This is a genomic window from Devosia subaequoris, assembly GCF_014197055.1.
GTDB classification, from domain to species: Bacteria; Pseudomonadota; Alphaproteobacteria; order Rhizobiales; family Devosiaceae; genus Devosia; species Devosia subaequoris.
Genome location: NZ_JACIEW010000001.1, coordinates 855,904 through 971,246, shown reverse-complemented (window position 1 = coordinate 971,246; position 115,343 = coordinate 855,904). Strand labels below are relative to the sequence as shown.

Below are 115,343 nucleotides of genomic sequence, written 5' to 3'. Positions count from 1 at the left end.
CAGGCGGAGCCGCGCGTTCCGCCACGGTCTTGAACGGGGCAGGGCCGCCGTCAAATGCCTTGAGATCCTCATAGAGCTGATCGGTGGCGAAGCGGGAATAGCCGATGCTGTTGAGCGACGAAAAGGTTTGCGAAAACGCCGGCATCAGCCGAAGCCCCGCGACGGCGAACGTGGCAATGACCGGCAGGAGCTCAGAGGGATCGCGATTGGTGGCGATATAGAAGCCGACCAGAGCGACCACGAAACCGACCGCCACCATTTCCATGAGATATTTTGGGATGACGCTGAAAGTATAAAAGCGGCGCTGGTTGACGCCCAGGCGGACACCGGCATGGGCCACATAGTCAGAGAAGCCGACCTCGACGCCCAGGGTCCGGATTTCCTTGATGCCACCAATGCCCTGGGTCACACCGCGCACCAGTTGCTCCTGCGCCAGCGTGACCTTCTGCCCCGCCTGCCTGGTCTGCCGGGAGATAACAACAACATAGATCGCCCCAGCCAGCACCATGCACGCTATCAGAGAGAGAAAGAACAATGGCGCGATCGACAGCAGCAGGATGGTCAGCACCAGCGCCACGGCCAGTTCGGCAAACATGCGGAACAGCGGCAACAGTAGGTCGTCGGAGAAAATCTTGGAATTGACCAGGATGGTCTGAATGAGGGTGGACGAGTTCCGCATGAGGAAGAACTGATAGGGCTGGCTCAGATAGCCATCCATCAAGGACTTGATCTGCCTGGCCCGAAACCTGGTAACGAAGCCCAGGATCATCCATTGGACAAACACGCCGCTGACGCCCTTAAGCACAAAGGCCATGACAATGCCAGCGGCCAGCCACACGCCGTAATTGCCGCCTACAAGCCAGTCCGGCAGGGCGATGCCGAAAATCTCGCCCGAGAGTGCCTCGGGATTAAGAATAACAGCGACAAATGGGGCGATCAGCCCGACACCGAGCAGATCAATAACGCTGAGCAGCAGGAACAGCGTGCTGATCCCCACAACCTGCCAGCGATAGGGCGCCAGGAAAAAGACCAGTGGCCGGAACAAGCTGCCCACTATGAGGACCTGCTGCGGTCAGCGGTGAAAAAGTCGGCTACCGCGTCGCAGACATAGGCGATCTCGGCCAATGTGTGGGTGGCCGAAATGGGCAGGCTGAGGCAGTTGGCATGGATGCGGCGACTGATCGGATAGTCGGTCGGCTCCAGGCCGTAGCCGGCATAAGCCTGCTGGTCAAATGGTGCGATGGGGTAGTGGATCAGGGTCTGGATGCCGCGCTGTTGCAGATGCTCCTGCAAGCCCGCACGATCGCGGCACTGGATCACATAGGTGTGCCAGACGTGAGACTGTTCATCGGTAGGCGCGATGGGGAGCTGGAGTCCGGCAATGTTGCCCAGTCTTTTCTGGTAGTGGCGCGCAATCGATCTGCGGTGCTCGGTGCCAGCATCGAGCATGGGCAGCTTGGCCGACAAGGCCGCCGCGTGAATGGCATCTAGGCGGCTATTGCCGCCCTTAAACTCGTTGACGTATTTGACCTTTGAGCCATAGTTGCCAAGGCGCGCCACGGCTTCGGCCGTCTCTGGATCGTCCGTGGTGACGGCACCTGCATCGCCCAGTGCGCCCAGGTTCTTGGTGGGATAGAAGCTGAATGCCGCCGCATGGCCCTGTGCGCCAACGCGGATGCCATCCACTAAGGCACCGTGACCTTGTGCACCATCTTCGAGGAACTTGATGCCATGCTCGTCGCAGAGCTGGCGGATGGGGCGGTGGTCGAGCGATTGTCCATAAAGATGGACGCCAAGAACGACCTTGGTCCGGCTCGTAAGCGCCGGCCTGATGGTCTCGGCGGAAATGTTGAAGGTGTTCGGATCTGGTTCGACCGGCACGACGCGCGCACCGACGGCATCGACCGCCAGCCAGGTGGCAATATAGGTGTTGGCCGGGACGATCACCTCGTCGCCTGGTCCGATACCCCAGGCTCGCAGGACCAGCTCCATGGCGTCTAGGCCGTTGCCGACGCCGACGGCGTGCTTGGCGCCGCAATAGGCGGCCCACTGCTCCTCAAAGGCTTTGACTTCGGGCCCGCCGACATACCAGCCGGAGGCCACGACGCGCTGCACGGCCGCACCCAGTTCCGGCTGGAACGCGGCGTTCTCGCGATATAGATCGAGCGAGGCCACCTTGGTGATTGGCGGGTAGTACGGCTGTGGAACGAACTCTGCCGCGTCGCGGATATAGTCGGCTTCGTCGTAGGGCAGGCTGGCCATGACCAGCAGCACTGCATCGGGCGTGATGTCGTGCATTTCGCGCCAGAGGTCCGGCTCGAGGATGACCATCTGGCCGGGGTCGTTCAGGGTGATCCGGGTTTCGGCGCCGCCGCGCGTTCGTAGCCGCAGTTCGCATGAGCCGCTGGTGCACACCATGGCCTCGCGAGTACGGCGGTGGGCATGAAAGCCGCGCGGCAGAGCAGTATCGGCCTTGGCGATGAAATAGAGGCGACGCACCGGAAACGGAACCAGTGTTTCGAGCTCAATGGGCACGAGAACGCCGCGCGGATCAGCGCGTTTGGGAAGCGTTATGATCTGATAGAGCGTGTCAAGCGTCATTGACGATATCAAGGATGGCTTTTCCGTAACTGGTTGATTTCATTCTGGTGCCGGCGGCCCCGAGTTCGTCCTTGTCGATCCAACCCTGAGCATAGGCGATCTCTTCAAGACAGGCGATCTTGAAGCCCTGTCTCTGTTCGATGGTCTGCACGAACTGTCCGGCCTGCATAAGGCTGTCATGCGTGCCGGTGTCCAGCCAGGCAAAGCCGCGTCCCATCCGCTCGACGATCAGCGTGCCCTCTTCGAGATAGAGACGGTTGAGGTCGGTGATCTCAAGTTCGCCGCGGGCAGATGGCTTGAGCGTCTTGGCAAGTTCGGTGGCCCGACCATCGTAGAAATACAGGCCAGTAACGGCCCAATCGGACTTTGGCGAGGCCGGCTTTTCTTCCAGTGACAGGCACTTGCCTGCCTCGTCGAATTCGGCCACAGCAAATCCTTCGGGATCGCGCACCTTATGTGCAAACACCATGGCGCCATGCGTGAGGTCGTGGCCGCGGCGCAGGCCCTGACTGAAGGCCTGGCCGAAGAAGATATTATCGCCTAGAATCAGGCTGGTCGGCTCGCCGGCGATGAACTCTTCACCCAGAATAAAGGCCTGGGAGATGCCGCCCGGCTGCGGCTGTTCCAGATAGGTCAGGCGAATGCCGAACCGGCTGCCGTCACCCAGCAAGCGCTGATATTGCGGCAGGTCGTGTGGCGTCGAGATGATGGCAATCTCGCGGATGCCTGCAAGCATTAGCACAGACAGCGGATAGTAGACCATCGGCTTGTCATAGATGGGCAGCAATTGCTTGCTGATCGCCAGCGTCGCCGGATATAGCCGCGTGCCCCGGCCGCCAGCCAGCAAGATACCCTTCATGACGTCCCCTCGTTGTAGCGGTCCACATACCACTTAATGGTTGAGCGAAGACCGGTCTCAAAGCCGATCCCGGCGCTCCACCCCAGCTCGCTTTCAGCCTTTGCCGGGTTTATCGCATAGCGCAGGTCGTGTCCCTTGCGATCCTGAACGAATGTTATCAGTTCGTGCAGGTCGTTGCGTCCGAGCATCAGGTTCATCTCGTCGCAGATGCGATGCACCAGATCCAGGTTGCGCTGTTCATTGCGCGATCCGAGCAGGTAGCTCTCGCCATTGCGCCCCTTGTCATGGGCCATGATCACGCCGCGGGCGTGATCTGTTACGTGGATCCAGTCCCTGATCTGTCGTCCATTGCCATAGACTGGTATAGACTGACCCCGCAGGCACCGGCTGATGGTTAGCGGGATGAGCTTTTCGGGGAACTGGTAGGGCCCGTAATTGTTCGAACAATTGGTGGTCACATAGGGCAATTGGTGGGTGCGGCCCCAGGCTGTCACCAAGTGATCGCTGGCGGCCTTGCTCGCGGAATAGGGCGAAGAAGGCTTGTAGGGAGACTGTTCGGTAAAGCCCGGCTCGTCTTCGGTCAGGTCGCCATAGACCTCGTCAGTGGAAACATGGGTAAACCGGTGGTTGGACAACGTCGAGCCCGACCAGGCGTCGCGTGCCGCTTCAAGCAGATTGGCTGTGCCAATCACGTTGGTCTGGATGAAGGGCATGCCGTTGTCGATGGAACGATCGACATGGGACTCTGCGGCCAGATGGATGACCTGCTGCACGCCGTGGTCGGCGAAGACCCGGCGCATCGCATCGCCGTCGCGGATATCCTCGCGCTCGAAGGCGAAATTGTCCCGCCCGGCCACGTTTGCCAGATTATCCAGTGACCCGGCATAAGTCAGATTGTCGACGACAACCACGCGCCGACCTGCCGACACCAACTGCCGGACTACTTCGGAGCCGATGAAGCCGGCGCCACCTGTTACGAGAATCATATGGCGACGGTCCCCTCACCCACCATCAACTGTTCAATGCCCGGCACCTGCGGCCCCACGCCTGCCGGCAGCCGTTCGGCTTCTTCCGGGTCATAGGCCAAGTCCGCCACGTTCATCAATATGCTTTGCGCCGGTCCCAGGCCGACAAAGGTCATGAACCAGCGCGGTGAAACGGTCAATCGCGAATAGCTGGCCGGTCCGAGCACGGCGTAGTGGAAATCAGACCAGCGCTCGCCGTCCTGCTTCGCCAGCAAGAAAGCGATGCGGCCAATCGGCACCACCAGGTTGAGCGTCATTCGGGTGTGGCGCTTCCAGTCTCGGACAGAGCCGGCGTCAACCAGGGAGAAATAGGCTTCGCCAAAGCCGGTGAAACCCTGACTGGTCTGCTTGATGGCGTGAAAGACGGCGCCGCCAACTGTCGGAATCTGCCGTTCGGGAGAGAGCAGCAGGCCATCGGGGGGGGTGGCCAGGCTGGCCAGCGGCTTCCATTGGATCAGCGGTGCCATCACGCTGTCCAGGACTTGCTTCGATCTTTTGCCAGGGACAGATAGGTCTCAAGGTGCTGGGCGGTGAGGGTGACGGGGTCGGCGCCGTTAACTGTCACACTATGGTACCATTCGGCCGTGAGGTGCGCAGTTTCGTCAAACACCAGTGTTGGTGTCCATTTCAGCGCATGCAGGGCCTTGTCGCAATTGAGCTTGAGCAGGCCCGCTTCCTTCATGGTCTGTCCCTGTATCTCGAAGGGGCTGAAGGCGCGGGACGTGCCCCAATTCAAGAAAAGGGCGTTGAGCAGGTCGGCAACCGAGCGGTTCTGGTCGCCACTGGGTCCGAAATTGAAGGCTTCGCCATTTTCCTTGCCCCCTTGCGCCAGGCCCTGGCCCAGCGCCAGATAGCCCGACAATGGCTCGAGCACATGCTGCCAGGGCCGCGTCGCATGGGGGCTGCGAATGATGACCGGCGCGTTGTGTTGCCAGGATTTGACGGCGTCGACGACGATGCGATCCTTGGCCCAGTCGCCACCGCCAATGACATTGCCAGCACGGCCTACGCCGATGCGGACAGGCGATTTTCCGCCGGCAAAGAAGGAGTGATACATGCTCTTGATGATGAGCTCGGCCGCGCCCTTGGAGCCGGAATAGACATCCTTGCCGCCCAAGGCATCGTTCTCGCGGTAGCCCCAGGTCCATTCGACATTGTCGTAGCATTTGTCGCTGGTAATCATCACCGCCACACAGAGCCAATCGGCGGTGCGCAGCGCATCGAGCACGGTCATGGTGCCGATGACATTGGTCGTGTAGGTGGACACTGGGTCCGCGTAGGACGCCGACACCAGGGGCTGGGCCGCCAGGTGGAAGACGAAATCGGGGCGATGGTCACGGATCGTCCGGCTCACGGCGTCCAGATCGCGGACGTCGGCGCGAATATCGACAATCTGGTCGCTCAAGCCGAGCAGGTCAAACAGGGCCGGCTGGGTCGGCACCATGTCAGAATAGCCGACAACCCTGGCTCCCATCCGAAGCAGCCAGGCCGTCAGCCAACTACCCTTGAATCCGGTATGGCCGGTGACCAAGACAGTTTTTCCACTATAGCAATCGTTGAACATCGAGCCCCGCCAGTCAGTTGCAAAAGGGATGGTTTACCAGAGCTTCCAGGGGGCTGAACCCTCATTCCAAAGCGCATCGAGGACCATCTTGTCCTTGAGCGTGTCCATGCACTTCCAGTAGCCCTGGTGCTTACGAATGACCAGTTCCCGGCTGCGGGCCAGAGACTGCAGTGCGCCGTCTTCAAGTATGGACTGATCGCCGTCGCGGATGTGGTCAAAAATCTGCGGTTCAAAGACAAAGAAGCCGCCATTGATCCAGGCTTCGTCGCCCTTGGGCTTCTCCACGAAGCTGGTCACGATGCCGTCCTCGTCCTCGAAGGTACCAAAGCGGCCATCCGGCTGAACGGCGGACATTGTGGCGATCTTGCCATGTGACTTGTGAAAGCTTCGCAGGGCATTCAGATCCATATTGGACACCCCATCGCCGTAGGTGAGCATGAACGGTTCCTCGCCGACAAAGTTCCTGGCCTTCAGGATTCGGCCGCCGGTCATGGTCGCTTCGCCGGTATCGAGCAGGGTTACTTTCCAGTCTTCTTCATGTTGGTTGTGGAACAGTACGTCGTTACTCGCCAGATCGATTGTCACATCGTTCTGGTGTAGGAAGTAGTTCATGAAGTATTCTTTGATGACGTAGCCTTTGTAGCCAAGCAGGATCACGAATTCATTGAATCCCTGCGCTGCATAGAGCTTCATGATGTGCCATAGCATCGGACGTCCGCCAACGGTGACCATCGGCTTTGGAATCTTGGACGTTTCTTCGCCCAGTCGCGTGCCATAACCACCGGCTAAAATCAGAACTTTCAACACCCTCTCCCCAGCAGCTTCCTGCAATATGTAAAGACACGATAGATCCAGTCGCGCCGATTGGCGCCCGAATCAGACAGATCGCCCCACCTATAAGTGGCATTTTCCAAGTTAGTGACCAGTTTGGTCGCTACCACAGGCATGGCGTGGTTAGTCTGCACATAGGCAGCGGTGCGCTCGGCTAGGTCGTGCGCATTGTGCCCATAGGCTTCGAGCAGCACATCGAGCGCCCGCCCGGGCGGATAGCTCCGAGCGCCGAACAGAATGCGTCCGAGCGTGAAGCCGCGCTCTTCGAACAGCCAGCGATATCGATAGACGTTCGCGACGGGGCCGTAGCTTGGATCGAGTAGAATTGTCGGAATGCCCAGGCGCGCACCATCCAGTGCCGCCGTACCCATTGCCAGCACGATATCGGCGCGTTCGCTCAGGAAGGCGTCGAGCTGGTCTGGCGCCACGCTGTCGATGAACTCAAGGGTTACGTGCTTGATCGTGGTGGCGTGTGCCTGCAAGAGCGACAGGTAGGGGCCGCTGCCGACAATAGTCAACTCGACCCTGGCGCCGGTCCTGCGGCAATAGTCCTCGGTGTCAGTGATAGCGCGAGCAATGATGGTGTGCTTGAAATCAGCGATGCGCCCCACCCAGACAAGCCTCAGCGTGTCGTCGGCGCCGTGTTTACGCGGCGGCACCAGCTTGGCCGGCGGCGAAGCGACAGGTATTGGCAGGTAGATCGGGTCGTCGATCTTTGCGCCCAGAAAGCGCCTCGTCGCTGATACGTTCTCTTCGTCCATAAAGAAGATGGCGTGCCTGGCATACATGGCCTCGACCAGACGCTTGTTGATGGCGCGGCGCCCGGCCAGCGCCGTTCGCAGGCTGGCTGTGAGCAATGCCGGCAGCCGGTAGCTGATTTCTCGCACGCCAGGAAGTGCGGGGACTAGGTTGAAGGGCAAGCAGTTCCAGAACACCAGCCTGGTGCCGGGCGCGACGTCGAGACCCGGAAAAATCGACCAGGGGTTCATGGACTGCAGAACAAGAACGGCGCCAGTGGGCACCTGCGTCCGGCCGTCATCAGAATAGGTGACCAGCTTGACCCGGTCGGATTTGAGGTTCTTCGCCATGAAGCCGTCGGCATAGTCGATCAGCGTGACGTCCATGCCCAAGTCATGAGCCAGATAGGTGCCGACCCGCAAAAATAGCAAGCTGATGCCGCCTACGCCCCGATAGGGGAAGCATAGGAATATCGGCGGGCGAGCAGGCAAATTGTCCCTCATGGCTGGGCTTGTCTTATGTTCCGCTCCAATAGCAGTTCACTCAAAAGAAACAATAGACCTGCCGCCGATCGTCTCATTGATCCTGAGGCGGTCGGCTGGCGCTGTGCGGCGGGGAGCAACTGTACCCAGGGGGCGCGGGGTTGTTGCGTCGCTGTTGCTTTTATGCCAATTCTACCGCCCGAATTGGACTAGAATGAACAACGCGGGCTAGGTGTTGCCATGGACTTTCAATCAGGCCGGGCGCTCCGCGCAAAGCTGAAATCGGGCGCCGTGAGCGTGGGCGCCTGGCAGACACTGGGCCAACCGGCGATCGCCGAAGTCTTCGCCGGTACCGGCGTTGATTGGGTCATGATCGACATGGAACATTCCATGCTTGACCTTCGCGATGTCTCCGAGGCCATCCGCGTCGTGGACCTGATGGGCAAGGTGGCGCTGGTGCGTCCGCCCGAACTGGATCCAGCGCTGATCAAACGGCTGCTTGATGCAGGCGCCCACGGTATCATGATCCCTAATGTGATTTCACGGCAGCAGGCTATCGATGCGGTCGCGGCGACGCGCTATCTGCCCACCGGCATGCGTGGTGTCGGTCTGGGCCGCGCCCAGGCCTATGGCAACGGGTTCCGCGAGCAGTTTGACTGGGCGCTTGAGGGCGCGCTGGTGATCGTCCAGATCGAAGACAAGCGCGCAATCGAAGACCTGGACGGCATATTCAGCGTTGATGGCGTAGATGCTTTCTTTGTTGGTCCTTACGACCTGTCGTGCAGTTTGGGTGCGCCGGGGAACTTTTCCACCGATGCCTTCAACCAGGCCATGGAAACCCTTCTGCGCAAGGGTCGGGAAATGGGTTTGCCGGCAGGATATCATGTGGTAGAGCCCAATCCCAGCGACCTGCAGGCGCGGGTTGACATGGGCTATAGACTAATTGCCTACGGCGTTGATTTTCGCCTGCTACACCGTGGGATGGCGGATGCACTAGCATCGCTGTCCTAAAACTGTAACGCACTCACTCAGGGGAGAGTAGTTGACCACACTTATTGTCATTCCGGCACGTATGGGCTCGTCTCGCTTCCCCGGCAAGCCAATGGAAAAGATCTGCGGCATGCCGATGATCGGTCATTGCCTGAAACGGGCCGAGCTGGCAGCAGGCGTAGATGCCGTCTATGTGGCGACCTGCGATCAGGTCATCTACGACTACATCCGCTCGATCGGTGGCAATGTAGTGATGACCTCGCCAAGCCACCAGCGCGCGACCGACCGTACGGCCGAAGCGTTGAGCCATATCGAGGCTGAGGCGGGTCATTCCTATGACTATGTGATCATGCTTCAGGGCGACGAACCCGCCGTGGCGCCGTCGTCATTGGCGGCCATGGTCCCGGCTTTTGACGATGCCGGCGTCGATATCGTCAACATCATCTCCGAGTTTACCTCCGAAGAGGCCTTTGCTGACGTCAATAACGTCAAGGCCGTGTTCGACCAGCAGATGAACGCGCTGTATTTTTCGCGCGAACAGATTCCGTCCCCATGGAAGGGCCATGCCGGATTGCCGCGGTGGATGCAGGTTGGCATCATCGCCTTCCGGCGCGAAGTGCTGACCTGGTTCCTCAGCCAGCCCGAGACCCCGCTGGAACGTATCGAGTCCGTCGACATGAACCGCGCACTTGAGAATGGCCGCAAGATTAGGCTGATCAAGAACCCCACGGCGACACTGGGGGTGGATACCCCGGAAGAGCTCAGGACTATCGAGGCCTGGCTGGCCGCAGATCCGGTAACGCGGCAGTACCTGAAGCTTGATTGAATGGTCGGGGACTGCACCCATGCGTGAAAATGACATCCGTCCGAGGGAATTGCTCAATGAATATCTGCGGCTGAGCGAGCAGGACGCGACCACGCTTTTCACCGACGGTGCCCGAGACGACGTGCCCTGCGTTGCCTGTGCGAGTACCCATACGGAGCACGCCTTCACCAAGAAGGGCTTTGGCTATTCGCGCTGCCTGGAATGCGGCACGCTTTATCAAACGCCGCGTCCGCGTCTGGAGGTGTTCGAGCGCTTCTACGTCAATTCGGTCTCATCCGATTTCTGGGCCAAGGTGTTCTTTCCGCAGGTGGCGGAGTCCCGGCGTGCGGCAGTATTTGCGCCGCGTGCGGCCGAGCTTGCCCGGATGCTCAAAGAGCGCGGCTTCTTGGCGCGGACTGTGGTCGATGTGGGCGCCGGTCACGGTGTGTTCCTCTCCGAGCTGGTGGCTCGCCTGGCTGGTGCAACTGGCATTGCTGTAGAGCCTTCGTCTGAAATGATCGAGAGTTGCCGCAAGCTCGGATTTGAAGTGCGTGAGGCGCTGGCCGAGGACGTGACCGACCTCGATGGCCGGGGCGACCTTGTCTGCTCGCTCGAAGTCATGGAGCATGTTCATGACCCGCTGCGCTTCATCTCCAACCTGGCGACATTCACGGCGCCTGGTGGCTGGGTCTTCTTCACCACCCTTGGTGCGGACGGGTTTGACATCACCGTGCTGGGTGAGCACGCCAACGCGGTATTTCCGCCCCATCATCTCAATTTCATGTCTGTGAAGGGCTTCGAAATCCTGTGCGGCCGTGCGGGTTTAACCGATGTCGAAGTGCTGACGCCCGGCCAGCTTGATGTTGACATCGTGCGCAACAAGACCAACGAAATCCCCGGGCTGCTGGACGATCAGCCCTTCATTCGTGCCCTGCTCGGCAATGAGCAGGCTGCAACAGCATTTCAGCAGTTTCTGGCCAATAACCGCATGAGTTCGCACTCTTGGGTGCTGGCGCGAAAGCCTGCCTGAGATGGCTCAAACCGATCGAGGTTACAGATGAGCCTGCGTGTAGGCATAGCTGGCTATGGCGTGGTGGGCAGTCGCCGCCACCAGTGTCTTGACAGAAATCCGCACACCACGGTCGTCGCCGTGGCGGACCAACGGTTCGCGAGCGCTGCTGCGCCGGCAGGCCTCAAGGTGCATCCTGACTATCGCAGCATGATTGCCGCAGAAGAGCTGGACGTCGTGGTGATCTGCCTGACCAATGACGTTGCTGCCGATGCGACCATTCTGGCGCTGGAAAAGGGCTGCCACGTCTTCTGTGAAAAGCCGCCTGGGCGAAGCGTCGAGGAAATCCGCCAGGTTAGCGCCGTCGAACAGACGCGCCCGGGGCTCAAGCTCAAATATGGCTTCAACCACCGCTATCACGAAAGCGTTCTGGAGGCCAAGCGCATCATCGAAAGCGGCGACTACGGCAAGATCATCAGTTTGCGTGGCGTCTACGGAAAGTCCCAGATCATCACCTTTGGCCAATCCGACTGGCGTACCCAGCGCAAAGTGGCTGGTGGGGGTGTTCTGCTCGACCAGGGCATCCACATGGTAGACTTGATGCGGCTCTTTGCCGGCGATTTCAAAGAGGTGCACAGCTTCATCTCCAATTCGTTCTGGGGCTATGACGTCGAAGACAATGCCTATGCCCTGATGCGCACCGCCGACGGCGTGGTGGCCATGCTCAACAGCACGGCGACCAGTTGGCGCCACCGGTTCAGCTTGGACATCACGATGGAACGCGGCGCGGTTGCGCTCGGCGGTATCCTGTCTGGCTCCAAGAGCTATGGCGCCGAGACGCTCGCCATCATCGAGTCCAACCCCGAGCAGGACAATGGCGACCCCAAGGAAACCCTGATCCGCTACAATCGTGACCCGAGCTGGCAGACCGAGGTGGACGACTTCGTTGACCACGTGTTGTCCGACAGTGCGGTCGAGAGTGGATCATCGCTGGATGCGCTGCGCACGATGGAACATGTCTTCCGCATCTATTATAGCGATCCCGCCTGGCGGCAGTTCGCCGCTATCGAAAATCCAGACGCCTGAGGCTATCCAATGAGCACGTTGCTGAACCTGCACGACCACGACATCGGGCGCTACTCGAAGAACTATTTCCGCTATCTGGCCGAGATTCTCGACGGAATTGATGTCAGTGAGATTGACGCGGTCGCCAAGGCGATGATCGAGGCGCGCGAACAGCGTCGCATGATATTCATCATTGGCAACGGTGGCAGCACCTCAACGGCAAGCCACATGGCAAACGACCTGGCAATCGGCAGTCGGCTCGCCGAGCGTCCGTTCCGGACCATGAGTCTTTGCGACAACAATTCGATCCTCACCGCGGTCGGCAATGACTTCGGCTATCACGAGATCTTCACCCGGCAATTGGCCTACCAGGCCCATCCGGGAGACCTGCTGATCGCAATTTCGGCCTCCGGCAATTCCCCAAATCTGGTGCATGCCTTCGAATGGGCCAAGCAGAACGGCGTGACCACGATCGCGCTGACATCGTTCGTCAATGGCGGCAAGCTGCGGGAAACGGCAGATTTGTGCATCCATGTTCCGACCGACCCGGCTGAATATGGCCCGGCCGAGGATGCGCATCTGATCCTGAACCACGTGTTCGTATCCTACATGACAAAGCATCTGAACGACGCAACGAGGGGCTGAGGAATGCATGCTCAAAAGACGGTCCTGGTCACCGGCGCCAGCCGCGGAATTGGCTTTGAGATTGCGCGGCAATACGCCGAGGACGGCTATCGGCTGGTCACCTTGAGCAGCAGCGCCTGGGCTCGTGACGACCTGGTGCCTGCACGGCATTTCAGCGTGGATCTCTCCGATCGGGCTGCGGTGGATGAGGCGGCTGAAGCCATGCGGGGCGAAGCCATCGACATTGTGATCAACAATGCTGGCATCAACAAGATCGCGCCCTTTGCCGAGATCGATCCTGCGGAATTCCAGCGCGTGCAGGACGTCAATGTCTATGCGCCGTTCCGCTTCTGCCAGGCGGCCATTCCGAACATGCTGGCCAAGGGCTGGGGCCGGATCGTCAACATTTCCTCGATCTGGGGCATGCGCTCCAAGGAACTCCGCGCCAGCTATTCGACGAGCAAGTTTGCCATCGACGGCATGACGGCAGCCATTGCCGTCGAGCACAGCCAGAATGACATTCTGGCCAATTCGATCGCGCCGGGTTTCATCGACACCGAAATGACCCGGGGGCTCCTCAACGACGCCCAGATCCAGGCCCTGCTCAGCCGCGTTCCGGCGCGGCGCCTTGGCAAGGTCACCGAGATTGCAGCGATCGTGAAGTGGCTCGGCAGCGACACCAACACCTTCATTACCGGTCAGAACATTCCCGTGGACGGGGGCTTCACGCGTGCTTGAGAACCTCGAAATACAGGCGCAAGGCGGTCCATATTCGGTCACCTATGTCGATGCACCCCGTGCGGCGATTGCGGCAGCCCTCAAGCCGGGGTGCGTGGTACTGGCCGATGCGCGCGTCGCCGAGCTCTATCGCGAGGATTTCGCTGCGCTGGGGGATATGCCCTGCGTCTATATCGAGGCGACGGAAGATGCCAAGTCCATCGCCCAGATCGTTCCCGTGCTCGAGCAGCTTGCCGAATTGGGCTTGAAGCGCAACCAGACGCTGGTCGCCATCGGTGGCGGCGTGGTTCAGGACATTGCCTGTTTTATCGCTTCGATCTTCATGCGCGGCATCGCCTGGAATTTCGTGCCGACAACGCTGCTGGCCCAGGCCGATAGCGCCATCGGCTCCAAGAGCTCGGTGAACATGAAGGCGGGCAAGAACATTCTTGGCACCTTCTATCCGCCCAAGCAGATATTTGTCAGCGTGCGGTTCCTCAAGACGCTACCGGAAGAGGAGGTTCGCTCCGGAATCGGTGAGATCATCAAGGTGCATACCATCGACGGGCCGGCCTCGTTTGACTACCTGGCCGAACGGTTCGAGCGGTTGACCAGCGACGACGCAATCCTTGCCGAATTCATCTCGCGCGCACTCAGGATCAAGAAGCGCTATATCGAAATCGATGAGTTTGATCGCGGGCCGCGCAACATCTTCAACTATGGTCACAGCTTCGGCCATGCCATCGAGACTGCGACCCATTATCATATCCCGCATGGCATTGCCGTCACGATCGGCATGAAGATCGCCAATGATTTTGCGGTGGCCCTGGGACGCATCGAAGCGGTACACCGCAATCGCATGCTCCCGGTCCTGCAATACAACTATGCCGCCTACAAGGACTATCCGATCGATGCCGAGGCCGTCTTTCAGGCCATGGCAAAAGACAAAAAGAACAGCGAGGCCGGCTATCGCATCATTGTGCCCAGCGGCCCGGATGCCGTAATCGAAGCCATCACGGTCAAACCGGACGACTTCTTTCAAGCTACCCTCAGCAAGGCCCTGGTGCGATAGCGGCTACCAGTTGGGGTAGAGGCAATCCGCCAGCGTTTGAGCAATTACCGAAATGGATTGCTGGTCGGGATAGAGCTTGGCCGTTCCCACACTTTCGCGGCTCACTTCGGGCTTGAACGCGGTGTTAGGCGCCGTGTGGTGGGCTGGATCAAGCTCGAGGAAGGCGCAGATTGTTGCAATCGTACGGGCGGGTTGGGCGACGAGTTCCTCAAACCAGACGCGCAGGACCCGTGGGTTGTCGGCCTTGGGCAAGGCGTCCCAATGCAGGCGGTGCCGCAGACAGAAGGCGTTCACATCGTCGGCGGCAAGGAAGGTTTTGTTAAGGCCATCATTGTCGAAGGCCTGCATACTGCGTCTGGCTGCTTCGCTGCTTCGCTTCTGGCCGGTGGCAAAGACGTCGCGTGGATCGCGAACCACCACGATCTGCCGGGCATTGCCGAGCATGTCCAGGCCCGGAGTGGGATTGAACGGCTCGATTGCGTTGTTGAGGATGGCGCCGGTCTGACCAGGCTTGAGCAAAGGCGCATAAAGTCGCTGCATGGCCCGGCTGGCCAGCAGATCAAAGCGCCGCCCATCAATGACGGTCACATCGTGCAGGAAATGCTCGCGCAGGCCAAAACGCTTGAGAAGGCGCTTGGCGAGGCGCCAGGCCCCCGGTATTTCGTAGTCGTCATAGGGCCACTCGGCACGGTAGCGCAGCGCCAGCAAGGCCGCACAGAACTCGTCCCAGACGTCGAAATACCCAGGACCAAAATGGCGCGAATAGCGCTGGCTGGCGCTCCGGATCATCGCGCCGATCTGCCAGGGCCTAGGGTCTGCACCTAGGGTGTAAACGAGGCGGGAAAACCGCTTGAGGGCGGCATGGGAGCGGACCGGCGACCAGTCCTGACTTGCGGCATGGCGCAGATCGAGCAATCCGCCCGGCGCGCGGATGAGATCGAATTCGAACTGGAAGTGCGGCACATAGAGCGAGTCGAACTCGCGCAGGAGGTCGGTGACCGCCGATTTGCCGGAACTGCCAATGCCGGAAACATCGATGAATCGGATCGGCAGCTGCCCGGCCCGGTTGGTCGCATGATTAAAGGACATAGTCGTCCAGTCCATTGATCGCGGCGCGCCCCATGGCCAGGACAGCCTCCTTTGCCGAGCCGCCGATATGGGGCGTCACCACAACGCGCGGGTGCGCGATCAAGGCGGCTGCCGTGTCCGTACGAGGTGGCTCGACGTCCAGAACGTCCAGCGCCGCACCGACAAGCTTGCCGGCATCCAGCGCCGCCAGCAGGGCTGCTTCGTCCACAATGCCACCCCGGGCCATGTTGATGAGCACGGCATGATCCTGCATCAGGCCAATCTCTTGAGCACCTACCAGGCTGCGCGTGGTGTCGTCCAGAGGCGTGTGCACCGTGATGACATCGCTTGTCTGGAGGAGGGTTCGCAAATCCACCTGTTCGCATCCAGCCTGGGCGGCGTAGCCGCCCATATCGACAATGTCATTGATCAGGATGCGGCAGGCGAAGGGAGCCAGCAAAGCAATCACGTCCTTGCCGACATGGCCGCAGCCGATAATACCTACGGTCTTTTTCGTGAGCTGGTTGCCATTGAGCTGGCGCCAGCTACCACCTTGGGTTTCGGCGACAGCGGCTGGCACGAGATGCAACAGCGAAATGGCGGCCGAGAGCACCAGTTCGGATACCGAGCGGCGGTTGACGCCCTTGGTCCAGCCGAAGCCAATGCCGGCGTCGCGAAGGGCGGAAACATCGATCATGTCGATGCCCACGCCGTATTTGCTCAGCACCTTGAGATCGGTCAGTTCAGCAATCACGCTCTGATCAACCTTTTCGAGCGCTGTAATGGCCTTCTGATGCCCCTTAAGAAACGAAACCAGGTCGGTGCCCGCCAGTCGGCGTCCATCATCGTTGAACGTCACATGCTCATAGCGTTCGAGCAGTTCTGCCCTCAGGATGGGATTGAGAGAGAATGAGCGAGACGCGACTGCCACATGGTCCTTGGTATTTCGCACGTTTCTAGCGTTCCGGTGGTTTGAAGGGGAGCGCATGCCCATACCACCGTTCCCGAAGCAATCCTAGTCTGGCCGGTGGTGCCCTACATCGGAATCAAGACTACAGCGCGGGCTATCATCAACAGCCAAGTTGCACGGCGTTTCTTGGCACTCGCAATTCGCAGACACTATCGTGTACGCCGATCCACCGATAACAATCGCTGCACAATGAACCGATTCGTTCCTTCCTCTACTGCGGCAATGGATGTAGCGCTGGCGCGGCTGCCGGGGGCATTGCGACAGGCGGGATTTTGCGGCGATGTCGCGACCGACCTGGCGTCGCGCGCGGCAATGTCCACTGACAATAGCGTCTATCAGATCGTGCCGGGCATGGTCGTCGCCCCCTTCGATGCCCAGGACGTGGGCCGGCTGCTGTCCGTACTGGGGCAGCCGGGGTTTAGCGGCCTTCCCATCACCGCTCGTGGTGGCGGAACGGGCACCAATGGTCAGTCTCTCAATGAGGGGGTTATCGTAGATTTTCGCCGGCACATGCACCGAATGCTGGCGGTCGATGTGGCGGCGGGATGGGTTGATGTCGAACCGGGCATTGTCCTGGACGATCTTAACCAGCAATTGGCCCATACTGGTCTGTTTTTCTCGCCCAGTACTTCGACGTCCAACCGCTGCACCGTTGGGGGCATGGTCGGCACGGATGCCTCCGGCAAGGGGTCGCGCATCTATGGCAAGACGGCCGACAATGTGCTGGGTTTGACCATGATGGTGGGCGACGGCCAGACGCTCGACAGCCAGATGCCCGTGCCCGAATGGGCTACGCCCATAATGGACGAGATTGCGGCCGCCTGCGATGCGGGCCGGCCGGCTTTGCTGGCCAATGTCCCCCGATTGTCCCGACGCTTTTCTGGACTCGACTTGGAGCGGGCCCGCCCTGACAGGGAGCGTCTGGAATGGTGGCGCCTGCCGATTGGCGCAGAGGGCACGCTGGGCCTGATCACGCGCCTACGGCTGAAGCTGGTGAAGAAGCCAAGCCAGTCTCGGCTCTGCGTCCTTGCCTTTGACAATTTCTCGGACGCACTCGACGCGACACTGCCGCTGCTTTCTGCGGAGCCGCTGGCGATCGAGGTTATCGACGAATGGGTGCAACGTCTGGCAATGGAAGCGGCGCTGCTTGACAGCTTGCCAGCAGGGATCCGGGGGGATGGCGCCGACCGGCCCGTCTATGCCTTTGTTGAATTTGCCGGTGACGATCCCAAAGCACTGGATCTTGGTGTGGCGCAATGCCTGGCCATCGCCAGCGAGCTGACAGGATTTCGCGGCGCGTACACGACAGGCAAAGCGGGCGAGATTACTCACCTGTGGTCGGTCCGGGCTGCCAGCGTTGGCCTCCTCGGTGGTACCGGCGGGCGTCGACGCCCCATCTCATTTGTTGAAGACTGCGTCGTTCCTCCCGAAAATCTTTCCGCCTTTGTGCACGAGATTACTGCCATTCTTGGCGGGCACGGCCTGTCGTATGGGATCTACGGCCACGCAGATGTGGGGTGCCTGCATGTCCGCCCGGCACTCGACATCGATGATCTGGCCGACCGCGACCTCTACCGGTCGATTTCGGATGCGGTCTATGAGGCCGTAACGGCACATGGCGGCATCTTCTGGGGCGAGCACGGCAAGGGCATTCGCGGCGAGTACCTCGAGCGGTTTGTCGGGCCAGAGGCGTATGGCGCATTCCAGCGCATCAAGGTTGCGTTTGATCCGGCTGGTCGGTTCAATCCGGGCAAGCTGATTGCCGGGCAGACGCCACTGCTCGGGATCGCCACCACACCTTATCGAACCACGCAAACAGCGCCCGCAGATCTCTTCGCGAAGGCCTTCGCCTGCAATGGCAATGCCCTGTGCCTGACCTATGCGGCCAAGACGCCCATGTGCCCGTCGTTCAAGGTCAGCGCGGAGCTTCGCCACTCTCCAAAGGGGCGTGCTGAGGCCCTCCGCGCGCTTGAGCAGGCACGGGTGGCCGGCCAGGCGACAGAAGAGATGGAGGCAGATGTCTTTGAGGCACTGGATGGCTGCCTGGGCTGCAAGTCGTGTGCGGCTGGATGCCCGACCCATGTGGATGTGCCCGACATGAAGTCGCATTTCCTGGAACGGTACTACAGCAAGCGAAGACGCCCTATGTCCAGCCTTGCCGCGATGCTTCTGGAGGCGCATATCGGCACGCTAATGCGCTTCAGATCGGTGTTGCGTGCCTTGGCATGGACCCGTGTATATGGACTTGCCGCGCTTGGTCTTGGGCTCATCGATCCGCCGCTACCGTCGCGACATAATCTGGGACACCATGCGATTGAGGCCCTCTCGGCAAGCGAGGTGGCAGAGCTGCCTTTAGACGCGGGACATGTTGTCCTGGTGCACGACCCCTTTACTGCGCTTTTCGATACAAACTCGATTGCAACGATTGCCGAGGGACTGCGGGCGCTTGGATATGCGCCGGTCGCGCTGTCGGTGCAGGCGAGCGGCAAGGCGGCATACGTTGCCGGAGCCCGCGCTGTTTTCGTCCGCCAGGCAAAAGCGATGGCTAATGCGCTTCGAATTGCATCCAGCGCAGGCCTGCCACTCGTTGGCCTGGATCCGTCGCTGGTTTACATGCTGCGCAGCGAATACCCCAATGCGGGAATCGCCGACATGCCCTGGGTGTCAGCGGTCGAAGAATTCCTCGTGGCTGAACTCGCGGGCGGTCGGAGCTTTCCTTCCATCCCGGGAGCGAACACGAAAGCTGTTGTGTTTACCCATTGCACCGAACGCTCGATGCGTCCGGCCGTAGCAGCCGACTGGAAGCGCATTTTTGCTGCGCTGGGGCTGGACGTGACGGTTCAAGACGCCGGGTGTTGTGGCATGTCGGGCCTTTTTGGGCATGAAGCGCGTCATCAGGGCTGGAGCCGCAAGCTCTATGATCTTTCATGGAAGGGGTCGGTTGACGCGGCCGATGAAGTGTTTGCAACCGGCTTTTCCTGCCGTTGCCAGGTTGAGCGTTTCGGCTCAGTGGCGGCAGCCCACCCACTGGCCCTCGTAACCCGTCGCCGAGCGGCTAGCGGACGCTCTATTAACACACCACCACATTGACCGCGAGTCGGATTTTCCATGTACTGGTCGGTCGCCAAGGCTTATAGCGGCGCTGACAAGTTCCTCGGCCAGGTCATCTGAAACATGCCGAGCAAAGTGGTGGCTATTGTGTTGGATGTCTAGGCTACTAGGCTGTGTTGACAAAAGGGATTCCCAAATCGCTGCCTGACTGATTCAAGGTTTCCTTTTAGAGGAGGCAGTTTTGGCTCGGGGCGATCTGACTGATGACGGGTGGGCGCTGTAGGGGCTTTATTGCCGGCCGAGCGTGGTCGGTGGTCTCGGCCAGCCCTGGACAACCGGCGCTTTCTGAACGGAATGCTCTATGTGTTACGGGTCGGCTGCCCCTGGCGCGACATGTGTGAACGCTATGGCAAGTGGAATTCAGTCTATGTCTGGTTCCGCTGCTGGGCCGAGCAAGGGATCTGGGACGCCTTGCTGGAATCCCTGGTCGAGTTTGGGCTCGCCGACGACTGGCAGCACATGATCGACAGCACCACGGTGCGCGGCCACTCTCAGGCAGCGGGCGCAAACGTATGGCCCGCCCCGGTGCAAGCAATGATCAGGGTCCGCTGCCAAGATGGAGATCCGCGCGTCCTGATCCTCATAAAGGGGCCGGCCTCGAAGGCCATTTTGCAGCGCCCGCAGCCAGGATCCCGTCGCTGTGTCGCTCCTGGCAAGCGTGGGCATCGCGGATCGGGCACCCTGGATCAGCATCTTGCGCAGATACCTGCTTCCACGCTTGGTGATTCCCAGCAGTTTTGGCTTGCCGCCAGTGGTGGCCTGACGAGGTACAAGGCCCAACCAGGCGGCGAGATCTCGCCCCATATCAAACGTCGCTGCGCAGCCCACCGCTGCCACAAGTGCGGTGGCATTCAACGCCCCTACACCGGGAATGCTTGTCAGCCGCCGGGCCCGATCGTCGGTTTTGGCCATGCCTGCGAACTCAGTGTCAAAGGCCGCGATCCGGCGGTCCAACTCCTCCCAAAGAGCGCGCATGTCCCGCAGCAGGAACGCCATGCGCGGGCTCAGCGGGTCCACATCGGCGTCCAGCAACTCACCCAAAAGGAGACGCAATCGGGCATGTCCTTGCGCCACAACATGGCCACGCTCCAGCAGAAGGCCTCTGATCTGGTTGGTCAGAGAGGTTCGTTCACCCACTAGGCGGTCACGCACTCGGTGCAGTGTCTGAACATCAAGCTGCTCTTCGCTCTTGAGCTCGACGAAGCGCTCGGTCGGGTCGCCGCTTCGGCAATCGCCTCCGCATCACGGTCGTCGTTCTTTTGCGCTTTCACGTACGGCCGCACATACTCTGGCGACATTAGCCGGATCTCGTGGACCAATGCCGCCAGAGACCGGCCCATATGATGGGCACCGGAACATGCTTCCATTGCCATAATGCAGGGCTTTAGCTTCGCTGCGAATGTTACCACGCTGTCGCGGCGCATTCGCCGACGCACGACCACTGAACCATCGGCGTCGAGACCGACGATGCTACAGCTATTCTTGCCCAGGTCGATGCCGAGGATCACTAAGTTCATGGTCCGTTACTTCCTTTTTTGGACAGCGGCACCTTACACAGACGCCAGTGGGAGGGGCGGGCCGCTCATAAGGCGGGTCTTGGTCGAAGCCGCGGCGGCTTTACGAGCAAAATCCACGCACGCGCAGACGGTCAGGGACGCCCTCTTGGCTTCGTCCTCACGGGCAGCGAAGCCTCCGACTATAAGGCCATCGATGACCTGATCGCCTTGCCTGTCGCCAAACCCAGGCTGATGCTGGCCGACAAGGGCTACGACGGCGACGATATCCGCGCCAGCCATCCGCGGCGCGCCGCACCTTCGCAACAATCTTGTGAATATGGCGGCCAGCGCAGGGGTGCTGGGCGTTGCCGGCTATTACTGATCGTTTTGGCACTGGTGTGCGAAGTAGTTCGCGCGCCATCGTCGAGCGCGACGCCCTGGACCATCGCATTTGTAGCCACCCTTGTCGGTGGTTTCATTGTCATGGGCCTTACCATGCAATGATTGGAATTTTTAACGCACCACGACTGGCGCTGCCATCTGCGTGCTCGTCGGGGTGCTGGCGCGGAAGGGGACAGATATTGATCGAGCCTGAACCTGCATACTGATGCCACCCCTTTCGTAATGGATCGGGTTCCGTTGTTGCCAGGAAGGCAGAGGTCACGTTTTGGGACAATTTTGGGACAGAACATCGTACCAAGACGGGCAAAACCGTCTATCGTTATACAATAACATATGTTATATTTCAGAGTGTTAGAAAACTAAACCAAGTGGTGAAATAGGGCTTTTAAGCATTCCGAAGGCAGAGGCCACAGGTTCGAATCCTGTCGGGTGCGCCAAACGTTGTTCTAAGTTTTGAATTCAGTACGCATTTTGGTTGAGCCTTTGGAAGGCTGTTCTTCCCTTGCTCTTCCTTCATGTCTGATCGATCTTTCTGCCATAACGCAAGAAAGACGACCTCATGCTAACCAAAAAACTCAAAGGCGCGCAATACATCTACGAGCGGATCTCCGCAGACGGTCGCTTGACGTCTTACCAGGTGAAAATCCGTCGCAAGGGATTTCCCAACCAGATTACCAGTTTCGATGACCTCGAAGCGGCGAAATAATTCGTTCGTGACGTGCTGAACGATCACAACAAGGGCCACAAAGTCGATCGGTTACTGTCCCAACGCACCACGGTGGCAGATGTCATCAGGGGTGGCATTTCCGCCATCGATAACGGCAAACGCAAGTCCAAGGGGGCGGCCAATGAGCGCCAATAGATCAGTAGCTCTCAACTGCGAACCTAGACGCAGCGTACTGGTGCTTTGGAAAGACCGTATAATCGTCGAAGTATTTATTGCGGGGACAGATAGCCAAACGGAGCCGCCGCACGCATCGGATCGAATTGCACTTCAGGGCTTGGACGCGGCCAAGGGAGCCTCACGCGCCTCGCCATTGGTCTGGAACTGATTGTCCCGCACGTGGCTGTCGTTCTGATGGTCTTGTGACAGCGGCCGATATGATTCGCACAGCTGCGGCACAGGCGCGGATGGTTCAATAGGGCGTACGGCAAATGCGAAACGCTGCTCCACCGCCTCAACCTGAGCTTCGTTCACAAATGCGGGCTTCGATTCTAAGAGACGCTAGAGCGCCTGACTGATTTCCAACCGGGTGTTCCCTGATCGTCCTCCGACCGGTCAGCCCCTGCGTCGAGGCAAGCGACCAATCGGCCTGCCGGTAACGGGGTCCCGGTCGAGCGAACACTTAGCGCGAGGGGAGGCAGACCACTCCAAAAACTGTACGAGACTATCTACCTGGTCGTCATAGCGGCCATTGGGGAAGGCAAGGAGCTCCCGGCGAAGATCGGTAAGCCAGGAAGCCTCGATCGGCAGCAAGTAATTCCCGGTTGCCAACCTCGCCGTCTGCGCCTCAAAGCGCGTGCGTCTGTCCAGCTTGGTTACGATTCCCAGATAGCGCGTCTCCTGCTCCCGCTGTTCCCGGTGTAGCTGTTGGAGCAATGGGTATCCAGATGCAGCCCTTTCGATCAAAACCCGGTCAGCCCTCCAGCGGGTGGCAAAATAAGGACAAGGGTCTTCAGGTCAGGAAAGTCCAGCTTCTCGCGAATGAGATCAAGCAGATACCACTGACCATTCCGCAGGCCCCAGGTCATACCCACCGAGAAGTCGCTGGTGGGCTCAGCGGTAAGTGCGGTGTCCCAGCTTTGCACCACGTACTGGAAGTCGCTGCGGGTCAAGTCCGGCTCATATGTTCCGAACCACTCCCACCGCAGCCGGTTGCTACCAGGAGGGGTGGGGTCCTGCTGATACTGCGCGGAAAAAACCGCTGGCCCCATTTCGACCCGCAGTTGTTCCAGCACCTGCAGCGGCTCGCGCTCCGGGCAAAGCGCCTCTCCTTTGACGCGATGCCGGAGGCGTCTGAGGCCAATCGGCACAGCAGGCAGGTCGAGGTGCTCGAACTGCTTGTTGGCGAGCAGGTGACCTGGCAGATCATCCTCGTGCAGGCGCTGCTGGATGACAATGATCTGACCCGTGCTCTTGTCGTTGAGCCGTGAGAGCAGGGACTGCTCATAATAATCGCGCGCCCGCTGACGCTCGACAGGGGAGGAAGCATCCGATGCCTTCATCAAGCCATCGACAATGATCAGGTCGGCGCCAAAGCCGGTGACCGCCCCGCCCAGGGAGCCGGCTTTGCGACCACCATTGCCGGTAGTGATCTGCTCGTCCGCGCGATTGCCCCTCAGCAAGTCGGGTATGGGGGAAGAGGTGCTCGTACCAGGGTGAGGTTAACACCGCGCGAAAGTCGCGTGCTTGCTTGGCCGCAAGGTCCCCGCCATAGCTCGCCACCATGATCTTGAGAGAAGGTTCGTGACCTAGCATCCAGGCCGGTAGCGCCACGGCGGCGCAGATAGACTTGCCGTGCCGGGGCGGGACCGTGATCACCAGGCGCCGTGTTGCGCCTGAGGCCACCTGTTCGAGTGCATGGCAAATTGCCTCCACATGCCAGGAAGGAACAAAGTCCAGTCCGGGATGCAGCAGCTCAAAAGCCTTCCAGGCGAAGGGAAACAAATGCGTGCGCTGAACAGCTGCGCTGACAACGGCAGCATTCGTGGTGTCTCCTCCTGATCGGAAGAGCGGTTTGCCTCGATAAACCACTGCAGGATCGCTTTGTCAGTCTGAGACGGCTCAACTGGTGACAAACTCGCAGGACCAGCCAGATTGACCGCCGGTCCGCCAAAGCCGGCTTCCTGAAGCTTGTGAACCGCCAGCAGAATCTTGACGTCACCTGTTTCGGCGAAGCGGTTGGCGAGTTTGGTGATGCCAATCTCGCTCTTGCTCATGCGCTTTGTGCGACCACCCTCCCTAACGGGAACCTTGGCCCCGAATTTTTTGGTTGGTGCCAGCCAAGACCGCAGGCTTGCCGCTGATGCTCTGCCAGCGGCGGATCGCAACATCCACATAGACCGGGCCGAGCTCGATGCCATAACCGACGCGGTGGCTCTTCTCGTCCGCGATAAGGGTGGTGCCCGAACCGCAGAAGCAGTCCAGCACACTTTCGCCGACACGCGTGCAGTCCTTGATGGCATCGGCAACAAGCGCCCACGGCTTGACCGTGGGGTGGGCCGCGAGATCATCCATCCGGCCCTTACGGAAGGTATTCACCCCCGCATAGCCCCAGAGCGTTGTGCGGAAGCGACCGTATTTGCCGAGCTGGATGTTGTTGATGTGCGGGATGTTATCCCCGCCATTCTTGAACACATGCACGAACTCGGTCTGCTGACGGTAGAGGCTGCCCATGCCCGCATTCGTTTTGGCCCAGGTACAGGTGGTCTTAAAGGTCAGCTTGGTCTGGCGAGCGGCCGACAGGAGCTCGAAAGAGTGAGCTGCATCCATGCAAACATAGTGCAGAGCGCCAGGCACAGAGTGCTCGCATGTAGCCCTGGAGAAAGCCGGTAAACTCTCCTTCGCTCATCTCGCCCGATGCCATGGCAAATTCGCGGTGCCTCACGCGGCCCTTGCCGCTCACATGGCCATGCACCGGAACATTCCGTCGAGGAGAATGCGATAGCTGTCTTCGTCCAGGCTCTGGATGTGCAAATCGATCTCAGCGGTTTCAAAGCCAGTGAGCTCCAGGATTTCCAGATCAAGCTCGACGGCAGCCAGGTCTTTGAATTCGAGCGCAAGCGCGGTAGCGTCCCAGTGAGACAATTCTCCAAGACGATTGTCTGCAAGGCGATATGCCTTGATCACCTCGGGCGAGAGGTGGCTCACCCGAATGCCCGGAACCTCTTTGAGCCCAAGTGCAATAGCAGCTGCAAGCCGGCCATGACCGGAAACCACTTCGTTTGAGGCATCGACAATGATCGGTACGAGAAAACCGGCCTTGCGGATGGTGCTGGCCAGCTTGGTAATCTGCCGGTCGTCGTGCACGCGCGGATTGCGGTCGTAATTCTTAATGCTGTTGATCGGCAACTGCTCGATAGCAGATGCCAGGAAGATACCGGTAGACGAGCTCTCCGCCTGGCCGCGTTTGCGGCTCTGCTTGGCGGGGGCGCTTTGGTCGGACTGTGAGACGCTTGATCATCTGAACCTCGTCGCTGGCCGAGTTAGTGCTCGGCCGGGTAAATGGAGGATCACAACGATGGGTTGGAAAGCGCAGAGCAGTAGACGAGCATAAGCGCTCCCCAAAGGTCCCAATGCGAGATCCAAGGTGAAGCGTCTACTGCCCGCGACCTGTGTGATGACCACTCACCAAGGTCCTGTGGTCCACCACAGTTAGCGTTCTGCAAACTGGAACTACGCGTCTTGGTTGGTCTCGGCGCAGCTCATGAGGAGTAGTTAGAAACTGGACCTACTGCCCGTCAAGATCAGATTAAATCTAAATTGCAAAGCATGAGCACGCGCGCCTTCAGTTGCTTGCATCGAAGCTCCCCCTTTGCAAACTCCGGTCGCAAGCTGGTTTCCTTGATATGGCACCGGATTTTCCCTGTTCCGGTTGGCTAAATCCCTGTTCTCATTGAAGAAAAGAACTTGGAAAATCTACGCAAAATCAGAAGCTTGGCTGCTCCACGGTTGGGGATGCGGAGCCAGAAAGTGAGCGAAATACCCTGTATTTTCCCGGCGAACAGGGAATTTGTGGCAAGGCAAGCGGAGAGCAGTTCGCAGCCGACTGCCTCCACAGCCAGAAATTCCTAGGTCGCTGATATGTGATGCATTCGCCCTAATGAGGGGCCGGATGACATCGCAGCTGTATTACAGGCGTGCGCTACAAACCTTTGAGCGGGTAAGTCAGCCATTCGAGCCCAGCGGCTACACGCCCTGGTAGGCGGATACCGGCTTCGCCCCGGCTTCCCAGTGGTCAACAATGCGGGCCTTCAGTTCACCGCCTGGCCCGATTTGTCGAACAAGAGCGCTTTGCCCGGATCGACATCAAGCGCGAGGCTATCGCCACGTCTTAGTATCTGGTCGCCTTCCAGCACGGCTAGCCAAGATGCCCCCGAAGGCAATTCGAGATTGACGATGGTCTCATTGCCTAGCCGCTCGACCAGGCCAACCCGGCCGACAATGGTGCCCGATGGCGCGACAACCAGATCATGCGGGCGAACGCCCAGGGTCAACCTGTCACCGGGGCGGAGACGACCGGCGGGAATGGCGACCGGCACGCCCGCCACATCGGGGCCGCTGACGGTCACGCTGTCGCCGACCACCTTGTCCACGCCCGCCTCGACGAAATTCATCTTGGGCGATCCGATAAAGCCGGCAACGAACAGATTGGCCGGGCGCTGGTAAAGCTCGATGGGTGCGCCCACCTGCTGCACCACGCCGCCATCGAGCACCACGATCTTGTCAGCCAGGGTCATGGCCTCGACCTGGTCGTGGGTGACATAGATCATGGTGGCGCCCAGATCATTGTGCAGTCTTGAGATTTCCATGCGCATGTCGACCCGCAGCGCGGCATCCAGATTGGAAAGCGGCTCGTCGAACAGGAAGACTTCCGGCTTGCGTACAATGGCACGGCCAATCGCCACGCGCTGACGCTGACCGCCCGAGAGCTGGCTGGGCTTGCGATCCAGCAGATGCTCCATCTGCAGGATGCGTGCTGCCTCGCGGATCTTCTGGTCACGCACATCCTTTGGCGTCCGGGCCAGTTTCAGCCCGAAGCCGACATTGTCATAGACGGTCATGTGCGGGTAGAGCGCGTAGGACTGGAACACCATGGCGATGCCGCGGTCGCGCGGCTCGACAGCGTTGACCACCCGGTCGCCGATAACCAGTTCGCCGCCTGTTATATCCTCGAGCCCTGCGATCATGCGCAGCAAGGTGGACTTGCCGCAGCCCGATGGGCCGACGAACACCACGAATTCGCCGTGCTCGATGGTGAGGTCGATCCCCTTGATGACCTCGACATTGCCATAGCTCTTCAGGAGCTGTTTCAGTTCAAGCCCGGCCATGGTCGGTCTCCTTCATGAAAGTCATCGCCTGCGTCATCCCTTGACCGCACCGGCCGTCATGCCGGCCACGATCTGCCGGTTGAAGAACAGGAAGACCAGCAGTGGCGGTATGGTGATCAGCAGAATGTTGGTGAACAGCAGGTTGTAGGCCGTGCTGAACTGGCTCTGGAAGTTGTAGAGCGTAAGCTGCACGGTCGCATTGGCATTGCCCGGCAAATAGTAAAGCGGGTTGGTGAAGTCGTTGAAGATACCGACGGACTGCACCACGATATTGGTCACCGTTACCGGCCAGAGCAGGGGCAGTACGATGCGAAAGAACACATCCAGCGGACGGGCACCGTCAATGATCGCCGCCTCGTCAAGGTCGCGGGGGATGGTTGCCACGAATGCCCGGTACAAGATGATCGAGAAGGGCAGGTTGTAGGCCACTTCAATCAGGATCATGCCGTGCAGGGTGCCGAACAGTTTCAGGCCCTGAAGCAACCAGATCGTGGGCACAACGGCGGGCGGGACCATCAGTCCCGCAAGGATCAGGAACTCGATCAGCCCGTTCCAGCGCGTCTTGCGCCTGGCCAGCACGTAGCCGACCATCGCCGCGAAGATCACCAGCAGGGTGACGCTGACAACCGTGATGATGGTTGAATTGATGAAGGCGGTGATCATCATCCAGTTGCGGGTCTTGACCACCTCGGCCACGTTTTCCCAGAGGTGGAAGCCAGTGGGCCAGGAGAAGTCGCGCAAGGCCGATTGCTGGCGGTCCTTGAAGGCCATCAGCACGATGAAGATGAACGGGATGACGAAGACCACGAAAGTGGTCGCGATGGCGGCAGCGCCGCCCAGTATGGAAGCGCGCCGTGTCATTCGTGGCCCTGCTTGCGATTGAGGATCATGGTCAGCGGCACGACAAGCAGCGCGATGAGGATGAACAACACCACATTGCCGGCCGTAGAGAGGCCGTAAAAGCCAGCCTGGTACTGCTTGTAGATCACCGAGGCGATGGTATCGGAGGCAAATCCTGGCCCGCCCTTGGTCATCGCCCAGATCAGGTCGAATGTGCGCAGTCCACCGATAAAGCTAAGGGTGATCACGGTCGAGGTGGCGGGGCGGCAAAGCGGCAGCGTGACGTACCAGAAATTCTGCCAGGGTGTGGCACCGTCAATGCGCGCTGCCTCGTAATAGTCGCGGGGAATGACCACCAGCCCGGCGATATAGATCACGGTCGCCAGGCCCACGCCTTTCCAGACATCAACCAAGGCGACGGAATAGAGGGCCAGGTTGGGATCGGTCAGCCAGCCCGGACCCGCAATGCCGAACATGGCCAGTGTTTCGTTGATCATGCCTTGGGTGGGGTGCATGAGAACGGTGAATGTAATGCCGACGCCAACAGTGGACACCAGCACCGGAAAGAAGACTACGGAGCGCAGATAGCCCCGCGCCACGATCTGGCTGGTCAGCATCACTGCAAGGAGCAGCCCCAACACGACCTTCAGGCCGGAGGTCACGACGGCATAGATGACTGTGTTGATCAGTCCCTTGATCAGGAATGGTTCGCGAAAGAACTGGGCGAAGTTCTCAAATCCGATGAACTCGGAATCAAACAGGGTCCAGCGCGTCAGGCTGAAATAGAGCGACGCAAAGGTCGGCGCCAGGAACAGCACAGAATAAACGATGGCCGCCGGGGTGAAGAACCAGCCGGGGTAGGGCGAGCGCCGTGTCAGGCGCGGCGCAGGCGGTGCCGGCGAAACCGCAGGGGCAGCGGATACTGAAACGGACATTTGCCCTATCCTCCAGGAAAAATGGCCCGGAGTGCACAGGGTGCACCCCGGGCCGCAAGGTCACAAGAGCTTACCAGCCTTCAAGGCCAAGCTGCTGGGCCTGCTTGCGGACATCCTCGTCGTAGAGTGCGGCGGCGTCTTCGGCAGAGCGGCTGCCGGTACCGACCTCGACCAGGATCTGCTCGAGTGCGGGGCCCTTCACTGGGGAGAGGAACTCCAGAGCGGGCGCATTCTGACCGCCTTCCTGGAAGTAAGGCATCATATCGGAGACGGCGGGCGGAACGTCATCGGGCAACTCACAACCAGCCACCATGTATGGGCCGGTGGCACCGACTGCCTCGTTGCGGACGGCGCAGCCCTCGGGGCTCGCAACAAAGGCGACGAAATCCTTGGCCAGCTCAGGACTTGCAGCGTTTTTCGGCACGTAAAGCGAGTCCGGCATCCAGGTGGTCAGGCCGTTGCTTTCGGCGCTGTCGCCAGGCTGGGCGAAGAAGCCCACGTGGTCGAGATGGTCCGGCGTGGTCTCAGCAATTGCCCCGATCGCAAAGGTCAGCATCGGATAGTGCGCACCTTCACCGGTGGCCACCATGCGAACGCCATCTGCATAGGAGGCGGCGCCAAAATCGGCGTTGAAGTAGTCGGCTTCAGCCACTTCCTCAAGCTTTTCGAAACCGCGCAGCGCTGCCGGGGTTGTCGCAAACTTGGCTTCGTTGGCGGTGAACTTCTCGGCGAAGTCCGGTTCTTCGGCGAGAACGTTGAAGAAGTCGGACAGCACGAAAAGCTGGCTGGTCCAGGTGTCCGCATAGGTCTGGATGACGGGGACCTTGCCGGCTTGCTTGATCGCCTCGTTATTGGCCATGAACTCGTCCCAGGTCTTGGGAACTTCCAGGCCAAGCTCTTCATAGATCGGAATATTATAAAGGATGCCGCCGCCCATTGCAGGAGCGAACGGTGCGCCATAGACCTCGCCATCAGCCGAAACCACCGACTTGAAGCTGTCCTGGACACTGTCCTGGAACGGCTCGTCGGTCAGCGGCATCAGGTTCTGCGTCGGGTTGATGGCCTGGAACAGCGAACCGGAATTGTACGAAAAGACGTCGGCCATGGCACCGGTCGCGAGGCGGGTCTTGACGATGTTGTCGCCTTCACCGCCGCCCGGGCGCACTTCGATATCGATGGTCACGTCTGGGTTTTCAGCCGTATAGGCGTCAGCCCAGGCCTCCATCGTCGCAATGGATTGCGGGCCGTTGTCGACAAGAATGGTCAGATAGCCGCTTTGCTGCGCCTGGACGGCGCTGGCCGTCATCAGCATGCCCAGCGTACTGGCGCCCAGCAGGGCGAGGGTTTTAGTCTTCATCATGGTCTTCCTCCCAAATGAGATCCGCGATTGCGGACCGGCTAAAAACTGGATTGCGCCTCAAGGCGTGTTCACATTGGCCTTTGGCTTGTGGCGTACTTCGCGCTTTGGAGCGGTGTAGCTGAAGGTAATCTGGTGGGTCCCGGCGCTCAGCGGCACGTCCTCGCCCGAAGCGATCGACTGGCCATCTAGCGTGGCATCGCGATATTTGGCATCGAGACGAAGTACGCCCTTGCTGCCCCGTGGCACGTCGATCTCGTAGCGCACGGCATCACCGTCGACTGTCCACGCTGCGCGAATGGCACCGGCGGGGCTGTCATGATGCGCCTTGACCGGCGATAGCTCGGGCAGGATGACCGGCTCGAAGACGATGGTCTTGAAGCCCGGGTCGGCTGCATCAGGCCGGAACCCGGCAACACCCTCGAGCAGCCACTGGCACACAGCGCCATAGGCATAGTGATTGTACGAATTCATCTGCGGGTTGTAGATGGTTCCGTCGGGCTGGATGGCGTCCCAACGTTCCCAGATTGTCGTCGCACCCATCTTGACCTGGTAGAGCCAACCGGGGACTTCTTCCTGCAGGAACACCTCGCTGGCCAGGCCCCATTCACCGATCTTGATCAGCGCCGGCAGCAGGGCAGGGGTGCCGATGAAGCCGGTTCCGATGCGGCGCTCCGCACGCTCGATCGTGTTCTTGAAATAGACCTTGGTGGCCTCGTACTTGTCGGCCGGGATCAGGTCGTGAACGATCGCCAGCGCGTAGGATGTCTGGTCGTCATAGGCCAGGCGTCCTGATGGCGTGATGAACTCATTGGCAAAAGCCGCCTTCACCTGGTCCGCCATTTCGGCCATGCGATCAGCAACATCACTCTTGCCCACGATCCGGGCGATCTCGCTCACGGCCTTGGACGCGATATGGAGGTACACAGTGGCGGCCGCATCGTCGCCCATGGTCGGAAGCGGCTTTGCACTAGGCCCCTTCGGCTGCAGCCAATCACCAAAGGAGAAGCCGCGAGCACCCCATTCGCGCGGCGGCGACACGATCGGGCCGTCGCTGATCGACCAGACGAAGTCGACCCACTTGACCATGGAGGGCAGAACTTCCGCGAGGAAAGCGGTATCGCCATAGTGCAGGTAAAGCTGCCAGGGCACCATCCAGATGGCGTCGCCCCAGCCGGTCGAGCCATAAAATCCCGGATAATGGGTGGGATCGAGCCGGGTGGGGTCGGGGCAGACATGAGGTACCGCACCGTCTTCGCGCTGATCGACCATGAGGTCGCGTACCCATTTGTGAAAGAATCCCTGTACTTCCCCGAGATAGGCCGCGGTACCGGCGAATACCTGTGCATCGCCGGTCCAGCCCAGACGTTCGTCACGCTGCGGACAATCGGTCGGCACCTCGATGAAATTGGCGCGCTGGCTCCAAAGCGTATTGAGGAACAGCCGGTTGACCAGCTTGTTGCCGGAGGTGAAGCTCGACTTGACTTCAGTGACCGAACTGACCGGCACGGAGACGATGTCCAGTAGCTTCGCATCGCCCTCAATGGTTACGCGGGCATAGCGGTAGCCCTGGAAGGTGAAATAGGGGCGATAATGTTCCTCGCCCGCGCCCGCCAGCACATATTCGATCCTGGCATCGGCTGTGCGGTAATTGCCGTTATAGAAATTGCCATCTTGGTCGAGCACTTCGGCATGCTCGATCGTGATTTTCGCGCCGGCGGCGCCCTTGACCGTGATGGCGACATTGCCGCCGGCATTCTGGGCGAAGTCATAGACCGTGCGCCCCTCGGCATCGGTCCAGCTTTTGGCCACAGTCAGGGGCTCGAGCTCGCGCACCGGCGTGGTTTCATGGGGCACAAGCACCGCGCTGTCGAAGTCCAGCGCTTCGGTCCCGGCTGAAACCTTGGGGGCAATCCGTGCGTCAAACACCTCGCCGAAATAGATGCCAGACTTGCGAACGGGCAATTCGCCGCTTTCCCAGCCGGCGTCCGTCACGAGCAGGGGTTCCGCGGCGCCCGGCCCGGCATGCAACTCTGCAATGGCGGCGATCTTGTCGCCCCAGGTGTTGAAGATGGGGTGCTTGCCCCACATCATCTGCGAGCGCAGCCAGCCATCGGCCAGCCAAATCTCAATCCGGTTCTCGCCCGGCACCAGCAGGTCGCCGACATTATAGGTCTGATAGCTCAGCCGCGCATCATAGCTGGTCCAGCCCGGGGTCAGCAGGTCATTGCCGACGCGCTTGCCATTGATGAAGGCGCGATAAAGGCCCAGCGCGCTGATGGTCAGCACTTCCGATCCGCCGACACGGTCCAGTGTGAAGGTTTTGGCGACAAAGCTGGCCGGGGTCCCCACACCAGCATCGGCGAGCGGATGGATCATCCGCGCGGTCCAGTTGTGCGGGGCTTTGGTTGCACCCCGGGTGTGAACTGCTGCTGCGTCGGTCACGCTGGCCTCCTCGTCGATAAAGTCGCCTGTAGTGATCTTGTAGAATGTTCTACGTATACCGTTCTACGTTTTTGATCGTTTGGCAATAGGCTTTCTCAACTGTGGATCAGCGGGTATAAGGGGCGGTGGTCCGGTACAAAATCGGTTGGAATAACAGGATCTTGGGAGAACCGGATGGCGCAGGCCGGGGAGGGGCGACGGAACGGGCGGGTGACGATCCGTGAAGTTGCGGATGATGCCGGGGTCTCGGTTGCTGCCGTCTCCAAGGTGCTGCGCGATGCCTATGGTGTCTCAGACGCGCTCCGCGCCAAAGTGCGTGCCTCGATGGACAGGCTGGGTTATCGCCCCCTGGCCTCGGCGCGCGGCATGCGCGGCCAAACCTATACGCTAGGTCTGGTCCTGCCCGACCTGCGCAACCCGTTCTTTGCAGACATCATGACCGGAGTGAACAATGCGCTGGAGCGGACCCAATATCAGGTGATGATGGGGATCAGTGCGTCCACGGCCAAGCTGGAAACCGGCGTGGTAGATTCCATGATTGATCGGCAGATGGATGGCATAATCCTGATCGGTTCCACGGAGTCTCGCGAGAGTCTCAACACAATCGCCGAAAAAAAGCCGCTAGTGACTATTGGTCATCACGATCCATCGGCTGAAGCCTTTGACACGGTCAACAATAACGACCAGCAGGGGGCCCTGCTGGCAGTTCGACATCTTGTTGCGGCAGGCTACAGCAAAATCGCCATGCTAAGCCTGCAGGGGGAGCCTTCATCAATTCTGGCCGAGCGCGAACAGGGCTATCGGCACGGTATGGTCGAAGCTGGCCTGGGTGGCGCCATCAATATTGCGAGCGCGACACAGGTTATGCGCGATGTGCAATTTGCAGCAAAGCGACTGCTGCAAGGGCCACGACGACCCGACGCGATCTTCTGTTGGACCGACTTCATTGCACTTGAGGTGATCAGCGTAGCCACCGAACTGGGTCTGCGTGTGCCCGAGGACGTCGGCATAGTGGGCTATGACAACACGATGTTTTGTGACTTTGCGCAAAACAGCCTGACGAGCATTGATCAGTCCGGAGAACTGCTGGGTCTTCAGGCGGCCCGATTGGTCATCGAGCGGATCAACGGCCGAACCGCAGTCGAGCACTTTGTCGTGCCGCCCCGCCTGGTGGCACGTCGGAGCACCAGTCGCTGAGGTCGGGTCTCCCGCTTGCTGCGGTGACGGAAGCAGTTCTATTAGCCTGCTAGGTATTGGCGGAAGATCACGTGCTGCCACGTCCATCCTTGCCGTAGAGCGTTGCCATAGCCGGTGAGACAGGTTTGACTTTGTAAAGGAAATGATACAAAACCGCATAAATCGCAAATAATCAAAAATATGTTGCGAGGGAGGTCGGTGTTGATTCATGTCCGCGTTGGGCTCATGGTTGTCTTGGCCAGCGTGCTTGCCATGCCACTCGCGGGCTGCAAAATCGTACAGATTGCCGATCAGCAGGCCGCCGAGCCGCTCGGATTCGATGCCGCCAAATATGCTGCGGGCCTCTGGGCTGATCGAGCTTTGCCGCACTTCTCGGATTCAGCTCGTCCGGTTGCCGAGGTGCTCGCCAGCATAAATTCTGACTTCGAAAGGGCGGGCAATGATTTTGGTTACCGTTCCGGAGAGGGGTCACCTTGGAGTTTCATCGTAAGCGGCGCCGGTGAAGTGCTTGCCAAGAACACAGAGTCCCGAGCTGGCATTCTTGATGTTGCGGTTGAAGGGCTAGCGGATCCCGTCGTGCTGCAGATCGGCCCTGTCATTCGGGGAAATGCCGTGCGCGACGCGTTGCCCTTCGTCTCGTTCCAGGACTTCACAAACCAGCTCGAATATGCCGATGCAGGCAAAGCGTTGACCGCCCTAGCCCTGGAAGGCGTTGCGAGCAGCGTCGAAACAGTGGCCGTGGGTGACACGGTCCGGTTTACGGGCGCGTTGAGTTTGGCTAGTGCCTCCGATCGCCAGCAGGTGACCCTTGTGGCGCTGGATGTGGTCGCCCCATGAGCCAAGTGGTCTTTTCTGCCAAGGGCATCACCAAGGCGTTTCCTGGTACGTTGGCGCTTCAGGACGTCGATTTCGAGGTGCACGCGGGCGCCGTTAATGTGCTCATTGGTGAAAATGGCGCCGGCAAATCGACGCTGATGAAGATTCTGGCCGGTGTGGAGCAGCCGACATTGGGCACGATGACCATGGAGGGAAATAGCGTCCGGTTCGACTCCATCCGCGATGCGGCCAGCAAGGGCATCGGTATCGTCTTTCAGGAGCTCAATCTCTGTCCAAATCTCAGCGTCACCGAGAACATCTTTCTCGGTCGCGAGATCGCCAAGGCCGGTATTCACATCGATCGCGCCGCTCAGACACGGCGCACCACCGAACTGATAGGTCGGCTCGAGCACGACATCGATCCGAGTGCCCTCGTCGGTGATCTGATGATCGGTGAGCAGCAGATCGTCGAAATCGCCAAGGCATTGGCCGAGGACGCTCGTATACTGATCATGGACGAGCCGACTTCGGCCCTATCTGCCTCCGAGGTGGAAGTTCTATTCAAAGTCATTGGCGAACTCAAACGCGCGGGCGTCGCCATCATCTACATTTCGCATCGGCTCGAGGAACTGATCCGGATTGGCGACTACTTCACAGTTTTGCGTGACGGCAGGTTGGCGGCCACCGCCGCCCGAGAAAACGTAACGATCCCTTGGATCATCGAGAAAATGCTCGGTTCCGAAGAAGTGGTCGCGAAACGCCCACCGGCAATCCAGGCAGGCCCACCGATTTTGTCAGTGGACCATCTCTCGCTGCCCGGGCGTGGCCATGCGCTGGCGCTGGATGATTTGTCAGTTTCTTTCCGTCCCGGCGAAATTACGGCGATCTACGGTCTGCTCGGCGCAGGTCGAACCGAACTGTTCGAGAGCCTTTATGGTCTGCGGCCCAATGCCCGCGGTTCCGTGCGTCTCGATGGTGTCGAACTGGCAGGTCACTCGGTCAACCGTCGTATGAAATCGGGCTTGCTGCTGGTCCCTGAGGACCGCCAACGGGACGGACTGGTGCAAAACCTGTCCGTGGGTGGCAATCTCGGGCTGGCCAGCTTGCGTCGCTTCACCCGATATTTCTCCATATCGAAAGCGCATGAGGCGCCTCTTCTAGAGCAGATCATCAAGCAGTTGCACATCAAGACAGCGAGTGCTGACGCGCCGATTACCTCTCTGTCCGGGGGCAACCAGCAGAAGGTGGTCATCGGCAAGTCGCTTCTGACAGAGCCACGCGTTCTGCTGCTCGACGAGCCCAGCCGCGGCATTGATATCGGCGCCAAGGCAGAGGTCTTTTCCACCATGCGCGACCTTGCCGATCAGGGCCTGTGCATCGTCTACACAACATCTGATCTGAAAGAAACGCATGCTGTCGCCGACCGCATCCTGGTGATGGCCTATGGACGCATAACCGCCGATCTTCGTGCTGAAGAGGCGAGCGACGAGGCTCTCGTTCGCGCCTCCACCTTGAAACCCGAAACAGCCCTGGCCTGAGGTTAGATCATGTCCACTGCCACCAGTTCTCCGGCACCGCGCGCCAACGGCAATGCATCGGCGCTGCTGCTGCTGCTCAAATTGCGGACATTCATAGCCCTAATTGTGGTGACCCTGTTTTTCGCGTTGATGGCGCCGAACTTCGTTTCGGTTGCAAATGCCATCATCATCTCCAAACACGTGGCCATCAACGCGATCCTCGCCATCGGCATGACCTATGTCATCCTGACCGGTGGTATTGATCTGTCCGTGGGTTCGATTGTCGGGCTCACCGGCATGGTTGCAGGCGGGCTACTGGCCCATGGGCTGCAACTGCCCATGTTGGGCATAATCGTCTATCCCAATGTGTTGGAAGTTGTTGCAATCGCCTTGCTGGTCGGTACGGCCATCGGCGCCATAAATGGGCTCTTGGTGACCAAATTAGGGGTCGCGCCCTTCATCGCGACTCTGGGCACGCTCTATGTGGCGCGCGGTGCGGCGCTCCTGCTCTCGGGCGGCTCGACCTTCTCCAATCTTGTCGGCAAGGAGGAGCTGGGAAACCAGGGCTATCCCATCATCGGCTCGGGCAATGTGCTGGGCATCCCTGTGTCAATCATCATCCTCATCGTTCTGGCACTGGTTGCAGCCTATGTCGCGCAGCGCACACCTTTCGGGCGCAAAGTCTATGCCGTGGGCGGCAATGAGCGGGCTGCCGCGCTGTCTGGCGTTCGGGTCGATCGCATCAAGATCGCCGTCTACATGATCTCGGGCTTTTGTGCGGCAGTAGTTGGCCTCATCGTTTCCTCCCAACTGGTGGCCAGTCACCCCGCGAGTGGCGAGACATTCGAACTCAACGCGATTGCAGCCGCAGTGCTGGGCGGAACGTCACTGTCAGGCGGACGCGGCCTTATTGGTGGGACGATTATCGGCGCTTTTGTCATCGGGGTGCTCAGCGACGGCCTGGTCATGATGGGTGTCTCTGAGTTCTGGCAAATGGTTATCAAGGGGCTTGTGATTATTGCGGCCGTTGTTCTTGACCAATTGCAGCGGCGATTGGCTGCCAATACTCGGCAGTAGCACTGACGGCCTAGCGCTCACTCCTAGTCAGGCGGGCCCGAGCCGGCGATAAATTTGGCCACACTGACCGCGAACATCACCCACTTTCGTTGACTCCTTTACGGTTCAAAGTTAAAGCTAAAAAACCGCAAATAATCCAAAGTAGCCGAAAATGGTGTCGATTGCGGAACCCGGAGCTTGAGGCTCTACAGGAGGACCAACATGAAGTTTGCAAAGACGATTGCAGCACTGGCCGTGGGCGCGATTGCCAGTGTTTCGGTGACGTTGCCCAGCGTGGCGCAGGATCTGATCGTGATTATCACGCCCAGCCACGACAACCCCTTCTTCAAAGCTGAGGCAGACGGTGCCAAGGCCAAAGCCGAGGAGTTGGGCTATTCCACCCAAGTCTATTCGCACGACGATGACGCCAACAAGCAGAACGAGCTGATCGATACCGCAATCGCTAGTGGCGCCAAGGCGATCATCCTGGACAACGCAGGTGCCGACGCTTCAGTGGCGGCCGTGCAGAAGGCCAAGGATGCCGGTATCCCGTCTTTCCTGATTGACCGTGAAATCAATGCCACCGGCGTTGCCGTCGCCCAGATCGTTTCGAACAACTACCAAGGTGCGACGCTGGGCGCGGAAGCCTTCGTAGAAGCCATGGGTGAAGCCGGCAACTACGTCGAACTCGTCGGCAAGGAATCCGACACGAATGCCGGCATCCGCTCGTCCGGCTATCATGATGTGATCGACCAGTATCCGGACATGGTGATGGTGGCCCAGCAATCGGCCAACTGGAGCCAGACGGAAGCCTTCACCAAGATGGAGTCCATCCTGCAGGCCAATCCCGACATCAAGGGCGTCATCGCCGGCAATGACACCATGGCCATGGGTGCTTTGGCAGCGCTGGAAGCTGCTGGCCGCGACGACGTCATCGTCGTCGGCTTCGACGGCTCGAACGATGTGCGCGACGCTATCCTGGCTGGCAAGGTCCACGCAACCGTGCTGCAGCCGGCTTACCGCCAGGCCCAGTGGGCTGTGGAGCTTGCCGACAAGTATCTCAAGGAAGGCTCTACCGGCATGGAAGAAAAGATCTCCATGGACTGCGTGCTGATCGATGAAACCAACGCGGGCAGCCTTGAGAACTTTGCCCTGGCTGACTAGCAAGGTCTCTTAGTCAGAGTTAGATCTCCCGAGGAAGGCCGGCGCTACGAAAGTAGCGTCGGCCTTTGGCATATTGGGCGGACCGCGTGGATCATAGCCGGCCAGCGGCGCCGTGGTGGGCTCAAATGGACGGGCCGGTTCAAGAGACAAGCGCAGTATTGATGGTCGTCTAACCGCCGTGCGGGCCCTTTTGATGCCAGAGCCGGGTTCGTCGTTTGCACAGGGCACTTGGTGTTGTGGTCTAGCGGCGCAGTGATCTGGTGCATCCACCACCATGGCTCACTCATATCATCCCAATAAGAAAAGCCCGCCGTCACGAACGGCGGGCCAGGTCAGGGAGGTTGAGCCGGTGACTATCCGAAATTGGCCAGTTCCTGGACGCCGCGATGGAAGCGGGCAAGCTTGGCGTAGAAGTCTTCGAGGATGTAGCGGATGTCGATCGAGTCATAGACCTTGATCGGCCGGTACTGCCCGGTATGGATGTAGTGCATGTGCGGGCTGAATTCGGGGGCAGGGCGCCATTCATAGGTGCCGCCCATCGGGTTGAGAATGACCGAGAGCGACGGCGTATCGCCCAGCGAGCGGTGCTCGATCGGGCCCTTGTGCACCCGGAAATTCCAGTCGATAAGCTGATCGACGAGATATTTGCCGATCGGACCCTTGTCCTCGCAACGCTCCTGCAGCTCGGCATAGCTCACCGACATCATGCGGTAGACCGTGGAGGGGATCTGCCAAACCTGGACGTTGGACCGCATGACCACATTGGCAGCGGCGATGTCGTTCATCAGATTGAACTCGCGGCCGCCCGATGGCCAGGTGCCGCCGCCGATCCAGACGCAGATGACATTGCGCTCGTTGAGCCTGGGTTCCATCAGAATGGCCGAGGCCATGTCGGTCAGCGGACCAAGGAAAGCGACATAGAGCGGACGGTCATCGTCTTTCATCGCCTCGTCGATGATCATCTGCGCGCCGGGCGAGGGCACTGCCGTCTGCTCATCCGGAAGCGCTGCAGCCGCGCCGTTGGCGACTGGGATGCGGCCGGCCAGATCCATCAGGTCAAGTAGGTGATCAATTTCCTTGCGGCTGTCTTCCATGGCCGTTTTGGATCGGTGGTCGCCGAAATGGGCCGCGATGATGCCGTGAAAATCGAATGTAGGGGTCAGAAGGGCATGGACGATGGTGAACTGATCGTCTGCCTCGTTCTTGGCGTCTGTATTGAGGATCAGGCGAGCGCGCTTTTCGCGCGGAAGATTTGTCATGATTTAGTCTCCCATTGCGCCGAACAGCGCCTTCTGAGCGATTTTGAGGGCGCCGATGGCGTCGTGGCGGCTTTGGGCTTCTCGTAGTGCGTCCTCGTCCAACGTATCCAATCCCTTGGCAGCGGCCTTAAGGAAATCGATCGCGTGGGTCGCCGTGGCCACGCTGTCCTCACGGAACGGGAACTGGTCGAGCTGCCAGACGCCTTCCCACTTGTTCTTCTTGAGCACGTGGAAGAACTCGAAGAGTTCGATCGGATGGAGGCTGCCGGCGACCAGATCGTCGTCCCAGGAGCGATAGTTGTCGTTGACGTCCATGCCGAACAGGCGACCGTAATCGATAGCCAGCTGCGCACTGTCGGCAGCGGACTCGCCGCCCATGATGGCGTGGCCGAAATCGAGCAGGATGCCAATGTTTGGTAAGCCGATCTTTTCGATACCCAAAATGGTGCGGGCCACCGATCCAAAACTCATGCGCACGCGCGGCTCGCGCGGCTTGTATTCGATGACGAATTTGAGGTCCGGGTTTTCCGAAGCCAATTGGCCGACGCCATCCAGCGAACGCTGCCACTGAGTCGAATAGTCAACCTGGAAGGGATAGTCCCAGCCGTCCTGGCCTGGCCAGAGCTTGACATAGTCGGCCTTGTGGTAGCGGACGACGTCGCAGGCGGCGGTGATGAGTTCGTGCGCTTTGCGGCGGATGCCGGCATCGGGATTGGTGAAGGCGCCCTTGACGAAATCGCGGGTATAGATTTCGGGCGTAATGCCGATCACCTTGAGGTTGTTGCGATCCAGCGCTTCCTTGATCTGGGTGTCGGAGAACCTGCCGCCGAAGTAGGGCCAGTTGAGGTCGACCACCGACAAGTCCCTGACCTGACCGGCCAGATCGATGGCCTCGATGATATTGCGCGGCACGCCATAGCCATCGGTGGCATAGCGATCGAGGTAGGTGGCGAAGTGCCAGATGCCGGCGCCGAAGCGGGGTGTGGTCATGGAGTTCCTCCCTAGGTCGTCTTGTTGTTTGTCGCCAAAGTCTGGGTCACGGCGGATGCCCAGCGCTGACGGTGTTCGGAGCTTTGTGCCGCGCTCATGCTCGGCTTGTACTTATCGGCCGCCGGCACGCCTGGCATAGCGATGCCGAGCGCCGAAAAGGCGAGGGCGGCGGCGCCGAGCGCACTGACTTCAGGGGCCGCAGCGGCCGCAACCGGCCGGTCGAGAATGTCGGACTGGAACTGCATCACCAACGGGTTGCGTGAGGCGCCACCATCGGCGCGCAACTCACCAAGGGCCGAGCCCGTATCGGCTTCCATGGCCGTATAGACATCGGCAACCTGAAAGGCGATGGCTTCAAGAGCAGCACGCGCCAGGTGCGCCGGCTTGGTCCCAAGGCTCATGCCCGTGATGGTGCCGCGCGCGTCAGACCGCCAATAGGGGGCCCCCAGCCCGACCAGGGCGGGGACGAAAGTGACGCCATTGCTGTCCGCGACAGTTTCGGCGAGGGCCGACAAGGCCGCAGCATCGGCCAGGCCCAGAAGTTCGGCAACGAAAGCGGCAGATTGGCCAGAGACCGAAATATTGCCTTCAAGTGCATATTGCGCCCTGCCACTCTGGCTCCAGGCGATGGTGCTCGAAATGCCATGGGTGGACCGGATGCGTTCGGGCGTCAGCGCCATCAAAGATGTGCCGGTGCCATACGTGCCCTTGACGGTGCCCGGCTCGCGCACGCCATGGCCGAACAGGGCCGCGTGGGAATCCCCGATCATGGAAAGGATCGGCGTACCGGCGGGCAGGGCGCAAGCGCCTTCAGTCGTGGTGCCGAAGCGGCTATCGGAGGATTTGACCTCGGCCAGCATGGACATCGGCACGTCAAACAACGCGCAGAGTTCGGCGTCCCAGCTGAGAGTGTCAGTGTTGAAGAGCTGGGTGCGTGAGGCGTTGGAATGATCGGTGGCGTGGACGGAGCCGCCCGTCAGGCTCCACAACAGCCAGGTGTCGACCGTGCCGACGCGTAGTTCGCCCCCTTCGGCCCGTGCCCTGGCGCCGGGCACATTGTCCAGAAGCCAGGCGATCTTTGCTGCTGGGAACAGGGGGTCGAGAGTAAGGCCCGTGCGATCCTCGATCGTGGAAGCATGGCCCGCTGACTTCAACGCCTCGCACTTTGACGCCGAGCGCCGGCATTGCCAGATGACGACCGGGCCAACCGGCCGGCCGGTTGCTGCATCCCAGACAAGGATGGATTCACGCTGGTTGGAAATGCCAATCCCCGCTATCGGGCGGCCGGCGGCTTGCCCGACGACTTCGGCAATAGCCGTCCTCACTCCGGCCACCAGATCCGTGGCGGACTGTTCCGCCCATCCGGGCCGAGGATAGGTCACGACATTGGGCACGGACGCCTGGTGATGCACGCACCCTTCAGCATCCACCAACAGCGCCTTGGTGTTGGTGGTGCCCTGGTCGATAGCGAGGATCAGGCTTTGATCGGTCATTTCTTGCTGGCAATAGTCTGTCGGACGGCTTCGGCAATGCCGGTCTGGGTCAGGCCGTAATGTTCCATCAGCCACTCAGCTGAGCCGGTCGGCACGAAGCCGGGAAAGCCCAGTATGCGCATGGGGACGGGACTTGTGGTGGCGACCACCTCGGCCACAGCGCCACCAAGGCCACCGCGCACGGAATGCTCCTCGACGGTGACGATAGCGCCCGTTTCGGCAGCGGCGGCGATGGCCGCTTCGTCAAGCGGATTGACCGTGGCCATGTTGACAACCCGGACCGAAATACCCTCGTTTGCGAGTGCCCTGGCGGCAGCAACGGCACGATGGACCATGGTACCGTTGGCAATGATGGTCGCATCCGTGCCATCGACCAGCGTCTCGGCCTTGCCGATTTCGAACTTTGCGCCCTCCGCACGCTGAAGCGCCGGCACCGGCATGCGGCTGACGCGAACAAAGACCGGACCATTGAGTTCGGCGGCGGCGAGAATGGCCTGCTCGGTCTGCCAAGGGTCAGCCGGGACGATCAGGGTGAGGTTGTTGAACAGGCGAAGCCAGGCCAAATCCTCGATGGAATGGTGCGTGGGGCCAAGTTCACCATAGGCCACGCCTGAAGACTGGCCGATCAGCTTCACATTGACATTGGAATAGGCAATGTCTGCCTTAACTTGCTCCATGGCGCGACCGGTGATGAAGCAGGACGCTGCTGACACGAAGGGCACTTTGCCACCATTGGCGAGGCCCGCGCCAACCGCCACGAGGGTCTGTTCGGCAATGCCGACATTGATCATTCGCTCGGGAAATTTCTTCCTGAACCCGCCCAGCTTGGAAGAGCCCACACTGTCGCTAACAACGGTCACGATGCGGGGATCACGTTCGGCCAGCGTTTCGATCGTGGCAGCGAAGCTGTCGCGGCAATCGAAGAAGCCTTCCTTTTTTGAGGGTGCAGCGCTCATCAGACCAGTTCCTCCATCGCTTGTTCGTATTGTTCCTTGTTCGGCACACCGTGATGCCAGGCAACATTGTCATGCATGAAGCTGACGCCTTTGCCCTTGAATGTATTGGCAATAACGCAGAGCGGTTTACCTCGTCCCTTGGGGGGAGCCGAGAGGACCTCGACAAGTTGTGCATGATCGTGGCCATCGACCGCCTCGACATGCCAGCCGAAGGCCCGCCACTTCTCGTCCAGAGGATCAAGCGTCGCCGTTTCCTCGGTGCGCGCCCCTTGTTGCAGGCGGTTGCGATCGACGATCAGTGTGAGATTCTCGAGCTTGCGATGGGCCGCCGTCAGGGCACTTTCCCAATTGCTGCCTTCCTGTAACTCGCCGTCACCAGTGAGAACGAATGTCCGGAAATCGGCGTTGTCGAGCTGGCCGGCAATGGCAATGCCCGTTGCGACTGGCAGGCCGTGTCCGAGTGGCCCCGTATTGGTCTCAACGCCTGGAAGGTAGTTGCGATTGGGATGGCCGTTGAGCTTGGACAGGGGCTCCATGTAGGTTTTCAGATCGGCCTCGGGGAAATAGCCGGCAGCTGCCAGAACCGAGTAGAAGGCGCCTGTACAATGTCCCTTGCTCATCACGAAGCGGTCGCGTCCTGGATCAGCCGGCATCTGCGGATCATAGCGCATGACGCCAAAATAGAGCGTAGCCAGGATATCGGCGGCACTGAAGTCGCCACCGGGATGGCCCTGCTGGGCTTCATAGACCATCTGGAAACTGCGTCGACGGATCCAAAGGGCCTTTGCCGCAATCTCTGGAACCAGGTCATTTCTTTGCAGAGCGGGCGAGTTCATCCGGGTCTCCATCGTCAATCAGCAAGCAGATGCGGGATGCAATAGTGGGCGCTGCCCCATATTCAGCGCGCCTCGTCCAGCGAAGGTATTCGGGTCCTCGCCGCCAAGTGTGCACCAAAATGCACCTTGGCCGTCTGCTTTTTCCGATAGCTACAGGGCCGGGCGCTTTCGTGCAATAGCGAAAACTTTCGATTTCTGCGTTTTTCTTGCGTGAAGTGGCGTTCGCCGTTCGCTCCTTCGGGAGTTTTCGCTGTGCTGTAAAAGGGTGTTTATGATAAAGCCCAACAACTGAAATGCGGCGGGCTACGGCAGGGGGCGAGATGGAAAAGGGCAGAACGAACAGGCGGAGGCGCGCCATTGAGCAGGGTGGCGGGCAGCCTCAATTGCTGGCCGAGCCGCGGCGCATGCGTATCCTGGAATGGTTGCAGGAAGAGGGGAGCGCCCGGGTCCGTGACCTTTCCGCTGCCTTTCACGTATCCGAGGCCACCATTCGGCAGGATTTGGAGCGGCTTGACGCCGATGGGTTCATCACCCGCGAGCATGGCGGCGCATTTCTGCGCTCCATTCCCCAGCAGGTTCAGTCCATGTCGCTGCAACACATCGACAATATGGAGAAAAAACAACGGATCGGAGCGGCGGCGGCCGCCCTTGTGGGGGACAACGAAACCCTGATCATCGACTCAGGGTCCACCACCACGCAATTTGCTGAGAATCTGCGCTCGCGTCAGGAACTCAACATTATCACCAATGCGCTCAACATCGCGCTGATCCTTGGCGCGGCGCCTACCAATACGGTGCACATGCCGGCGGGGCAGTTCAAGGCGCCGACGTTGTCGCTAAGTGGTGAGAAGTCGGTCGAGTTTTTTGTCGGCATCTACGCCCAGAAGCTTTTTCTGGCGACGGCCGGTGTCTCTTTCGATGTTGGCCTTACCTACCCGTCCATTGGCGATATCTACGTCAAGCGCGCAATGGTCAAGGCGGCGTCCCATGTGTATCTCCTGGCGGACTCCACGAAAATCGGCAAGGTGTCCTTCTCCGCCCTGGGCGGCGTCGAGATGGTGCATACCTTGATCACAGACGATGGCATTTCCGCCAGTGACAAGGCCGAATTCGAACGCCGCGGCGTCGAAGTGATCATCGCCAGCTAGCCTGATTTCCCCAGTTTTGAGTTTTGGCCCTCTCTTTCGCAGAGAGGCATTGACATCGCTTGCCTGCAATCCTAATCGTAGGTAATCGCAAAAAATCGAAAATAACACTAAGCGATATAGCGATGAGCCGCGGGAGCGTGCGGAGGAAAGACAGCACAACTGTCCTAAATGACAATGGCTTGGTCGAGCCGGTGTTTGAAGGGTGCTGCCCCAAATTCCGAAATGATCCGCATTGGTGGCCGCCGCAATCGGTGGCCGAAAAGGAGGAAAACATGGCACGGCACAGCCGTACTTTGATGTTGCCCATGATGGCAGCGCTGATGACAACCACCGTTTTCGCGCAGGGGGCCATGACTGATGTCGGCACGCCCCGCAGCGAAACAATGATCGTGCAGACATTTGATGGACGTTCGTCCAACCCGTCTGCCCAGAACCCGCTCAACTCCTATGCCATCTGGCGCGGTTTCCGCGAGCTTGGCTGGGCGGCGCTGTGGGAAATGGACACCGCGACCGGCGAAAGCTATCCGGAATTGGCCGATGGCTTCCCTGAAGTGCTCAATGACGAGCACACCAAGTTCCGCGTCAAGATCCGTGAGGGGATCAAGTGGAGCGATGGCGAGGACTTCAATGTCGATGATATCATTTTCACCTTCGACACGGCCTTCAAGTACCGCGACAAGCTGACCAACGTTTCCTCCATCACGCGTCTGGTCGATAGCTACGAAAAGATCGACGATCACACCTTCGAGGTCACCACGGCCACGCCGGTTTATGACTTTGTGACCCGCATGGGCGTTTACACCTGGGGCATGCCCTTCAATTGGGTGCCGCAGCACGTGTTTGAGCCACTGGGCGACGAGGTCGTGACATTCCAGAATGCGCCAGCCGTCACGCTGGGCGCCTACAAGATCAAGGAATTCGATCCAAACGGCTTCTGGCAGCTCTGGGAGCTGCGCGAGGATTGGGATGAATCCGGCTGGAACATCGACGAGGAGCCGGCCGTCAAATACGTCTACTACAAGGACTTCGGGACCGAAGAGACACGCGCGCTGGCTTTCGTGCAGAACCAGTACGATGTCGACACCTTCATGAGCCCGGACTCCATCGAGGCTGCCAAGGCGCGCAACCCGAACATCGAGACCTTCTCGCCGACCTTCCCGTATCACGACATGAACGATGCCTGCTCCTATGGCATCTACATCAACAACCAGAAGGCGCCTTACGACATGCCCGAGGTGCGCTGGGCCCTGGCCCTGGCACTTGATCTCGAGCAGGTCGGCATTTCGGCGATGAGCGGCCAGTTCAAGGCCTCGCCACTGCCGCTGGCGGATACGCCGATCACCAATCCGCTCTACGTCGAACCGCTCGAGCCCTGGCTCGAAGAGCTGACCATTGGGGATGGCTACAAGCCGTTCAACACCGATTTCGGTGCCGATCTGGTCGAAACGCTCGCCGAGCAAGGCGTTGATCAGGCGCAGTTGCCCTCGGGCGAGGCGGTGGAAGAGGGCTTCGGTATCGGTTGGTGGAAGCACGATCCCGAGCAGGCCGCCAAGATGCTTGAATCGGTTGGCATGACCAAGGGTTCGGACGGCTTCTTCACCATGCCGGACGGCTCGCCCTGGGTGCTCGAATTCGTCATCCCAGGCGATTGGAACAAGGTCCTGCAGCGCGTCGGCTTCTCTATTGCCGACAGCTGGCGCCAGGCAGGCTTCAACGTGAATGCCCGCCAGGTGGACAATGGCGAGTTTGGCACTGTCCAGACCACCAATGCCCGCATGGAGCTGCAGATCAACTGGTCGAACTCCTGCACCTATAACGCCAACTGGCAAAACTCCTGGCGCAATTTCCGCGAGGACAACGTACTGCCCGCAGATTCCAACGACGCTCTCGTGCAGAACTTTGCCCGCATTGTGGATGAACGCATCTTCGACATCGTGTCCGAAAGTGCCAGCCTCGAGATCGGCACAGAGGAGTTTGTCGAAAATGGTCGGCAGATCGCCAAGTACCTGACGGAAGACATGCAGATGATCAATCTCATGAACATCCCGACGACCATCCCGACCAATAGCACCTATTGGACGAACTTCCCCAAGCAGGACAACTTCTACGCTGCGCCCTACACCTGGTGGAGCTCGTTCAAGAAGACCGTCACCAACGTCGAGCCTACCGGCCAGTGACCTCCTGACACGACCGGATGGGGCGGCCATTCCTCAGGGCCGCCCCACACTCTTTCGCAAAAGGACTCCCTGATGGGTGCACTCGTCTACATCGCCAAGCGGTTCGGACTCTATCTGGCCGTGCTGTTCATTGGCTTGTCCATCACCTTCCTGCTGCCGCGGCTGATGCCGATCAATCCCGTGGACGGCTATATCGGACAGATTCAAAGCCGGGCGAATGGTGCCCTGAGCGCCGAGGCCATTGCAGAGCTCCGGGAAAATCTGGAGAACCTTTACGGCCTCAAAGGCAATCTCTTCACCCAGTATGTCGACTACATGAAGCGCATCGTCTTCAGCTTCGACTTCGGGCCATCCTTCACCTATTTCCCCCAGCCCGTGTCGCAGATGCTTATGGCGGCGCTGCCCTGGACCCTGAGCCTGCTGTTGACCGCCACGGTCATCGCCTGGACGCTGGGTAATCTGGTGGGTCTTGTTGCCGGGTACTTTCACAAGAAGAAGGCCGCCTCGATCCTCGAATTCGTTGGCATCCTGCTCTATCCCATCCCCTATTACATCCTGGCGGTCACGGTGTTGCTGCTGCTCGCCTACGTCTTTCCGGTCTTCCCGCTATCGGCGACTTTCCCGGTCGGTCAGATGAGCTGGGAGAAAGTCGGGATGATCATCTACAACTCGCTTCTTCCCGGCATCACGCTGGTCCTGGCAGGCTTTGGCTGGAACATCCTCTCGATGAAGGCGCTGGCCGTCGCCACCACCGAGGAACCCTATGTCATCTATGCCCGGCTGAAGGGCGCGAGCAACTGGACGCGGATGACGCGTTACGTGTTCCGCAACGCTCTGTTGCCGCAAGTGACCGCTCTGGCGCTCTCGCTGGGCATGGTCTTTAACGGCGCCCTGCTGACCGAGATGATCTTCTCCTATCCCGGCATTGGCCTTGTCATGCGCGCGGCGGCGACCGGTGGTGACTACAACGTGCTCTATGGCGCGATCACCATCTCGATCATTGCCGTGGCCACCGCCGGGCTGGTGATCGACCTGCTCTATCCACTTCTCGACCCCCGGATCCGCCACAAATGACCATAGACAGCAAAGAAATGGACCCGGTCGCCCTGGTCGAAACGCCGCAAGCGGCAGAGCCCGGACTATTCCAGTCTTTCCTCTGGCTCATAAATCCGCGCCTGGCGGTTGGCCTCACCATCCTGACGGTCATGGGTCTTGGCAGCTTTATCCTGCCGCTCTTCGCGCCGGCTGATCCGTCCGTGCAGGCCACCTACATGCGCAACTTGCCAGCTTCGGGCGCCCACTGGCTGGGTACCAATGCTCTGGGTCAGGACATTTTCTGGTTCCTGGTCTTTGCCATCCGCAATTCGCTGATGCTGGGGGTCCTGGTTGCTGTCGGGGTCACCATCGTCGCCACCACGGTCGGCCTCAGCGCGGGCTATATTGGCGGGCGCTTCGAACGGCTGGTCATGCTGATCGTCGACACGTTCATCACCATTCCGCTACTGCCGATCCTTATCATCCTGGGATCGCTGATCCGGGGAAACACCTCGTTCTTCACCGTGGGCTTCATCATCATCATTTTCGGATGGGCCTGGGATGCGCGCACGGTACGTTCCATGGCGCTCTCGATACGCGAGCGTGAGTTCATCAACATGGCCCGGTTCTCCGGCGCCAATACCGCCCAGGTCATCATCCGCGAGGTGTTCCCCTATGTGATGGCCTATACGCTGGTGGGCTTCATCAACACCATCCTGTTCGCCATCAACCTTGAAGCTACCCTCGCGGTCATCGGTCTGTCCAAGGTGGAAGTGCCGACGCTGGGGTCAATCATCTTCTGGGCGCTCAACTACAACGCGCTGTTTACCGGGCATTTCCTCTGGCTGGTCGCGCCCATCATCGCCTCCGTGACGCTGTTTCTCGGACTATTCCTGACTTCTACCGGCTTTAACGCCGCATTTGCTGAAAGGCGCGGTGTCCAATGATCAGCATCAAGGACCTCCAGGTCAGCTATCGCCTTGGAACGCGGACCATTCACGCCGTCGATGGCGTGACCCTGGATATTCCCGATGGGTGCATTGTCGGCATTGCCGGGGAGTCGGGCTGCGGAAAGTCGACCCTGATGAAGGCCATCTATGGCGACATCACTTCGCCCATGCATTTGTCGCGCGGCTCGATCACCTATGGGCTGAAGAGCGCGAAAGGCCGTCAGGTCACCGCCCAGAACATTCGCGAAGAATGGTTCAAATCCATTTCATACGTTCCGCAGAGCTCGATGAACTCGCTCAACCCGGTTATCCGCATTCGCGAACAGTTCATCGACTTCCCGGGGACCGACAGCAACAAGAAGCGCGTTCTCGAGCGGGCCCGGGCCTATATGGGCAAGTTGGGATTGCCTCCTGAAGCCATGGATTCCTATCCCCATCAGCTGTCCGGCGGCATGCGGCAGCGCATGATGATCGGCCTGGCCACCTTCTTCCAGCCCGAACTGATCATCGCTGACGAGCCGACCACGGCCCTCGACGTCGTGGTGCAAAAGGACATCCTCATGTTGCTCATGGAGCTCCAGGAGGAGATGAAGAACACCATCCTGGTGGTCTCGCACGATATGGGCGTCCACTATCAGGTCACCCACAAGATGCTCATCATGTATGCCGGTCGCGTGGTCGAATACGGCGACACCGATAGCGTCTTCTCCGATCCCCAGCACCCCTACACCAAGATGCTGATCGATTCCCTGCCCACCATTGGCGACGACAGCATGCGTGGCCTGATGGCCAGTGCCGCAGGGGCCAGCGGCGACCGTGCCTATCGTGTCGAACCCAAACTTCATGAAGTCAAGCCGGGCCATTTCGTGGCCCAGGCTGCTGCTGCGCCGGCTGCGCACAGCGTAGGAGCCTGATCATGACCTTCATTCTCAAGACCGAAGGCCTCAACAAGGTGTACCGCCTGGGGAGCTTTGTACGCTCCCGCAAGATACAGGCGCTCAATGACGTCAACATCACCGTGGAAAGCGACACACCCGTCGTGATCGCCGTTGTTGGAGAATCGGGCAGCGGAAAGACCACGCTGGCAAAGACCCTGCTGCGACTCGAAACGCCGACCTCGGGGAGGGCCATTGTCTATGATCGGCCGGTTGTTGGCGTGGGCTCCATCTCGTCGCGGAAGGAATTTCTGAGCACGGTCCAGCCTATCTTCCAGAACCCGTTCGAAGCCTTCAGCCGCTATCGGCCGGTCGACAGCTATCTGCACGAGACCGCGCGCCGAGTGGCCAATATGGGGGAAAAGGAAGCCGAAGATGCGGTTGCCGATGCGCTGGACAGCGTCGGTCTCGATTATCGCGAGGTCAGCGGCAAATATACCAATCAGTTCTCGGGCGGGGAGCTGCAACGCATCTCGGTGGCGCGTGCTCTCATCCCACAGCCGCAACTGATTGTCGCCGACGAGCCGGTCAGCATGATCGACGCCTCGCGGCGCATGATCATCATCAACCTGTTCAAGCGGCTCCGGGATGAAGCGGGGCGAAGCTTTGTCTACATCACCCACGATCTGGCGACGGCCTATTACATCTCCGACTACATCGCGGTGATGAACAAGGGCCGCGTGGTCGAGTTCGGCAAGGCGCGCGAAGTCATGTCGAACCCGCAGCACGATTATACCCAGCTCCTGCTCAGCTCCATTCCCACCACGACCAGCCGCTGGAGGCCGCGTCTGCGCGCCGCCGGCTAGCCGCATCAACTGGATATTGCCATGACCAAGTCAGCCACAGCCACTGGCTCAGCGAGCCTTTGGGCAACCTATGAATTGTCACTGGAGGGCCCAGGCGAGGGCAATCCGTTTCAGGACGTCGAGCTGCGGGCAGTCTTCCGCCAGGGTGACAGGGAAGTCCGTGTCAACGGTTTCTACGATGGCGGTAGCACCTACAAGCTCCGCTTCCTTCCTGACACGACTGGCACTTGGCACTATGATACGCGCAGCAATGCGCCAGCCCTAGACGGTTTTGAGGGCAGCTTCGAGGTCGCGCCTGCCCAGGATGGGCACCACGGGCCGGTGCGCGTTTCGGACCGCTACCACTACCGCTATGCCGACGGCACTCGCTACATCAATATCGGGACCACCGCCTATGCCTGGAACCACCAGGGCGATGCCACCGAAGAGCAAACGCTGGCGACATTGGCCGATGCCCCCTTCACCAAGATCCGCATGTGCGTCTTTCCCAAGCACTATCGCTACAACCAGAACGAGCCCGATCGGTATCCCTTTCCGCTGGTGACAAAGGGGTCCAGCGCCTGGCCCGGCTCGATCAAGGATGCCGGCTGGGAATTCGACTATGAACGGTTTGAGCCCGAATATTTCCAGCACCTGGAAAAGCGCATCAACCAGCTCGCGGAAATCGGTGTCGAGGCCGACCTGATCATCTTCCATCCTTACGACCGCTGGGGCTTCTCGCATATGACGCCCGAGCAGGACGACCGGTACCTCAGATACCTGACTGCACGATTGGCGGCGCTGCCCAACGTCTGGTGGTCAATGGCCAATGAGTACGACCTGATGCCCAATAAGAGCCCCGCTGACTGGGACCGGTTCATCCATATCGTGTCCGACAACGATCCCTATGGCCACCTGCTCAGCAACCACAATTGCTTTGCCTTTTTTGACCACAACCACCCCCGCATCACCCATTCGAGCATCCAACGCTCGTCGGCCAACATGGCGGCGCTTTGGCGGGAGAAGTATGGCAAGCCGGTCTCGATCGATGAATGCTGCTATGAAGGCGACATCTCCGAGCTCTGGGGCAATATCTCAGGCCAAAAGCTGGTGCGCCGCTTCTGGGACGGCACAGTCAATGGCGGCTACGTCACCCATGGCGAGACCTACTACAATGATGAGGAAGTGTTGTGGTGGGCCAAGGGCGGCAAACTGGTCGGCGAGAGCGTTGCGCGCATCGCCTTTTTGCGCCGTATCCTCGAAGAGGGGCCTGACGAGGGTCTTGATCCGATCCAGTCCACCACTGCCTATCGCATCCAGATGCAGGGTGGGCTCGACAACGTCCAGCTTCAGCAACTCTTCGGCACCGCCCCCGGCGAAGAAGGCTGGCCGCGCGTCACTTCGTGGTGGGCGACCGCGGGTCAACCGCATCGCTATTATCTCAGCTATCTCGGCGAGAACCAGCCGCACGAATATGCCGTGGCCGTACCGCCCGCTGAGCGCTACTCGGCAACCCTGATCGATACCTGGGAGATGACCGAAACGCCACTGGCTGACAGCGTCCAGCGTGGCGACCTGTTGCATTTCGACCCCAAGCCTTATCTCGCGATCCTGCTGAAGCGGATCGAAGACTGAGCTGGCGGCGCCGGCATCGCGCGCCCGCCGCAGCAATTTTTATGGAGCAAGTCCGTGCCTGATCTGACTGTCGCCCGCTATGATGTTTTCGAACACACCATCACCGCTAAGGTGGATGGCAACCCCTATCTCGACGTCGAATTCTGGGGCGTGTTCAAGCATGCCAACCGCACGATCCGGGTGCCCGGCTTTTACGACGGGGAGGGCGTATTCAAGGTCCGGCTCATGCCCGATATCGAGGGAGAATGGTCGCTGACCACCGAGTCGGATGTCGCCGCGCTCAACGACCAGACCGCCAACTTTACGGTAACAGCGGCGCGCCAGGGCGTGCATGGTCCGGTTTCCGTGCGCAACAAGTTCCATTTCGGCTACGCCGATGGCACGCCGTACCTGCCTTTCGGCACCACCTGCTATGTGTGGACCCACCAGACCCAGGAGTTGCAGGCGCAGACGCTGAAGACGCTGGAAACGGCGGGCTTCAACAAGATGCGCATGTGTGTCTTCCCCAAGCATTATCCCTACAACGAAAACGAGCCCGAGCTGCACGTCTACGAATCCAAGGGCGACGGTACGCAGGACTTCGACAAGCCGGTTTTCGACGCCTTCCGGCATTTCGAGAAGCAGGTGGCGGCGCTGGGCGATCTCGGCATTGAAGCCGATATCATCATATTCCATCCCTACGACCGCTGGGGCTATGCCGATATGAGCCCCGAGCAGGACTACCGCTATCTCAGATATCTGGTAGCGCGGCTGGCCGCCTATCGAAATGTGTGGTGGTCGCTGGCCAATGAATACGACTTCCTGCTCAACACCAAGCCGATGGAAATGTGGGACCGCTTTTTCCAGATCCTCGAGGAGAACGACCCTTACCGGCACCTCAAGTCGATCCACCAGGGCAATCCGGAACTGCTCTACAATCACCGCCGGCCCTGGGTCGATCATGTGTGCATCCAGCATCCCGACGTCCAGCGCACGGTCAACTGGCGCACCGATTTCGGCAAGCCGCTGGTCAATGACGAGCTGCAATACGAAGGCGACATTATCCAGACCTGGGGCAATATCACCGCCGAGGAAGTGGTCCACCGCTTCTGGCTGACCATGCTCAAGGGTGGCTATGCCGGTCATGGCGAAACCTATAGCCGTGAGGACGATGTGCTGTGGTGGGCCAAGGGCGGCGTGTTGCACGGCCAGAGCCCCAAGCGCATCGCCTTCATGCGCGAGATCTTCGAGGAAGATGCCAAGAACGGCCTGACGCCGTTCGAGGAGATCTATCACTCCGGCTATCCCTGGAGCAGCATCGCGGCGGCGCGTGACGGCGAGGTCAGCTATTTCTACTTCGGCGCGCACCGCCCGGTGATCTGGTCAACAGGCCTGCCGCTTGAGGACGGCGACTACGAGCTCGATATCATCGACACCTGGAACATGACCATCACTCCGGCCAAGAAGGTCGCCGCGCCAGTATCAGTGCCGACGCGGCACGGCGACGTCGTGCGGGGCGGCGAGCCGGACGCTGCCTTCGGCGTCGAGCTGCCAGGCAAGCCAAACCTGGCTTTGCGCGTGCGGCTGCGGCGCTGAGTGGAGGACGCCATGACCACCACCAACAACAGCACCATCCGCCCACGCGTCATCGTCATGACCGATTTCCCGCCGGTGGATGTCATCCCGGGCAGCGTCTACCAGAAAGGGGAGCCGCCCGAGCGCTATTCCGATCCGGATGACGTTCAGTCCATGGTTAGACTGTTGATGTGCAGCAACGATCTGGAGGTCGAGGCGCTGATCGCCTCGGCCGGCAGCTTTGCCAATATCGCAGTCAAGCAGCACATTCTCGACATGCTCGATATCTATGAGCAGGTGCAGCCCAATCTTGCTCGTCATGACGCGCGCTATCCCAGCGCGGCGACGCTGCGGTCGGTGACCTTTCAGGGGCAGGATGGCACTTGGGGCTCGCCCTATTTCCGTGGCGGCATTCCGGTCGACCAGATGCTGGGTGAGGGGCTCGAAAACGAAGCCTCCGAGGCCATTATCCGCATTGTCGACAAGGATGACGTCCGACCGGTCTGGGTCTGTGTCTGGGGCGGCCCGGTGGAAGTGGCCAAGGCAATCTGGAAAGTGCGCGCCACCCGCAGCGCCGACGATCTGACCCGGTTTCTCGCTAAGCTGCGCATCTACCTGATTGCGCGTCAGGACAATACCGCTGACTGGCTACTGGAGGAGTTCCCCGAGCTCTTCGTCATTGTCTCGGAAGAGAACTACAAGGGCATGTTCTGGAACGCGCCTGGATCGGACCATGCGCTGGGCGATATCGACTGGACCAACCAGCACCTGCGGGAGGGTCATGGGCCGCTGGGCGCCGCCTATCCCCGCAGCGGGTTCAATGCCCATCTCCCCGGAATCTGGGAGGGCGATACGCCTTCATTCCTGCACCTGCTCGGCGCTGTCTTTGGCGTCAATGATCCCGAGCGGCCGGACCAGGATGGATGGGGCGGTCGTTTCGTGCAACGCGATCCGAACAAAAACCATTGGTGGGACGATCCTGCCGGTGCGCAGACCGTTTACCGCTGGAGAAGTGCTGTCCAGGAAGATCTGAAGCGGCGCGCGGACTGGATGGTTGAATTCTAGCGGACGCTGGTCGGCAATTGGACCCAGCTAAAAGGCAACCGGCGAGAGGTCGGTTTGCTAGACCATCCTCCGGCCAGAGAAATATTGAGCGCACAATGGCGTCATGCCGGCTCCGGGTTTCGTGCAAGGCATCGATGTTGAGGGCGTCGAGCCGGTTGGCGGCAGCCTTGGGAATGATGGCATGATTGCCGCTGCCACACTGCCCTCTCGGAACGGGAACTGATCGCGCTGCCGTTCCACTTGCTCTTCTTAAACACCTAGAAGAACTCGGATGGCCAGACGACCCGGGTAGCATTGCGCAAGGGTTCAGCGGCTGCGGCCTGCCCAACGGGTCTCCTCACCTGCGCATTTATAAGGTGCGTTCCAGCCCGTCGCAGGCCAGCAATTGGTCACCCACCAACCGCAAGCTCGCTATGCCGCGGGGGGCGACAGGTGCGCGCTCGGTTCCCATGCCGACCGTGCATCCATCCCCGGACAAATCAATCGCGCGGGCAATCAGCCCCGTCCCATCTTCCGCGCCCTTGAGAGTAGTGACCATGCCACCTTCGCTTGCGACAGACAGCCACCGTCCGGCATGCTCGCTGTTCCCGCTGCGGCTCACATGCGGGGTGGTCACCACCGGCTTGTTGAGGCGCTCGGCCAGTGTGGCAGCCTCTTGCCGGACGAGCTTCGGCGCGGCCTGCAGCAGGATCGAGAACCTTTGCTCTCCCTGATCCATATAGCGATAGCGCGCACCATCCTCTGCCGGGATCGGGTCGTGATGGGCGAAGATCGGGGAACGGACGGCCGTCAGGTAAAGGGTGCCGTCAAGCGCCGCATAGGAATATTTGGCGTCATTGACCAGAGCGACTTCGTGCGCGGCGGCGCTGACACGTACCCAGCGTTGCCCCGGGACTTCCCGACCCGTATCAGGGGCGTTGTCCCAACCGCTTGCCACCTCATACTCGAATTTTTGCCCGTCTAGAGGGTAGGCGAGGCGCAACAGTTTCCGCTGTTCGCGCCAGTCCAGCGCTACGCGCAGTTCAACGGCCAGCGATCCATCCACTGGCACTACTATGGTGGTTACCAGACGAGATGCACCGTGGCTGGCGGTCACTTCTATGGTGGTGCGCACAGGGCCGCTTTCGACTAGCTTTACCCCGTCCAGGGTCATGTCCTGGCCCTCGAAACCAAAGCGATCGGTACCATGGGTCCAAGTGTCGCTCGGGTCATCGACGACCAGCCCGCGGTGACCACGACCGGCAAAGATCTCAATGCCATTGCAACGGTTGAACAACCGCGTAATGGCACCGGACTCGCGGCACAGTTCGACAAGATAGCCATCCGTTTCAAAACTCAGCGGTCCGGTACGGGGCTGTCCAAAACTGACGTTGGGAGCGGTAACACCGCTATCGGACGCCGCAAATCGCAGCACGCGATAACCATAGGCGGGCACTTTGAGCGGGAAGGCGAGGCGCTGCAGGCCAGTCGTCTTGCCGGCCGGATCGATATATTGGAACGGAATGGAATTGCCCGACTCATCGAGCAGCAAGCGTGGCGTTTCCGTATCCTTGTCTACCCAGGGCTCGGCCTCTACCAGCCCGTTCGACGATGTTCCCGTGAAATTCATCACGACAAAGTTGGCGTCGGTCGGATCGTGCGGCGGGGCAATGGTGCCGTCAAGGCGACGCACCGCAGCGTTCAAGAGCTCTTCGGCACCAGCGATGACGCCCGCCAACTCACATTCGCTATCGAGGCACGCCGACTCGATGCTCGTGCCGCCGAGTGTGTCGTGGAACTGGTTGAACAGCAGAATTTGCCAGAGCGAAGCAAACCGCTTGGCCGGGTAGGAGATGCCCGTGACCCTGTGAGCCAGCGCCGAGGCCGCCTCTGCTTGTTCCAGCAGGCTCTCCGCCTTGCGATTGAGCGCCTTCAGCGACGAGGCGACCGAATAGCAGCCAATGGCATGGAACTGCAGCGCTTCGTTGACCACCGGCAGACCGCCCGTCTCCACCTCTTGGAAGAAGCGTTCCGGGTCTGAGAATTCGAGATTTTCGCCCCGCGCCATCCGCGCCTCGATCTCCTCGATATTTTCGATCGTCGGCGCCCCGCCGTGATTGCCGACGCCATAAAAGCACATGAACGCATGTCCGTGCTTGTCCATATGCGCATAGTGCTCGTCGATCTTGGGCGGCAGCGGCGTCGAGCGCTTGGAGGTGTTGTAGGCGTCCTGGATGCGGAAGGCTGGCAGCGATGACCCATCGGGCGACTGCCACGTGAAAAGCTCGCCCGGCAGGTCCATTTCATGCGGGCCGGGCCGCATGAAGGTGTAGCTGGTAAAGCCGGTATGCCGAAGAAGCATCGGGAACGTAGCCGGGTGTCCGAAGCTGTCGACATTGTAGCCGGTGAATGGTTCGATGCCGAACTTATCCATGAAATAGCCCTTGCCGTAGAGGGCCTGGCGAATAACGCTTTCACCGTTGGGAACATTGCAGTCGGGCTGGATCCACCAGCCATTGACGATGATCCAGCGCTGCTCTCTGACGTAGCGCTGGATTTCTGCGAACAGTGCCGGCTCCAATTCCTCGATCCAGCGATAAATATGCGCTTCGCCCTTGGTAAACACGAACCCCTCGCCTTCGCGCAGACGGTCGATGGCGGCCCAACAGGTGCCGATGGCTTCAGCGCATCCCTCCTGCCAACGCCAGAGCCAGACGGGGTCAAGATGGGCATTGCCGATCATATGGAGCAGCGGCTGCTTGGCTTCTGTCATGGTGGTACCGATCAAATAGCAAGTGTGAATGTGTAGCGGCCCGAGCCGAGCGTAGTTATCGGGCCGGTCAAGGGCAGGGGAGTGTCGCCAGCGCAGATGGAGAGAGGTGCTCGCGGCAGTTCGATCTGCCCGGTGCAATTTGGCGGAATACGGATATCCCAGGTGACGATCTCATCTGCGAGACGCCAGGCGCTTTCGACCCGGCCGGTGGGGGCATCGTAATGCGCCTCTATCCAGCCCAGCCGCCTGTCGAATAGCGGGCGCATACGGATAGAGGAAAAGCCCGGGGCATCCTCATCCCAGTCGATCCCGGCCACGCGGGCATAGAGCCACTCGCCCACCGCGCCATAGGCATAGTGGTTGAACGAATTCATGCTGACGCTCTGGAAGCCATTCTCTCGCGTCCAGCCATCCCAGCGCTCCCAGATCGTGGTGGCGCCTTGGGCAATCGAAAACCCCCAGCTTGGGTAGGTCTCGTTCAGGAGCAGATCATAGGCGCGTTGCGGCGAACCGATATCGCTCAGCACCGGGCAAAGATGCTTCACGCCCAGGAACCCGGTCTGCAAATGCCCCTCGGCCTCATCAAGCTTGCGCAGCAGATGTGCAGCGGCCCTCTGGTGCAGGTCTGAGGGCAGAATGGCAAAGTCCAGCGCCAGCAAGTAGGCGGTCTGTGTATCGCCCGCAATGCGGCCGTCGCCATCGACAAAGGTCGCGATGAAGGCGGTGCGCACGGCGTTGGCCTGCGCCGCATAATGCGTGACCAGATCGGTGCGCCCGACCACGCCGGAGAGTTTTGCCATCAGGTCGGCTACCAGCACCCAATAGGCCGTCGCCACCATGGTGCGATCCGAAGCCGGGCCCACGCTCAGCCAGTCACCATAGTTATTGTAGACCGCGTTGACGCGCAGATGGTCTGGATTGGCGTCGGCTATATGCTTGAGCCAGGCGACCAGGCGATCAAAATGCCTTTCCAATAGCGCCCTGTCGCCATAGCGCAGCCAGTGCTGCCAGGCGAGTATCACCGGCGCGTCGCCCCAGCCCGGCGCACCCGGCTGTGCGGTGATCCGGTAGGGGTTGAGCGGCTTGGAGGGCGCGACGTCAGTGAAGGCGCCATCGGGCAATTGCGCCTCGGCAATGTCCTCGAACCATTTTTGCAGGAAGGCCGAGACGTCCATCACATAGCCGGCGGTCTTCCAGAAGACCTGCGCGTCGGCGCTCCAGCCATAGCGTTCGTCGCGCTGCGGGCAGTCGGTGGGCACCGAGATGAAATTGTCGCGCTGACTCCATTCGATATTGGACAGCAGCTGGTTGACCATGTCCGAGCCGGTGCGCATCGACGCGGTGACCGGCAGGTCATTGTGGATGGCGATGCCGGTCAGGGTCACATCATCCGGGGACGCACCATCTGGCAGGGTGAGTTCAACATAGCGGAAGCCATGGAAGGTGAAACGCGGCTTGAAACGCTCGCGGCCTTCCCCCTTGGCGATATAGTGATCGGTCGCGACGGCATGGCGCAGATTAGCGACGTAAAGTTCCCCCTCGCCATCAAGGACTTCGCCATGGCGCAGGGTAAACCGGTCACCAACCTTTCCGCTCAACTCCAGCGCGACATAGCCGGCAATATTCTGTCCAAAGTCGTAGATGTGCCCGCCGGTCTTCGCCTGTCGCAGATAGCGGCCCGCAAATCGCACAGTCTCGCGCACCTGCGGTCCGCGGCTCGCTTCGAGACGCGGCGGACGCGGGTCGGGAACAAACACCTCCACCGGCTGCCAGCCGGAGGCGTCAAAGCCCGGCTCGGACCAGCCGGGCATCTCGAGGCGCGCATCATATTGCTCGCCCATCAGAAAGTCGCTGTAGCAGACCGGTCCCTGGCTGGTGGTCCACTGCCCGTCGGAGACAATGGTTTCGACTCGCCCATCCGCATATTCGAGATGGAGTTGGCAGAGTAGGGCGGGTCGGCCGCCATAGTGATTGCCCGCGCGGCGCTGATTGTGCCCGACACGGCCCGAATACCACCCCTCGCCGATAAGGGCGCCTATGGTATTGGCACCAGCGCCGACCAAATCGGTCACATCATAGGACTGATACTCCACCCGCTGGTGATAATCGGTCCAGCCCGGCGCCATCACCGCGTCGCCGACTCGCGCGCCGTTGAGATAGAGCTCGTAAAGACCCAGGGCAGAGACATAGGCGGTGGCGCGCACCGGTCTTTCCACGGTCGCAAAATCCCGCCGCAGATGATCGGCCGGCCGCGCCTGCCAGCGATTGTCATAGGTATTATCGGCAGGCGCTTCTCGTCCCGCCGGGAGCACGAAATAGCGGGCGATCCACTGCGCCCGCCAGTCTTCCGGATGCATCAGTCCGGTGCAGAAATGCTGCGCGTCGGACCAGTCCGAGGCGACGTTCTCCTCGTCCCAGACCATGACGCTCCAGGTGCAGCGCAGGTCTGACGCAAGCGCTGTGCCGGCATATTCGATCTGCCGGGCTTGGGCGGACTGGACCTTACCACTATCCCACAGAACATTTTCGCCAGCCCTGACCACCAATCGATAGGCACTTTGACAGCGATTGTGGCCATCTCCGTCCAGTGCCCAGTCAAAACGGGGTGCCGGACGATTAAGGCCCATGGGGGCAGCATGATGCTCGCAGCGGAGCGCGATGGGACGCAGTTTGGTCACGATCTCGATCGGGTACTGAAGCGCGGCGCGAGGCTAGATTGCCAGGGCGCGCTCGCGCGCATTGCGAATATGGGTTTCCATGGCCGCGGCTGCTTTCCAGCGGTCGCGCTCAAGAATGGCGTCGATAATGGCCAGATGATCGCCAAAGGCCGCGGGCAGGGTGGTGGCCGAAAGGGTAATCCGATCCAGCTTGATCAGGCGCACCCGGATGGAATTGAGATCATAGGCCTGGATCAGCAATTCATTTGCGGTGAAGTCCACCAGCAATTCGTGAAAGCGGCTATCGACGTCCTGGCTCTCTTCGAAAAAGGCCGGTGTGCGGTCGGTCTTGAGCCGTTCGAGACTTTCCAGATGCAGCCGCTTCTGCTCCTCGATCGTGGCGTCGGGCATCCGGTCGACGGCAAAAAGGGTCGCCTCCCGCTCGAAGGCCATGCGCATCTGATAGGCGTCTCGGATCATCGGCAGATCGATGGTGGTGATCTGGATGCCGCGCTGTGGCATCACATTGAGCAAACCCTCGGCTTCGAGCCGCGGCAGGAGCTCGCGCAAGGCGCCGATCGAGAGCCCGAGCGTCTGCACCAATTCACGCTGTGACACCACCTGGCCGGGACGCAGACGGCCAGCGAGCAATTCCTGCTGAAACCGCTCATAGGCTGTCTTCTTGACCGACGCCGGCCCGGCCCCGATCGTGTCGGCATTGTTGTGTCTTGCCATGGCTCCCCTCCCTGGCATTGGCTCTATCAGGCCGCAGGGCGCACCGCAAAGCCGGTGCCCTCGATTGCCTTGAACACGAGCTCGGCCTGGTCTGACGCAATGGGCATAAGCGGCGGCATGGCGCGTGCCCATTCAGCGTCGTCATAGACGGCGGCCAGCGTGGCCTTGAGCGCTAGTAACGCGCCATTGGCATCCACCGCCTCAATGCGGGTCGCGGCATTGGCCTTCAAAGCCTCTGAGCTTGTGGCCTCAGGCGCTTCATAGAGCTGGCGCAGATCCGAAGCAAACAGGTTCGGCATGCCGCCGATCATGCCGGCGCCCCCCTTGGCCAGAAGATGCGGCAACACGCGATCGTCGCCGGTGAACACGGAAAGCTGCGGGAAGCCTTGCGCCAATTCGATGCCGCTTTCCAACTTGCCGGTGGAATCCTTGACCCCCACGATCTGCTGCCCAAATCGATCAACCAGCTTGGCGACGAGGGCAGGGGTGAAGGTGATGCGCGAGAATTGCGGAATATTGTAGAGCAGGATGTCGAGATCAGGATTGCCGGCCTTGGCGAGCGCGGCTTCAAAGAAAGCGACAATGCCTTCCTCGGTCGCGCTGCCATAATAGAAGGGCGGCAGTACAAGCGCGCCGCGGCAGCCTAGAGCCGCAATCTCGGCGATCAGGCGTCCGGCCTCATCGCTGCTTGGTGTCATCACCGAGGGAATTTGCTTGCTCATGTCAGCCCCGGCATCACGCAGGGCGCGAAGGGCGGCGATCTTCTCATTGGTCGAGAATGAGGCGCCTTCCCCCGTCGTGCCGAAGGTCGAAACGAAGCTGCAACCATTCTCCAACAGGCGTGCGCAATGCATGGCGAGGCGCCCGGCGTCGATTCCATATTGCGCATTCACCGGGGTCACCGACGCGCAAATAATGCCGGAAAGGTCTGAATTCGCCACGGTAAAGGTCCTCCGCAATGGGCTTGTACATCCACTGATACAATCAGTTGTCACATCACTGTTTACATCAGTCGTTTCCTGTTGCAAAGTCCGCCCGTCAAAACAAGCGGACGCTTTCACCGGTAAACTGACGCCGGAGGGGAGGAAGCGAACCGTCATCATCATCGCTCGAGAGGGAGGATCGTAATGACCCTTAAGCACACCGCCCTGGTCGCCATGACTGCGACTGCGCTGGCCACTGCCCTTGTGGCTACGCCGGCCCTGGCTCAGGACCAGATCGAACTCAAATTCACCACCGTTTCGGTTCCAACCGATCTGCATACCCAGGCCATGCAGGTGTTCGCCGACAAGCTCGAGGAGCTGCTGCCGGGCCGCTTCGATATCCAGCTTTACGATTCGGGCGCCCTGTTCGGTCAGAATGCCGACCTCGACGCGCTGCAGCGCGGCAATGCCGAGATGGCCTATGTTGCCTTCCAGCTCATTGCTGATGCCATCCCCGAATACGGCCTGTTCACCGCTGGCTATCTGTTCCAGAACCCCGAGCACTACCGGGCCGTGCTGGAAAGCGATATCGGCGAAGAATTCAAGCAGCGCGTGTCCGACGAGATGGGCATCCAGCTTCTCGATGCCTGCTACCTCGGTACGCGCCAGCTCAACCTGCGAACCGCGCGCGATATCCAGACCCCCGAGGATATGGCTGGCGTCAAGCTGCGCATGCCCGGCTCCGACAGCTGGCTGTTCCTCGGTGAGGCTCTGGGCGCCAACCCGACCCCGCTGCCGTTCGGCGAAGTCTATCTGGGCCTGCAGACCGGCACGATCGACGCTCAGGACAATCCGCTGCCCACCGTTGAAGCAGCCAAGTTCTACGAGGTCACCGAGCAGATCACCCTGACCAGCCACCTGGTCGATGGCCTGCCCATGGCGGTCAATAATCAGACGTGGGAACAGCTCACCGACGACGAAAAGGCCAAGATGACCGAGGCCGCTGTCGCCGCCTGCGACTGGAACAATGCCGAGCGCAGCGCCAACGAAGACCGCCTGGTGTCGTTCTTCGAAGAAGAGGGCCTGACGGTCACGACGCCCGATGTCGATGCGTTCCGCACTCATGTGCAGAATTTCTATCTCAACTCCGATCGCGCGGCCTCCTGGCCCGAAGGTTGGGTTGAGCGCATCAACGAACTGGCGCCCTGATCGCCTGAATAACGCCTGACCTGGACGACGAAATGAACGCGAACCTGAAGTCCCTGTTTTCCACTTTGCGAAAGCTTGCCGATCTCCTCGGTGTCCTTTTCTTCGTGGTGGCTTTTGGTGGGTTCATCGCCCAGGTCTTCATGCGCTACGTCATGAACCGGCCGCTCGCCTGGACCGAAGAATTCGTGATGATCGCCTTCATCTGGGCGGTCTTCTGGGCAGCGGCCTTCATGGTGCGCATTAAGGAACATGTCTCTTTCGACGTGCTCTATGACGTGCTCTCCGACAATGGAAGGCGCGCTTTTGCCATCTTCGCCATGGTGGTGTTGCTAATCGCCTTCGGGCTGCTGATCCCCCACACCTGGGACTATCTCACCTTCCTGACGCGCAAGAATTCGCCGGTGATGCGCCTGCCCATGGAATGGATCTATGGCTGCTATCTGGTGTTTCTCGTGTCCTTCACGGGGCAGGGGCTGCACCGTCTGTTCGGCCTGATGGGTCGGAACTGGCGCCACCACATCTGATCGATCCGCTAGGAGTTCTTTTCAATGCTGGCGGATTACGCCCTTCCCATCCTTGTCGTCCTGCTGATCGTCATCACCGCATCGGGCCTGCCCTTCTCGATCTCGATGATTGTCGCCTCGATTTTCTATCTGCTGGTCTCCGGCCGCGACGTCGGACTGGCGGCCGAGAACGTGCTCAACGGCGTTTTCGGCAATTTCGTCGCGCTGGCCGTGCCGCTCTTTATTTTTGCCGCCAACATCATGGAATCCGGCAAAATCACCGAGCGACTGCTCAAATTCTCGCTAGCCATGGTCGGTCGCCTCCCCGGCGGCCTCGCGCAGGTCAATGTCATCACCTCGCTGATCTTTTCGGGCATGAGCGGCTCGGCCATTTCCGATGCCGCTGGCGTCGGCAAGGTGGTCACCGGCATGATGATCGACAAGGATCGCTATCCGCGCGGCTTCGCTGGCGCCCTCACTGCCGCAACCGCAGTGGTCGGGCCGATCTTTCCGCCCTCCATCCCACTGGTGTTTTATGCACTGATTTCCTCCACCTCGGTGGGGGTGTTGTTCCTCGCTGGCGTGGTGCCGGCGCTGATCGTCGTCCTGGCACTCTGTGTCTATGTCCAGATCGTCGCCATCAGACGCAAATTCCCTGTTGAAGATGTCATCCCCTGGGGGCTTTATCCGCTCATCATCCTGCGTGCCCTGCCGCCGCTGATGATGCCGGTGATCCTGTTGGGGGGCATTTATTCGGGCGCCTTCACTCCGACCGAGGCGGCCGCGGTTTCCGCGTTCTACGCACTGATCCTGGCGGTCGTTGCTTACCGTTCCATGGGTTTTGCGGACTTCTACAAGGTGGTGCGCGAAACCGTGAAGACCACCGCGGTGGTGACGCTCGTGCTGGGCGGGGCTTTCATCTTCAACTACGCCATCGCCATCGAGCGTGTACCGCAAATGCTCTACGAGTTCCTCGTGGGCTTCGACATGAACCAGTGGACGTTTCTGCTGTTCGTGAACCTGCTCTATCTGCTGCTGGGGTGCTTTCTCGACGTCTCCACCATCATGCTGGTGATCACCCCGCTCTTTATCCCCACGGCTGCGGCACTGGGGATCGACCTGCACCATTTTGGCGTGGTGGTTGTGTTCAACATGATGATCGGACTGATCACGCCGCCCTATGGCATCCTGCTCTACATCATCAAGGCGCTCAACGGCATACCGCTGGGCGAGATGATCCGGGAAGTCTGGGCCCTTATCGCCTTGCTGATCGCTGTCCTGATACTCATTACCTATGTGCCCGATACGGTCCTGTGGCTGCCACGCGCAGCAGGCCTGTTGAACTAGCGCTCGCCGCAAGTATTGCGGCCGTGGTGCGCGGCGGCGTTATTGAGCGGCCGTCCGGTCGAACGTGTTCTTGGCCGGACTGATAGAGGCCAGACCGGTCAGAATCAGGGCGACCAGGTCGGCCTGCCGGTGGGTTCCCGTCTTGCCAAACAGGTTCCGCAGATGAAACGCCACGGTGGTTGCCGAAATCGCCAGCTCTTTGGCGATTTCGTCAGTCCGGCGTCCACCGGCCAGAGCACGGGCCACTTCTGCTTCGGTCGGCGGGACTTTCTACTTCGCACCAATTGGCTCACCTGCTGGGCGGCACGCTCGAATTTGTCAGCCACGCCGGCATCGGATCGGTCTTTACGCTACGACTTCCCAATGAATGGACCAGGCAGAATGCGCGGGATAGCGAGCGGTCCATTGCCTGACGGCATAGCCGTTCTTGTCGGCGATGCAGCGATATCGCTTCGTGCGAGCCACCCCGATTGATTGATGCCTTACTCGCCGACGGCAATGATTGCGCGCCCGAGCACCTCCTGGCGGCTCAGATCGAGGAACCGCACCTCGTACTGGCCCGGCTCTGTGGGCAGGGTGATATCCGTTTCGGTTTCGGCGCCAACCGGATGAGCCGATACCCAGGTGAAATCAGGCGCGTCGCTTACGGCCAGCGTTACGCGCCGGTCCGCGTCCCCGACGCAGCTGTCCCCGTTCGTTCGAAGGGGAAGGGGATGTCAAAGGGCACACGCGATAAGCGGCACGTAGCAGCACCCGTCATTGACGCGAGACACGGCAAATCAAATCTGCTAATGCCATTAGTAATTGGATTTATGATTGCTGATGACGGGCACCAAGACAACATCATCCATGAGGCGCCAGCCGGATCGTCGCGTGCGACGCGTCACAATGACCGATATCGCGCGGGAGGCGAACTGTTCTCAGGCGACAGTATCGTTCGTCATCAACAATGCGCCGGGCATCAGGCTGTCGGATGAGACACGCCGCCGCGTCCTCGATGCCGCCAGGCGCCTGGGTTATAGCGTGCCGGCGGGCAAGAATGGATCCGGACAGCAGGCGGGAAAGCGCAACCGGCGGATTGGCTTTATTGTCGATCAACTGGCGACCAGCCCAGAAGCGGTGCAGGCGATCGAAGGGCTTACCCAGGCGGCGCGGGAGCTGGGCGATCTGGTGTTTGTCGGGCAGAGCGACAATGACGCCGAGATCGAGTCCGCGCTGATCGATGCCTTCGTCGATCAGGGCGTTTCGGCACTGGTCTACATGACAATTTTCACGCGCCAGGTGGAGCTGCCGCTCGAACTGAAAAGCCTCGATATCCCGGTCTATTTGCTCAATTGCTACGCTACGGGTCTGGCCCGTCCCGCCGTTGTACCCAGCGAGATTGCGGGTGGGCAGCGGGCCACGCATTACCTGATCAGAAAGGGGCACCGGCGGGTCGCGACAATCACCGGCGAAATCTGGATGGAAGCGGCGCAGGATCGGCTCAAGGGCTATCGCCGCGCGCTGGCGACTGCCGATATTCCCTTCGATCAGGACCTGGTTTTCAATGGCGATTGGTCGGCCAGCGCGGGCTATGACGCAACGCGCAAGATCCTCGCCTTAAAGGAAAGACCCACGGCCATCTTCTGCCAAAACGACCGCATGGCCATCGGCTGCTATGAGGCCTTGAAGGAAGCCGGCCTCGACATTCCCCAGGACATGTCGGTGATCGGCTATGATGACGAGGAGATTGCTCGCCATCTGCATCCGCGTTTGACCACCACCGTGTTGCCGCACCGCGCCATGGGGCAATGGGTGTTCGAACAGATACTCGATGGCGTGGCCGAGGATCGCTATCCATTGACCAAGCTGGAATGTCCGCTCGTCGAGCGCGATTCCGTCGAATCTCCGCTAGGCAACTAACCCTCTGGTGGCGCTATTGAATTGCGCTCCAGCAATTCACACTCAATCTTGAGCTTTTGCAGCCGCTCATCGGCGTCCACGCCGTCGAAGCCGTCCAGCAACTGGCCGACGGCCCAACGCGCCATCTCGTCATGCGGCAGAACCATGGTGGAGAGTGGCGGGTCCATGTTCGCGGCAATGTCCTCATCGTCAAAGCCGACAATTGAAAGGTCGCCGGGAACGGACAGGCCCAGGTCACGCGCCACCTCGTAGCAGCCAATCGCCATGCGATCATTGAAACAGAAAATGGCTGTTGGCGGATTGGGTTGCGAGAGCAGGGCTAAGGCGCGTTCGCGCCCGGCCCGAATGGTCCAGCCACCCAGGGTAACCAGGCTCTCGTCCACCGCCACGCCCCATTTATCCATGGCCTGTCGGAAACCCTGTTCGCGGTCGATGGCCGCCTCGACGATATGCTCGCCCGCCAGATGGGCGATACGCCTATGTCCGGCGCGGAGCAGGGCGTCCGTGGCGGTGAAACCGCCGACAATGTCGCCTGGCACCACCGAGGGGTGTTGCACCTTCTTCTCGTAGCAATTGAGCAGCACCAGTGGCAGCTGAGAAAATGCTGCTGGCACAGTCACTTGTCTCGTTATCAGGGTACAGTAGATTGCCCCGATGGCGTTCTGCGCCACCAGCATGTCGAGCCCTGCCTGTTCCAGCGCTGGATCATTGCCGGTGCAGAAGGTGGCGATAGTGACGTCCTGCAGGGCAGCCTCGTCCCGGGCCCCCTCGATGAACGCGGCGGCAAAGGGCGTGGTCGAGACTTCATCGATGAAGAGGCCGATAACGCGCGTCCGTCCAGCAGGGACAGGGTGAGTCTTGCCACGGCGATAGCCAAGCTGCTCGGCCGCTTCCTGTACGCGACGGCGCGTGGCCTTGGATACGCGGGCATTGGGAACGCCATTGAGGACCAGCGAAACAGTGGCCTGGGAGACCCCGGCCAGTTCAGCCACCTCATGCATGGTTGCGCGCTTTTCCAACCGTCTCCCTCAGTTTCTCTTTTCAGGCGAATTGGTTGGCAGACTGTTAGCACTGAGCGTCGCCTGAGGGTAGCTCACGTGCCAACTTGCCCATTTGTGCAGACCCTTCGCAACCCCCCTTGCCAAACCCTTCGCTTCGGTCATATGGTGATAATAATATAACTAATACTGCTTAGGGTGGGGATTATGAGTTTGAGCCGGGCAATGGCCTCCGAGGCGATCAATGCGTCGCGCAGCAGCCTGTCGCTGGATGGTGTCTGGCAGTTCCGGCATGAGGATGGGCCCTGGCGCCAGGCGCATGTCCCCCAGCCCTGGCAGGCTGAGTTTTCCGATCTGGTCGATACCTTTGGTCGCGCCACCTACAAGCGCAGCTTCACCTTGCCGGCCGGATGGGAGAATCGCGACCTGGCGTTGCAGTTCGGCGCCGTCAGCTATGCCTGCGAGGTCTGGTTCAACGGCGAAAAGCTGGGCAGCCATGAAGGCGCCTTCCTGCCCTTCGAATTTGCAATCGACAACGCAAAGCTGCGGCCGACCAATGAAGTCGAAGTTCGGGTCACTGTGCCGTCCGCCGACCAGTCGGCCTTTCCTGAATTTCCGTTCTCGGAAATTCCGCACGGCAAGATCTCCTGGTATGGCCGCATTGGCGGGCTTTGGCAGTCGGTCTCGCTGTTGGCGCGTGATACGCGGCGGCTCAATCACGTGGCGATCGAAGCCGGTATGGATGGCGTAGTGAAGGCCAACCTGGCTTTCACCACCGCGGCCAATGGCCTGCCGGCCCAGTTGGAGGTTCGGGACGGCGATGGGGCCATTGTTGCATCAACCGAGGTTTCCGCAGCCGAATCCGTTGGTGTGACGCTCGAAGTTCCCGGCGCCAGGCTCTGGGATGTCGGCCAGCCCAATCTTTATACCCTGACGGTGACTCTCGATGGCGGTCTCGATGTGGTCGAGCAAACTTTTGGTTTCCGCACCGTCACCACTGCCAATGGGCAAATCCTGCTCAATGGCAAGCCGGTCTATATGCGCGGTGCGCTGGACCAGGACTATTATCCCGACGGCATTTACACGCCGCCCTCTCTGGAATTTCTCGAAGACCAGGCCCAAAAGGCCATTGAGCTGGGCCTCAACACGCTGCGCTGCCACATCAAGGTGCCGGATCCGCGGTATTATGACGTAGCGGATCGCTATGGTCTTCTCGTCTGGACCGAAGTCCCCAATGTGCAGAGCTTCACATCTGAGTCGGCGCGACGAATGCGCGAGACCATGGTGGGTATCCTCGAACGCGACCGCAACCATCCCTCGATCATCGCCTGGACGCTGATCAATGAGGATTGGGGCACCCGACTGGTGGAAAATGCCGAACACCGGCAGTGGCTCAAGGACAGTTATGACTGGCTCAAGGCCGAGGACACGACGCGGCTCGTGGTCGACAATTCGGCCTGCTTCCCGAACTTCCACGTCAAGACCGACCTCAACGACTATCACTATTATCGCTCGGTCCCCGAACGCCGGCAGGAATGGGATGACATTACGGCCCAGTTCGCTGCCGGTGCCGACTGGACTTTCTCGCCGCTGGGCGATGCCGAGCGCCGGGGCGACGAGCCGCTGATCGTTTCCGAATTCGGCGTCTGGGGGCTGCCTGACCCGAGCAAGCTGCGCAACGAGGATGGCTCGGAGCCCGACTGGTTCGAGACCGGGTCGCTCTGGGGAGACGGCGTGGCGCTGCCCCATGGCATCGAGGAGCGTTTCGGCGCGCTCGATATGGCCGGTACCTTTGGCAGTTTCGAAGGGTTCATCGAACAGGTGCAGTGGTACCAGTTCATGAACCTGCGCTACCAGATCGAGGAAATGCGCCGCTATCCCTCAATCATGGGCTACGTGATCACCGAATTGACCGACGTCCATTGGGAAGCCAACGGCCTTCTCGATATCGAGCGCAATCCGCGCGTCTTCCACGACGTGTTCGCCACCATCAATGCCGACATCGTCATCGTGCCGCGCCCGGCCCGCTATTCTGCCTGGGCGGGCGAGGACCTGCCGGTTGAACTCAGGATTGCCACCGGCGGCGGATCGATCCCGGACGGAGCCAAACTGAGCTGGAGCGGCGGTGTCACCGGATCGCTCGATGTGCCCGCGACCGGTCCGGTTTCGGTTGCAGATCTGGGAACCACCAGCCTCTCAATGCCGGCGGTTTCCGACAATACCACGCTGCGCCTTGACTTCATCCTCGAAGCCAACGGTGTGGTACTGGCGCGCAACAGCTGCGAGATCGCGCTTTACTCCCAGCGCAAGACGGCAGGGCTTTCCTCCATTGCTGCTGCCGACGCTGATCTTGCCGCTTACGCCAGCGGCCTTGGTTATCCGGTCGTTCCGGCAGCCGAGGCCGACATTATCCTCTGCCACGCGGTCGATGGCGCCGATGTCGAGGCCATCAAGGGCGGGGCACGCTATGTGATCCTGGCCGATGGCAGCGTCGAGACCAACAGGAACCTGCGCACAGACATGCCCGATGGAGAATTGCCGCATCGCTCCATCGTGGCCGATGGCAAGCAGTTCCGGCCGAGCCTGGACCAGCATCTGCCCGGTATCGGCCTGGTTGAACGCGACGGCACCATCTGGCGCGGCGACTGGATTGCCGGCTTTTCCTGGGTACGCCGTGAAGGTCATTTCGCTGCCATTCCGGGCGGTCCGCTCTTCGATCTCAGCTTTTCCGATGTGGTGCCGCACCATCTGCTCACCGGGTTCCGGCCCTGGGAGTTCGGCAGCAACGTGCTTGCCGGCATGGTTTGCGGCTGGGTGCACAAACCGGCGGCCATCATCGGTCAGAAGCGGGTCGGACGCGGCGGCGTGGTTGCAACCACTTTCCGGCTGACTCGCGAGGCGCCTGGTGCCGATCCGGTTGCTGCGGCCCTGTTCGATGCCCTGATGGCATCGGCCGCCGGACTGCCGGTGGATGAGGGGAAAATCTAGCCGAACCGCCCACCTCTCCCGGATGGGAAGGTGGACCAGCTGCCGACGATTTGGGTGAGACGCGAAAACGCGCCGCCCAACCAAGGAGGAGAACAACATGGCCGATATCGTGCTCAAGGATGTGAGCAAATCCTACGGCGCCGTCGAGGTGCTCGAGCGAGTGAACATGCATATCCGCTCGGGCGAGTTTATCGTTTTCCTCGGCCCCTCGGGCTGTGGGAAATCGACCTTGCTGCGCATGATCGCCGGGCTTGAGGCGGTCAATGCAGGCGAAATTCATATCGGTGAGCGTCGGGTAGACAATCTGCCGCCCAATCAGCGCGGCGTCGCCATGGTTTTCCAGAACTACGCGCTCTACCCGCATATGAGCGTGCGCCAGAATATGAGCTTCGGGCTGGAAAACATCGGCACCGACAAGGCCGAGATTGCCCGGCGCGTGGAAGGCGCGGCGCGCATGCTCGAAATCGAGCCGCTGCTTGATCGGCGCCCGGCCCAGCTTTCCGGCGGACAGCGCCAGCGTGTCGCCATCGGCCGGGCCATTGTGCGCGAGCCGCAGGCGTTTCTGCTCGATGAGCCGCTCTCCAATCTCGACGCCGGTCTTCGGGTCCGTACCAGGGTGGAACTGGCCCAACTGCACCAGCGCATCGGCACGACGATGATCTTTGTCACTCACGACCAGACCGAGGCCATGACCCTGGCCAGCCGCATCGTGGTGATGAACAATCGCAAGGTCGAGCAGATCGGCACCCCCATGGAGGTTTATTCGCGCCCGGCCAGCCGCTTCGTGGCCGCCTTTGTCGGCTCGCCCTCCATGAATTTCATTCCCGTCACCGGCATCGAAACCGGCCCCGATGGTCTAGCGGTCAAGGTGGCGGGCGCAACCATCGCCACCACAATCCGCCAGCAGCCGAAAGACGATGGCGAACTGACCCTGGGCGTTCGCCCCGAATCCCTGCGCGTGGCGCAGGATGGGGCCGGCGACATGACTGGACAGATTGCCCTGGTGGAGCGGTTGGGAGACCGCACGCTGGTGCACGTCACCCTCGCCGACGGCAGCAATGTCGTCGCCGAGGACGAAGGCAAGAGCACGCTCGAGGCCGGTGGCCCGGTCTCGCTCAAGGTGGACGGAACGGCCACTCATCTCTTCGACGCAGCCGGTCTGGCGTATCACGCAGACTAGGCGGCGGCGATTTCGGCCGGTGCGGCCAATGGCTCAATGCACCGCACCGGCCGACATATTTTCGCATTGAGCTTTTTTGGGAGGAAAGCGACATGACCAAGACAATTAAGCGTCTTGCCCTGGTTTCCACGGCCCTGATGGCCCTGACATCGGCGGCTGCCGCGCAGCAGACCGTGGTCTGGTGGGATTTTCTGGCCGGCGGCGACGGCGTGCGCATGAAAGCACTGATCGACGCCTTCAATGAGGAGCATGCAGGCGAGATCACCATCGAAGGCACGACCCTGGAATGGGGCACACCCTTCTACACCAAGCTGCAGACCTCGGCCGCGATCGGGGAGGGGCCCGATATCGCCACCTACCACCTCAGCCGCATCCCGCTGGCCGTCGACAGTGGCACGCTGGCCGAAATCAGCGATGAGGACCTGGCATCGGTGGGGCTCTCCGACGACAGCTTCACCGCTGCCGCCGCACAGGCTGCCAAGGTGGACGGCACCCGCTATGCCGTGCCCTTCGACCAGCACGGGCTGATCCTCTACTACAACAAGGAAATGCTCGACGAGGCCGGCATGCTCGATGAAAACGGCATGCCCACTGGTCTCGACGGCATGGAGAATTTTGAGGCGGCGCTTGCCCAGTTCACCACGGACGATGGCAAATATGGCCTCTCCATGCCCACTGGCGACCGCTACCGCGCTGTCTATTCCTTCTTCGGTCAGCAGGGCGGTACCATGTTCGACGCCGAGGCGGGCGGGTTCTTCCCCACCGATGAAGACGTCAACAAGCTTGCTACCGCCACCGAGACGATGAAGCGCTGGGTGGACAATGGCTGGACCCCGGCCCAGATCGAAAGCCCGGCCGCGCTGGCCCAGTTCACCTCGGGTCAGGCCGCCTTCTTCATCATGGGCAATTGGGAAGTTCCTACCTTCACCGATCTCGCCGCCAAGGGTGAATTGTTCGAATGGGGTGCAGTGGAACTGCCCGTGCTGTTCGATCAGCCGGCCGCCTGGTCGGATTCCCATGCCTTTGTGATCCCGGCCAATGCGGGGCAGGAGGACGATCCCGAAAAGCGCGCAGCGGTGATGGAAGTCATCGCCTGGATGGACAAGAACTCGCTCGACTGGGCCGGTGCCGGTCACATCCCGGCCTATAACGAGGTGCGCGAAAGCGAAGGCTTTGCCTCGATGAAGCCGCAGTCGGACTATGCCGGTTTCGCCGATACCGCCGTGTTCGATCCGCGCACCGTTTTGGCCGGTCCTGCCGCGCCGTTGGGCGACGCATGGTCCAACTTCATCAATCCGGCCACCACCGGTGAACTTGATCCGGCCGACGCCGCCATGGAAATGCGCGACGATCTCAACAGCCAGCTCTAGAGCTTGTGGCTTCGGCCGGCACCCACGGGTGCCGGCCATCAAACGGTTATTGCGGGAGGAGAACCGACGTGATCCGCGACAAGCGCTCGGAATATCTGGCGGCCCTGATCCTGGTCGGGCCCTTTGTGGTCATTTATGGCCTGCTGTTCGTCTGGCCCACCATCCAGATGGTGATGCTCAGCTTCACCGACGCCCCCCTTATCGGGCCGGGAGACTGGGTCGGCCTCGAGAACTATGTCGGCATCCTCACTCACCGCCTGTTCCGCAACGCGACCTGGAATACCGCCTATTTCGTGCTGCTCACGGTCGTGCCCAACACGCTGGTGTCGCTGGCCATTGCCATGGCGGTCAACCGGCTCAAGGGCTGGCAGCAGGGCTTTGTCATGGCCTGCTTCTTCCTGCCCTATATCCTGCCCGTCTCGGTGGTCTATCTCACCTGGAACTGGATCATCGACGTGCAATATGGGCTGGTCCAATACATCGTGCGTCCCTTCAATGGCGGCGAGCCGATGTCGCTGACCCGCACAATTCCGTTCTTCATGCCGACCGTCGCCGTGGTCACCATCTGGTGGACGCTGGGCTTCAACGTGCTGCTGTTCATCGCCGGGTTGCGCAATATTTCTCCGGAAATCTATGAAGCGGCCTCGCTCGACAGCGCCGGACGCTGGCGCCAGTTTCGCAAGATCACCTGGCCGCTGATCTGGCCGGTGACGGCGCTGGTGCTGACCATCCAGCTCATCGCCCAGCTCAAGATCTTCGATCAGGTCTACCTGTTCTCGACCGGCGGGCGGCAGGACCCCACCATCGTGCTGGTCCAATATATCTACAAGCTGGCGTTCCAGCAGAACAAGGGCGGAGAGGGCGCCGCAGCCGCGACCCTGCTCTTTGCCATGATCATCATACTGAGCGTCCTGCAGTACCAGGCGCTGCGCGCGAGGGGGGAGAAATGAGCTCCGAAGCAATCACCCGCCCGGTCGAAAACGCCGCGCGCCTCAAGGGCGATCGCCTGATCGATTTCGGTGGGCTGGCCCTCACCGTCGTGACGCTGGGCTTTGCCCTGATGGCGATCTTCCCGGTCTACTGGGCCGTCGTCACTTCATTCAAATCCGAGACCGAAGTGATCGCCTCGGGCATTGCCCTGTGGCCCTCGCGGATCAATACCGAGGCCTATGAGCACATCTGGACCAATACCAATATCGGCATCTGGTACATCAACTCCTTCGTCACCTCCACGCTGATCACCGCCGGCGTCATTGTCTCCTCGGCGGGCTGCGCCTATGCGCTCAGCCAGCTCGATTTCCCGGGGCGGCGGCTGATCTATGTGCTGATCCTGGCCTGCTTCATGGTCCCGATGCAGGCGCTTATTATCAATCATTTCGTGCTGATGGCGCAGTTCAAGCTGCTCAATAGCTGGGCCGGCATCATCCTGCCGCAACTGATCGTGCCGGTGACCATCATTGTCTACAAGCAGTTCTTCGACAATGTCCCGCGCGAGTTCCGCGAGGCGGCGCAGATGGATGGGGCAGGGCACTTCAAAACGCTGTTCCGCATCTATCTGCCGATGAACTGGGGCATCACCAGCGCGCTGGCGATCATCACCTTCATCGGCGCTTGGAACAGCTTCCTCTGGCCCTTCCTGGCAGCAACCGGCGAAGCGACCATGACGGTTCCCGTCGGTATCACCCAGGTCAAGGACGCCTATGGCATTGTCTATGCCCGGCAAATGGCTTCGGCGGTGATGGCCGGCCTGCCGGTGGCCGTACTCTATCTTATATTCCAACGCCGCGTGACCCAGGCGATCATGCTCTCGGCCGGCGTCAAGGGGTGATGGCAGATGTTCCGGTCCAGCGCTCACAAGCGCTGGGCCTAAGGCAGTGTCGGTAGGACGGCAGTACCGTCAATGGTCCACCCCGCCTTCCCGGGTGCGGCCCTAGCAGGCGCAATAAATATCGTAGAGCGTCACCAGCACGCTGCGGACATCGTCTGAGGCCAGCGTGTAATTGATCTGCTGGCCCTCACGCCGCGTCCGGACAAGGCCCCAGGCGCGCAGTTTGGACAAATGCTGGGATAGGGGCGACTGGCCCAGACCGACACGCTCGGCCAGATCGCTGACATTGCGTTCCTTGTCGAGCAGGTTGCACAGGATCAGCAATCGCTTCGGATTGGCCATCGCCGTCAGGAGCTGAGACGCCCGTTCGGCATTCTGCTCCATCTTCTCCATTTCCATCTTGATCATATTAGCAAGCTCGTATATACGAATATTCGTGCAAAAGACTTATCGCTCATTTCCGGGCGATTTTCAAGGAGTTTGAGATGCGCATCCATCTTGGGTCTGCCGACCAGATCGCTCGGATCATTCTGAGTCTCCTCCTCGTCGTCCTGGCCCTTGTATCAGCCTTGCTGCTTGCTGCGTCCCCCATATTGCTATGGGGCGCGGTGATCCCTGGTGCCGTGCTGATTGCCGCGGCCATGGTGCGCTTCTATCCGCTCTACGCGCCTTTTGGTCTCTCAACCCGCAAGGTTTCCATTGATGACTGAGTTTACCCCGCTGGCGTCGCTGTTCGGCGGCGCCCTGATCGGCCTGTCCGCCGTTCTTCTCATGGCCTTTCACGGTCGTATCGCCGGCATGACCGGCATATTGTCCGGCCTGTTGCCGCCCGTGTCCAGCGATTGGGCCTGGCGTGCGGCCTTTGTGGCCGGTGCAATCGTGGCGCCGATGCTCATACTGAGCGTGTCTCAAACCGCTATCGGCTACGACAGCCCCGTGCCCTTGCCTTGGGTTATAATCAGCGGGCTGATTGTCGGCGGCGGCGTCTACTTCAGCTCCGGTTGCACCTCCGGGCACGGCGTTTGTGGCATGGCGCGTCTCTCGCCGCGCTCCCTTGCTGCCACAGCCACCTTCATGGCCGCAGCCTTTCTCACCGTCTTCGTTATTCGCCATCTCATCGGGGGTTTCTGATGCAGCGCATCCTTCTCGCCGGCCTGATCGGTCTCATCTTCGGATCCGGCATTGCCCTCTCTGGCATGGCCAATCCCGCCAAGGTGCTTAATTTCTTTGACCTGGCCGGGACCTGGGATCCGTCACTCGCGTTCGTCATGGGTGGTGCATTGCTGGTGACCGCCATTGGCTATCGCTTCGTTCTCAAGCGCGAAAAACCCGTGCTCGAGGCCCGGTTCCACCTGCCCACCAGCCGCAAGCTCGACCTGCCATTGCTCGGTGGTTCGGCGGTGTTCGGTATCGGCTGGGGAATTTCCGGATTTTGCCCAGGTGGCGCCATTCCGGCTTTGGGACTGGGCGAAGTTTCAGCCTGGGCCTTTGTCGGCGCCATGCTTGCCGGAATTTTTGTTGCCCGCACCATTCGTGTCGCGCTGGAACAGCGCGCAGCCCAAACCGTTTGATCCAAATACATAGGAGTTCGAAATGAGCACCATTCCGTTCATGACCGATCTCTCGGTCAAGCCAGAGGTCAACGCATTCTTCGATGCGCCGACCAATACCATCTCCTATGTGGTCAAGGACCCCAACTCGGCAGCCTGTGCCGTCATCGACTCGGTCATGGACATCGATTACGCCGCCGGCCGCATCTCCTATGAGGGAGCCGATGAGATCATTGCCTTCATCGAGAAGCACAATCTCAAGCTTGAATGGCTGATCGAAACTCACGTCCATGCCGATCACCTGTCGGCCGCCCCCTACATCCAGGGGAAACTCGGCGGCAAGCTGGGCATCGGCGAGAACATCACTGTCGTGCAGGACACCTTCGGCAAGATCTTCAATGAAGGCACTGAATTTCAGCGCGATGGCAGCCAGTTCGACCGCCTCTTCACCGATGGCGACAGCTACCAGATTGGTGGTTTGACGGCCCATGTCATGCACACACCGGGGCACACCCCCGCCTGCATGACCCATGTCGTGGGCAATGCTGCCTTTGTTGGCGATACCCTGTTCATGCCCGATGGCGGTTCCGCCCGCGCCGACTTCCCCGGCGGCGACGCACGCACCCTTTATCGTTCGATCCAGCGGGTGCTGTCGCTGCCCCGCGAAACGCGTCTGTTCATGTGCCACGACTATGGTCCAAACGGCCGCGACATCCAGTGGGAAACCTGCGTCGGCGATGAGATCGACCACAATATCCATGTCGGCAGGGGCACGGACGAAGACAGCTTCGTCAAGATGCGCGAAGAGCGTGACGCCACCCTGCCCATGCCCAAGCTGATCATCCCTTCGCTGCAGGTCAACATGCGCGCGGGGAAACTTCCTCCCAAGGACGAGAGTGGCAAGAGCTATCTCAAGGTCCCTCTCAACGGTCTGTGAGCGCATCCCTGCGCGCAGGCCTGCCCCTCCTTCCGACCGCGATCGGGGGAGGGGCGCACATCAAGATGGCACACAGTATTTTCCTTTTTTAGATCACGAGCCGAGACCATGAATTTCCGCAAGCTTGACGACAATTTCGCCGTAACCGGCCAACTCACCCCCGAACAGGTCAAGGCCGTCGCAGAGGCCGGCTTCAAGTCCATTGTCTGCGCCCGCCCGGACAATGAAGAGTTCGGCCAGCCCGGCTTCGACGATGTCGCCCGCGCAGCCGAGGCCGAAGGTATCCAGATCGTTCACATCCCAGTCTCCGGCGCTCTCGGTGAGGGGCAGATCATTCGCTTCCACGACGCCTGGCAGAACCTGCCCAAGCCCGCCCTCGGCTATTGCCGCTCCGGCGCTCGCGCCGGCAGCCTCTATGCCACGCTGAGCCGCTGACCTCATTGCTTTGACCCTACGCCGATCACCGGTGGGTAAAGGGCAACCGGACCGACCATGAACATCAAGACCTATTTGCCGATCCTTGACTGGGGCAGCCGCTACAATCGCCAGACGCTGACCAGCGATCTCATTGCCGCGATCATCGTCACCATCATGCTGATCCCGCAATCGCTGGCCTATGCGCTGCTGGCCGGGTTGCCGCCGGAGGTAGGTCTATATGCCTCCATTCTGCCACTGATTGCCTATGCCATATTCGGCACATCGTCGGCATTGGCGGTGGGTCCGGTCGCCGTGGTCTCCCTGATGACTGCGGCGGCTGTTGGTCGTCTCGCCGCGGAAGGCACCGCGGACTACGCCAGCGCCGCCATTGTCCTGGCCATGCTCTCGGGCGCCATGCTTGCGCTGATGGGGCTGTTCCGCCTCGGTTTCATCGCCAATTTTCTCTCTCACCCGGTCATCTCCGGCTTCATCACGGCTTCGGGCATCATAATCGCCACCAGTCAGATCGGTGGTCTGCTCGGCATCAAGACCGAAGGGCACGCCATGCCTGAGCTGGTGATGTCGATCGTTGGCAATCTCGGGCAGGTCAACCTTTATACCCTTGCCGTCGGCGTGGTGGCCGTGGCCCTGTTGCTCTGGATCCGGCTTGATCTCAAAAACTGGCTGGGCCGCTTCGGCGTGCCCAAGGGCGTTGCCACTATCCTGGTCCGCGCCGGTCCCGTGCTTGTAGTCTTTCTCACCATGGCCTGGTCGGTGGGCATGGATCTGGGCGCCAGGGGAGTGTCCCTGGTCGGTCAGGTGCCGCAGGGGCTGCCCATGTTGTCCTTGCCCAGCTTCAATCTCGATACGATCCAGCAACTGGCCGTGCCCGCGCTGATCATCTCCATCGTTGGCTTTGTCGAATCCATCTCCGTGGCCCAGACCCTGGCCGCCAAGCGCCGCGAACGCATCTCGCCCAACCAGGAATTAATTGGGCTGGGCGCTTCGAACATCGCGGCGGCCGTGGGTGGGGGCTATCCGGTGACCGGCGGCTTCGCCCGCTCGGTGGTCAATTTCGACGCCGGCGCAGCCACCCCCGCAGCAGGGGCCTTCACCGCCATCGGTATTGCCGGCGCCACGCTGCTGCTCACGCCGTTCCTCGCCATCCTGCCCAAGGCCACCTTGTCGGCAACCATCGTCATCGCCGTCCTGACTTTGGTGGACTTCTCTATCCTCAAGCGCGCCTGGTCCTATTCCAAGGCCGATTTCGCCGCTGTCGCCTTCACCCTTGCCGGCACGCTGTTGCTCGGCGTTGAGGTCGGCATTTCCCTCGGTGTCGGGGCGTCGATCCTCATCTTCCTCTATCGCTCGTCACAGCCGCACGCGGCCATTGTCGGCCAGGTGCCGGGTACCGAACACTTCCGCAATATCTTGCGCCACAAGGTGGACACGGTACCAGGCGTCCTCTCAATCCGTGTCGATGAAAGCCTCTATTTCGCCAATGCGCGCTATCTGGAGGATCTCGTCATCAATCAGGCCACCGCCAATCCGGGCCTTACCGATGTTGTGCTGATGTGCTCGGCGGTGAACACCATCGACATGTCGGCGCTCGAAAGCCTGGAAGCCATCGAGCATCGCCTGGAGGACCTTGGCGTCCGCCTGCACCTCTCCGAAGTCAAAGGACCGGTCATGGACAAGCTCAAGGACACCGAATTTTTGGCCCATCTCTCGGGCAGCGTGCACCTCAGCCAGCATCAGGCGATCAGCGCCATCCTGGATGAGCGCGACTCGTCATCGTCACCGGCCAGTCCCGCTTTGCGCCCCGTCCAATAGGGGAGCGTCCCTTTTGCCTCGGGTCCGGTCACGCCGCGCCTCTGGGCAGCGATCCGGACCGGCGCCCTGATCGCGCCATAGCCCGCATGGCTTCGCTTGCGCGGTTCCTGATTTCGCGCCGGTGTCTCTGGTAAACTCCCGGTGCGCGCACAAAAAAAAGGCCACCCGTAGGTGGCCTTTCGCATCAATAATGCCGCTGCTTACTTCTGCAGCACCAGGTTGATGGCGGACTCGCGGCCATCGCGGCCGGTCTCGACTTCATAGGAAAGCTTGTCGTTTTCATAGAGGCCGTCGACGCCAGAATTCTGCACCGCCGAAATGTGGACGAAGTGGTCCTTGCCGCCGTTGTCCGGGGTGATGAAACCAAAGCCCTTGGTGGTGTTGAAGAATTTGACGGTGCCGTTCATGGTAGCCATTTTTAGTTCCTTAAAGCTCGGAGCCGAAGCGAAACGAGCGTTTCCCCCCGCAACATGCAAAAGGGGCTTACATACGTTCGCAAAGTAGATCAGTGAGCCAAGGACCGGAATGAACCGGCTAGAGGCAGCCGACTTAGGCTGAAAACGTGTAGGCAGCTTATCGCATCAAAACGTGGCATCAACAAGACAAATCTCGCTGTTCTCCAGATGCGTCAAGATAAAGCCGTCCCCGAAGGGGTGATCGATCGCGTCAATGCGCTCCGGAGGCATCAAAGGTGGCGCCCGGGGCGCCACCTTTTCCTTGCGGATTTGAAGAAGGCTCTAGCCCTCGCGGATCCAGACCTGCATCGGCCCGGCGTCCCGATTGGCCCAGAGATAATAGGGTATGGCGGTCAGTGTTGTATCGGCCGGGGTCGGCGGTGTCGTGCGATACAGGTCCAGCCCCCAGTCATCGCTGCCAATACTCTTTGCGGGAGCGGTGAGGCTGACAATGCCGTCGAACAGATCTGACCGGTTCGTCTCTGTGATCGCGGCATCGCGCGACAGAATGAGATCGGGTACCGGCGTCTCATTGTCCACCTGCTCGGCGCAATAGACCAATGGTCCGCGCGCCAGGGCAACACGGTGCCGATCCATCTTGACCTTGGGATTGGCATAGATGCGCCGTGGGGTCATCGGCAGGTCGAGTTCGACCACATCGCCTTCGATCCAGTCCCGTTCGATCACCAGATAGCCGTTCTGCAATTGTCCGGGAACATCAACCGGATTGCCATTGAGCGTTGCCACACCATCGCGTGCCCAGTCCGGAATACGGAGCTTGAGCGCGAATACGCCATGGCCATCGGGATGTACGCTGACCTTGATCTTGCCTGACCATGGGTAATTCGACTGTTCCTCGATCCGGATCCGTCGGCCATCGAGTTCGAGTTCCGCACTGTTGCCGCCGTAGAGATTGACGGCAATTGCCCCCGGTCCCACCGAGTAGAAATAGCCACTGACCGAAGCCACCAGCCGTGACACGTTCATGGTGCAGCAGGGGCAGGGGTGCCAGGGCCAGCGTCGATGACTGCCATCGCTGTCGAGCTTGTTTTCGTAGAAGTAGAGCTCACCATCGCGGCTGAGGCCGGACAGCACGCCATTATAGAGCGCCAGCTCCATGGCCTCGGCATATTGCCCATCCAGATCGAGATTCAGCATGCGCTGGGCCCAGAACACGAAGGCAATGGAGGCGCAGGTTTCGCAATAGGCGGTGTCGTTGGGCAGGTCGTAATCGGTCGTAAAACCCTCATTCGAGGCCGAGGGGCCGAAACCGCCGGTCACGTACATCCGCGTAGTGGTCACATCCTTCCACAGCACCTCACAGGCATGGCGCAGGCTGTCATCATCCAGTTCGGCGGCGAGGTCCGCCATGGCGGTGTACATATACATGGCGCGCACGGCGTGGCCGACCACCTTGTCCTGCTCGCGGACCGGCTTGTGCGCCTGGCCATACTCGTAATTACCGGAGTTGAAGAAGTGGTACTTGGTCGGGTCGTCGCCCCGGGCAATGGCTTCTTCATCGAAGTAATGCGGTTCGCGGCCGCGTTCGTCGATGAAATAGGCGGCAAGATCGAGCTGCTTGCGTTCTCCGGTGAGCTGGTAGAGCCGGATCAGCGCGATCTCGATTTCCTGGTGACCGGGATAGCCGCGCTTCTGGTCCGGGCCGGTGCCGAACGTGCTGCGGATATGGTCGAGGCTGCGCTCCATCACCTCGAGGAATTTGCGCTTTCCCGTGGCCTGGTAATAGGCGATGGCGCCCTCCAGTAGGTGACCGATATTATAAAGCTCGTGCCGGTCGCGCAGATTGGTCCAGCGGTTCTCGATCTCATGGCCCTGGTACCAGAGGTTGAGATAGCCGTCGGGCATCTGCGCGGCTTCGAGCTTGTCGACGATCTCGTCCACCTGCCGCTCGATTTCCGCATCGCGGCGATGCCGCAGCGCATAGCCGGCCGCTTCGATCCATTTGCCGATGTCTGAGTCCCAGAAATACTGCATGGTGAACCCCTGATCGTTGAAGGGCACGCGCAGCGGCGGTGGGGGATCCTTCAGATCCAGGGATTCCAGGATGCCGTTTTCATCGAGCTTCTTGTACTGACTGGGCACCGTGCGCGTGAGCACTGTCTCAAGCCGCTCTGACCAGAACGGGCCGGTCAGGCTCACACGGGTAAAATCGACTGGGGAATAACGACGCATACGGGGGTCTCCTCCGACCATTATTGGCCTGGTTATGGGGTTGTCGTGGTGCTGGCGCGCGGGACAAGGGTGCAGGGCAGGCGGCTGGTGCCGCCCTGGCTTTCGCCCCGGATCATGCGGATCAGCCGATGCCCGGCCTCCTCGCCGAGCGATTTGAGGTTCATGTCGATGCTGCTGATTTGCGGCCGGCTCGCCTCGGCCATCACCGACCAGTTGTCAAAGCCGATCACGGCAATGTCGTCAGGCACGGCAATGGCCTTGTCGCGCAGCGTCTCGACGATGCCGCGTGCGATCTGGTCATTGCCGGCAAAGATGGCGTCGGGGCGGTTGGGAAGGGCCAGCAGGCGGGTTGCTGCTTCCCGGCCCCAAGCCTCCGACCACGGACCGTGCAGGATCAATGTCGGATCAACTTGAGAAAGGCTCGCTTCGTAACCGCGTCTGCGCAGCCGGACGGCTTCGAAATCCTCGGGGCCGGTGACATGGGCAATTCTGGTTCGCCCGAGCGCAAGCAGATGTTCGGTAGCCAGGCGTGCACCCCCCTCATCGTCGGGCAACAGGCAGGCAGCGTCGGGCTCGTCGCTTTGCGAAAAGACATAGAGCACCGGCAAATTGCCAAGCGCCAGACCGGGGGCGGGACGCCGATCGGCGCGGCGCCCGGTAAAGACCAGCCCGTCGACCCGTTTGCCCAGCAATTGGTCGATATGTCGCTTTTCGCGCTCGGGGTCGTCGGTGGCGTTGCACATGAACAGGGCAATGCCGGCTTCGTGCAGAACGGTTTCCAGTCCCTCCATGATCGGCATGGTGAAACGTCCGAAGCTGTCATTGGAAATCAGACCAACGGTAAAGCTTTGCCCGCGATGTAGCGCCTGGGCCAGATCGTTGGGCCGAAACCCCAGTTCATTGGCCGCTAAGAGCACCTTGTCGCGCGTTTCCGACCGCAGTGTGCCAGATTTGTTGAGCGCCTTTGATGCGGTACCCAGACTGACCCCGGCACGGCGTGCGACGTCACGCAGCGTGTAGCGATTTGGGGATTTTGCCTCAGGCATCGTGGTCTCAATTTGCGCGGAGCATTGGCAAGAAACAGGCTCGGAAAAGCTTTTCCGAGTCGTGAGAACATCACTTCAGGCAAAGTCAGTGTCAAGATGGTCGTCGCGAATTGGCTGCCGGCTAGTCGGTCGCGGCCGGCATGTCGCTGTCGCCTTCGACCAGTTCCATCGGCACGATTTTGCGCACGACCCCCAGCGGATAGTGTGCCGCATAGGCCGGCATGGTCGCCAGCAGCGCCTCGGCCAGGGCAATGCCGAGATCGCGCAGGGATAGCCGGAAGCTGGTGAGTTTTGGCACCAGAAAATGCGACTGGGGGCTGTCGCGGCTGATGACGGCAAATTTCTCCCCCGGTGTCAGACCGACTTCATACAAACCGTTGTAAAAGCCCAGTGTCATCAGTTCGTTGGTGAGGATGAACCCAGTGGGTCGCTTGGTTGCCGGCATGGCGGCGATGGCGTGGGCGATGTCATGCCCGCCGCGTTCATTGGGATGCGCGCGAAAAATCAGGTCCGGATCAAATGTCAGCCCCCGCTGCTCGAGCGCTTTGCGGTAGGTCTCTATCAACACATACCCCAGATTGGTGTCGTCAAGCGGAGCAAAGATGCCGATACGCCGGTGCCCCTTGGACACCAACCTGGCCACACCGGTCTCAGCCATGCCCTCGAAGTCGAGATCAAGCCATGGGTGCCCCGCATCGGTTTGGGATCGGCCCAGGGCAATAAAGGGAATGTTGCGACTGGCGAGGTAGTCGATGCGATGGTCTTCCCGTTTCGTCGCTGAAATGATCAGGGCATCGGCAAAGCCACGGGCCACAACGCGCTGCATATAGGCGTCCGGGTCTTCTTCCGAAGAGCACAGCAGGGCGACCAGGTCCAGTTGATGACGCGCCAGAACGGTCTGCACGCCGTCAAACACGCTCATGAAGAACACGTCGCCTTCGCCGGTGATCTGGGCGCCTGTCTGCATCATGAAACCGATAACGCCGGTGGCCCCCTTGCGCAGGGAGCGACCTGCCTGATTGGGCACATAGCCCATTGCATCGGCGGCTTCGAGAACGCGCTGCCGGGTCTGCTCGTTGACGTCTGGTTTGCCGTTCAGGGCGCGCGAGACAGTGCCGATGGAAAGATTGAGGCGCTGCGCCAACTCTCTGATGCCAGTCATTTTTTCACTACTTTTCCCACAGCCCCATAGCGCGATAAAAAACGTTTACGAAATCCGGTTGACACTCGAAACCCGTCAAATGTAACGTCGTAAACGTTTACGGGACTACCTGCCCTGACGCCGCACAAGATGGCAAGGGCGGGCCAAAGTCCAGAGGGAGGACATTTTGGTCTATTCTGCGGTGCTGGCCGGTTGCGGCGGCATGTCAAAGGGCTGGCTGACGGCCCTTTCCGAGCATCCCTTGCTCAAGGGCAGGGTGCGGATTGACGGTCTGGTTGACCTCGACCGGGAAACGGCCGTTTCCCGCGCTGCCGAGTTTGGCCTTGCTGACGTCATCATCGGTACCGACCTTGACGCTGTTCTGACCGAGACAAAACCCGATCTGCTGTTCGACGTAGTTGTGCCCCGTGCCCGCGCCGGCCTGGTAGAGACCGGGCTGCGCCATGGCTGTCACGTGCTGACGGAAAAGCCTATGGCCACGAGCCTTGCGGAGGCGAAGGCGATGATTGCGCAGGCCAAAGCGGCAGGGCGGATCCACGCTGTGGTGCAGAACCGCCGCTTCATCTCCGGCGTACGGCGCATTCGCCGCCTGGTCGAGAGCGGCGCGCTGGGTCAGATCACCAGCCTGAATTGCGATTTCTTCATTGGCGCGCATTTCGGCGGATTTCGCGAGGAGATGGATAATGTCCTCTTGCTCGACATGGCCATTCACACGCTCGATGCCGCGCGCTTCATGGCCGGTAAGGCGCCCAGGGCGGTCTACTGCCTTGAAACCAACCCGCCTGGCTCCTGGTATCGCCATGGCGCTGCCGCAAACGCGATCTTCGAGTTCGAAGACAATGTCGTCTTCAACTATCGCGGTTCCTGGTGCGCCGAAGGCGCCAATACCAGTTGGGAGAGCGCCTGGCGCATCACTGGTACCAAGGGCACGCTGATCTGGGATGGTGAAGACCGTTTCGAAGCGCGTGTTGTCGACGGCGACAGTGGGTTTTTCCGCCCCCTCAGGGATATCGAGGTGCCGCCGCCGGCCGAAGCCGACCAGACCCACGGCCACGCCAGCGTCATTGCCGACTTCCTTTCTGCCATCGAATCCGGCGCACAGCCTGAAACCGCGGGCAGCGACAATATCAACAGCCTGGCCATGGTCCTTGCCGCCATCGAGAGCGCGCGGACCGGACAGCGCATCCCCATTGCAGTTTAAGGACGATTCAACGTGACTGATCCCGCAAAATCCATCCGTATCGGTACCATGGTCTCGGCGTCTGCCGGCAAAGCCGCCGAGCGTATCGCCGAGATTGCCGATCTCGGCTTTGAGAGCTTTGAACCCTTTTTCTGGCAGACGACCAATGGGCAGGACATCGCCGAGCTCGGGAAGCGCTGCAAAGAGGCGATCGGGGATCGCGATATCACCATTTCCACCCTTGGCATGTTCGGCAATCCGCTCGAGGATCAGGAGATGGATCGCCAGACCCTGCAGGGCTGGAAGGATTGCATCGACAATGCGCATCATTTTGGCGCCGATTGTGTTGCCGGCTTTACCGGCCGTATTCGCAACCGGCCTTTGACCGAGAGCCTGCCAAAGTACCGCGAAGTCTGGTCCGATCTCGCCAAACGCGCTGCCGACAAGGGCGTCAAGATCGCCTTTGAAAATTGCGCCATGGACGGAAACTGGCAGACCGGCGACTGGAACATTGCCCATAATCCCGACGCCTGGGAACTGATGTTCAACGAGACGCCGGATGACAATATCGGGCTCGAATGGGAGCCCTGTCACCAGATGGTCTATCTCATCGATCCGCTGCCGCAGATCCGCAAATGGGCGCCCAAGATTTTCCATGTGCACGGCAAGGACGCCACCATCCGCTGGGACGTGATCCGCGAGCACGGGATTTTCGGCAAGGAGCCCTTTGTCTTCATGCGCACGCCTGGCTTTGGTGACAGCAACTGGACCGACATTATTTCCGAGCTGCGCCTGGTCGGCTGGACGGGCTCGATCGATATCGAAGGCTGGCACGATCCGGTCTATCGCGATGCTTTGGAAATGACGGGGCAGGTCCATGCTCTCAATCATCTCAAGCACGCGCGCGGCGGTGACTACCTGGCAGTGGCTGGATAAATATGACTATTGACCGGTGTTGAAAAACCGTTTTACCAATAGCGAGAAAAGGGTTTTCCATTGAGGTACGGGGACGTGGTAAAGGCTCAACGCATTCGCATCTACGACGTCGCCCGCGTCGCTGGCGTCAGCGTTGCCACGGCATCAAAGGCCCTCAATGACACCGGTCGAATGACCGAAGAAACCCGCAAGCGCGTCAAGCAGACGGCGGCGGCGCTCGGGTTCCGGCCCAATGCCATGGCACGCGCGCTCACCCAGCAGCGCAGCTTCACCATCGGCTTGCTGACCAACGATAGCTATGGGCGGTTCACTTTGCCGGTCATGGCCGGCGTCTCCGAGGCGCTGGTGGACCAGGGCGTTTCGGTCTTCCTGTGCGGCATCGAGGATGACCCCGCGCTCGCCAAGCTTCATCTCGACGCCATGCTCGACAAGCAGGTGGATGGCATCATTGCCACCGGTAAGCGTATCGACAGGCGTCTGCCTGTCGATCTGTCGCTTCTGCCGGTTCCGGTGGTCTATGCCTTCACCGAAGGTCCCGACGATGCGGTGACGCTGGTATCAGACGATGCGCAGGGTGCGCGCGAGGCGACCGAATGGCTCGCACGCGTGGGGCGCAAAAAGCTGGTGCATATTACCGGCCCCGAGAGTTTCGCATCAGTTGTCGCGCGCGCCGGCGCTTTCCGTGCGACGGTCGGGCAGGGCGCGCAGGTCCTGCACGGGCCCTGGTCCGAAGCCTGGGGCCATGAGGCCGTCAACAGACTTTGGTCGGGAGCTACGCCGCGCCCGGATGGTATTTTCTGCGGCAATGACCAGATCGCCCGCGGTGTGGTGGATGCTCTGCGCGAACGCGGTGTCGATGTGCCGGGCGATGTTTCTGTCATTGGCTTTGACAATTGGGAAATCGTTGCGGCGGCCACGCGCCCGCCGCTGACGACCATCGACATGAATCTAAAGGAAATCGGCCGCGAAGCGGGCCGCCTGATCCTGGACCTTGCCGAGGGCAAGCCGGTCGATCCAGGTGTCCGCACGCTGCCCTGCAAGCTCGTGCTGCGCCAATCCTGTGGCGGCGATGCCATCGCTGTCCGCAATCAGGGAGAGGCGCTTCAGGAGAGTTGAGATGCTGCCACGGGCGTTTGCACCGCCCATGGCAGCGAGGAGAGCCGCAAGGGAAAGAGGAAACCCAAGCGGCGTGTTCACGGCCCGAGGGCCGCAAAGGGAGGATATAATGCAGTTTATCAAACTTGGTCTATTGGCAGGCCTGGCAGCAGGCGCATTGGCCGCAGCCATGCCGGCTCAGGCGCAGGAAGATGTCACCATCACAGTCTGGTCGATTGACGGGGCCAATCAGGTCGGGCCATCCGATACGTTCTCGGCCGAGTTCGACGAGATGGATAACGGCATCAATGTCGAATACCGCATCCTGCAGTTCGACGAGATCGTCAACGAAACGCTGCGCGCCTTTGCCACTGGCAATGCGCCCGACATCGTCAGCCTTGATAATCCGGACTTCGCCCTGTTCTCGTCGCGTGGCGCGTTCCTCGATATCACCGACATGGCTGCCGAAAGCGACGTCATCAATCCCGAGGTTTACTTCGAGGGACCGCTCAACTCGGTGAGTTGGGATGGGAAGCTCTATGGTGTTGGCAAGTACACCGATACGATCGGCGTCTTCTATAACAAGGACATGTTTGCAGAAGCCGGCATCGAGAACCCGCCGCAAACCTGGGCGGAGTTCGAGGAATACGCCCGCAAGCTCGCCAAGCCCGACCAGGGCGTATACGGCGCCACCCTTTCGGCCCGTGGCAATGAAGAGGGCACCTTCCAGTTCCTGCCCGTCATCCAGATGTCCGGCGGCGGCTATGAAAACGTCAACACCGAGGGCGCCCGCGAATGGCTGTCCATGGTCAAGGGCATGATCGATGATGGCGTGCTCAGCCAGGACGTCCTCTCGCTCGGTCAGTGGGATTCGACCGGCACCTTCAACTCGGGCAACGCCGCCATGGCGATCTCGGGCCCGTGGGAAATCGACCGCATGGTCGAGGATGCCGACTTTGACTGGGGCGTGACCCTGCTGCCGACCTTCGGGGAAGGCGATGAGCGCTCCTCGGCGCTCGGCGGCTTCAACCTCGGCATCATGTCCACAACCGAACATCCCGAAGAAGCCTTCAAGGTCCTCGAGTATTTTGTCAGCCAGGACGACCGCCTCTTCCCCGAGTTCGGCTATCTGCCGACGCGGTCTGACGTTGAGTTACCCCAGTCCGGCATCGAGAAGAAAGACGCCGCGCTCGCCGTGTTCCAGGAACAGCTGAAATACGCCCAGCCGCGTGGTCCGCATCCTGAATGGCAGAAGATCTCCAAGGCGATCTACGACGCCGAACAGGCGGCCCTGACCGGTCAGATGACGCCCGACGAGGCGTTGAGCCAGGCGCAGAAGACGATCGACACGATCATCGACTAGTCCGCATCGCTATCCAATCTTCCCGGCGGACAGCCGCCGCCGGGAAGACCCATCAACTCAACGAACCAAAAAACGGGAAGAGGTCGGACCATGCGTCGCATTCTGTCCAGCATCACCGATGGGAAGGGCTTTGATCTCATCCTGGTCGGCGTGACGATGCTTTTCTTGTTCGCGCTTGCCGGAGTACCGCTCGTCTACAATGTCGTGATGAGCTTCCAGCAAGTCGACATGTTCAATCTCAACACCTTCTCGCGGCCCTTTGCCGGGTTTGAGAACTATGTTGCGATCGTCAGCCAGCCTGAATTCTGGCTGGTCATTCGCAACACGGCCATCTTCGTTTTCGGTTCGATTGCCGGCCAGTTCATCTTCGGCTTCGCTCTGGCCATTTTCTTCATGATGAGCTTCCCCTTCGCCTCGACGATCCGTGGCCTGTTCCTCGTCTCCTGGGTCATGCCCGGCCTTGTGGTCGGCGCGCTCTGGGGCTGGATCCTCGCCGGCGATTTCGGCGTGCTCAATGCGATCCTGCGCGGGCTCGGGATAATCGATGGCACCATGTTCTGGAAATCTGACCCGAACCTGTCGATCTGGGCTGTCACCATAGCCAATGTCTGGCTTGGCCTGGCCTTCAACATGATGCTGCTATCGGTTGGCCTTGCCGGCATTCCGCGTGACCTCTACGAGGCCGCCGAACTCGACGGTGCCAATGGCTGGCAACGCTTTACCACCATCACGCTGCCCATGATGCGCTCGACCATTGGCGCAGTCCTTGCGCTTGGCCTGATCTACACACTCCAGCAGTTCGATCTCTTCCCCGCCATTACCGAAGGCGGGCCAGCCAATAGCTCCAATGTGGCGCAATATTGGGCCTGGCAGTGGTCGTTCCAGCTCTTCGACTTTGCCAAGGGTGCCACCGTCTCGATGATGATGCTGATCTTCGTGCTCGTTGCCTCGATCGTCTATGTCCGTTCGACCCGCCATGAGGTGCGCGGATGACCCGGGTTGCTGCACCAAAAATCCTGCTGATCCTCGCCCTGGCGCTGGCGGCGGTCTATCTGTTCCCGCTCTACTGGATGTATGCCACCAGCCTGAAGGGCGCCTCGGAGATCTTTGCCAATCCGCCGACCTTCTGGCCCCGTGACCCGGATTTCTCCATTTTTCCCGCGACCTGGGAGCGGCGAACCATGGATACGTTCCTCTGGAACAGCCTGGTCATTGCCACCGGCGTGACCACGCTGACCGTGCTGCTCGGCACCGGATGCGCCTATGTGCTGGCCCGCTATCGCAATCCCTGGATCGATATCGGTCTGTTCGCCATCCTGATGCTGCAGGTGCTGCCAGCCTCGGTCATGATCACGCCGCTCTATGTGGGATTCAATCAGATCGGACTGCTCGACTATCCGCGAACGGCAGTGATCATCGCCGCCGCAGGCAAGGCGATCCCTTTCTACATTGTCCTCGTCCGCGCGACCTTCATGAGCGTGCCCGGCGAGCTTGAAGAAGCGGCGCTGGTTGATGGCAATTCGCGCTGGGGTGCCTTTTTCTTCATCGTGCTCCCATTGGCGCGAAACGGCATCCTCGTTCTGGCCATTCTCACCTTCATGCAGGCCTTTGGCGAGTACATCTACTCCAAGTCGATCATTACAACGCAGTCCCTCCAGCCGGCCAGCGTTGGCCTGTCGGGCTTCCTTGGCCCCAACTCCACCGACTGGAACGGGATCATGGCCTATGCCGCGATGTACGTGACCCCAATCATCCTCGTCTTCGTCATTCTGCAGCGCCGCATCGTATCCGGCCTAACCTCGGGAGCCCTCAAATGAGTGTCCAGCCCCAGATCGAGCTTGTCGGCATCGACAAGCACTATGGCAGTTTTCACGCGCTCAAGAATATTAACCTGGTCATTCCCAAGGGCCAGTTCGTGGCTCTGGTCGGCCCCTCCGGCTGCGGCAAGTCGACCCTGCTGCGCTCGCTCGCGGGGCTCGAGAGCATCAGTGGCGGCACCATGAAGATCGCCGGCGAGGTGATGAATGGTGTTCCGCCGCGCAAGCGGGACGTGGCCATGGTGTTTCAGTCCTATGCGCTTTATCCGCATATGACGGTCGAGCAGAACCTGACCTATTCTTTGCGCCTCAAGCGTGTGCCCAGGGCAGAGGCCAAGAAAGCTGCAGACGAAGTCGCCAAGACCATCGGTTTGCAACAGTTGATGCATCGCTATCCGCGCGAGCTCTCCGGCGGTCAGCGCCAGCGCGTGGCCATGGGCCGGGCGATTATTCGCCACCCCAAGGCCTTCCTGTTCGACGAGCCGCTGTCCAATCTCGATGCAGCCCTGCGCGTGCATATGCGCAAGGAAATCCGTGCCTTGCACGACCGGCTCGGCGCCACCTCCGTCTATGTCACGCACGACCAGATCGAGGCCATGACCATGGCCGATCATGTGGTGGTGATGCGCGATGGTGTCATCGAACAGCAGGGCAGCCCGCTCGAGCTCTACGACGCCCCGGCCACCCGATTTGTCGCCGGCTTTATCGGTTCACCTGCAATGAACTTCATCCCCGGGACCATTGCCGCCGACGGCCAGCATGTGACCCTAGATCTTGAGGGGGTTGCAGCCCTGCCTATCGGTCGGAGCCTTGAACCGGGCCGGAAGGTGACTGTCGGGTTGCGACCCGAGCATATCGAAGCGACCCCCGGCTCCAGTGGACAGATCGTGCTGCCTGTCGCCGTGGTGGAATCCACCGGCTCATTGACCTATCTGACGACGGATGGTGAGCCGGAACTGACCGTGGTCATTACCGGGCGCAGCGACATCAGGTCCAGGGAAACGGTTGGCCTCACCATCGCGCCCGAGCGAGTGCACATCTTCGATGCCCAGACCGAACGCGCACTTTGAGCAATCCGCCTGAGCCAAAGGCTCAGGCGGGAACACCGAGGGCTGCGCGGACGCGGTCCAGTGCCTCGGCCGTGCTGCCCTTTGGTTGGTATTCAAGCCCTACAGAGCCGGAATAGCCATTGGCGTAGAGCCAGGCGAGACGGGCCCCCAGGTCGATTTCGCCCAGGCCCGGATCGTTACGGCCGGGGTGATCGGCCACATGGGCATGAATGACACGTGAGACGCGTTGCTGCAGCACGTCCTCGATCCGCTCGCCCATGACATGGGAATGGTAGAGGTCGTAGACGATGCCGATCTCGGGCCGGCCCACCTCGTCGACGATGTTGAGCGCTTCGCGCGTCGAAGACAGATAATACCCCTTGTGATCAATCAAGGTATTCAGGGGCTCGACGCCCAGGCGCACCCCGCTGCCCTCCAGCACATCGGCTGCGGCCTTGAGACAATCCACCAATGCCTTGTGCTGCTCTTCGCGAGATCGGCCGGGCAGGTCGTCACCGGCCTGGGCGATTAGAACCTTGGCGCCCAGCCGCTGCGCCGTCCGCACCGATGTGGCGAGCCCGGCAAGAAAAGCGGCGTGATTGGCCGGATCGGTCAGCGCAATCATCGGCTCGGCAACAAAGCCGCTCAGGGTCATGCCGGTTTCCTTGAGCGCGGCTTCGATGGCGTCCAGATCCTTGTTGGACCAGAACCAAAATTCGACCGCGTCCAGGCCTGCAGCCTTGGCCAGGCGGATACGGTCGGCAAAGTCGGCGCTGGCATCGGCAAACAGCCATTCAATACAGGCAGAAAGTTTCATCTTAGACCATTCGGTTCGAGTTCAGCGATAATCGATCAGCACCTGCATGACCTCGGGCGATCCCTGATCGAGCAGGCCATAGCCATTTTCTGCTTCGGCGAGCGGCACACGGTGGGTGACAAACTCCTTGAGGTCTGGGCCAAGCGTGGGGAGATATTCAAGGGCGATGCGGCCGCGTCGTGGTGCGCTCCAGAGCGGCCCGAGGAACGGGTTTACGGTACCTACCTGCGAAGAAATGATGCGTGGCCGGTTGTGATGAAATTCCCCCGACAGGCTGAGACTTTCAAAGCTTCCGCCATACCACGACATGGCAACCACCGTGCCGTTGAAGCCCGCCGTGCGGATAGCTTCGTTAAGCGCCGGGGCTGCGCCTGAAACTTCGATCACCGTGTCGGCGCCGCGCCCTTCAGTGAGATCACGAACCCGCTCGGCCACTTCACCGGCGGCCGGGTCAATCACCGAGGTTGCGCCGCCCTTGAGAGCCGCCTGCCGTCGCTGCTCTATCCCGTCAATAGCGATAATCTGGCGCGCCCCATTACGGGCCAGCAAGCGCGTGACCAATTGCCCGATTACCCCCAGCCCGCTGACCACGACATCGGCGCCGAGCGCAATATTGGCGTCGAGCAGACCGTTATAGGCGGTGTTGAGATTGGCGAAGAACACACCGATCTCGGGGTCTTCAATTGTGCTGAGCGGAACCACGGCTGCTGCGTCGACCACGGCATGGCGTCCATGGGGAACATAGGCAAAAACCATGTCTCCCATGCTGACCTGCGCAACACCCTCGCCGAGCGCCGCGACCCGACCGACCGCCGCATAGCCATATCGTGCCGGCCAGTGCCAATCCGAGCCGTGGGCGTCCGAGAACAGGCGTGTCCTGGGGTCCATGGCCTGACGCCATTGCGGCGCAAGGCCGCGAAATACGTTGAGTTCGGTACCCGCGCTGATGCCGGACACCAGCAATTCAAGCAGTACCTGGCCAGGACCTGGTCCATCGAGTGGTTCGGAGCGCACCTCGACGGCGCCCGGACCGGTGAAATAGAGCGATTGGGTCGTCAACGACACTTTCGTCACCCTTTGATACCGCCCGCGGTCAGCCCGCCGACGAGTTGATTGCGAAACAGCAGGAACAGCACGACGGTCGGCGCCGCGATGACGACGCCGCCAGCCATCACCACACCCCAACTGAACGAGTAGGGGTCGAACAGGGTCTGCAGGGCCAGCGGCAGCGTTTTCACCTCGGCGCTGGTAATCAGCGCCAGGGCCAGCAGGAACTCTCCCCAGGACAAGACGAAGGCAAAGGTCCCTACGGCGATCACCGCCGGTCGGATCAGCGGCAGGGTAATTCGGACCATGGCGCCGAGCTGCGACGATCCGTCGATGACAGCGGCTTCTTCAAGCTCGCGCGGCACCGCATCGATATAGCCCTTGAGCATCCAGACCGCGATGGGGAGGCCCAAGGCCAGATGCGTGAAGGTCAGCGCTGTCAGCGTGTTGGCCAGGCCGAGCGAACGGATGATGACGACCAGGGGCACCAGCACGGCGACCGCCGGCAGCATCTGCGTGGCCAGGATCAGAAAGCCGATAAAGTCGCGCCCACGATAGGTGAAGCGGCTGAGCGAATAGGCGGCGGGAACCGCTATGAGTACAGTGCAGACGGCTACCAGAGTGCCCACAATCAGGCTGTTGCGCAGGGCAACAAGAAAGTCACCACGCGAAAAGATCTCCGCAAAATGATCGAAGGTGATCTGCATGGGGATCAGGCTGCGGGACATGATGTCGGCATCGGGCCGGATCGAGGCAATAAACACCCAGATGATGGGCAGCAGCACCAGTCCCAGCAGGAAGATGGTCAAGAGATCGAGGAGCGCATTGCGCAGGCGCGAGTTGCCGCGGTTCACGGGCGTCTCCCCAATTTCAGGGTCAGGAAGGACGCTGCAGCCAGGATCACCAGCATGACCACGCTGATGGCGGCTGCGTAGGCCGGCCTGAGGTCGGTAAACACCGCTTTGAACATGGTAATGCCAAGGATGGTAGTCGCGTCCTGCGGACCGCCGCGCGCCATGATCCAGGGCAGGTCAAAACTGTAAAAGGCGAGGATGCCCAGCACCAGGCCAATGATCAGCATGGTGTTCTGGATCGAAGGCAGGGTGATGCTGACAAAGCGCTGCCAGGGGCCGGCGCCATCGATCGCCGCTGCCTCATAGAGTTCGTCGGGGATCGATTTGAGCGCAGCCAGGAGCGCCAGCACCATGAACGGCATGCCTTTCCAGCCCGAGATGAAAGTGATGACAGCTAATGCCAGGTTCGGATCATTGAGAATGGAGCTGTTCCCGGCAATGCCGAAGAACTGCAGCAGAGTGTGCAGCGCCCCGACTTCACTGTCGAGCAGGAAGCGCCAGCCATAGCCTAGCACGATAAAGGGCATCACCCAGGGCAGGAGGATTAGCGCCGAGGCCATGCGCGCAATGGCCGTGTCGCGGTTGAGCAGCAGAGCAAGGGGTAGCGCCAGGCCGATCTCCACCGCCACGGTTCCCAGGGTCCAGACCCAGGTGCGCCAGAAAGCTCGCCACAAGGCACTATCGGCCAGCAGAGCCTCAAAATTGACCAGCCCGCCCCACACCGGTTGCGGGTTGCGCAGCAGATACCAGTCCTGAAACGACAGCCAGAGTGCGTAGAGCAGGGGGAGCACGGCGATACCGAGCGCCACCAGAATGGCGGGGGCGACCAACGCATAGGGCAGGGCGATCTTGCCGAACGGCCGAGGCGCGTGCACGAGTGCGGATGTGGACATGAACCGGTCTTGGACAAAGGAGAAAAAGCCCCGGACGGCGGGAGGTCAAAGCCGCCCGGGGAGTGCTCTTAGCGAGCGAGGACTGTATTGATGTCGGAGCACAGATCGCTGGCCGCCTGATCAATGTCCTTCTGGCCAAGAGCAACGGCCTGCACCGCCTTCTGGATGGTGTCCACTTCGAGCTGACCCATCTGCGCAATGGCTTCGCTCGGATACTGATAGGGCCGCGCATCCTGCAACTGCTCGACAAAGAGCGGGTAGGGAAATTCGGTCCAGGGCTCGCCCTGCGCCAGCGAAATACTGCCCGGGATGAAGCCACCAGCCACGGCCAGTTCCTTGAACGCCTCGCCATGGGTGGCGAACATGATGAACTGCCCGGCCGCTTCCTTGGCATCGGACGCATCCCACATCACCAGCGGCCAGCCGCCAAGGAACCCGGATCGATTGGCGGGACCGGCGGGCACCTTGGTAATATCCACCTGATCGAGCCATTCGGGTTGCTCGGTGACCAGGTCCCGATAAAGGCTCGGGTGCATGAGGATCATGGCATAGCGGCCATCGAGAAAGCCGCGCTGGAAGGTGTTGCCGTCCATGCTGGCCGCATCGGGATGGGTCGAGCCGTCCAGGGCGATGCCCGTATAGACAGCCAGGGCATCCTTGAATTCAGGCGAGTCAAAGCCGCAGGTGCCGTCCTCGGCCAGCATGCGGGCGCCATATCCGAGATAGGCGCTCATGAAATTGTGGATGGTGAAATAGTCGAGGCTGGTGGACAGGCCAATGCCGTACGTGCCGTCCGGCGTCCCCTCGGTCAGCGTCTTGGCCGTGGCGCGCAATTCCTCCCACGTCTCGGGTGGTGCGTTCGGATCGAGCCCTGCCTGCTCGAACAGGTCCTTGCGATAGTACAGGGCACGGGTTTCTACCGCGATGGGTGAAGCCCACCACTGACCGCCCAAATTGTAATAGCCTTTGTCGCCCGGCCAGATATCGGCGGCAACGTCGGTGCCATGCTCGGCGTCATAGGCGGCAAATGCGTCGTCGAGCGGCGCCAAGGCACCAATGGCCTGGAACTGCGCCACCACATTATTGCCCAGCATCGACACATCGGGGAGGCCGCCGGTGGTCAATGCGGTGACCAGTCTTTGCTGCTGCTCGGACCAGGGCACAATCTCCATGACCACATCGATGCCGTCATGGCTGGCCTCAAAGGCCTCGATGATCCCTTCCCAGGCCGCAATGTCATTGGGATTGGTAGAGAACTGCCAGAACGTCACCGTCTGCCCAAAAGCCGGCGCGCTGACCAATGTGGTTGCGAGCGCTGTCGCCGCTAGCAAGATATGCCGCATGAATTACCTCCCTGTGAACTCGTCCGTAACGAGTGGCGCGATGTCCCGATTGGCGCGTGTGTCATCGTTGACATGGCAGATTGCTAACACGCCATTAATAGGTGTGTCAAACTGTCTCACCCTATGGTGCTGGACCTGTCGAATCTCGGATCACCAAGCTTGTTTTGAGAACGATTTCATCGGGCACTTCGCGACCTTCGATGGCGGCGAGGGCCATGTCGAACCCGTGTCGCCCCAAGTCGGCCATGGGCTGGGCAACAGTGGTTAATTCGGGTGCCAGATAGGCCGCTATCGTGTCATCGAACCCGACCACGGAGACGTCTTGCGGCACCCGCTTGCCCATACGGTAGAGCGATTGCAGAACACCGGTGGCCAGAATATCGCATGTGGCAAAGATCGCCGTCGGTGGTTCGGACAGGGCCATCAGCGCGTTGGCGTGCTGTTGCCCCTCCGTGCCAGATATCTCCGCATCGAGGTCGTAATAGGTGCCGAGCCGCACATGGTCGGGCATTGGTTTCAGCCCATGAGCGGCCATGCCATCGCGATAGGCAGCGAGCCGGTCGTCTTCGACCGATCGTTGGCGGGCAAGATCGCGTGGGTAGATTGTCGGATCCCCGCCGACAAAAGCAATGCGCCGGTGCCCGAGCGCCACCAGATGGTCGACGGCCGCGCGCGCTCCGACATAATTGTCGACCCGAACGGAGCGGGCCGTTTCGGTCAGTGAACGTTCGATCTCAATGGCAGGAATGCCCGCTTCCACCAGAATCTCGGCATTTTCCGGGCTGGCCGTGGTGCAGAAAAGCACCGCATCGACACGTTGGGCAATGAAGGTCTCGATACCATGGCGCTCGTGGCTGGCGCTGCCGCCATGATTGAAAATCACCACGCGATAGCCGGCGGCAATGGCGGCCGCTTCCACGGCGTGGGCCACGCCGACAAACAGAGGATTGACGGTAATGGCCGTCAGCATCAGACCGATCGTGTAGGTGTGCTGTGTGCGCAATCCGCGCGCCACCACATTGGGGCGATAATTGGTGGCCGCAACAGCCGCGAGCACCTTCTGGCGCGCATCGTCTGAAATATAGCCCTGCTGCTTGAGCACGCGATTGACCGTGGCGGTGGATACGCCAGCCAGCCGGGCGACTTCCAGTAGCGTTGCGGCTTTGCTGATCAATGAAGTTCCCTGTCCTCGTAGATCTCGCGCGTGTCGGGGACGGCCGCGTACACCGCCTAGCACGTTTGGCTTCGATTTTTCCGATTTCCCCCAAGTCGGGCCAAGAATGCAGCCAATGCGCGCACAATGGAACCGCATTTTTGCATTTTTGGACGGGTACCGCACAGCGCATCCCGCAAAGGGCCGCAGCCAGTCTGCCAACGGACATTGCTGGCTCCTACGGGCAGTTGAAGATGCAGATTAGTGCCGAAAAACAATGCTTTGGACCGCACAGGCTGTGCCGTCGCCAGGATGGTTAAGGCGCCAAAAATTTGGTCTTTACATATAATAGTACTTTATATAGCGTCCATTTACCGCCTGATGCGAACACGCCGGGCGGCATTTGGGAGGACTTCATTGTGAACATCATAACCAAGCTTGCCCTCGCGGCAGGCTTCGCTACCGCTTTGTCTTCGGGCGCCCTGGCGCAGGACGTTTCCGGTAAGGTCATCGGCTTTTCGCAGATCGGTTCTGAATCCGGCTGGCGCGCCGCCGAGACGTCCGTCACCCGCCAACAGGCGGAAGAACGCGGTGTCGACCTCAAATTTGCCGATGCGCAGCAGAAGCAGGAAAACCAGATCAAGGCCATTCGCGGCTTTATCGCCCAGGGCGTTGACGCCATCCTGGTGGCGCCAGTGGTTGCAACCGGCTGGGAAGACGTGCTGAGCGAAGCCCAGGAAGCCGAAATTCCCGTGGTGCTCCTCGACCGTGGCATTGACGCCCCTGAAGATCTCTATCTGACCTCGGTCGCCTCCGATCAGGTGCATGAGGGCCGCGTGGCCGGTCAGTGGCTGGTCGATGAAGTGGCTGGTGAAGACTGCAATGTCGTTGAGCTTCAGGGCACGGTGGGTTCGAGCCCGGCCATCAATCGCAAGCAGGGCTTTGAAGAGGCCATTGCCGACGCGTCCAACATCACCATTGCCCAGAGCCAGACTGGCGACTTCACCCGCTCCAAGGGCAAGGAAGTGATGGAAGCCTTCCTCAAATCGTCCAATGGTGGCGCCGACATCTGTGCGGTCTATGCCCACAATGACGATATGGCCGTGGGTGCCATCCAGGCCATCAAGGACGCCGGCCTTGCGCCCGGCGAGGATATCCTGGTCGTTTCCATCGACGCAGTGCCCGATATCTTCACCGCCATTGCGGCGGGCGAGGCCAATGCCACGGTCGAGTTGACCCCCAATATGGCCGGTCCGGCCTTTGATGCGCTGGGCGCCTACTGGTCCGATGGCACCATGCCCGAGAAGTTCATCATCACCGAGTCCAAGCTCTATACCGCTGCAGATGACCCTCAGGGCGAATATGAGCGCCGCAAGGATCTCGGCTACTAAGGAACTCGGTACTACGTCCTTGCCACCCGGCCCAATCTCGAGGCGGGCCGGGTGGCCAACATGGCAATGACCCCAGGTGCGGTCATGACGCCAGTCAGAGATTAGTGCAGACTGCCCACAGGCAGGGGAGGGCACATGCCTGATGAGCAATACGCGCTCGAAGCGCGCGGCATCGTCAAGATTTTCGGCAATCACGTGGCGCTCGATGCGGTGGATTTCGGCCTGCGGGCCGGCGAGGTTCACGCGCTTCTGGGCGAGAACGGCGCCGGAAAATCAACCCTCATTAAAATTCTGACCGGGGCCTACCAACCCGACGGGGGTAAGGTGCTTGCCGACGGCGTGCCGGTGCATCTGGACAATCCACAGCAGGCCCAGACCCATGGCATCGGTACCGTCTATCAGGAGGTCAATCTGCTGCCCAACCGCTCGGTGGCGGAAAACCTCTTCCTTGGGCATCAGCCCACGCGCTTCGGCCTGGTTGACCGCCGGAAGATGGAGCGGGAATCTCGCGATATTCTCAAGCGCTACGGTCTTGAAATAGACCCATCGAGCGAACTGGGCGCCTATTCGGTTGCGGTACAGCAGATCGTGGCCATCGCCCGCGCTGTCGAACTCTCGGGCAAGGTGCTGATCCTAGACGAGCCAACGGCCAGCCTTGATCGCAATGAAGTCGAGCGCCTGTTTGAGATTATCCGCGACCTCAAGGCGCGCGGGCTCGCTATTGTCTTTATTACCCACTTCCTCGATCAGGTCTTTGCCGTCGCCGACCGGGTGACCATCTTGCGCAACGGCAAGCTGATCGAGACCCGGTCGCTGGACGCTATGAGCCGCACCGACGTGGTGCGCCTGATGCTTGGCAAGGATGTCGCCTTTTCCGGTGCCACCGGCGTCGAGGATGCGCGCCCCATGGGCGATGTCTTGCTCGACTTTTCCCAATATGGCCGCAAACGCAGCGTGCATCCGTTCAACCTCACCATTCACAAGGGCGAGGTCATCGGCGTTGCGGGCCTTCTCGGCTCCGGCCGTACGGAAATGGCCCGTATCATGTTTGGCGCCGATGCTGCGGATGAAGGTGAAGTTGCCATTGCAGGCACAAGGACCACCATTGCCCGCCCTACCGATGCCATCCGGCATGGCTTTGGCTTCTGCCCCGAGGACCGCAAGGCCGAAGGCATCTTCGGTGAATTGTCGGTCCGCGAAAACATCGTCATCGCGCTGCAGGGCAAGCTGGGCTGGTTCAGCGCGCTCAATCGCGACGAGCAGATGGAGATTGCCGGCCGGTTCGGCGAGTCCATGGATATTCGCGCCGCGTCGCTCGATATGCCCATCAAGCTGCTCTCGGGTGGCAATCAGCAAAAGGTCATCCTCTCGCGCTGGCTCGCCACCGATCCGGCCTTTCTCATTCTGGACGAACCGACCCGTGGCATCGACGTCGGGGCCCATGCGGAGATTGTCCGCACGATCAATCGGCTGCGAGACGAGGGAATGGCCCTTGTGGTCATTTCTTCCGAACTCGACGAGGTCGTCGCCTATTCCACCCGCATCGTTGTGATGCGGGATCGCGAAATGGTCGCCGAACTCAACGGCGAGCATATCAACCCCGGCGTCATCGTGCAGGCGATCGCCAATCACCGCGACGAGGAACTCGCATGACGCGGCGCATATTGTCTCGCCTCGCCAATCCGCAATTGCTGGCTCTGGTCGGCGTGTTGTTGATTAACTGGTTGCTGTTTCCCAATTTTTTTCGCATAACTTGGCAGGACGGTCGGCTGTTTGGCAGCCTGATCGATGTGCTCAACAGGGGCGCGCCGGTGGCCATTCTGGCCATTGGCATGGTGGGTGTCATCGCCACTAAGGGTGTCGACCTTTCGGTCGGCGCGGTGATGGCCATGGCGGGCGCGGTGGCCGCGACATTGGTGGTGGCCGGTTATCCAGCACCCGTCGCTGTTGCCGCCGCGCTCGCGGTTGGCCTGGCCTGTGGCCTCTGGAACGGCTTTCTCGTCGCTTTCCTCGACATTCAGCCCATTGTTGCAACCCTGGTGCTCATGGTGGCCGGGCGCGGCATCGCCCAGCTGATCACCGAAGGCTTCATCGTTACCTTTACCGACCCCGTGCTGATTTTCATCGGCACTGGCTCCTTCCTCGGATTTCCGATGGCGGCGGTCATTGCCCTGGCCCTTTTGGTGCTGGTGACGTTGCTGGTGCGCAAGACCGCCCTGGGACTCTTTATCGAGGCAGTTGGTGTCAACCGGGCAGCCGCAAGCCTGGCTGGCATTCGCAGCCGCATGCTGCTGCTCTATGTCTATGGCTTGTCCGGCGTTTGCGCAGCCATCGCCGGTATCATCGTGGCCGGCGACATTCGCGGCGCTGACGCCAATAATGCCGGCCTCTGGCTGGAACTGGATGCCATTCTGGCTGTGGTCATTGGCGGCACCTCGCTGCTGGGGGGGCGTTTTTCGGTCCCTCTAGCGGTGCTGGGCGCCCTCATCATCCAGGCCATGAATACCGGCATCCTGGTCTCCGGCTTCCCGCCCGAGTTCAACCTGATCGTCAAGGCCGCGCTGATCTTTCTTGTTCTCATCATCCAGTCGCCTTTGGCGAGCCGCATCATGCCAATGCGTATGCCTGTCCGGGAGGCCAGTAAATGAGCCGCAGCCTTCGTCCGCTGGTCGCCACGGCCGTCATCTTTGCCATCGCCTATGCTTTGGCAGTCATGCAATTTCCCTCCATGTTCTCCACGCGGGTGCTGGGCAACTTCCTGACCGACAATGCCTTTCTCGGTATTACCGCGGTGGGCATGACCTTCGTCATCATCTCGGGCGGTATCGACCTTTCGGTCGGCGCGGTCATCGGTTTTACCGGTGTGCTGGTCGCGGTGTTGATCGCCTGGGCCGGGTGGCATCCGCTGGCGGCCTTTGCCCTGGCGCTCGCCATCGCTGCCAGCTTCGGTGCCGTCATGGGCCTTGCAGTCCACTACCTGCAGGTGCCGGCTTTCATTGTCACCTTGGCAGGCATGTTCCTGGCCCGTGGCGGCGCCTCTGTCATCACGCAGGACTCCGTGCCGGTGAACCATGATTTTTACGACTGGATTTCCGATCTCATCATTCGCCTGCCGGGCGGAGGGCGATTGAGCTTCATCGGCTTGCTAATGGTCGCGGTCTTCATCGTGGGGGCGCTGGTTGCTCACCGCACGCGCTTCGGCTCCTATGTTTATGCCTTGGGCGGCAATCCGGTTTCGGCCTCTTTGATGGGCGTTCCGGTGGCCCGGACCACTATCGGCGTTTACATGGTATCGTCGACGCTCGCTGCATTGGCGGGAATCGTCTTCTCGCTCTATACTTCTGCCGGCTACCCGCTGGCCGCCGTGGGCGTTGAGCTCGACGCGATCAGTGCGGTGGTGATCGGCGGCACCTTGCTGACCGGTGGCTACGGCTTCGTGCTTGGCACCTTTATCGGGGTCATGCTGCTGGGGCTGGTACAGACCTACATCATCTTCGACGGATCCCTGTCGAGTTGGTGGACCAAGATTGTAATCGGGGCCTTGCTGTTCCTGTTCATCGTGCTGCAGCGGCTTATTTTTGCTGCCTCGGCGCAGGGAGAGAAAGCATCCTGAATGTATGGCTGGCAGAGGGCGGGGCGGAGTGATCGCCTCGCCGGGCGTGTTCGAAAGCTCTCACCATGATCGAGACCGGCGGTTTGATCCGCTCGCTTTCCGGACGCCGCGCCGCACGGAATTTTCACACCTTCGTCATCAACGAAATCGGCCGTTCCATCGTCACCGGGGAGTTCCCGATCGGTTCGGTTTTGGCCAGCGATGCGGTGATGATGGAGACCTACGGCGTCTCCCGCACCGTGCTGCGCGAGGCGCTAAAGACCCTTGAGGCCAAGGGCCTCGTCGAAGCCAGGCCCAAGGTGGGCACGCGCGTTTCGCCGCGCAGCCGCTGGAATTTCTTCGATCCGCAGGTCTTGGCTTGGCACTTCGATGCGCCACCCGATCCTGAGTTCCACCAAAGCCTGTTTCGATCCCGCGCCGCGCTGGAAGCGCCCATGATCGCGCTGGCCGCCCAGCAACGCACCTCCGAACAGGTGCGCCTGCTTAAGTATTGGTGCCACCAGATGGAAACGGCAGGGGAATCGATCGAGCAATTCGGTCTGTCCTGCCTCGAGGTCCATGGCGTGCTGGCCGAAACCAGCCGCGATCCATTGCTGCGCTCGGTGATCGGTGTTGTCGAACTCACACTGGCGCTGGCCTTGACCCGTGAAGGTGCCCTCGGCGGTGCGGACTATCGGGCGGCCTCGGCGCGTCAGTTTCAGGCACTGATCGCCGCGATCGAACAGGGCGATGCCGAGCAGGCTGCGGGCCTGTTCGAAAGCATTCGGGCGCTGGATCGCGCCCAAGTGCTGGCCTGAGGCTGGGCTGCTGGCGTGAAGCAGGGCTTTGGCTCAGTCCGCTTCCTGCCCGCATAGCACAATATCGGTCCCGGCCGCCTGGAGAGCCACGGACGCCAGACCATCGTCAGGCAATTGGTCGGTATAAAACCGGGTGATGCGGCCGAACGAGGCCACGCGCACGGACGCGTCGCGCGTCCATTTGCTCATGTCGGCGGCCAGATACTGTGCCCGCGAATTGGCAATCAGCGTGGTCGTCGTCTGGGCCTCGGCATAGCTGAAATCCAGAATGCCTTTTTCCGGGTCGAGCGCGCCGGCGCCAACGACGGCATGGGTGGCGTAGAATTTCTCGAAAAACGTCAGCGAGTCTGAACCCACCACGTCCCGGTCATTGTGGCGCAGCAGCCCCGGGGTCATATGCACCTCAACCTGCGGCGCATTGCAAAGGGCGAGCGCCACATCGATATTGTTGGTGACCACGCGCAGGTCATCCCGGTTCCGCAGCGCTTCGGCCACGAACTGCACCGTGCTTCCAATACCCATGAACACGGTCGAGCCCGGCTCGATATGATCAGCGATACGGCGCGCAATGCGTTGCTTGGCGCCACTGTTGAGTGTCGATCGAGCTTTGATTGAGATGTTGCGCACGGTGACGGGCGCGTCCACACCACCATGGAATCGTCGCGCATAGCCCAGGTCGCACAAGGCATTGATGTCGCGCCGCACGGTCTGGGTTGTCACTGCATATCGCGCCGCCAACTGCTCGATATACTGGGCGCCATCGGCCTCGATCAGGGCCAGGATGTCGCGTTGCCGATCCGACAGCGTGTCTTGCCCCATCATTTCCGTTTACCCCAGAAAGAGTTTGGGATCGTCGGTAATGACACCGGTGAGCCCCGCATCCCAGAACGACACCAGCTGCACCGGGTCATTGCAGGTCCAGGCCCTGACCTTGATGCCGCGCTTGTCCGTCTCTTCGAGCATGCCGATGGAGAGTGCCTTGTAGTGCATGTGAATGGTGGTTGCCGGGATGGCCGCGAGTTGCCCGGCCCAGTCCTCCGGCGGACGGCCCCAGAGCATCGCCATTTCCAGTTCGGGCTCGAGCGCGTGCATCGCCCGGAGGGCTTCGGGGTCGAAACTCGAGATCATGATCTCGGTGCTGCCCGAGCGTTTCGCGATATCGGTCTGCACGGCCCCGACGAGCTGGTCGAGCGATTTGTGGTGCTTGTGCTGCTTGATTTCGACATTGGCGCTCAGGCCCAGCTCGCCCAACGCGGCAATGGTCTCTGCCAGCGTCGGAATCCGTTCATCCTGAAAGTCCTGGCCGAACCAGCTCCCCGCATCGAGTGCCGCTATTTCGCTTTGCGTGAGCTCGCCCAGCGACCCGCTACCCGCGCTGGTGCGGTCAACGCTATCGTCGTGAATGACGATCAACTGGCCGTCCGCGCTCAGGGCCACGTCCAACTCCACCCATTTCGCACCCGCCTCGGCGGCCGCGCGAAAGGCCGCCATGGTGTTCTCCGGCGCAATGGCGGAGGCGCCGCGATGCGCCTGGACTTCATGTGGGGCGGGGCCGGGGAGCGCAGAAGGTGACATGGAAGGGTCCTTGGTAATCTGAACACGCCCATAGGCCGATTTTGCTACAGATTTGCGACAAATGGACGGAGTTGCGACCCGGGGGCGCTCAAATGAACATGCGCAGCGTTCGCGCTAGTGCATTGCGAAACGGTCACAATGCCCGGGAGTTTGCACATTCTTCATTGCCCGACTTTAGATTGGTGGGTAGTTTGTCGGCCACGGGCGTATCGGCTTGGGACGGCGTTGCGAATTGTTCAGTTTGGCGTAGTGCGGTCATGGCAACCCGAAGCTCAAAAGCATCGAACCTGAAGGGTGCTCATTGATGAGACCCGGCAAGGGAGCAGTTCTGGGCTTGGCCTGTGCGTTGGTCCTGCTGCCGACTGCGACAGTTGCGCCTTCGCTCGCCCAGGGCCTGTTGCCCGACGATTTCTTTTCCGCGCCAATCGACCCATCCGCACCAACCGCCGTCGAGGCTGAAGAGCTCGTCTTCGATTCCGTGCGCAACGAGATAACCGCTCGAGGGGACGTGGTGCTGCGCGTCAGCGGCTATACCCTTTCCGGTGATCGCCTGGTCTATCGCCGGGCCGATGGAGAAATGGAGCTTATCGGCAACGTCCTGGTGATCGACCCGGCAGGCAACACCTCAAAAAGCGACCGCCTTGACCTGACCGAAGGCCTCAAGCGCGTTGTGCTGGACAGCATGACCCTGACCGGGCGCGACGGTTCGCGTGTGACCGCCGACGATGCCGAGTTCGATCAGGTGCTCAACTCGATCCTGACCAATGCGCAATACGCCCCTTGTGGCGATTGCGTCGGTCCATCCGGCCAACGCATTGGCTGGTCGATCAGCGCGGCCAGGATCGTGCAGAACGCCGACGATAATTCCATCACGCTGGAACAGCCCAGCCTGGCCCTGCTGGGCGTGCCCGTGGCCTGGCTGCCCTTTCTCTGGTTGCCGGATCTGAGCAATGACGCCCTAGCGACGATTCCCAAGCCCAGCCTGGGCTATAGCGAAAAAACCGGGGTCAAGGTCGAAGTGCCTTTCACGGTTTATTCGACCCGTAACACCAATGTCATCCTCTCGCCGACCCTTTTAAGTCGCCAAGGCTTCCTGATGGGCGCCGAATGGATCCAGCGCTTCGATCTCGGCTCGTTCAGCATCAAGGCCTCCGGCCTCTACCAGTTCGACAAGACGGCCTTCACCTTTGCCGATGCCAAGACAGATTGGCGTGGCGCCATTCAGGCGGCCGGCGAATTCAGGCCGGTGGAAGATTGGACGATTGGCGCGGCTTATTCAGTCTTTACCGATAGTGCCTATTTTGCCGACTACATGCTCGATCCGCGCCGCTCGGCGGTCAATGAGGTCTATGCCACCCATCTGAGCGACGACACCTATATCGACGCCCGCATTCAGCAGTTCAACATGTTGGGCGAAAACCCGGACTCTGTTCGTGACCAGCAGGGCATCGCGCTCCCCAATATACGGGTCGAGCGTAGTTTCGCCTTGCCTCCGGGGGGCGGTCGGGTCGAGGTGGAAGCGCGATTGCTCGGCATTACGCGCAAGCTGGATTACACCACAACGGTCAATGCTATCCCCTACGACTATGGCTATGCGGGCAACCGGGTGCACGGCATGGCACAGGCCAGTTGGCAGAACCAGTGGACTGCCGGTGGTGCCGTGGTGACGCCATTCGTCGGCCTGCGCCTGGACGCGGCCGGCTATGATGGCGGCAGCGCCCTTGCAACGGCCCCGGCTGCACAGACGCTTCTCGGCGCAACGCCGATCGCAGCGCTCGATATTCGTTACCCCATGGCTGCCTATGGCAATGGCGTGACCCATCTGGTCGAGCCGATTGCCCAGATTGTCTATCGCGGCGCCTCCAGTATTGCACCGGGCATCACCAACGAAGATTCCCAGAGCCTGATCTTCGATGACACCAACCTATTCAGCTACAATCGCTTTTCCGGCATCGACCGGCAGGAAACCGGGCTGCGGGTCAATCTGGGTGGGCGCTATCTCGCCAGCCTGATGGACGGCAGCTATGTCGAGCTGGTCGGCGGACAGTCTTTCCAGCTGGCGGGCACCAATGCCTTCGCCTTGGGCAATCCGCAGCAGGTGGGCGTCGGTTCGGGCCTGGAAAATGCCTCGTCCTATGCTGTCGTCGGCGCCTATGGAGCCCTGGCCAATACCCTGAAGGTTGGCGGCAAACTGCAGGTCGATACGACGACCCTGGATATCGCGCGCGCAGGTCTGGGTGTCAGTTACGGGCAGGACGGATGGTCCGGCGCCCTGAATTATCGCTATGCTGCGGCCACCCCCATGACCGGCAATATCAAGAACATGCACGAAGTTGGCGTCGAAGCGAGCGTTCCGGTCGCCGAATATTGGAGTGCCAGCGGCAACGCCTACTGGGATTTGAGCGCCAACAGCTTTCTGCAAGTGGGCGGCGGCCTGACCTATAATGACGGCTATCTGGTTATTTCGGGCGACGTCACGCGCACAGGGCCTTCGCATAGTTCGCCCAATGATCTGCGCGCCACGGCCACCTTCCGCCTGCTCGCCCCGGCGGGCTTTGACGTCGGCTATTCCGGCGCCGTGCCGGTCGGCAATCTGCTGCAATAGGGAAGGGGAGCCATGAAACGTCGCATCTTTGGATCCGCCCTTGCCTTAGCCATCTTGGCCGTGACCCTGGCCGGCTGCACCAGCCTTGCACCGGTCTATGGCGATCCTTCATCCGGTCGTGACATGAGCACGGTCCGGTTCAACTTTGCCTCACCCGACGACCATCTCGAGCAGATTATCCTCAATCGCCTCAAGGTTGCGTTTCCGGGGCCTGCATTGCCGAGCGACCCGGTCTTGGACATTGCCGCCAGCACCAGCACTCCGCAAGGTTCGATGTCCAATGCCTACGCCGTGGCGCGACCGGTCAATGTGCGGGTCGAGGCTACTGTGACGATCGAGGATGGCGAAAAAATCCTGTTTGAAGCGACACGCTTCACGGACACCGCGTACCAGGGCGGCAAGCTCACGCCGACCGATATTGCGTCATCAAGTGGTGCCCGGGAGACGGCGGCGAGAAGTACGGCCGAGGCTTTGAGGGCGGCGATACTGGCCGGATATCACCGCTAGTCCGACGGGGCGTGAAGCTCCGGCATATTGGACAACGGGCCCATTCCGGAGAAATGCCCCACAGTTCCGCTAGGCAAATCGGCTGTTGAACCTTACCAGATCCGCGTAGAGCGCCCGGAAATGTTCGTGCCGCTCTGTGTAACGCGCAGCCCGCTCTGCGTCCGGCGTGAACTGCTTGTCGAACCGCACAAGCTCACGGACCGCTGTCACCAACGACCCGAAGGCACCACTGCCCAATCCCGCAATGATGGCCGCGCCCAAAGCCGCCGCGGCCGACTGTTCTGCCCGGCGTAGTGGCACGCCCAGAACATCGGCCCGGATTTGGCACCAGAGGTCCGACCGCGCGCCACCGCCGCCAATATTGACGAGGCATGGTTTGAGATCAGCCGATTTCTCCAGTGCCTCGAATGCCCAACGCACAGAATGGGCCACGCCCTCCATCACCGATATGGTCATTTCTCCTGGCCCCACGCCAGCATCGAGTCGCGCGAACACCCCACGCGACTGCGCGTCCCAGATGGGCGCTCGTTCGCCGGCCAGATGGGGCAGGAAAATCGGCACGCTGGCGGCCGGCGCCACCGCTTCGGCGAGGCCAAACAGGTCCTCCGGCGTTCGGCCCAGGAGGTTGGACAGCCAGGTGATCGAGGCGCCGCCCGATTGCGTGGGCGCGGCATGCATGCTGATACCCTGATAGGGCGGAAACAGCACAACACCCTGCGTGGGCACGACCTTGGAGGAGATGATGCCGGGCACTTCGCTGGTCCCCGATTGATACATGACATCATTCTCTGCCACGACCCCGCAGCCGAACATGCCGGCCCAGGCGTCCATGGCGCCGACCATCACCGGCACGTCCGCGCAGGGCAAGCCGGCCCGGACGCGACCAGGGCTATGATGGAAGTCGAATAAGGGCGGCAATCTTTCCCTGGCGCCGGGCACGAGGTCGAGCAGGGGAGCGACATAGGCCCCCGCTTTATCAACCAGCCCAATTGCGGCGACCGGGTCACCGGCGATCTCCCCGGTCAATTGCAGGGCAATGAAATCCTTGGGCAGCAGCACATGTCGTGTCGCGTCCCAGATTTCAGGTTCAGTCCGGGCAATGAAGGCCATGCGGGAGAGCGCATGGCTGGCATCGATCGGCACTGGTCCCCCGAACCACTGGGTTTTCTGCGCCACCGTGATCTGACGGTCCAGCCGGGCCGCATCGTGAGCCGCGCGCGTATCCTGCCAGGTCAAAGCCGGCCGCAGCGGCGCGCCGTCCTGGCCGACAAACACATGCGTATTGACTTGAGACGTCAGCCCGATCCCGGCCAGGCCATTGAGATCGGTCACATCGGCAAAATGCTGCAAGGCAGCCCATACGCTCTTTATCCAGATGGAGGGGTCCTGTTCGGCTTTTCCATTGCCGGAGCGGTCCATGCCATGCGGCCGGCTGAATTCGGCCAGGCTCCGTCCCGTCCCGTCGATGAGGACCGCCTTGGTCGATGTCGTGCCCACATCAATGCCGATCAGCTTCAAACTCACAGTGTACTCCCTCGCATTAGCCCTTGCTGATCAGCCGGGGCGCCATATAGTGCCTTGAAGCAAAAGGAAAACAACCGTCGGCGAGTGATTTGCCACGGAAGATCTTGAGGAGGGCTCCCCTTGCACATCATTTCGAAGTCGGCCGTAGCTGGCCTTGCGCTTGCTGCCGCAACCTTGTCTGCCGGCGCTGTCCATGCCCAGGCCAGGGTCGCCATCGTCACCCCTTATATGGCGCAGCCGGGCACCCAGTTTTACGTAGAGGCCTTCCAAGAGGTGGCAGGTGAACAAGGCTGGGACGTCAATGTCATCGATACGGCGGGCGATGTCGCTGCTGTCATCAGCCGCATCGAGGACGTGGTCATCCAGAATGTCGACGCCATTGTCATCAATGTCGATCCCACCCAGGTCACCGCCGGTCTGCAGGCAGCCGACGATGCCGGTATCCCCGTTTTCGGTATGGATGCCGGCTCCGATCCGCTGCTTGTGACCAATGTGACCTCCAATGGCTATGCCATGGCTGCCGAGACCGCTACCTATGTCGCCGACCGCATCAATGGTCAGGGCAATGTCGTGATGTTCGTCTTTGACGCGTTCCCGCCCGTGCAGGTGCGTGGTGTCGTAGCCGATGCGGTCTTTGGGAACCACCCCGACATCAATGTGCTCGACCGCGTCACGCCCGATGTGAGTGACGGTGGTATCGCCGATAGCCGCGCCAAGATGGAAGCCATTCTGGCCGCCAACCCGGAGCCGGGCAGCATTGCCGCTGTCTGGGCGGCCTGGGATCAGCCCGCACTGGGCGCCCTGCAGGCCATCGAAGCGGCCGGGCGCGAGGGTGAGGGCATCGTGATCACCGGTATCGATGCCAACCCCCAGGCTCGCGAGGCCATTGGCGCGGGTGGCAATTTCGAAGCCTCGGTGGCCCAGGACTTCGCCGGCATTGGTGCTGCCACGGCCGACGCGGTTGCCCGCGTGCTTGAGGGCGAGGATTTGCGCCAATCGGTGATCTATGTGCCCACCCAACTGGTCACTGCTGCCAACGCCGACCAGTAGTAGGTGACTGCCTCGTGCTGACAATATCAGGGGAGGGGCCCGCGATGGCCCCTTTCTCACCCCTTCTTTCCGCCAGGTCGATCACCAAGGCCTATGCAGGCACGCCTGTCCTCAAGGGTGTCGACCTGGTTATCGCGCCCGGCGAGATTCACGCCCTGATGGGCGAAAACGGCGCCGGAAAGTCCACGCTTATAAAGATCCTGGCTGGCGTTACCGCCCCCGATAGCGCGGAGATTGCCGTCGACGGCCGCCCCGTCAGCATCGAGAATACCAAAGCCGCCTATCGCCTGGGCCTGCGCTTCATTCATCAGGAATTCAATGTCGTCCCCACCCTGTCCGTGGCGGAAAACATCTTCATGGGGCGACTTTATCCGCGCCGCGCGGGACTGTTTGTCGACTGGTCTGCGCTCAATGCTGCTGCGGCCAAGGCCCTCACCCGCCTCGGCATCGACCACATAGACCCACGGCTGAGTCTTGGCCAACTCAGCCTGGGCGATCAGATGCTGGTGCGCATTTCCGCGGCCTTGCTCGATGATGCGCGTCTGTATGTCATGGACGAGCCTACGGCTGCGCTCACCCGAGAGGAGAGCGAGCGGCTGTTTCGGGTTCTGCGCGAAATTCGCGCCAGCGGCCGTTCCGTGCTTTACGTCTCGCACCGGCTCGATGAGATCATGGCGCTGTGCGATCGCGCCACAGTGCTGCGCGACGGGCGCGCGATCGATAGTGGGCGCATGGCCGAAATCACCCATGACGATCTGGTTGCCATGATGATCGGTCGCAAAGTCGAAGAGGCCTATCCGCCGGCCAGGTCGAACCCGCGTGCCGAGATTGTCCTTTCGGTCAGCGATCTTGCCGCCTCCGGCATCGGCCCCATTGACCTAGAAATCGCAGCAGGCGAGATCCTGGGCATTGCCGGCCTTTCCGGTGCTGGCCAGGCCGAATTGGTGAAGACCATCTTTGGTGACATGCGCCCCACGGCCGGTTCCATGACCTTGCTGGGCGCGCCCTATCGCCCAGGCAGTCCCGCGGCTGCCTGGGCAAGGGGCGTTGCCTATGTACCGCGTGAGCGGCGTGCGCAGGGCTTGGTCATGCGTCGTCCGGTTTTTGAAAACATTACTCTGGCTCATCTGCATCGGCAGAGCCTGGGTGGGGTGTGGCTGACCCCCGGCCGTGAACGGGCCTTCGCCCGGAACACCGGGCAGACCATGCGGCTTAAATCTGCCGGACCAGGCCAGCCTGTGTTCGAATTGAGCGGCGGTAACCAGCAGAAAGTAGTACTGGGTCGGGCCGTCGCCGGCGCTCCGAAACTTCTCATCCTAGAAGAGCCGACCAGGGGCGTTGATATCGGCGCCCGCTTTGACATCTATTCGATCCTGCGTGATCTGGCAGCCCAAGGCACCGCAATCCTGCTTGTTTCCTCCGACCTGCCTGAGCTTTTGGGCATGAGCGACCGCATCGCCATCCTGCGCGACGGCCGGCTCGATGCGCCCATCCCGGCCGCCGGTCTGGGCGAGGACGATCTTATCAATCTCTGCTATGGCCGCTCCGCCGGCCGGAAAACGACCTGACCATGCAGCTATTTATCCGCCGCTACGGCACCCTGATCGGTTTCGTCGCCATTCTGGTCTTTTTCTCTGCCATGCTGCCGGGCACTTTCCCCACAGCTCGGAACTGGCTCAACATTACCCAGCAGGTTTCCATGCTCATGGTGGTGGCCGCAGGCATGACCATTGTGATGGTGATGGGCGATTTCGACCTCAGCGTCGGCTCCACCGCCAGCCTTGCCGGTATCGTCGCCGCCTTGATGATGGCCGCCGGTCAACCCTTGTGGTTGTCCCTTGGCGTGGCCCTGCTCGCAGGGCTTTTGGGCGGGGTGTTCAATGGGGCGATGGTATCGCTGGTCGGGATATTGCCGTTCATAGCGACCCTTGCCACCATGACGATGTTTTCCGGCTTCGCCTTCGTCATCAGCGGCGGCAAAACCATTTCTGGGCGCGCTATCCCCGAGGAGTTCGGCAGCTTTGCCCGCGGCGGGGTTTCGCTGGGCGAATGGGGCGGGGTGGCGGTCAGCCTGCCCAATCTGTCCATCCTCGCGATCCTGGTGGTGCTGGCAATCTGGGTCCTGCTTGAACAGACCACATTCGGCCGACGTCTCTATGCCATTGGCGGCAATATGGAGGCGGCGCATCTGAGCGGGATCGCCGTCAAGCGACTGCGCCTGATTGCCTTTTCTTTGACCGGTCTGGCGGCTGCAGCTGGTGGTCTGATGTACGCCAGCCGCGTGGCCTCGGCCAATCCTGTCCAGGGCAGCGGGCTTATGCTCAACGCTATTGCCGCGGTGTTCCTGGGCACCACCATGTCCCGTCATGGCGAACCCAGGATTATTGCTACCGTCATCGGCGTACTGGTTCTGGGGGTTCTTGATAACGGCCTCACCCAGATGAGTGTCGACAGCTATGTGCGCCAGGTTCTGGTCGGTGGCCTGATCCTGGTAGCGGTCGCGGCCAGTTCGGTGTCTCAGGCCAGACGGTAGAGGCCGGGCCCCTTGCCCCACGTCAAGAGATCAGGATGAACGGCTCGTTTTTGCCGGCATTGCCGAGATTGTCGAAGGCCGCCTTGATGATGTCACTGTCTGTTTCGCGTGCTGGATCATAGGTCACCCCGCCGACCGCGACGCCCAGGCGGGAGATGCCTTCATTGGTCATGAAGAGGGTGTCATCCACCGACTCCCGGATGCGCGTGGCAACTGAGCCTGCCACTTCCTGCGCCGCGCCGCGCAAGAGAACGGCGAATCTGTAGTTGTAGAGGTGGGTCACCAGGTCATCGGCGCGAACCGCCTGCCGGATCGACTGGGACAACCAGGGCAATACACTTTCTCGGCTCTTTTCGGCGAGGGTTTCGATTTCGGTTGACCGTTCATCCAGGTCAATGACCAGCAGGGCGCCGACAGCCTGGAGCCGCTCTGCTTCCAATATCCTGGCGAACTTGGCCCAATGGATTGCCCCCGTGACCGGATCAAAATCCTCTGGACCCAGAACTGGCATTTCCGGGACGGATCGTAAGCGTCGATTCCAATCGCCCGCACTTTTCCCGGTGAACCAATCCATCCATGACTTGGCCATCG

Annotated in this window: 101 protein-coding genes and 3 pseudogenes (1 of these 104 running past the window's edge); 57 read left to right on the top strand and 47 right to left on the bottom strand. The window is 60.6% G+C overall.

The window, feature by feature from the left end:
- The 8 genes in view from GGR20_RS04535 to GGR20_RS04500 are tightly spaced (at most 33 nt apart) and all read right to left on the bottom strand, a layout consistent with a single transcriptional unit that may run on beyond the window.
- Positions 1-1,054, bottom strand: partial view of an ATP-binding cassette domain-containing protein gene (locus tag GGR20_RS04535; protein ID WP_183309993.1) — the 5' portion only. Its footprint begins 746 nt before the window's first position; 1,054 of the gene's 1,800 nt are visible here — the first part of the coding sequence; its start codon is at positions 1,052-1,054; its stop codon lies beyond the left edge, outside the window.
- The gene (locus GGR20_RS04530; protein ID WP_246349379.1) at positions 1,054-2,601 is read right to left on the bottom strand and encodes an aminotransferase class I/II-fold pyridoxal phosphate-dependent enzyme; all 1,548 of its coding nucleotides are present in this window, start codon (positions 2,599-2,601) and stop codon (positions 1,054-1,056) included. Before GGR20_RS04530 ends, GGR20_RS04535 begins: the two co-directional genes overlap by 1 nt.
- Complete coding sequence (rfbA, locus tag GGR20_RS04525) at positions 2,591-3,460, bottom strand: glucose-1-phosphate thymidylyltransferase RfbA (protein WP_183309992.1); 870 nt, start codon at positions 3,458-3,460, stop codon at positions 2,591-2,593. The genes GGR20_RS04530 and rfbA overlap by 11 nt, the downstream gene beginning before the upstream one ends.
- The gene (rfbB, locus tag GGR20_RS04520; protein WP_183309991.1) at positions 3,457-4,446 is read right to left on the bottom strand and encodes a dTDP-glucose 4,6-dehydratase; all 990 of its coding nucleotides are present in this window, start codon (positions 4,444-4,446) and stop codon (positions 3,457-3,459) included. The genes rfbA and rfbB overlap by 4 nt, the downstream gene beginning before the upstream one ends.
- The gene (locus GGR20_RS04515) at positions 4,443-4,952 is read right to left on the bottom strand and encodes a dTDP-4-dehydrorhamnose 3,5-epimerase (RefSeq protein WP_183309990.1); all 510 of its coding nucleotides are present in this window, start codon (positions 4,950-4,952) and stop codon (positions 4,443-4,445) included. Before GGR20_RS04515 ends, rfbB begins: the two co-directional genes overlap by 4 nt.
- A complete protein-coding gene (gene rfbG, locus GGR20_RS04510; protein ID WP_183309989.1) occupies positions 4,952-6,049 on the bottom strand; it encodes a CDP-glucose 4,6-dehydratase in 1,098 nt (365 codons plus the stop codon). Before rfbG ends, GGR20_RS04515 begins: the two co-directional genes overlap by 1 nt.
- Before the next feature lie 33 nt (positions 6,050-6,082).
- The gene (rfbF, locus tag GGR20_RS04505) at positions 6,083-6,853 is read right to left on the bottom strand and encodes a glucose-1-phosphate cytidylyltransferase (protein ID WP_183309988.1); all 771 of its coding nucleotides are present in this window, start codon (positions 6,851-6,853) and stop codon (positions 6,083-6,085) included.
- Positions 6,850-8,049, bottom strand: a complete 1,200-nt coding sequence (locus GGR20_RS04500) for a glycosyltransferase family protein (protein ID WP_183309987.1) — start codon at positions 8,047-8,049, stop codon at positions 6,850-6,852. The genes rfbF and GGR20_RS04500 overlap by 4 nt, the downstream gene beginning before the upstream one ends.
- A gap of 291 nt (positions 8,050-8,340) precedes the next feature.
- Here GGR20_RS04500 and GGR20_RS04495 point away from each other — a divergent pair, with 291 nt between their 5' ends.
- From GGR20_RS04495 to GGR20_RS04465, 7 genes are read left to right on the top strand one after another with little or no spacing between them, the layout of a single operon-like run.
- Positions 8,341-9,111: an HpcH/HpaI aldolase family protein gene (locus tag GGR20_RS04495; RefSeq protein ID WP_183309986.1), complete on the top strand. Its 771-nt coding sequence runs from the start codon at positions 8,341-8,343 to the stop codon at positions 9,109-9,111.
- A 31-nt stretch (positions 9,112-9,142) separates the two neighbouring features.
- Positions 9,143-9,916 (top strand): 3-deoxy-manno-octulosonate cytidylyltransferase, encoded by a 774-nt coding sequence (locus GGR20_RS04490; RefSeq protein WP_183309985.1) that lies wholly within the window; start codon positions 9,143-9,145, stop codon positions 9,914-9,916.
- Positions 9,917-9,935: 19 nt separating this feature from the next.
- Positions 9,936-10,925, top strand: a complete 990-nt coding sequence (locus GGR20_RS04485; RefSeq protein WP_183309984.1) for a class I SAM-dependent methyltransferase — start codon at positions 9,936-9,938, stop codon at positions 10,923-10,925.
- A 27-nt stretch (positions 10,926-10,952) separates the two neighbouring features.
- Positions 10,953-11,990, top strand: coding sequence for a Gfo/Idh/MocA family protein (locus GGR20_RS04480; protein ID WP_183309983.1), 1,038 nt, complete (start codon positions 10,953-10,955; stop codon positions 11,988-11,990).
- Positions 11,991-11,999: 9 nt separating this feature from the next.
- Positions 12,000-12,614, top strand: a complete 615-nt coding sequence (locus tag GGR20_RS04475; RefSeq protein WP_183309982.1) for a D-sedoheptulose-7-phosphate isomerase — start codon at positions 12,000-12,002, stop codon at positions 12,612-12,614.
- Positions 12,615-12,617: 3 nt separating this feature from the next.
- Positions 12,618-13,331 carry an SDR family NAD(P)-dependent oxidoreductase gene (locus GGR20_RS04470; protein ID WP_183309981.1) on the top strand — a complete coding sequence of 238 codons (714 nt, stop codon included), beginning with the start codon at positions 12,618-12,620 and terminating at the stop codon, positions 13,329-13,331.
- Positions 13,324-14,382 (top strand): AroB-related putative sugar phosphate phospholyase (cyclizing), encoded by a 1,059-nt coding sequence (locus tag GGR20_RS04465; protein ID WP_183309980.1) that lies wholly within the window; start codon positions 13,324-13,326, stop codon positions 14,380-14,382. The genes GGR20_RS04470 and GGR20_RS04465 overlap by 8 nt, the downstream gene beginning before the upstream one ends.
- A gap of 3 nt (positions 14,383-14,385) precedes the next feature.
- On the opposite strand, the gene GGR20_RS04460 is transcribed toward GGR20_RS04465, so the two are convergent.
- Positions 14,386-15,471, bottom strand: a complete 1,086-nt coding sequence (locus GGR20_RS04460; RefSeq protein ID WP_183309979.1) for a sulfotransferase — start codon at positions 15,469-15,471, stop codon at positions 14,386-14,388.
- Positions 15,461-16,402 (bottom strand): NAD(P)-dependent oxidoreductase, encoded by a 942-nt coding sequence (locus tag GGR20_RS04455; protein ID WP_210283047.1) that lies wholly within the window; start codon positions 16,400-16,402, stop codon positions 15,461-15,463. Before GGR20_RS04455 ends, GGR20_RS04460 begins: the two co-directional genes overlap by 11 nt.
- Positions 16,403-16,609: 207 nt before the next feature.
- Here GGR20_RS04455 and GGR20_RS04450 point away from each other — a divergent pair, with 207 nt between their 5' ends.
- Both GGR20_RS04450 and GGR20_RS19210 read left to right on the top strand, forming a co-directional pair.
- The gene (locus GGR20_RS04450) at positions 16,610-19,510 is read left to right on the top strand and encodes an FAD-binding and (Fe-S)-binding domain-containing protein (protein ID WP_183309977.1); all 2,901 of its coding nucleotides are present in this window, start codon (positions 16,610-16,612) and stop codon (positions 19,508-19,510) included.
- A gap of 202 nt (positions 19,511-19,712) precedes the next feature.
- Positions 19,713-20,038 (top strand): annotated as a pseudogene (locus GGR20_RS19210) (IS5 family transposase); the annotation flags it as partial.
- Between the two features lie 105 nt (positions 20,039-20,143).
- Here GGR20_RS19210 and GGR20_RS04440 read toward each other — a convergent pair.
- A pseudogene (locus GGR20_RS04440) lies at positions 20,144-21,048 on the bottom strand (IS110 family RNA-guided transposase); the annotation flags it as partial.
- A gap of 66 nt (positions 21,049-21,114) precedes the next feature.
- On the opposite strand from GGR20_RS04440, the pseudogene GGR20_RS04435 reads away from it, so the two are divergent.
- Both GGR20_RS04435 and GGR20_RS04430 read left to right on the top strand, forming a co-directional pair.
- Positions 21,115-21,318 (top strand): annotated as a pseudogene (locus GGR20_RS04435) (transposase); the annotation flags it as partial.
- 670 nt (positions 21,319-21,988) lie between these two features.
- Positions 21,989-22,135: a hypothetical protein gene (locus tag GGR20_RS04430; RefSeq protein ID WP_183309976.1), complete on the top strand. Its 147-nt coding sequence runs from the start codon at positions 21,989-21,991 to the stop codon at positions 22,133-22,135.
- A gap of 573 nt (positions 22,136-22,708) precedes the next feature.
- Here GGR20_RS04430 and terL read toward each other — a convergent pair.
- The 10 genes from terL to GGR20_RS04395 all read right to left on the bottom strand — a co-directional run bounded on the left by terL (position 22,709) and on the right by GGR20_RS04395 (position 32,991).
- A complete protein-coding gene (gene terL / locus GGR20_RS18595) occupies positions 22,709-23,059 on the bottom strand; it encodes a phage terminase large subunit (protein WP_276511865.1) in 351 nt (116 codons plus the stop codon).
- On the bottom strand, positions 23,056-23,775 hold the full coding sequence (locus GGR20_RS18590) for a hypothetical protein (protein WP_246349376.1): 720 nt from the start codon (positions 23,773-23,775) through the stop codon (positions 23,056-23,058). Before GGR20_RS18590 ends, terL begins: the two co-directional genes overlap by 4 nt.
- Before the next feature lie 192 nt (positions 23,776-23,967).
- Entirely contained in the window at positions 23,968-24,369 is a 402-nt protein-coding gene (locus tag GGR20_RS18585) for a hypothetical protein (protein ID WP_246349375.1), read from the bottom strand.
- Between the two features lie 22 nt (positions 24,370-24,391).
- Positions 24,392-24,922 (bottom strand): DNA-methyltransferase, encoded by a 531-nt coding sequence (locus GGR20_RS18440; protein WP_210283046.1) that lies wholly within the window; start codon positions 24,920-24,922, stop codon positions 24,392-24,394.
- A 129-nt stretch (positions 24,923-25,051) separates the two neighbouring features.
- Complete coding sequence (locus tag GGR20_RS18435; protein ID WP_210283045.1) at positions 25,052-25,501, bottom strand: ParB/Srx family N-terminal domain-containing protein; 450 nt, start codon at positions 25,499-25,501, stop codon at positions 25,052-25,054.
- Positions 25,502-26,403: 902 nt separating this feature from the next.
- Positions 26,404-27,480 (bottom strand): ABC transporter ATP-binding protein, encoded by a 1,077-nt coding sequence (locus tag GGR20_RS04415; protein ID WP_183309975.1) that lies wholly within the window; start codon positions 27,478-27,480, stop codon positions 26,404-26,406.
- Positions 27,481-27,513: 33 nt separating this feature from the next.
- Entirely contained in the window at positions 27,514-28,341 is an 828-nt protein-coding gene (locus tag GGR20_RS04410; RefSeq protein ID WP_183309974.1) for a carbohydrate ABC transporter permease, read from the bottom strand.
- On the bottom strand, positions 28,338-29,255 hold the full coding sequence (locus GGR20_RS04405) for a carbohydrate ABC transporter permease (RefSeq protein WP_183309973.1): 918 nt from the start codon (positions 29,253-29,255) through the stop codon (positions 28,338-28,340). The genes GGR20_RS04410 and GGR20_RS04405 overlap by 4 nt, the downstream gene beginning before the upstream one ends.
- Positions 29,256-29,325: 70 nt before the next feature.
- Complete coding sequence (locus GGR20_RS04400; protein WP_183310076.1) at positions 29,326-30,612, bottom strand: ABC transporter substrate-binding protein; 1,287 nt, start codon at positions 30,610-30,612, stop codon at positions 29,326-29,328.
- A 60-nt stretch (positions 30,613-30,672) separates the two neighbouring features.
- Positions 30,673-32,991, bottom strand: a complete 2,319-nt coding sequence (locus GGR20_RS04395) for an alpha-L-rhamnosidase (RefSeq protein WP_183310075.1) — start codon at positions 32,989-32,991, stop codon at positions 30,673-30,675.
- A 240-nt stretch (positions 32,992-33,231) separates the two neighbouring features.
- Here GGR20_RS04395 and GGR20_RS04390 point away from each other — a divergent pair, with 240 nt between their 5' ends.
- The 5 genes from GGR20_RS04390 to GGR20_RS04370 all read left to right on the top strand — a co-directional run bounded on the left by GGR20_RS04390 (position 33,232) and on the right by GGR20_RS04370 (position 38,807).
- Positions 33,232-34,254 carry a LacI family DNA-binding transcriptional regulator gene (locus GGR20_RS04390; RefSeq protein WP_183309972.1) on the top strand — a complete coding sequence of 341 codons (1,023 nt, stop codon included), beginning with the start codon at positions 33,232-33,234 and terminating at the stop codon, positions 34,252-34,254.
- 198 nt (positions 34,255-34,452) lie between these two features.
- Entirely contained in the window at positions 34,453-35,091 is a 639-nt protein-coding gene (locus tag GGR20_RS04385) for a DUF2291 family protein (RefSeq protein ID WP_183309971.1), read from the top strand.
- On the top strand, positions 35,088-36,608 hold the full coding sequence (locus GGR20_RS04380; protein ID WP_183309970.1) for a sugar ABC transporter ATP-binding protein: 1,521 nt from the start codon (positions 35,088-35,090) through the stop codon (positions 36,606-36,608). Before GGR20_RS04385 ends, GGR20_RS04380 begins: the two co-directional genes overlap by 4 nt.
- Positions 36,609-36,617: 9 nt before the next feature.
- Positions 36,618-37,664: an ABC transporter permease gene (locus GGR20_RS04375; RefSeq protein WP_183309969.1), complete on the top strand. Its 1,047-nt coding sequence runs from the start codon at positions 36,618-36,620 to the stop codon at positions 37,662-37,664.
- 201 nt (positions 37,665-37,865) lie between these two features.
- Positions 37,866-38,807 (top strand): D-ribose ABC transporter substrate-binding protein, encoded by a 942-nt coding sequence (locus GGR20_RS04370; RefSeq protein ID WP_183309968.1) that lies wholly within the window; start codon positions 37,866-37,868, stop codon positions 38,805-38,807.
- Positions 38,808-39,160: 353 nt separating this feature from the next.
- Here the strand turns inward: GGR20_RS04370 and GGR20_RS04365 are convergent, their stop codons facing one another.
- From GGR20_RS04365 to GGR20_RS04345, 5 genes are read right to left on the bottom strand one after another with little or no spacing between them, the layout of a single operon-like run.
- Positions 39,161-40,066, bottom strand: coding sequence for a nucleoside hydrolase (locus GGR20_RS04365; protein WP_183309967.1), 906 nt, complete (start codon positions 40,064-40,066; stop codon positions 39,161-39,163).
- Positions 40,067-40,069: 3 nt separating this feature from the next.
- The gene (locus tag GGR20_RS04360; protein WP_183309966.1) at positions 40,070-41,056 is read right to left on the bottom strand and encodes a TIM barrel protein; all 987 of its coding nucleotides are present in this window, start codon (positions 41,054-41,056) and stop codon (positions 40,070-40,072) included.
- Between the two features lie 11 nt (positions 41,057-41,067).
- Complete coding sequence (locus GGR20_RS04355) at positions 41,068-42,549, bottom strand: FGGY family carbohydrate kinase (RefSeq protein ID WP_183309965.1); 1,482 nt, start codon at positions 42,547-42,549, stop codon at positions 41,068-41,070.
- A complete protein-coding gene (locus GGR20_RS04350; protein WP_183309964.1) occupies positions 42,546-43,505 on the bottom strand; it encodes a transketolase family protein in 960 nt (319 codons plus the stop codon). The genes GGR20_RS04355 and GGR20_RS04350 overlap by 4 nt, the downstream gene beginning before the upstream one ends.
- Positions 43,505-44,341: a transketolase gene (locus GGR20_RS04345; RefSeq protein ID WP_183309963.1), complete on the bottom strand. Its 837-nt coding sequence runs from the start codon at positions 44,339-44,341 to the stop codon at positions 43,505-43,507. The genes GGR20_RS04350 and GGR20_RS04345 overlap by 1 nt, the downstream gene beginning before the upstream one ends.
- A gap of 320 nt (positions 44,342-44,661) precedes the next feature.
- Between GGR20_RS04345 and GGR20_RS04340 the strand changes: the two genes are divergently transcribed.
- The 9 genes from GGR20_RS04340 to GGR20_RS04300 all read left to right on the top strand — a co-directional run bounded on the left by GGR20_RS04340 (position 44,662) and on the right by GGR20_RS04300 (position 55,625).
- Complete coding sequence (locus tag GGR20_RS04340) at positions 44,662-45,489, top strand: DeoR/GlpR family DNA-binding transcription regulator (RefSeq protein WP_183309962.1); 828 nt, start codon at positions 44,662-44,664, stop codon at positions 45,487-45,489.
- Positions 45,490-45,761: 272 nt separating this feature from the next.
- Positions 45,762-47,666, top strand: a complete 1,905-nt coding sequence (locus GGR20_RS04335; protein WP_183309961.1) for an ABC transporter substrate-binding protein — start codon at positions 45,762-45,764, stop codon at positions 47,664-47,666.
- 72 nt (positions 47,667-47,738) lie between these two features.
- Positions 47,739-48,740: an ABC transporter permease gene (locus GGR20_RS04330; protein WP_116589510.1), complete on the top strand. Its 1,002-nt coding sequence runs from the start codon at positions 47,739-47,741 to the stop codon at positions 48,738-48,740.
- Positions 48,737-49,648, top strand: a complete 912-nt coding sequence (locus GGR20_RS04325) for an ABC transporter permease (protein ID WP_183309960.1) — start codon at positions 48,737-48,739, stop codon at positions 49,646-49,648. The genes GGR20_RS04330 and GGR20_RS04325 overlap by 4 nt, the downstream gene beginning before the upstream one ends.
- Positions 49,645-50,565, top strand: coding sequence for an ABC transporter ATP-binding protein (locus GGR20_RS04320; RefSeq protein ID WP_183309959.1), 921 nt, complete (start codon positions 49,645-49,647; stop codon positions 50,563-50,565). The genes GGR20_RS04325 and GGR20_RS04320 overlap by 4 nt, the downstream gene beginning before the upstream one ends.
- A 2-nt stretch (positions 50,566-50,567) precedes the next feature.
- The gene (locus GGR20_RS04315) at positions 50,568-51,392 is read left to right on the top strand and encodes an ABC transporter ATP-binding protein (protein ID WP_183309958.1); all 825 of its coding nucleotides are present in this window, start codon (positions 50,568-50,570) and stop codon (positions 51,390-51,392) included.
- 21 nt (positions 51,393-51,413) lie between these two features.
- Complete coding sequence (locus tag GGR20_RS04310) at positions 51,414-53,006, top strand: DUF5060 domain-containing protein (protein ID WP_183309957.1); 1,593 nt, start codon at positions 51,414-51,416, stop codon at positions 53,004-53,006.
- 54 nt (positions 53,007-53,060) lie between these two features.
- Positions 53,061-54,581, top strand: a complete 1,521-nt coding sequence (locus tag GGR20_RS04305) for an apiosidase-like domain-containing protein (protein ID WP_183309956.1) — start codon at positions 53,061-53,063, stop codon at positions 54,579-54,581.
- Positions 54,582-54,593: 12 nt separating this feature from the next.
- Positions 54,594-55,625 carry a DUF1593 domain-containing protein gene (locus tag GGR20_RS04300; protein WP_183309955.1) on the top strand — a complete coding sequence of 344 codons (1,032 nt, stop codon included), beginning with the start codon at positions 54,594-54,596 and terminating at the stop codon, positions 55,623-55,625.
- Between the two features lie 349 nt (positions 55,626-55,974).
- On the opposite strand, the gene GGR20_RS04295 is transcribed toward GGR20_RS04300, so the two are convergent.
- From GGR20_RS04295 to GGR20_RS04280, 4 genes are read right to left on the bottom strand one after another with little or no spacing between them, the layout of a single operon-like run.
- Positions 55,975-58,377: a glycoside hydrolase family 38 N-terminal domain-containing protein gene (locus tag GGR20_RS04295; protein ID WP_183309954.1), complete on the bottom strand. Its 2,403-nt coding sequence runs from the start codon at positions 58,375-58,377 to the stop codon at positions 55,975-55,977.
- An 11-nt stretch (positions 58,378-58,388) separates the two neighbouring features.
- Positions 58,389-61,055, bottom strand: coding sequence for a family 78 glycoside hydrolase catalytic domain (locus tag GGR20_RS04290; RefSeq protein ID WP_183309953.1), 2,667 nt, complete (start codon positions 61,053-61,055; stop codon positions 58,389-58,391).
- A gap of 33 nt (positions 61,056-61,088) precedes the next feature.
- The gene (locus tag GGR20_RS04285; RefSeq protein WP_183309952.1) at positions 61,089-61,769 is read right to left on the bottom strand and encodes a GntR family transcriptional regulator; all 681 of its coding nucleotides are present in this window, start codon (positions 61,767-61,769) and stop codon (positions 61,089-61,091) included.
- A 26-nt stretch (positions 61,770-61,795) separates the two neighbouring features.
- Positions 61,796-62,710 (bottom strand): dihydrodipicolinate synthase family protein, encoded by a 915-nt coding sequence (locus tag GGR20_RS04280; protein WP_183309951.1) that lies wholly within the window; start codon positions 62,708-62,710, stop codon positions 61,796-61,798.
- Between the two features lie 186 nt (positions 62,711-62,896).
- Here GGR20_RS04280 and GGR20_RS04275 point away from each other — a divergent pair, with 186 nt between their 5' ends.
- From GGR20_RS04275 to GGR20_RS04265, 3 genes are read left to right on the top strand one after another with little or no spacing between them, the layout of a single operon-like run.
- The gene (locus GGR20_RS04275) at positions 62,897-63,901 is read left to right on the top strand and encodes a sialic acid TRAP transporter substrate-binding protein SiaP (RefSeq protein WP_183309950.1); all 1,005 of its coding nucleotides are present in this window, start codon (positions 62,897-62,899) and stop codon (positions 63,899-63,901) included.
- A 32-nt stretch (positions 63,902-63,933) separates the two neighbouring features.
- Positions 63,934-64,425, top strand: coding sequence for a TRAP transporter small permease (locus GGR20_RS04270; RefSeq protein ID WP_183309949.1), 492 nt, complete (start codon positions 63,934-63,936; stop codon positions 64,423-64,425).
- Positions 64,426-64,449: 24 nt separating this feature from the next.
- The gene (locus tag GGR20_RS04265; RefSeq protein WP_183309948.1) at positions 64,450-65,751 is read left to right on the top strand and encodes a TRAP transporter large permease; all 1,302 of its coding nucleotides are present in this window, start codon (positions 64,450-64,452) and stop codon (positions 65,749-65,751) included.
- Positions 65,752-65,790: 39 nt separating this feature from the next.
- On the opposite strand, the gene GGR20_RS04260 is transcribed toward GGR20_RS04265, so the two are convergent.
- On the bottom strand, positions 65,791-65,997 hold the full coding sequence (locus GGR20_RS04260; RefSeq protein ID WP_183309947.1) for a LuxR C-terminal-related transcriptional regulator: 207 nt from the start codon (positions 65,995-65,997) through the stop codon (positions 65,791-65,793).
- 576 nt (positions 65,998-66,573) lie between these two features.
- Here GGR20_RS04260 and GGR20_RS04255 point away from each other — a divergent pair.
- Positions 66,574-67,653 (top strand): LacI family DNA-binding transcriptional regulator, encoded by a 1,080-nt coding sequence (locus GGR20_RS04255; protein ID WP_246349373.1) that lies wholly within the window; start codon positions 66,574-66,576, stop codon positions 67,651-67,653.
- Here GGR20_RS04255 and GGR20_RS04250 read toward each other — a convergent pair.
- Positions 67,650-68,672 carry a LacI family DNA-binding transcriptional regulator gene (locus GGR20_RS04250; RefSeq protein WP_183309946.1) on the bottom strand — a complete coding sequence of 341 codons (1,023 nt, stop codon included), beginning with the start codon at positions 68,670-68,672 and terminating at the stop codon, positions 67,650-67,652. The two genes, GGR20_RS04255 and GGR20_RS04250, sit on opposite strands and share 4 nt — an antisense overlap.
- Before the next feature lie 186 nt (positions 68,673-68,858).
- Here GGR20_RS04250 and GGR20_RS04245 point away from each other — a divergent pair, with 186 nt between their 5' ends.
- From GGR20_RS04245 to GGR20_RS04225, 5 genes are all read left to right on the top strand, one after another.
- A complete protein-coding gene (locus GGR20_RS04245; protein ID WP_183309945.1) occupies positions 68,859-71,639 on the top strand; it encodes a glycoside hydrolase family 2 protein in 2,781 nt (926 codons plus the stop codon).
- 97 nt (positions 71,640-71,736) lie between these two features.
- Entirely contained in the window at positions 71,737-72,819 is a 1,083-nt protein-coding gene (locus GGR20_RS04240) for an ABC transporter ATP-binding protein (protein ID WP_183309944.1), read from the top strand.
- Between the two features lie 92 nt (positions 72,820-72,911).
- Positions 72,912-74,189 (top strand): type 2 periplasmic-binding domain-containing protein, encoded by a 1,278-nt coding sequence (locus tag GGR20_RS04235; protein WP_183309943.1) that lies wholly within the window; start codon positions 72,912-72,914, stop codon positions 74,187-74,189.
- Between the two features lie 68 nt (positions 74,190-74,257).
- Positions 74,258-75,139, top strand: coding sequence for an ABC transporter permease subunit (locus GGR20_RS04230; RefSeq protein ID WP_183309942.1), 882 nt, complete (start codon positions 74,258-74,260; stop codon positions 75,137-75,139).
- A gap of 110 nt (positions 75,140-75,249) precedes the next feature.
- Entirely contained in the window at positions 75,250-76,017 is a 768-nt protein-coding gene (locus tag GGR20_RS04225) for a carbohydrate ABC transporter permease (RefSeq protein WP_246204412.1), read from the top strand.
- 102 nt (positions 76,018-76,119) lie between these two features.
- On the opposite strand, the gene GGR20_RS04220 is transcribed toward GGR20_RS04225, so the two are convergent.
- On the bottom strand, positions 76,120-76,425 hold the full coding sequence (locus GGR20_RS04220) for an ArsR/SmtB family transcription factor (protein ID WP_183309940.1): 306 nt from the start codon (positions 76,423-76,425) through the stop codon (positions 76,120-76,122).
- A 77-nt stretch (positions 76,426-76,502) separates the two neighbouring features.
- On the opposite strand from GGR20_RS04220, the gene GGR20_RS04215 reads away from it, so the two are divergent.
- The 6 genes from GGR20_RS04215 to GGR20_RS04190 all read left to right on the top strand — a co-directional run bounded on the left by GGR20_RS04215 (position 76,503) and on the right by GGR20_RS04190 (position 80,754).
- Positions 76,503-76,727, top strand: a complete 225-nt coding sequence (locus GGR20_RS04215; RefSeq protein WP_183309939.1) for a YgaP family membrane protein — start codon at positions 76,503-76,505, stop codon at positions 76,725-76,727.
- The gene (locus tag GGR20_RS04210; protein ID WP_183309938.1) at positions 76,720-77,148 is read left to right on the top strand and encodes a YeeE/YedE family protein; all 429 of its coding nucleotides are present in this window, start codon (positions 76,720-76,722) and stop codon (positions 77,146-77,148) included. The genes GGR20_RS04215 and GGR20_RS04210 overlap by 8 nt, the downstream gene beginning before the upstream one ends.
- Positions 77,148-77,588, top strand: a complete 441-nt coding sequence (locus GGR20_RS04205; protein WP_183309937.1) for a DUF6691 family protein — start codon at positions 77,148-77,150, stop codon at positions 77,586-77,588. Before GGR20_RS04210 ends, GGR20_RS04205 begins: the two co-directional genes overlap by 1 nt.
- A 22-nt stretch (positions 77,589-77,610) precedes the next feature.
- Entirely contained in the window at positions 77,611-78,504 is an 894-nt protein-coding gene (locus GGR20_RS04200; RefSeq protein ID WP_183309936.1) for an MBL fold metallo-hydrolase, read from the top strand.
- Between the two features lie 108 nt (positions 78,505-78,612).
- Positions 78,613-78,939 (top strand): protein tyrosine phosphatase family protein, encoded by a 327-nt coding sequence (locus tag GGR20_RS04195; protein ID WP_183309935.1) that lies wholly within the window; start codon positions 78,613-78,615, stop codon positions 78,937-78,939.
- A gap of 57 nt (positions 78,940-78,996) precedes the next feature.
- Complete coding sequence (locus GGR20_RS04190; protein WP_183309934.1) at positions 78,997-80,754, top strand: SulP family inorganic anion transporter; 1,758 nt, start codon at positions 78,997-78,999, stop codon at positions 80,752-80,754.
- 200 nt (positions 80,755-80,954) lie between these two features.
- Here the strand turns inward: GGR20_RS04190 and GGR20_RS04185 are convergent, their stop codons facing one another.
- From GGR20_RS04185 to GGR20_RS04170, 4 genes are all read right to left on the bottom strand, one after another.
- Entirely contained in the window at positions 80,955-81,170 is a 216-nt protein-coding gene (locus GGR20_RS04185) for a cold-shock protein (protein ID WP_183309933.1), read from the bottom strand.
- A gap of 321 nt (positions 81,171-81,491) precedes the next feature.
- Positions 81,492-83,402 carry a glycoside hydrolase family 127 protein gene (locus GGR20_RS04180; RefSeq protein ID WP_183309932.1) on the bottom strand — a complete coding sequence of 637 codons (1,911 nt, stop codon included), beginning with the start codon at positions 83,400-83,402 and terminating at the stop codon, positions 81,492-81,494.
- A gap of 32 nt (positions 83,403-83,434) precedes the next feature.
- Positions 83,435-84,448 carry a LacI family DNA-binding transcriptional regulator gene (locus tag GGR20_RS04175; protein ID WP_183309931.1) on the bottom strand — a complete coding sequence of 338 codons (1,014 nt, stop codon included), beginning with the start codon at positions 84,446-84,448 and terminating at the stop codon, positions 83,435-83,437.
- Between the two features lie 121 nt (positions 84,449-84,569).
- A complete protein-coding gene (locus GGR20_RS04170) occupies positions 84,570-85,610 on the bottom strand; it encodes a LacI family DNA-binding transcriptional regulator (RefSeq protein ID WP_183309930.1) in 1,041 nt (346 codons plus the stop codon).
- A 202-nt stretch (positions 85,611-85,812) separates the two neighbouring features.
- On the opposite strand from GGR20_RS04170, the gene GGR20_RS04165 reads away from it, so the two are divergent.
- The 7 genes from GGR20_RS04165 to GGR20_RS04135 all read left to right on the top strand — a co-directional run bounded on the left by GGR20_RS04165 (position 85,813) and on the right by GGR20_RS04135 (position 93,071).
- A complete protein-coding gene (locus GGR20_RS04165; protein WP_246349443.1) occupies positions 85,813-86,811 on the top strand; it encodes a Gfo/Idh/MocA family protein in 999 nt (332 codons plus the stop codon).
- A gap of 12 nt (positions 86,812-86,823) precedes the next feature.
- Entirely contained in the window at positions 86,824-87,726 is a 903-nt protein-coding gene (locus GGR20_RS04160) for a TIM barrel protein (protein ID WP_183309928.1), read from the top strand.
- Positions 87,727-87,801: 75 nt separating this feature from the next.
- Positions 87,802-88,842, top strand: a complete 1,041-nt coding sequence (locus GGR20_RS04155; RefSeq protein WP_183309927.1) for a substrate-binding domain-containing protein — start codon at positions 87,802-87,804, stop codon at positions 88,840-88,842.
- 109 nt (positions 88,843-88,951) lie between these two features.
- A complete protein-coding gene (locus GGR20_RS04150; RefSeq protein ID WP_210283043.1) occupies positions 88,952-90,184 on the top strand; it encodes an ABC transporter substrate-binding protein in 1,233 nt (410 codons plus the stop codon).
- A 90-nt stretch (positions 90,185-90,274) separates the two neighbouring features.
- Positions 90,275-91,177, top strand: coding sequence for a carbohydrate ABC transporter permease (locus GGR20_RS04145; protein ID WP_183309926.1), 903 nt, complete (start codon positions 90,275-90,277; stop codon positions 91,175-91,177).
- Positions 91,174-92,001, top strand: a complete 828-nt coding sequence (locus GGR20_RS04140; RefSeq protein ID WP_183309925.1) for a carbohydrate ABC transporter permease — start codon at positions 91,174-91,176, stop codon at positions 91,999-92,001. The genes GGR20_RS04145 and GGR20_RS04140 overlap by 4 nt, the downstream gene beginning before the upstream one ends.
- A complete protein-coding gene (locus GGR20_RS04135; RefSeq protein WP_183309924.1) occupies positions 91,998-93,071 on the top strand; it encodes an ABC transporter ATP-binding protein in 1,074 nt (357 codons plus the stop codon). The genes GGR20_RS04140 and GGR20_RS04135 overlap by 4 nt, the downstream gene beginning before the upstream one ends.
- Positions 93,072-93,093: 22 nt before the next feature.
- On the opposite strand, the gene GGR20_RS04130 is transcribed toward GGR20_RS04135, so the two are convergent.
- From GGR20_RS04130 to GGR20_RS04105, 6 genes are all read right to left on the bottom strand, one after another.
- Complete coding sequence (locus tag GGR20_RS04130) at positions 93,094-93,867, bottom strand: hydroxypyruvate isomerase family protein (RefSeq protein ID WP_183309923.1); 774 nt, start codon at positions 93,865-93,867, stop codon at positions 93,094-93,096.
- Between the two features lie 21 nt (positions 93,868-93,888).
- The gene (locus tag GGR20_RS04125) at positions 93,889-94,932 is read right to left on the bottom strand and encodes a zinc-binding dehydrogenase (protein ID WP_183309922.1); all 1,044 of its coding nucleotides are present in this window, start codon (positions 94,930-94,932) and stop codon (positions 93,889-93,891) included.
- Between the two features lie 5 nt (positions 94,933-94,937).
- Positions 94,938-95,768 carry an ABC transporter permease subunit gene (locus tag GGR20_RS04120; protein WP_183309921.1) on the bottom strand — a complete coding sequence of 277 codons (831 nt, stop codon included), beginning with the start codon at positions 95,766-95,768 and terminating at the stop codon, positions 94,938-94,940.
- Positions 95,765-96,661: a carbohydrate ABC transporter permease gene (locus GGR20_RS04115; RefSeq protein ID WP_183309920.1), complete on the bottom strand. Its 897-nt coding sequence runs from the start codon at positions 96,659-96,661 to the stop codon at positions 95,765-95,767. The genes GGR20_RS04120 and GGR20_RS04115 overlap by 4 nt, the downstream gene beginning before the upstream one ends.
- A 68-nt stretch (positions 96,662-96,729) precedes the next feature.
- Positions 96,730-98,004, bottom strand: coding sequence for an ABC transporter substrate-binding protein (locus tag GGR20_RS04110; RefSeq protein WP_183309919.1), 1,275 nt, complete (start codon positions 98,002-98,004; stop codon positions 96,730-96,732).
- Between the two features lie 121 nt (positions 98,005-98,125).
- On the bottom strand, positions 98,126-99,178 hold the full coding sequence (locus GGR20_RS04105) for a LacI family DNA-binding transcriptional regulator (RefSeq protein ID WP_183309918.1): 1,053 nt from the start codon (positions 99,176-99,178) through the stop codon (positions 98,126-98,128).
- Positions 99,179-99,576: 398 nt separating this feature from the next.
- Between GGR20_RS04105 and ytfQ the strand changes: the two genes are divergently transcribed.
- The 5 genes from ytfQ to GGR20_RS04080 all read left to right on the top strand — a co-directional run bounded on the left by ytfQ (position 99,577) and on the right by GGR20_RS04080 (position 104,958).
- On the top strand, positions 99,577-100,548 hold the full coding sequence (ytfQ, locus tag GGR20_RS04100; protein ID WP_338084705.1) for a galactofuranose ABC transporter, galactofuranose-binding protein YtfQ: 972 nt from the start codon (positions 99,577-99,579) through the stop codon (positions 100,546-100,548).
- A gap of 135 nt (positions 100,549-100,683) precedes the next feature.
- A complete protein-coding gene (locus tag GGR20_RS04095) occupies positions 100,684-102,201 on the top strand; it encodes a sugar ABC transporter ATP-binding protein (protein WP_183309917.1) in 1,518 nt (505 codons plus the stop codon).
- Entirely contained in the window at positions 102,198-103,196 is a 999-nt protein-coding gene (locus GGR20_RS04090; protein ID WP_183309916.1) for an ABC transporter permease, read from the top strand. Before GGR20_RS04095 ends, GGR20_RS04090 begins: the two co-directional genes overlap by 4 nt.
- Positions 103,193-104,161 (top strand): galactofuranose ABC transporter, permease protein YjfF, encoded by a 969-nt coding sequence (gene yjfF / locus GGR20_RS04085; protein ID WP_183309915.1) that lies wholly within the window; start codon positions 103,193-103,195, stop codon positions 104,159-104,161. Before GGR20_RS04090 ends, yjfF begins: the two co-directional genes overlap by 4 nt.
- Before the next feature lie 65 nt (positions 104,162-104,226).
- Positions 104,227-104,958, top strand: coding sequence for a FadR/GntR family transcriptional regulator (locus GGR20_RS04080; RefSeq protein WP_183309914.1), 732 nt, complete (start codon positions 104,227-104,229; stop codon positions 104,956-104,958).
- Between the two features lie 33 nt (positions 104,959-104,991).
- Here the strand turns inward: GGR20_RS04080 and GGR20_RS04075 are convergent, their stop codons facing one another.
- Both GGR20_RS04075 and GGR20_RS04070 read right to left on the bottom strand, forming a co-directional pair.
- Positions 104,992-105,777, bottom strand: coding sequence for a DeoR/GlpR family DNA-binding transcription regulator (locus tag GGR20_RS04075; protein WP_183310071.1), 786 nt, complete (start codon positions 105,775-105,777; stop codon positions 104,992-104,994).
- Between the two features lie 9 nt (positions 105,778-105,786).
- A complete protein-coding gene (locus GGR20_RS04070) occupies positions 105,787-106,533 on the bottom strand; it encodes a glycerophosphodiester phosphodiesterase family protein (protein ID WP_183309913.1) in 747 nt (248 codons plus the stop codon).
- Between the two features lie 304 nt (positions 106,534-106,837).
- Here GGR20_RS04070 and GGR20_RS04065 point away from each other — a divergent pair, with 304 nt between their 5' ends.
- Both GGR20_RS04065 and GGR20_RS04060 read left to right on the top strand, forming a co-directional pair.
- On the top strand, positions 106,838-109,138 hold the full coding sequence (locus GGR20_RS04065; RefSeq protein WP_183309912.1) for an LPS-assembly protein LptD: 2,301 nt from the start codon (positions 106,838-106,840) through the stop codon (positions 109,136-109,138).
- 12 nt (positions 109,139-109,150) lie between these two features.
- Positions 109,151-109,645 (top strand): LPS-assembly lipoprotein LptE, encoded by a 495-nt coding sequence (locus GGR20_RS04060; protein ID WP_183309911.1) that lies wholly within the window; start codon positions 109,151-109,153, stop codon positions 109,643-109,645.
- A gap of 69 nt (positions 109,646-109,714) precedes the next feature.
- Here GGR20_RS04060 and GGR20_RS04055 read toward each other — a convergent pair whose 3' ends face one another.
- On the bottom strand, positions 109,715-111,169 hold the full coding sequence (locus tag GGR20_RS04055) for an FGGY-family carbohydrate kinase (RefSeq protein WP_183309910.1): 1,455 nt from the start codon (positions 111,167-111,169) through the stop codon (positions 109,715-109,717).
- A 120-nt stretch (positions 111,170-111,289) separates the two neighbouring features.
- Between GGR20_RS04055 and GGR20_RS04050 the strand changes: the two genes are divergently transcribed.
- From GGR20_RS04050 to GGR20_RS04040, 3 genes are read left to right on the top strand one after another with little or no spacing between them, the layout of a single operon-like run.
- Entirely contained in the window at positions 111,290-112,219 is a 930-nt protein-coding gene (locus GGR20_RS04050) for a substrate-binding domain-containing protein (protein WP_183309909.1), read from the top strand.
- A 44-nt stretch (positions 112,220-112,263) separates the two neighbouring features.
- Positions 112,264-113,787: a sugar ABC transporter ATP-binding protein gene (locus tag GGR20_RS04045; RefSeq protein WP_183309908.1), complete on the top strand. Its 1,524-nt coding sequence runs from the start codon at positions 112,264-112,266 to the stop codon at positions 113,785-113,787.
- Between the two features lie 2 nt (positions 113,788-113,789).
- Entirely contained in the window at positions 113,790-114,752 is a 963-nt protein-coding gene (locus GGR20_RS04040) for an ABC transporter permease (RefSeq protein WP_183309907.1), read from the top strand.
- Positions 114,753-114,774: 22 nt separating this feature from the next.
- Here the strand turns inward: GGR20_RS04040 and GGR20_RS04035 are convergent, their stop codons facing one another.
- On the bottom strand, positions 114,775-115,263 hold the full coding sequence (locus tag GGR20_RS04035) for a GGDEF domain-containing protein (RefSeq protein ID WP_183309906.1): 489 nt from the start codon (positions 115,261-115,263) through the stop codon (positions 114,775-114,777).
- Positions 115,264-115,343 lie beyond the last annotated feature (80 nt).

Bases quoted from the DNA above. Each gene is read 5' to 3' on its own strand.
- GGR20_RS04530 (WP_246349379.1), bottom strand. From the start codon at position 2,601: ATGACGCTTGACACGCTCTATCAGATCATAACGCTTCCCAAACGCGCT.
- rfbA (WP_183309992.1), bottom strand. From the start codon at position 3,460: ATGAAGGGTATCTTGCTGGCTGGCGGCCGGGGCACGCGGCTATATCCG.
- rfbB (WP_183309991.1), bottom strand. From the start codon at position 4,446: ATGATTCTCGTAACAGGTGGCGCCGGCTTCATCGGCTCCGAAGTAGTC.
- GGR20_RS04515 (WP_183309990.1), bottom strand. From the start codon at position 4,952: ATGGCACCGCTGATCCAATGGAAGCCGCTGGCCAGCCTGGCCACCCCC.
- rfbG (WP_183309989.1), bottom strand. From the start codon at position 6,049: ATGTTCAACGATTGCTATAGTGGAAAAACTGTCTTGGTCACCGGCCAT.
- GGR20_RS04495 (WP_183309986.1), top strand. From the start codon at position 8,341: ATGGACTTTCAATCAGGCCGGGCGCTCCGCGCAAAGCTGAAATCGGGC.
- GGR20_RS04485 (WP_183309984.1), top strand. From the start codon at position 9,936: ATGCGTGAAAATGACATCCGTCCGAGGGAATTGCTCAATGAATATCTG.
- GGR20_RS04480 (WP_183309983.1), top strand. From the start codon at position 10,953: ATGAGCCTGCGTGTAGGCATAGCTGGCTATGGCGTGGTGGGCAGTCGC.
- GGR20_RS04475 (WP_183309982.1), top strand. From the start codon at position 12,000: ATGAGCACGTTGCTGAACCTGCACGACCACGACATCGGGCGCTACTCG.
- GGR20_RS04470 (WP_183309981.1), top strand. From the start codon at position 12,618: ATGCATGCTCAAAAGACGGTCCTGGTCACCGGCGCCAGCCGCGGAATT.
- GGR20_RS04460 (WP_183309979.1), bottom strand. From the start codon at position 15,471: ATGTCCTTTAATCATGCGACCAACCGGGCCGGGCAGCTGCCGATCCGA.
- GGR20_RS04450 (WP_183309977.1), top strand. From the start codon at position 16,610: ATGAACCGATTCGTTCCTTCCTCTACTGCGGCAATGGATGTAGCGCTG.
- GGR20_RS04430 (WP_183309976.1), top strand. From the start codon at position 21,989: ATGCTAACCAAAAAACTCAAAGGCGCGCAATACATCTACGAGCGGATC.
- GGR20_RS18585 (WP_246349375.1), bottom strand. From the start codon at position 24,369: ATGAGCAAGAGCGAGATTGGCATCACCAAACTCGCCAACCGCTTCGCC.
- GGR20_RS18440 (WP_210283046.1), bottom strand. From the start codon at position 24,922: ATGGATGCAGCTCACTCTTTCGAGCTCCTGTCGGCCGCTCGCCAGACC.
- GGR20_RS04415 (WP_183309975.1), bottom strand. From the start codon at position 27,480: ATGGCCGGGCTTGAACTGAAACAGCTCCTGAAGAGCTATGGCAATGTC.
- GGR20_RS04410 (WP_183309974.1), bottom strand. From the start codon at position 28,341: ATGACACGGCGCGCTTCCATACTGGGCGGCGCTGCCGCCATCGCGACC.
- GGR20_RS04405 (WP_183309973.1), bottom strand. From the start codon at position 29,255: ATGTCCGTTTCAGTATCCGCTGCCCCTGCGGTTTCGCCGGCACCGCCT.
- GGR20_RS04400 (WP_183310076.1), bottom strand. From the start codon at position 30,612: ATGAAGACTAAAACCCTCGCCCTGCTGGGCGCCAGTACGCTGGGCATG.
- GGR20_RS04395 (WP_183310075.1), bottom strand. From the start codon at position 32,991: ATGATCCATCCGCTCGCCGATGCTGGTGTGGGGACCCCGGCCAGCTTT.
- GGR20_RS04390 (WP_183309972.1), top strand. From the start codon at position 33,232: ATGGCGCAGGCCGGGGAGGGGCGACGGAACGGGCGGGTGACGATCCGT.
- GGR20_RS04380 (WP_183309970.1), top strand. From the start codon at position 35,088: ATGAGCCAAGTGGTCTTTTCTGCCAAGGGCATCACCAAGGCGTTTCCT.
- GGR20_RS04375 (WP_183309969.1), top strand. From the start codon at position 36,618: ATGTCCACTGCCACCAGTTCTCCGGCACCGCGCGCCAACGGCAATGCA.
- GGR20_RS04370 (WP_183309968.1), top strand. From the start codon at position 37,866: ATGAAGTTTGCAAAGACGATTGCAGCACTGGCCGTGGGCGCGATTGCC.
- GGR20_RS04365 (WP_183309967.1), bottom strand. From the start codon at position 40,066: ATGACAAATCTTCCGCGCGAAAAGCGCGCTCGCCTGATCCTCAATACA.
- GGR20_RS04360 (WP_183309966.1), bottom strand. From the start codon at position 41,056: ATGACCACACCCCGCTTCGGCGCCGGCATCTGGCACTTCGCCACCTAC.
- GGR20_RS04355 (WP_183309965.1), bottom strand. From the start codon at position 42,549: ATGACCGATCAAAGCCTGATCCTCGCTATCGACCAGGGCACCACCAAC.
- GGR20_RS04350 (WP_183309964.1), bottom strand. From the start codon at position 43,505: ATGAGCGCTGCACCCTCAAAAAAGGAAGGCTTCTTCGATTGCCGCGAC.
- GGR20_RS04345 (WP_183309963.1), bottom strand. From the start codon at position 44,341: ATGAACTCGCCCGCTCTGCAAAGAAATGACCTGGTTCCAGAGATTGCG.
- GGR20_RS04340 (WP_183309962.1), top strand. From the start codon at position 44,662: ATGGAAAAGGGCAGAACGAACAGGCGGAGGCGCGCCATTGAGCAGGGT.
- GGR20_RS04335 (WP_183309961.1), top strand. From the start codon at position 45,762: ATGGCACGGCACAGCCGTACTTTGATGTTGCCCATGATGGCAGCGCTG.
- GGR20_RS04330 (WP_116589510.1), top strand. From the start codon at position 47,739: ATGGGTGCACTCGTCTACATCGCCAAGCGGTTCGGACTCTATCTGGCC.
- GGR20_RS04325 (WP_183309960.1), top strand. From the start codon at position 48,737: ATGACCATAGACAGCAAAGAAATGGACCCGGTCGCCCTGGTCGAAACG.
- GGR20_RS04320 (WP_183309959.1), top strand. From the start codon at position 49,645: ATGATCAGCATCAAGGACCTCCAGGTCAGCTATCGCCTTGGAACGCGG.
- GGR20_RS04315 (WP_183309958.1), top strand. From the start codon at position 50,568: ATGACCTTCATTCTCAAGACCGAAGGCCTCAACAAGGTGTACCGCCTG.
- GGR20_RS04310 (WP_183309957.1), top strand. From the start codon at position 51,414: ATGACCAAGTCAGCCACAGCCACTGGCTCAGCGAGCCTTTGGGCAACC.
- GGR20_RS04300 (WP_183309955.1), top strand. From the start codon at position 54,594: ATGACCACCACCAACAACAGCACCATCCGCCCACGCGTCATCGTCATG.
- GGR20_RS04295 (WP_183309954.1), bottom strand. From the start codon at position 58,377: ATGACAGAAGCCAAGCAGCCGCTGCTCCATATGATCGGCAATGCCCAT.
- GGR20_RS04285 (WP_183309952.1), bottom strand. From the start codon at position 61,769: ATGGCAAGACACAACAATGCCGACACGATCGGGGCCGGGCCGGCGTCG.
- GGR20_RS04275 (WP_183309950.1), top strand. From the start codon at position 62,897: ATGACCCTTAAGCACACCGCCCTGGTCGCCATGACTGCGACTGCGCTG.
- GGR20_RS04270 (WP_183309949.1), top strand. From the start codon at position 63,934: ATGAACGCGAACCTGAAGTCCCTGTTTTCCACTTTGCGAAAGCTTGCC.
- GGR20_RS04265 (WP_183309948.1), top strand. From the start codon at position 64,450: ATGCTGGCGGATTACGCCCTTCCCATCCTTGTCGTCCTGCTGATCGTC.
- GGR20_RS04255 (WP_246349373.1), top strand. From the start codon at position 66,574: ATGACGGGCACCAAGACAACATCATCCATGAGGCGCCAGCCGGATCGT.
- GGR20_RS04245 (WP_183309945.1), top strand. From the start codon at position 68,859: ATGAGTTTGAGCCGGGCAATGGCCTCCGAGGCGATCAATGCGTCGCGC.
- GGR20_RS04240 (WP_183309944.1), top strand. From the start codon at position 71,737: ATGGCCGATATCGTGCTCAAGGATGTGAGCAAATCCTACGGCGCCGTC.
- GGR20_RS04235 (WP_183309943.1), top strand. From the start codon at position 72,912: ATGACCAAGACAATTAAGCGTCTTGCCCTGGTTTCCACGGCCCTGATG.
- GGR20_RS04225 (WP_246204412.1), top strand. From the start codon at position 75,250: ATGGCGATCTTCCCGGTCTACTGGGCCGTCGTCACTTCATTCAAATCC.
- GGR20_RS04220 (WP_183309940.1), bottom strand. From the start codon at position 76,425: ATGATCAAGATGGAAATGGAGAAGATGGAGCAGAATGCCGAACGGGCG.
- GGR20_RS04215 (WP_183309939.1), top strand. From the start codon at position 76,503: ATGCGCATCCATCTTGGGTCTGCCGACCAGATCGCTCGGATCATTCTG.
- GGR20_RS04210 (WP_183309938.1), top strand. From the start codon at position 76,720: ATGACTGAGTTTACCCCGCTGGCGTCGCTGTTCGGCGGCGCCCTGATC.
- GGR20_RS04205 (WP_183309937.1), top strand. From the start codon at position 77,148: ATGCAGCGCATCCTTCTCGCCGGCCTGATCGGTCTCATCTTCGGATCC.
- GGR20_RS04200 (WP_183309936.1), top strand. From the start codon at position 77,611: ATGAGCACCATTCCGTTCATGACCGATCTCTCGGTCAAGCCAGAGGTC.
- GGR20_RS04195 (WP_183309935.1), top strand. From the start codon at position 78,613: ATGAATTTCCGCAAGCTTGACGACAATTTCGCCGTAACCGGCCAACTC.
- GGR20_RS04190 (WP_183309934.1), top strand. From the start codon at position 78,997: ATGAACATCAAGACCTATTTGCCGATCCTTGACTGGGGCAGCCGCTAC.
- GGR20_RS04185 (WP_183309933.1), bottom strand. From the start codon at position 81,170: ATGGCTACCATGAACGGCACCGTCAAATTCTTCAACACCACCAAGGGC.
- GGR20_RS04180 (WP_183309932.1), bottom strand. From the start codon at position 83,402: ATGCGTCGTTATTCCCCAGTCGATTTTACCCGTGTGAGCCTGACCGGC.
- GGR20_RS04175 (WP_183309931.1), bottom strand. From the start codon at position 84,448: ATGCCTGAGGCAAAATCCCCAAATCGCTACACGCTGCGTGACGTCGCA.
- GGR20_RS04170 (WP_183309930.1), bottom strand. From the start codon at position 85,610: ATGACTGGCATCAGAGAGTTGGCGCAGCGCCTCAATCTTTCCATCGGC.
- GGR20_RS04165 (WP_246349443.1), top strand. From the start codon at position 85,813: ATGTCAAAGGGCTGGCTGACGGCCCTTTCCGAGCATCCCTTGCTCAAG.
- GGR20_RS04150 (WP_210283043.1), top strand. From the start codon at position 88,952: ATGCAGTTTATCAAACTTGGTCTATTGGCAGGCCTGGCAGCAGGCGCA.
- GGR20_RS04145 (WP_183309926.1), top strand. From the start codon at position 90,275: ATGCGTCGCATTCTGTCCAGCATCACCGATGGGAAGGGCTTTGATCTC.
- GGR20_RS04140 (WP_183309925.1), top strand. From the start codon at position 91,174: ATGACCCGGGTTGCTGCACCAAAAATCCTGCTGATCCTCGCCCTGGCG.
- GGR20_RS04135 (WP_183309924.1), top strand. From the start codon at position 91,998: ATGAGTGTCCAGCCCCAGATCGAGCTTGTCGGCATCGACAAGCACTAT.
- GGR20_RS04130 (WP_183309923.1), bottom strand. From the start codon at position 93,867: ATGAAACTTTCTGCCTGTATTGAATGGCTGTTTGCCGATGCCAGCGCC.
- GGR20_RS04115 (WP_183309920.1), bottom strand. From the start codon at position 96,661: ATGTCCACATCCGCACTCGTGCACGCGCCTCGGCCGTTCGGCAAGATC.
- GGR20_RS04110 (WP_183309919.1), bottom strand. From the start codon at position 98,004: ATGCGGCATATCTTGCTAGCGGCGACAGCGCTCGCAACCACATTGGTC.
- GGR20_RS04095 (WP_183309917.1), top strand. From the start codon at position 100,684: ATGCCTGATGAGCAATACGCGCTCGAAGCGCGCGGCATCGTCAAGATT.
- GGR20_RS04090 (WP_183309916.1), top strand. From the start codon at position 102,198: ATGACGCGGCGCATATTGTCTCGCCTCGCCAATCCGCAATTGCTGGCT.
- yjfF (WP_183309915.1), top strand. From the start codon at position 103,193: ATGAGCCGCAGCCTTCGTCCGCTGGTCGCCACGGCCGTCATCTTTGCC.
- GGR20_RS04080 (WP_183309914.1), top strand. From the start codon at position 104,227: ATGATCGAGACCGGCGGTTTGATCCGCTCGCTTTCCGGACGCCGCGCC.
- GGR20_RS04075 (WP_183310071.1), bottom strand. From the start codon at position 105,777: ATGGGGCAAGACACGCTGTCGGATCGGCAACGCGACATCCTGGCCCTG.
- GGR20_RS04070 (WP_183309913.1), bottom strand. From the start codon at position 106,533: ATGTCACCTTCTGCGCTCCCCGGCCCCGCCCCACATGAAGTCCAGGCG.
- GGR20_RS04065 (WP_183309912.1), top strand. From the start codon at position 106,838: ATGAGACCCGGCAAGGGAGCAGTTCTGGGCTTGGCCTGTGCGTTGGTC.
- GGR20_RS04060 (WP_183309911.1), top strand. From the start codon at position 109,151: ATGAAACGTCGCATCTTTGGATCCGCCCTTGCCTTAGCCATCTTGGCC.
- GGR20_RS04045 (WP_183309908.1), top strand. From the start codon at position 112,264: ATGGCCCCTTTCTCACCCCTTCTTTCCGCCAGGTCGATCACCAAGGCC.
- GGR20_RS04040 (WP_183309907.1), top strand. From the start codon at position 113,790: ATGCAGCTATTTATCCGCCGCTACGGCACCCTGATCGGTTTCGTCGCC.
- GGR20_RS04035 (WP_183309906.1), bottom strand. From the start codon at position 115,263: ATGCCAGTTCTGGGTCCAGAGGATTTTGATCCGGTCACGGGGGCAATC.